Source organism: Providencia xihuensis, assembly GCF_041953405.1.
GTDB classification, from domain to species: domain Bacteria; phylum Pseudomonadota; class Gammaproteobacteria; order Enterobacterales; family Enterobacteriaceae; genus Providencia; species Providencia vermicola.
This window is the reverse complement of record NZ_CP169565.1, coordinates 115343-230685: the sequence shown is the minus strand read 5'-3', so window position 1 is coordinate 230685 and position 115343 is coordinate 115343. Positions and strand designations below refer to the sequence as shown.

The window sequence follows — 115343 nt, the reverse complement described above, 5'->3', positions numbered from 1 at the left end:
TTGCCGAATATTCACCTGACCGTAAGCGTGGCTTTATGGGCAGTTGGTTAGACTTTGGTTCTATCGCAGGTTTCGTGCTAGGTGCAGGTGTAGTAGTGCTAATTTCCAGTATCGTTGGAGAGGCAAACTTCCATGATTGGGGCTGGAGAATTCCGTTCTTCTTAGCCTTACCTTTAGGGATCATTGGGTTATATCTTCGCCATTCCCTTGAAGAAACGCCCGCTTTCCAACAGCACGTTGAGTCACTGGAAAAACAAGACAAAGCCAATATTCAAAATCCACCCAAAGTTTCAGTACGCGAAGTGGCATCGAAGCATTGGAAAAGCTTATTAATTTGTGTTGGCTTAGTGATTGCAACTAATGTCACGTATTACATGTTGCTGACTTACATGCCAAGTTATTTATCACATAACCTAAATTATTCAACTGACCATGGTGTGCTAATAATTATCGCCATTATGATTGGTATGCTATTTGTTCAACCCGTGATTGGCTTAACCAGTGATAAAATTGGCCGTCGCCCATTTGTTATTATCGGTAGCGTAGGTTTAGTGCTATTGGCTTACCCTGCTTTTATGCTAATTAACAGCGGCTCAGTTGGGTTAATTTTTGTAGGATTACTGATCCTTGCGATATTGCTAAACTGTTTTACTGGAGTCATGGCATCAATTTTACCCGCGATTTTCCCAACGCATATTCGTTACAGTGCCTTAGCCATTGCCTTTAATATCTCAGTATTAATTGCAGGTGCTACCCCAACTGTTGCAGCTTGGTTAGTCGAATCAACCACAGATTTATACATGCCAGCCTATTACTTGATGGTGATTGCATTGATTGGCTTATACACAGGTATTCGCATGCCAGAAACAGCCAATAAACCGTTGCGGGGTGCAACACCAGCGGCGTCGGATAAAGCCGAGGCGAAAGAAATCTTGAGTGAACATTTTGACAATATTGAGCAAAAAGTTGAAGATATTGACCAACAAATTGCTGAACTTGAGAAAAAACGCCAGTCGTTAATTAACCAGCATCCTAAATTAGATTAACGCCTAGGAGGAAAGCGGTGGCAGCCAAGCATCTTATCTGGTTTCGTCATGATTTACGCGTCACAGATAATAAAGCCCTTTCCTCGGCCTGCGCTGACCCGCAGGCCAATGTCATCGCCCTCTATACCGCCACGCCCGAACAGTGGAAACAGCATGATGTCTCTGTACGGCAAATCGCCTTTATTCATCAAAACCTTGTCGAATTACAACATTCCCTTGCTGAGTTAGGTATCCCACTCATTTGCCATACTGTGGATAATTTTGTAGATGCCGCTAAATGGGTACTAAATTACGCCAAAGAACAGCAGGCGGATGCCTTGTTTTTCAATCGGCAGTATGAATGGAATGAAAAGAAACGTGATGAGTGGTTGATAGAACACGCATCACCAATGCATGTCCATACTTTTGATGATGCGCTGTTGCTCCCACCTGGCGCAGTAACAAATCAAAAAGGTGAGATGTACCAAGTTTATACCCCATTTCGCCGTGCTTTTCTAACCCAACTCACTGTCACAGACTACCGTTCCTTACGTGCCCCTGCTCAGCGCTCAAAGCCGTTAGAGATTAAAACAATCCTGCCGCTATTTCCTCATGAGGATCAAAACATCGCGCAATCTTTCCCTGCAGGTGAACAAGCTGCCTTAAAGCAGCTCAGGCAGTTTTGCGCTAAAAAAGTTACAGATTACCAACATGATAGAGATTTCCCCTCCATTAATGGCACTAGCCAGCTATCGCCATACCTCGCGATTGGAGTGTTATCCCCTCGCCAGTGCATCAATCGTTTGCAAGCTGAAAACCCACAATTTCTTGACTACCCTGATAGCGGCGCATTCACTTGGTTAAATGAATTAATTTGGCGTGAATTTTATACCCACCTTTTAGTGGCATTTCCTCGCCTGTGCCGCCACCAGCCCTTTATTCATTGGACACAATATATTCATTGGAATGATTCACCTACCGATTTTGAGGCATGGAAAATCGGACAAACGGGCTACCCAATTGTTGATGCAGCCATGCGGCAGCTGAATACCACAGGCTGGATGCATAATCGGTTACGAATGATTGTGGCGAGTTTCTTAGTCAAAGATTTACTCATTGATTGGCGGGAAGGGGAAAAATACTTTATGACCCAGCTGATTGATGGGAGTTTAGCGGCGAATAACGGCGGCTGGCAATGGTCAGCCTCTACAGGTGTGGATGCCTCCCCTTGGTTTCGTATTTTCAACCCGACCACACAAGGGAAAAAGTTTGATGCTCAGGGCACGTTTATCCGCTATTGGCTCCCTGAATTAAATGGCGTCCCTGATAAATATATCCATACCCCCCATGAATGGGCAGAAGAAAACAATATAGCCATTGATTATCCGAAACCTATCGTTGATCACAAACAGGCGCGTTTAAACACACTGGATGCGTTTGAAGCAGGTAAACGCAATAGTCTTAAATACGATAAATAGCAAAGTTATTATTTGTGTTAAGGGTTATTATGCAAGCCTAATGATAAGGAGATGCAATCGATGAGCGTAATTTTACAGGTAGACTTCCCATACCAAGGCCCATGGGGCGAAGAAATGACGGCGGCAATGAATGATTTAGCTAAGTCAATCAACCAAGAACCTGGTTTTATCTGGAAGATTTGGACTGAAAACCAACAAACTCAAATGGCAGGTGGAGTTTACATGTTTGCTTCTGAGCAAGAGGCAAACGCATATTTAACCAAACACAGTGCGCGTTTAAAAGCCTTTGGTGTGCCTGATGTCCGAGGGGAAATTTTTGCCGTGAACACCGCACTCAGCCAACTTAACCAAGCGCAGTTTATCGCAAAATAAGCACTTATTGGCGATGAAATTCAAATAGCATCACATCAGAGGTAAATGAGCCATCTGCTTGTAATGCAAAATGGTGTTTCACTTCATCACTGAGCGTGTTTTGAAATTGGCGAATTGCCTCAACTAAAGGTTGTGGCGTTCGCATCCGTTCAACCCAACTGGTAAATTCAAGGGGCAAACGGAAACTTTGAACACCACTAACAAATAGCCCTGCATTGTTGAACATCCCTGCCCATTCCCCTGCGGAATAATCGCGAATATGCGATGTATCCCTTAAAACTTCAACGGTTTGCAGATAAATGTCCAACAATGGGTGACCTGGTGAAACCACATCAATAAAAATGCCTTTTCCACCCACTTTTAATACACGGCGGACTTCACGCAGTGCTTTTTCAACATCATGCCAATGGTGTGCAGAATAGCGGCTAATCACCCGATCAAAATGATTATCTGCAAACGGCAGTTGTTCAGCTGTGCCTTTGCAGGTCGCGATATTGGTTAATTGGCGCTCTTGCGCGTTTTTCGCCACAACACTCAGCATCGAGTCGGACAGATCATATGCTGTGACAGATTTAACCCATGGCGCGGTATAAAAACTCGCATGCCCTGCACCACAGCCAAGGTCAAGGACATCCTCAGCTTGGCAACCCTGTAGCAACCTCTGCAAGGCGAGTAAATCTTCACCTTGCGCATGAACTTGACTGGTTAAATAGGCGTTGGCTTGCTCATCAAATTGCTGATAAACCGCTTGATGGTGCGTTTTCATTTCTGTTTCCTGACATTTTGTTAGCGATTTCCCATCACAACAGAAAATGATTGAAAAAGCACCTATTTGTTTGTAACCGTTTCATCACAATCATGGTTAATGAAAATCCCCATGACGGCGTTCCACCAGCGTCAAAATGCTATAAAGTGCCACGGCTGTATCGTCTTGGTTAAAGACTTGCACATCCCATTCAACAACACCATTTGGTTTATCTTCGGCTAATTTCTGTGGTTTTTTTATCTTTTTCTTGCACGTTAGACGAACTTGTATCGTATCGCCAATTTTTACGGGTTCGATAAAACGCAAATTTTCCATGCCATAATTTGCGATAACTGGCCCAACGCCTGCATCAACAAACAGACCTGCTGCGGCTGAAACCACAAAATACCCATGGGCAATACGTTCACCAAACAGTGATTGTGCCGCCCCGATTTTATCCACGTGCACATAGAAATTATCACCACTGAGGCAAGCAAAATTAGCAATATCGGCCTCCGTCACCGTACGCCTTGCTGTGAGCAACGTATCGCCTATCACTAAGTCTTCAAAATGTTTTCGAAATGGATGAACAACATCAGTTACCATCTCCGCACCACGGATCCACTGCTGGCTAATCGCGGTTAACATCGATGGGCTCCCCTGAATGGCTGTGCGCTGCATATAATGCTTCACCGCTCTCAATCCACCCAGTTCTTCACCGCCACCTGCACGCCCAGGCCCACCATGCACTAGTAGAGGTAGTGGTGAGCCGTGTCCTGTTGATTCTGCCGACGATGCCTCATTTAATACCAACATGCGTCCATGTGCGCGTGCACTTGCTCGGATCACTGATTGAGCGACCTGTGCATCCGCTGTCACTAATGTGCCCGCCAAGCTACCGCCCCCGAGAATGGCAAGTTGCACCGCTTGTTCAAGGCTTTCATAACTCATTAACGTCGCAACAGGGCCAAATGCTTCAGTTTCATGGACGGCCGAAGATTTAAATGGCTCTGCGCAGTACAATAATGTCGGTGGATAAAAGGCACCGTTTTGGCTATCAGCACCGATGACCGCTAATTGTTCAAACTGCCCACCACAGAGTACTTCACAGCCATTGTTTCGTAGATAATCCACTTTCGTCTGCACATCTTGGCGCTGTTCTAAATTAATCAACGCCCCCATGCGTACCCCATCAACTGCGGGGTCACCAACTGTCGTCGCCGATAACCGTTTAAGCAGTGCTTGTTTAACATTGTCTAACTGATTTTTCGGTACAATAATACGACGGATGGCCGTGCATTTTTGCCCTGCCTTTGCGGTCATTTCACCGGTCACTTCTTTAATAAACAATGCAAATTCAGGCTGTTCTGGCTGCACATCATTCCCTAAGATCGCACAGTTCAGTGAGTCGGCTTCCATGGTGAAAGGCACTGATTTTTCTATGATACGCGGATGGGATTTAAGTTTTTGCCCTGTGGAGGCTGACCCTGTGAACGTGACGACATCCTCAAAATCAAGGTGATCAAACATATCCCCGACGCCACCACAAATCAGCTGAATAGCCCCCGCAGGTACCAAACCACTGTCGACCATCAGCTTGACCATCGCTTGGGTGACTTGAGCCGATGCTGTCGCAGGCTTGATAATGGCAGGCATACCCGCTAGCCATGTAGGTGCCAGTTTCTCTAGCATTCCCCAACAAGGAAAATTAAAAGCATTGATATGCAGCGCCACGCCACGGCGAGAGGTCAAAATATGATGGCCAATAAATTGCCCCTGCTTAGACAAAGGAACCGTGTCACCTTCAGGCCAAATGGTGTCATCGGGGAGCTCTCTACTTGCCAAACCTGAATAGGCAAATAACGTCCCAATACCCCCTTCAATATCCACCCAGCTATCTGCTTTTGTTGCCCCTGTTTGCGCTGAAATCGCATAGAGTTCCGCCTTATGCTCCAACAAATACTTGGCCACCGCTTTAAGCATCTGCCCCCGTTGCTGGAATGACATAGCAGATAGCGCCTCCCCTCCAACTTCTCGCCCATAGGCCAGACTGTCAGATAAAGGAAGCCCCTCGGTTGTCACCGCGTATAAAGCCTGATTAGTAAGTGCATGATAGATCGCCCGCTCTTTACCATTACCCTGTACCCACTTCCCCATAATGTAACTTGTTAAATGCTGCATATCTCACTCCAGAAATAAAGGAAATAAACAAAACCAATATTTAAATATGTATCATAAAAATAATCATAGATGCTAATTTAAATTTAACAAATTAAAAACAAATTTGCATAAATCTAAGTTCACACTCAAATCCACACAAAAAGAAATGAATATATATTATTGATTTTATTATGTTTACAATAAAACCTTGTGAAGTGCCTCGCAGAATTAAGTTAATGAACATTGATCTTTATGTTAAATATTCCTAGCATCAATGTTAAATATAAATGATTCATTATTTTAAATTAAAAAATATTTTTCGAATCACTTAATGGAAAAATCAATGAACGAGAAAAATCAGGCTAACTTCGAGGCCAAAATCGAAGCGGATATTTCCATCGAGCCCAAAGACTGGATGCCCGATGCCTATCGGCAGAACCTTATTCGCCAGATCGGCCAACATGCCCACTCCGAAGTCGTGGGAATGCTCCCGGAAGCCAATTGGCTCACCCGCGCACCGACGCTGCGCCGTAAAGCTATTTTACTCGCCAAAATTCAAGATGAGGCTGGCCATGGCCTTTATCTATACAGCGCAGCAGAAACCCTTGGCTGTTCTCGCCAAGATATCTACCAAAAGCTGCTTGATGAAAAAATGAAGTATTCCTCGATATTTAATTACCCCACGTTGAGTTGGGCTGATGTAGGCGTAGTTGGCTGGTTAGTCGATGGAGCCGCGATTGTGAACCAAGTCGCGCTATGCCGTGCATCCTACGGCCCTTATGCACGTGCAATGGTGAAAATTTGTAAAGAAGAAAGTTTCCACCAACGCCAAGGTTATGAAGCCGTGATGGCCCTAGCAGAAGGCACTGAAGCACAAAAGGCGATGTTACAAGATGCAATAAATCGCTTCTGGTGGCCTGTTCTCACCATGTTTGGCCCGAATGACTCCGATTCTCCGCACAGTGCACAAAGTATGGCGTGGAAAATTAAACGCTTTAGTAATGACGAACTCCGTCAAAAATTTATCGATAACACTGTGCCACAAGTCGAAGCACTCGGTATGACCATTCCTGATCCTGATCTCATGTGGGATGACGAGCTGGGTCACTACCGCTTCGGGGAAATTGATTGGGCAGAGTTTTACCAAGTGATTAAAGGTAACGGCATTTGTAACCATGAGCGCCTGGGTGCAAAGCGTAAAGGCTGGGAAGACGGAGCATGGGTACGCGAAGGTGCCATGGCACATAGTCGCAAGCAAAAGTCCATAAAATCCGCAGCGTAGTTTACTGACCAATGCTCAGAAAAGGAAAATACCATGAATAACCAAGATTGGCCTTTATATGAAGTTTTTATTCGCAGTAAACAAGGTTTGGCTCACCGCCATGTCGGAAGCTTACATGCCGCAGACGACCAAATGGCGCTAGAAAACGCCCGTGATGCCTACACTAGACGCAGCGAAGGTTGCTCGATTTGGGTCGTCAAAGCTGCCCATTTAATTGCATCGCAGCCTGAAGATAAAAGCACATTCTTTGACCCTGCGGATACCAAGGTTTACCGCCATCCAACTTTTTACACCATCCCTGATGGCATTAAAAACATGTAAGGAGCACCTCATGAATCATCAAGAACAGCTCCATCATTACGCATTACGGCTCGGTGACTCGCCATTAATTCTTGCACAACGTCTGTGTGAGTGGTGTGGGCATGCACCTGAAATCGAAATTGATCTCGCACTCTCTAATATTGGCCTGGATTTACTGGGGCAAGCACGCAATTTTTTAAGCTACGCCGCCCAGCTAAAAGGCACCGATTATGATGAAGATAAGCTGGCCTTTTTACGTGATGAACGAGAATTCAGCAATCTATTACTCGCTGAACAGCCAAATAACGGCTTTGATGACACACTGGTACGCCAATTTTTTATGGACGCTTATCACGTTCCACTCTACCAAGCCCTGATCCATAGCCGCGATGAACAACTTTCGGCTATTGCAGAAAAATCCCTCAAAGAGGCAATTTACCACCTGCGCTTTAGCCGTAATTGGATGATCCGTTTAGGGGATGGTACAGAGGAAAGTCATCGACGAATGCAAGATTCTGTTAATGCATTATGGCGCTTTACTGGTGAACTTTTTCACGCAGATAACATTGAAATTGCCCTCAGCGAAGCGGGTTTTGCCGTTGATCCTCGTTCTTTGAAAGACACATGGTTAAACACCATCAATGAAACCTTTGATGAAGCCACGCTTAGCGTACCTGAGAAAGACGCTTATCGTTTAGGGGGTAAGCAAGGCAGCCATACTGAACATCTCGGCCTGCTGTTAACGCAATTGCAATTTATGCAACGCACTTACCCAAATAGCCAGTGGTGATGCTATGGAACAGAGACTGCAATTCAACGAGCTTCAATCACCCCAAGTTCATCAGATCTGGCAACAGCTGCACCAAATTTCCGATCCTGAGCTGCCTGCACTCTCTATTACTGATCTTGGCATGATCCGCAAAGTGCTTCCAGATAACCAGGGTTGGAAAGTCATTTTTACACCGACCTATTCGGGTTGCCCTGCAACCGAATTTTTAATCAATGAAATTAAAACGGTTTTGGGCAATGCGGGTTTTGAACAGGTTGATATTGAAGTCATGTTAGCTCCTGCTTGGACCACCGATTGGATGAGCCAAGATGCCAAAAGGCGCTTACGTGAATTTGGTATTGCGCCGCCACAAGGCACTTCTTGCGAGCACCCTGAGCACAAGGGAGCCATTCGTTGTCCACGCTGTGATAGCGAACAGACTGAAAAAATTAGCGAATTCGGTTCAACCGCATGCAAAGCATTGTATAAGTGCGCCGAATGCTTAGAGCCATTTGATTACTTTAAATGTATTTAGGGGCACTCATATGACTGTATTTCATCGTTTAAGTATTGCTGCCATTGAGCGCGACACCCCTGACGCCGTTGCGGTGACGTTCGATATTCCTGATGCCTTACGCGAACAATATCGTTACCGTCCAGGGCAGCATCTCACCTTAAAAGCCTTAATTAATGGTGAAAATTTGCGCCGCTGCTACTCCATTTGTAGTTCACCTGACGAAGAGACACTAAAAATTGGCGTAAAAGCCATTTATGAAGGACGCTTTTCTAATTTTATCAACCAACAACTGAATGTCGGCGATAGCCTCGATGTAATGATCCCACAAGGGCAGTTTGGCTACCAGCCTGAAACGCATACCCATGCACACTACCTTGCCGTTGCTGCGGGCTCTGGGATCACCCCACTGCTTTCAATCATTAAAGCCACATTGCAAACAGAGCTTAAAAGCCATTTTGTGTTGATTTATGGTAATCGTAATAGCCGTTCTGTGATGTTTAAAGAGAGTATTTCAGACTTAAAAAACCGCTTTGCTGAGCGTTTCCAAGTGCTTTATCTGTTTAGCCAAGAGCTTCAAGACAGTGAACTCCTTAGCGGGCGTATTAGCCAGCAACAGCTTTTGGCATTAGGTAACACACTATTAAATTTTAAACAATTTGACCACGCGTTTATCTGCGGCCCTGAAAGTATGATGGATGAGGTGCATGACACCCTCGTGAGTTACGGCATACCAAAAGAATTCGTACACACTGAGCGTTTCAACACATCAAGAGCAAAATTTAAACCCACTGCCGCCAAGTCCAATGAAACTCGCCAAGTCAGTATTCACCTTGATGGTCGCACTTTGAATATCAGCATGGACAGTCAAGATGACAGCATTTTGGATGCGGCATTACGCCAAGGCGCTGACCTGCCATATGCCTGTAAAGGGGGCGTGTGTGCAACCTGTAAATGCAAATTGCGTTCAGGAGAAGTGGAAATGGGCGTCAATTACAGTCTTGAACCAGACCAGATTGCCGATGGTTACATCCTGAGTTGCCAAGCCTGGCCAAAGGGTGATGGCGTTGTTTTAGACTTTGACGTATAGGAAGCGCAATGAAAAACCCCTGGATTTTATCTCAGCAAAATCAGCGTGTTCTTACTCTAACGTTGAATCGCCCCGAAGTGCGTAACGCGCTTAGCACCCAATGCCTTGAGTTGCTGGTACAACATCTTGAATCCGCTGATAACAATGAGGAAATCGGTGCGATAGTCATCGCTGGCAACCCGCGTTTCTTCGCTGCTGGCGCGGATCTTAAAGAGCTACAACAGCAAACTGTCGCTAACGCGATAACGGATAAACGCCCTCAAGTATGGCGTCGTTTATCCATGATATCAAAGCCAATTATCGCTGCCACCAATGGGTATGCACTCGGGGCAGGCTTCGAGCTACTACTCGCCAGTGACATGGTGATTGCAGGGGAATCCGCCCGTTTTGGGTTACCCGAAATTACCCTCGGTTTAATGCCTGGAGCGGGCGGTACACAGCGTTTGATCCGCGCTGTAGGCAAATCTTTAGCGATGCAAATGGTGCTGACAGGGGAACCGATTAGTGCCAAACACGCACTCCAAGTGGGCTTAATCAGTGAAATTTGCGTTGACGATTTAGTGGTCGAACGTGCTCAACGACTTGCACAACGCATTACAGAGCATGCGCCTTTAGCCGTGCGTGCGGCAAAGGCAGCCTTAGTCCACGCCCAAGATAACCACCTTACTGAGGGACTAAAACTAGAGCGCCAATATTTTGTGGCCTTAGCAGGCACGCAAGATCGGCAAGAAGGGATCGCAGCCTTCTTTGAAAAACGCCCACCTCAGTTTACAGGACAATAACCATGACAAACGAAGCGATGATCCTCACCGCACTGGAAAATGGGGTTCTTACGGTAACCTTAAACCGCCCTGATAGGCTCAATAGTTTCAATGATGAAATGCATCGTCAGTTGAGTGATGCCATCAAAATTGCAGAACGTGACGACACGGTGCGTTGCTTAGTGATCACAGGGGCTGGCCGTGGTTTTTGTGCAGGTCAAGATCTCAACGATCGTAATGTCAACGTCGGTAGCGAAGCGCCTGATCTCGGTTTTTCTGTAGAAACCTATTATAACCCACTGATCCGCCGTCTTACGGCCTTACCAAAACCCATTATTTGCGCAGTCAATGGTGTCGCGGCAGGTGCTGGTGCAGCTATCGCATTAGCTGGAGATATTGTTATCGCCGCCAAAAGTGCCAGTTTTATTCAGTCATTTTGCCGCCTGGGTTTAGTTCCCGATTCAGGGGGAAGCTGGTTTTTGCCCCAGCTAGCTGGGCACGCCAGAGCGATGGGCATGGCATTATTGGGGGACAAAATCAGCGCAGAGCAAGCATTGCAATGGGGAATGATTTGGCAAGTTACTGAAAATGAAGCACTCACAGACACTGTTCAGCAACTAGCTCAACACCTTGCGACACAACCTACCTACGGTCTCGGCCTAATCAAAAAAGCCATTTACTGCGCAGCAACCAATACCCTAGATGAACAACTAGACCTTGAGCGCGATTTGCAGCGTTTAGGTGGACGTAGCGAAGATTACCGCGAAGGGGTAAGTGCTTTTTTAAACAAACGCGAACCGCAGTTTAAGGGGCGATAACCATGACACTCCCTACAACTTCTACCATCACGACAATTGCGGTTATCGGCGCTGGCACTATGGGTATTGGTATTGCGCAGGTAGCTGCCACCGCAGGGCTTACCGTTTTACTGTTTGATATTAACCAAGATGTATTAACCCGTTCATTAGACACGATGAGGCAACGCTTACGTAAACGTGTGGAACAAGGAAAGGCTGAGTCAAAAACGATAGAAACGCTGATCACTAACATTCATGTCGCTCAACACTTGTCTGAGTTGTCTAGTGCCCAACTTGTCATAGAAGCTGTTGCAGAAAAATTAGCAATAAAACAGTCTATCTTCGGTGAACTTGAAGCCATTTGTCATAAATCAACAATATTTGCGAGTAACACATCGTCATTGTCGATTACAGCGATTGGTTGCCAATTGAAACACCCAGAACGGCTTGCTGGCTTACACTTTTTTAACCCAGCTCCCGTGATGAAATTGGTTGAGGTGATTCGTGGCCTAGAAACATCACCTGAAGTTATTGAACAATTGAAAGCATTGACTCTCTCATGGGGTAAGGTACCCGTTATTTGCCGCTCAACACCTGGGTTTATTGTCAATCGCGTAGCAAGGCCTTTTTATGCAGAGACCTTACGCGCCCTCGAAGAGCAAGTGGGCTCCCCAGCCACGTTAGATAGTGTGCTGCGGGATGCAGGAGGCTTTGCAATGGGGCCATTGCAACTCACTGATCTCATTGGCCATGACGTCAACTATGCCGTGACTGAATCCGTATTTCAGGCCTTCGGTTATGACCCACGCTTTCAAACCTCATTAATGCAATTGGAATTAGTGCAAGCAGGGCATTTTGGTCGAAAATCAAAACAAGGTTTCTATCATTATGATGATAATAAACCACAACCCACTGCGTCATTTGCCGCAAAAGTTCATCTTAACCACCCCCAAACTGTAAAAGTTCGTGGCGATTGGCAGATATTTCCTGAGTTTGCGCAGCTTTTATCTGAAAATGGGATCTCACTCGAAGGATTAGCACAACAGCCAAATCAATCTCCCACCCTCCTTGTTAATGACGTTATTATTATGTTAACAAATGGTGAATTGGCATCATTTCATGCACAGCGATCAGGGCAGGCGGTGGTTTTATTTGATTTATCGGCAAATTATCTTTCCGCAAGCGCCATCACGCTCACCTGCGCAACGCAAAACAATACGCAACAAAACCAACACGCGATCGCCTTTTTTCAGTCTCTTGGGAAAAACGTGATTGTACTACCTGATTACCCTGCGCTGTTAACGATGAGAACGGTTGCGATGTTATGTAATGAAGCACTCGATGTCGTGAATAAAGGGGTTGCTACTGTACAAGATACCGATAATGCCATGCGCTTTGGGGTGAATTATCCCAAAGGCCCATTAACTTGGGGAGCTCAACTCGGTTGGCCGCGTATGTTATCGGTACTTGAGCAACTTGCGCAGTTTTATGGGGATAGCCGTTATCGTCCCAACCCATTACTTAGGCAGTTAGCTGCAGGTTATCAGTCTTTATCTTTCAAGGAGTTGCTATGATTTCTGTGCCGAATATCACGACTGCTCAACAATCCGCTCATATTATGTATCGTGATGATGCATGTGCAAAGGCAATGGGTATGTCGATTGAGAAAGTCGAAGATGGCTTTGCGCAATTAAAAATGCCAATCACTGCAAATATGCTTAATGGCCATAAGACCTGCCATGGTGGGCAACTCTTTAGCCTTGCCGATACCGCATTTGCCTACGCCTGTAATAGCCAAGGGTATGCTGCTGTTGCGTCTATGTGTTCCATTGATTTCATCCGTCCAGGCTTTGAAGGGGATTTACTCACTGCCACCGCAAAAGTGAAATATCAAGGCAAACGTAACGGGCTCTATGACGTCGAAATAACTAACCAAGATGGCAAAACACTTGCCTTATTCCAAGGGCGCTCTCATCGTTTAGGGCACCGCTTAGAGGAGGCTTGCCATGATTGATGCGTATATTTGTGATGGTGTGCGTACTCCGATAGGCCGTTATGGTGGTGCTCTTTCTTCCCTGCGTCCTGACGATCTCGCGACTTTACCCTTAAAAGCGTTAATGGCAAGGAACCCGCAGTTAGATTGGTCACTGACTGATGACATTATTTTAGGTTGCGCAAACCAAGCGGGTGAAGACAACCGTAACGTGGCTCGCATGGCGGGTTTGCTGTCTGGCTTGCCCATTTCGGTTTCAGGCACAACTATTAACCGCTTATGCGGTTCTGGGCTAGATGCAATCGCGCTTGCCGCGAGAAGTATTAAAGCAGGTGAATCAGGGTTAATGATTGCAGGGGGCGTTGAGTCAATGAGCCGCGCACCGTTTGTTATGGGGAAACAAGAATCGGCTTTCTCACGCCAAGCCCAAGTCTTTGATACTACAATCGGTTGGCGGTTCATCAACCCATTAATGGAACAACAATGCGGTACTGATTCCATGCCTGAAACGGCTGAAAATGTGGCAGAAACCTACCAGATCAACCGTGCAGACCAAGATGCATTTGCACTACGCAGCCAGCAGCGCACTGAACGGGCTAAAGTTAACGGTATATTTGCGCAAGAAATTGTCCCTGTCACCATTAAACAGCGCAAAAATGAAATCGTGGTCACTGAAGATGAACATCCTCGTGCAGAAACCACCTTTGAGCAACTGCAAAAGCTGAAAACACCGTTTCGTGAAAATGGCACTGTCACTGCAGGAAACGCCTCTGGCGTAAATGATGGCGCCGCTGCGCTAATTATTGCATCCAAAACAATTGCGAAACAGCAAGGTTTAACCCCACGCGCCCGTATTGTTGCCACTGCTACTTGTGGTGTTGAGCCTCGATTGATGGGGATTGGCCCGCTCCCTGCCTCACAAAAAGTATTGAAAATGGCGGGTTTAACTATCGACCAAATGGATGTTATTGAGCTAAATGAAGCCTTTGCAGCACAAGCTCTCGCCGTATTGAGGGGGTTAGGTTTACCCGATGACGCTTCGCACGTAAACCCCAATGGTGGCGCGATTTCCTTAGGTCACCCATTAGGGATGAGCGGTGCAAGACTCGCCATTGCCGCGATGAATGAACTTCATCGCAAACAAGGTCGCTACGCCCTATGTACCATGTGCATTGGCGTAGGACAAGGCATCGCCATGATTATCGAACGAGTCTGAAAAAACGCATTCATATCAATAATAACCGCCTGAAATCCGACACCTGCTCAGGCGAAAACCAGCAACGTCATCAACGAAAACTGGTTAACATAATAATTATGAGGAATGGCAATTATGAGCATGATACAAAATAGCATCGACCCAATTGAATTTGCCTCACGTGATGAAATCGAGTCATTACAGTATTCTCGAATGAAGTGGACACTCACTCACGCCTATGAAAATGTACCAATGTACCGTAAAAAGTTTGATGACGCGGGTGTACACCCTGATGATTTTAAACAATTAAGTGATATCGAAAAATTCCCCTATACCACTAAGCAGGATTTACGGGAAAACTACCCATTCAGTACCTTCGCCGTCCCTATGGATCAAATCATTCGTATTCATGCCTCTTCAGGTACCACTGGGCGTCCAACCGTTGTCGGCTACACACAACGTGATATTGATAATTGGGCGGATTTGATTGCACGCAGTTTACGCTCTGCGGGGACAGTACGTGGCGATAAAGTCCATGTAGCTTATGGTTATGGCTTGTTTACTGGTGGCTTAGGGGCGCATTACGGTGCTGAGCGCCTTGGTGCCGCCGTTATTCCAATGTCAGGTGGGCAAACAGAAAAACAAGCACAATTAATTGCCGATTTTAAGCCTGATGTCATTATGGTGACGCCATCCTATTGCCTAAGTATTATTGATGAACTTGAGAAAATCATGGGTGGTGATGCTAGTAAGTGCTCACTTAGATTAGGCGTATTCGGTGCTGAGCCTTGGACAGAATCTCTACGCACTGAAATCGAAACTCGCCTTGGTATCAAAGCATTAGATATCTACGGATTATCAGAGGTGATGGGGCCTGGTGTTGCTATGGAGTGTGCTGACTCAGGTTCTAGCGGCCCAACTATCTGGGAAGACCACTTTTACCCTGAAATTATTTCCCCCGAAACCCTCAAAACATTAGGGGATGGTGAACATGGTGAGTTAGTGTTTACTACTCTGACAAAAGAGGCAATGCCTGTAATTCGTTATCGTACGCGGGATTTAACCCACCTAATGAAGGGCGTCAATCGCAACATGCGTCGAATTGGCAAAATCACGGGTCGTTCTGATGACATGATGATCATTCGCGGCGTGAATGTGTTCCCTTCTCAAATTGAAGAACAAATTATGCAGTTCAAAGAACTCTCACCGCACTATCAGCTCGAAATCGGTCGCCAAGGCAATATGGATAACTTATCAGTCCGCGTTGAGCTCAAACACCCAGAGCAACTCACTTACGATGAGCGCTGTAATATCTGCCATCATTTAAAACACCGTATCAAATCCATGGTTGGGATCAGCACGCGGATCAGTATCGTGAATTGCGGTGATATTCCACGTTCACAAGGTAAAGCCGAGCGGGTCATTGATACCCGAATTGCAATTTAATCAACGAATTAAGGCATATTAAGAATGGGTTACCTAATATGCCATCCTAATGCAACACGCTTTAATAAAAAACGATACGAGACAATATTCACTTTTATGTCTACTATTCAGGAAGAATTCTGATACAAAAAATTTATGGATGAAACATAAATGAATACCAAGCTCGACCAATTTATTCAACATGCTATCGCCAGTCAGCCCATTAGTGGTACGTCGCTCATTAGTTCCTTATACGGTGATGCACTACATCACCGAGGAGGCGAGGTTTGGTTAGGTAGCCTAACTAAATTATTAGAACCCATGGGGTTTACTGACCGCTTTGTGCGTACCTCTGTTTTCCGCTTACAAAAAGAGGGGTGGTTAGATGTCGAAAAAATTGGCCGACGCAGCTACTACCGAATCTCAGCCCGTGGGCAAAGTCGGTTTCGGCGGGCAGAGCAAAAAATTTACCTCGCAGAGCAACCTGATTGGGATGGAAAGTGGGACTTATTGTTATTAGAAGCGGCAGATAAAGAAGAAAAAATTCGATTAAAAAAAGAGCTTAGCTGGCTAGGATTCGGGCAGTTTAATACATCCTTAATGGCAGCACCAAGTTGTGCACAAAGTGATGTACCAGCGTTATTAAATGAGCTCAATGCGACTGAGCAAGCCATTTATTTTCATGCAGACTACCCCTATAGCCGCTCAGAAAAAAACCTGAAAGACCTCGTGTCTCAGGCATGGTCTTTGCAAGATATTTCAGAGCATTATCACCAATTTATTTCCTTATTCAGGCCATTGGCCTTGTTACTCAAGGATAATACGGGAACACACATCAGCCCTGAGCATTGTTTTCAGTTACGGCTGCTTTTAATTCACTTTTATCGTCGCGTCACGCTCAAAGACCCGCTATTGCCTGACGAACTTTTACCGCCTCAATGGGAAGGGCATATTGCGCGTCATTTGTGCACCAATATTTATCAACGTATCGACCAAGCTGCAACGCAATATGTTTCAGAAAATAGCGAAACGACAGTGGGTGAGCTTCCTCAACCTTCCAGTGCCTATTATCGGCGTTTTGGTGGGGTACTGAGGGAAATCGCCGCCTAAATTAACCGTTAAGGAGCCCTTATGCCTTTTTATCAAATCGATGGTATCACGCCTGTTGTTAGTCCAGATAGTTTTGTCCACCCCACTGCGGTCGTTATTGGTGATGTCGTAATTGGTAAAAATGTTTATATTGGCCCTAATGCCAGCTTACGGGGCGATTTTGGGCGGTTAATTATTAAAGATGGGGCTAACGTGCAAGATAATTGCGTGATGCATGGGTTCCCACAGTTCGACACCATTATTGAAGAAGATGGGCATATCGGACACGGGGCTATCTTGCATGGCTGCCATATCAAACGTAATGCTTTAGTTGGGATGAATAGCGTGATTATGGATGGTGCGGTGATTGGGGAAAATTCGATTGTTGGCGCATGTGCATTTGTTAAAGCGGAGGCCATATTTGCACAAAATAGCCTAATCGTGGGTACCCCAGCAAAAGTGTTACGAACACTATCAGAAAAGGAAATTGAGTGGAAAAGTAACGGTACCAAAGACTACCAGAACCTCGTTACTCGCTGTTTAAATACATTAAAAGAAATTGAGCCATTAACCGAAATAGAGGCCAACCGCCCTGTACTTCAGTTTGATAATATTATCCCAAAATCTCAGCTATAAAATGATTGGGAAGCCCCACAACAGCGCTTCCCAATCATTCACTATTACTTCGCATTATTACCAAATGGCGGTTTAGCAAACCAGACGGTAATGATCAGCACAATAAATACCCAACCACATAGCCAGAAAATTTCATTCGCCGCGATGATTAACCCTTGGCTAGTAATTTGCTGTGCAATAAAACCTGAAGTTTGCTCTGTGCTTAAGCCATGAGCAGCCATGCCTTGGTACATTGCTAAAGATTCAGGATTGTAATCCGTAATAAACTCAGTGAGTTGGCTATGATGCACAGACTCACGGTCGCTCCACATCGTGGTCGTGATTGATGTACCAATTGAGCCAGCGAGCGTTCGGAAAAAGTTTGCCAAACTAGAAGCCGATGCTAGTTTTTCAGGGGGAAGTCCCGATAAGGTCAATGTTGTCAATGGCATAAAGAAACAAGCAACCGCCATGCCCTGCACCAGTTGCGGCCAAACTACCGCGGAGAACCCCATGCTCGGCTCAAAGGTATACGCTCGCCAGAAGAAACAAATGGCATAAAAAACAAAACTAAAGGTCACTATCCAGCGGATATCCAAAAAGTCGGATAATTTTGCCACTGGCGCTGAAAATAAAACAGGTAACAAGCCAATCGGCGCAAGTGCAAGCCCCGCCCACGTTGCGGTATAACCATACACCTCTTGCAGCAATTGAGGTAATAACACTATCGCACCAAAATACGCCATATAGGCCAAACTGACCGAAATAGTGCCAATAGTAAAATTGCGCGATTTAAACAAAGACAGCTCGACAATCGGGTTTTTATCCGTTAGTTCCCAAATCACGAGGAACACTAAAGCGATAGCAGAAACAACGGCTAAAACCACAATCTCATTTGAAGCTAACCACCCCAGCTCTTTCCCTTTATCCAGTAGTACTTGTAAACAACCAACCCCCACGGATAATAACGCCAGGCCAATGACATTGAACGGCACTTTGACCACCGTCGATTCCATTCCTTTAAGGATAATCGAACCCACAATAATGACGAAAATGCCGAGAGGTACGTTCATAAAGAATATCCAACCCCAATGGAAGTTATCACTAATATAACCACCAAAAATGGGGCCAAATACAGGTGCTAAAATGATGGTCATCGACCAAAAAGCCAATGCCATATTCTGCATTTTCGGTGGGTAACACCGCATAATCAAACTTTGGGATAAAGGAATAACAGGCCCTGCAACAGCACCTTGTAAAACGCGATATAAAATCAACATTCCAAGGCTATCCGAGAAGCCACAAAGTAATGAAAATAAAGTAAAAAGTGCCGTCGCCCATAAGAAAACGCGAATTTCACCAAAACGCTTAGCAAGATACCCCGAAATAGCAATCGAAATGGCGTTCGACACCCCAAACGAGGTAATCACCCATGTCCCTTGCGAGACGGAAACACCAAGGTTACCCGCAATTGTCGGGATAGCGACGTTTGCGATGGTGGAGTCGAGCACTTGCATAAAAGTCGCAAGAGATAATGCAATGGTAGCCCAAACTAGCTTCGCACCTTTTAGGGGTTGGATATCTGCCACAATCACTCCTTACGAGCTAGTCCGCATTATCACTGATAATGCTATCGATAATGTGGTCGACATCTGCCAATTTTAGCACTAACACATCACTTTCAAACGCGGGCGTTGTACGCTGAACTTCGGCTAACACAGGGCCATTTTGGTCTTTAATATCAATGGTGACATTCATTGATAAGCCAATACGCAATGGGTGTTTTGCCACCTGCTCAGGGTCAAGCTCTACCCTTACAGGCAAGCGTTGAACCACTTTGATCCAGTTCCCCGTCGCATTTTGCGCGGGCAATAATGAAAATGCGCTTCCTGTTCCCATATCTAAGCCAACTACTGTGCCGTTATACACGATGTCATCACCATAAAAATCACTGTTAATGGTAACAGGCTGCCCAATGCGTACTTTTTCCAGCTGGGTTTCTTTGAAGTTAGCATCCACCCAAACAGGTTGAACAGGCACAATCGCCATTAAAGAGCTTTGTGGGCTGACTTGGGAACCCACTTGCACATTTCGGCGCGAAACGTAGCCTGTCATTGGGCTTTTAATTTCAGTACGTTGTAAATTGATCCACGCACTGCGCACACTATCAGCGGCTTGCTGAATGGCAGGCTGTTTTCTTAATGAGGTATTGCGCAATAACGCACGGTTTGCGTTGTATTGCTGAATGGAAATATCCAATGCCGCTTGTGCGAGTTGCACTGCTTCTTGGGAATGTTGCAAATCTTCTTTTGAAATTGTTCCGCTGCGCCCAAGTGCAGCACGGCGTTGGTAATCTTTCTGAGCTTGCGCAAGTGAGATACGGTTTTTCTGTATTTGCGCCTGATACTCATCACCGTTGATATAGAGCTCTTTGGTTTTGCGTACCGTGGTCGCTAAATCGTGCTTAGCTTGTTCGAATGCCAGTTGAGCGTTGGTTTTATCCAACACCACCAGAACATCCCCCGCTTTCACCAAATCAGTATTTTCAAAATTGACTTGGGTAACATTGCCTGTTGTTTGCGCAATAATGGGGATTTGCAAACCCGAGACATAAGCATCGTCGGTATATTCTTGAAAACGCAAAACTAAAAACCAATACACACCATAGGCTACAAATAATAAAAGAATAATTATTGTCGCAATGGTCATCCATATTGTTCGGCGTTTTTCATTTTTCGTTTTTTGATTATTTGTTTCTGAATGGGTTGATTGACTCATAATAACTCTCAGGGTCTAAAATCAATATTAATCCTCCCCCTATATTCAGGAAGTAAATACAATAAAGCAAGGGCTAATATTTTACAAATAAAACAATCACCATAAAAAATAAATAATTCATTGATAAATATCAAATAAATAAAAAAATAACAACTGATTATAATAGATTCATTTTATGATTAATTTAAATGAAATTAGTCATAATTAGATAACTTTCATTCAATTTGAACAAAATCAATATCAATTAAATATATTGAATACATTAGTTCGATAATAACCCTTCTTTTTTTGATGCATTTTAAATATGACTAAAATATTTAGCGCTCTATCATTCGATTAAATAATAATCTCATCATATCTTGACGTTGATGAATGATGGCATGGGATATCATCGTATTTTCGGCTATTTCATACGTATAGAGGATTGTATAGTTTTCTGGTGATAAGTATCCTCTATACCTTGAGACACCAATATCTTGAAGATATTCAGGTATTGAACAACACTCTGGAAATGGGGGTAAATGTTTCTCGTATTTATCAAGGAGTAAATTAGCCTGTTTTCTCCCGATACCTAATTCCTTTAACGAGCTAATAAACGTTTCTGTATACTTAAAATTAACTATCATCCAATCGTTCCAATCATGGTCGTTTAGAGCCTATCCAATAATTGGCCACGTGAATATAATTTATCTTCTTTACTATCTTTTTCTGAAATAGAAAGTAATTTAAGTAATGCAATTGCCTCATCCCTTTTTTTCTATCTCCATAAGATTCAATGACATATGCAGGAATGCCATTTTGAGTTACTAAAATAGGCTCTGATAATTCAAGCCCTGCAGCATGCTTTTTAATATAGCTAATAGCCTCTATTTTCATGGTCTACTCCTAATCAATACGACACTCAAGAACTAAATATAGGCCAGCGGCAATTTTCCAGCAATCGCAATGTTTAAAGCAATAACCGGCACATTGGCCGGCTTTTATTTACCACTGTTTAATATTGCGGTCTTCTTGCGTCACGGAGGTGAGTTTTGCCAGTTGCGGTAATAATTTATGTTTTAAATCATCCATCAAACTGTAAATCACCGGCACAAATAACAGACTCAAAATTGTCGAACTCAATAAGCCACCAATCACCGCAATCGCCATTGGTGCCCTAAACCCTGCATCCGCACCGCTGGTTAATACCAAGGGGATCATCCCTGCAATCATAGCAAATGTCGTCATGATAATTGGTCGAATACGCTCCTGACCTGCCTCTATGATTGCTGCTTCTTTTGGCATTCCCGAGCGCTGCTTTTCAAGAATAAACTCCACCAGCAAAATCGAGTTTTTGGTCACAATCCCCATCAGCATCAAAATACCGATAATCACAGGTAAATCGATCATCGCACCATATAAAACAAGGGCGATGATGGCACCGCCAATAGAAAACGGTAGCGCGACAAGTATGGTGATTGGCTGCATAAAGTCCTTAAACAACACAATTAAGATGGCAAAGACCAACAAAATACTCAATACCATTGTGGTACCAAAGCGCTCGAACATATCAATCATATATTCCATATCGCCATATTCCACTTGTGAAACGCTGTGGGGTAATTGTTGGTATTCAGGGAGTTGCACCACAATTTCCAATGCCTCACCAAGTGTTAGCCCTTCTAAATTGGCTTCTATCGACATTTGTCTTTGTCGATTAATCCGCTCGATTTGTGAAGGCCCATCACTGGAGTCGATTTTAGCAACCGATTTTAACGGTACAGCTTGCTCCCCTGTGCTATTCACATATAAATTATTCAGTACATCAATATTATTTTGTTGATGCTCAGGTAAAATAACCTGCACCGCCAATTGCCTATCGGGTAAATTAAATTTGGCACTACGTGAGTTAGCCTCCCCCATGGTCGCAATACGTAATGTATTGGCGATTTCCTCAACATTGACACCCGTTCGGCCAATATCCACTAAATTGGGCTTAACAATTAGCTCTTTACGTAATAGCGGTTTCATGACCTGAACATTTTTCAACCCTTCCACTTTGGCCATGGCATCACGCAGTTTTTGCATTGATGCTTCAAGCTCTTGAGGATCCGTCCCTGTAAACATTAAGGAGAACTCTTTGCCACCATTACTGTTGCTAAAGGTATAACGTGCATCTGTTTTTTCACTTAGCCACTTCCCTATTTCAAGCTCAAATTGCTTTTGTGATAATTCACGTTCACTTGGTTCAACCAAAGTGAGGATCATTTCGCCTTTGTGTTGAGCAACCCCTTCTGAGTCGTCCGCTATCCCTGCCACCGTATAAGTTGAAATAATTTCAGGTCTATCTTTTAACTGTTTTGTTATTTCATTCATTTTTTGCTGCGTTTGCTCAACCGGCGTACCTGGTGGCAGCTCAATATTGATTTGGCTGATACTGATATCACCATCTGGCATAAAACCGACAGGTAACAAGCTAGTCACTGCGACTGAACCAATTAAAAAGCCCCCCGCCAATGCAGATGCTAATTTTCGGTGTTTTAACGTGAGTAATAAAAACCGCGTATAACGCGCTATCCAATTTGGAATTTTTACGCCGTCGTGTGCGCCTTTTTGCGGTAGCAGCACATAAGCCGCCATTAACGGCGTCACCAATCTAGCCACTAACAATGAAGAGAGCACAGCCGCTGAAACTGTCACACCAAATGGCACAAAATATTGCCCAACAAACCCCCCAATAAAACTGACAGGCAAGAACACCGCCACAATGGTTAATGTGATTGCCACAATTGCAAAACCGATGGCATCAGATGCTTTTAGTGCCGCTAAATAGGGGCGTTCGCCACGTTCGATATATTTTTGGATATTTTCAATTTCAACAATGGCATCATCTACCAATATCCCAATAACCAATGTCAAAGCCAGCAACGTAATACTGTTCAAGCTGTAATCAAACAGAGCTAATACAAAGAAGGTCGGCAATATCGATAACGGCAATGCCACTGCCGCCACTAACGTTGCACGCCAGCTTTTCAAAAAGAAAAAGACGATAATGACGGTAAGAAAAGCCCCTTCTAATAAGGTCTGAATGGTTAAAAAGAAGCTCGATTCTGTATATTTAACCGTTGAGGAAATCAGGCGAATATCAATATCTGGATTCGCTTTTTGTAATTTTTCGACCGCTTCAGCGACGCCTTGCTCCACCTTGGTATCACTGGAGCCTTTGGCACGATAAACCGCAAAACCCACCACGTCCTGACCATTGAACTGCGAAATAGATTTCACATTCTTATAGCCATCATAAATATTGGCAATTTCGCCTAACCGTACCGATTGCTGGTTATCAACGGGTAACATGATGTTTTTAATCTCATCCGCGGTCGATTTTTCACCTAATACGCGGATGGTATGCTGCAACGAGTTATATTTTGAGTTACCACCCGCTGAGTTCTGGTGATTATTTTTCAGTAATTCATTAATACTGGCTATGGAGATTTGCATCGCAGCCAATTTATTTGCATCAGGCTCGATGCGGATCACGCGTTCGGTATCCCCTAAGCGACTGACTTTTTGCACCCCCGGCACTGTGATCAATTGCTTACTGACCGTGTCATCCACAAACCAAGACAAATCCGCGAGAGATTCAGTTTCAGACGAAACGGCGTAACGTAGAATCGCGCCCCCTTCAACATCGATGCGGTTAATCAGCGGTTCATCTATCGTTTGCGGTAGCTCACCACGGATTTGCCCCATCTTTTCGCGCACATCATTGGTAGCCACGTGGGCATCGACACTAAGATCGAATTCGATAGTCGTGGTCGATGCACCTTCACTAATGGAAGAGGTAATATGGCGAATGCCAGGTATTCCAGATACTGCGCGCTCAACCCGCTTTGTTACTGCATTTTCCAGCTCTGTTGGCGAAGAACCATCTTGTGTTACGGTGACAGTGACAATCGGAAACGTCACCACAGGGTTGGCAGTTACAGGTAATTGATTAAAGGAGAATAACCCTGCGATAGTTAATGCCAAAAACATCACTATTGTCGGAATCGGCCGAGTAATGGCCCAAGAAGATAGCTGTAATTTCATTGGCTATCCTTTACAGGCACAATAATGTCATCATCTGATAAAAAAGCTTGTGCATAAGCCACAACATCTAAACTCGGCGCTAATGGGGTTAACACTTCCACTCGCCCTTGCTGAATTTTGCCAATTTGTATTTTTTGTTTCGCCACTTTGCCGTCTGTCACAGTAAAAATATAACGTTCGCCATTGGGTTCTGTACGAATGGCACTATAAGGTAGCGATAGCTGTTCACGGGGTGAATTTCTGTACACCATGGTGCCCGTTTCACCTAGACGCACTTGTTTAGTCGGCTCTGTAAGCGCCACACGGATTTTTCCAAGTTGGGTTAATGCATCTATTTTTGGCGACAAATAACGTAATTTCCCCAATGTTGATTGGTTTTCATCAAGGTTAATCACCACGGGATTACTGCCCACAATGCGAGAAAGCTCGGAAGGGTGAGCTTGCGCTTCAAACTCTAATTCATTATTTTCAATCAACTTAAATAACAAGCTGTTATCTGATAGCGTACCATTCATGGCGTGACGTTCACTGATCACCCCCGAAACAGGGGCAATAATTTTCGATTTGTCTTCTTGGCTTTGTTCACGCATTAACTGGGCTTTGAGTTGGCGCAGCTCTGCACGGCTTGCTGTTAACAATGCGCTCTGTGCGGCTGCTTCTGATTTGGCTTTGCCAAATTCATTCGCCGAAATCACCCCTGTTTTTGCCAGCGGTGATAAGCGTTGCAGCTCTTGTTGAGATTGAGCGCTGAGTGCTTCTTGTTGTTTAATGTATGCCGCAGCTTTATCAATTTCTGCTTTTAATTGATTAACCCCTGCACTTTGGATCGGTGATTCCAACGTCGCGAGCAATTGCCCTTTTTCAACCCATTCCCCTTCTTCCACAAACACTGCGGTAACCATTTGCTGTTGCAATGGAGAACCAATCGAAATTTCGTTTTTTGCCACAAATTTGCCAGGAATGCTGACGACATCAACCGCCATCACATTTTTTGGGTTTGTGACGCTTAGGCGAATTTCCTCTGCCTGCATATTCAAGCAGATGAAAAATAATGAAATGGCTAAAAAAATGTGTTTCATAAGTCATAAAATTCCCGAGTAGACGCTCGCGCTACTGTAATTTCGCTTAACCCTAAACTCCATAAACCAAAGTTAAACCTTAATTTTTCGTTAAGCTTGGCAAAAATCATCAAGTGCATTTTTGCCATACGGGAAAATTATTAACTGAGATCAAATATCGACCATAAATTAGCTAGCCAATTATTTATTTCCGATATGTTTTAGTGATACTATTCGCAAACAATATAATTATCATTCTCATTTACATTTGCTAGGGATTACTATGACTAAGCAACATCACTACACACTTGTCGCCGCAGGTATTTGCGCGGCTTTGGCTTCATTTAGTACGACAGCAGCAGAAGATTCAGACAAACTTATCGTCACCGCATCAGGTTATTCACAACAATTACGCGATGCCCCTGCCAGTATTACGGTGATCACCGCCGAACAGTTACAAAACAAACCTGTGCGCGACCTTGCTGATGCGGTTAAAGACGTAGAAGGTGTCAGCATTGTGGGTTCAGCCAATAAACAAGATATTAATATCCGTGGCTTACCCGGTGAATACACCTTAATACTGGTTGATGGCCGTCGCCAAAACAGCCGTGAGTCACGCCCAAATGGCAGCGGTGGTTTTGAAGCGGGCTTTATGCCGCCCGTCGAAGCCATTGAGCGCATTGAAGTGATCCGTGGACCAATGTCTTCCCTGTATGGTTCTGATGCAATGGGTGGTGTTATCAATATCATCACCAAGAAAGTAACTAATGAATGGCACGGTAGCGTAACAACAGGCACGATTATCCAAGAAAACAGTGATAGCGGTAATTCCACCGACGGTAACTTCTATCTGTCAGGCCCACTCGTTAAAGATAAATTAGGCTTGCAGTTATACGGCGGTGGTGATTATCGACAAGAAGATAAAATTACAGATGGACACTACAAAAAAGACAACAAAAGTCTCACCGCTAAGCTAAGTTTTACACCAACTGAAAACCAAACCTTCCTTTTAGAAGCAGGTAGAACACTGCAAGAAAGAGAAGAAACCCCGGGCAAATCCCTTGCTGAATATGAAATGCGCGGACAATCAAAACAATATAATAAAAAAACCGAACTCTACAATAACCGAAACCACGCCGCGCTGACTTATAAAGGTGAATGGGATTCGTTTAATACAGAGTTAAGTGTCTATCAAGAAAGTACGAAGAAAAAAACCAAAACAGAAATTAAAGATGCCATCACTAAGCTGACTGAATACCGCTATGAAGACCGTGTACCTGAAATTACTAATACAGTGGTAGATGGTAAAGTTGTTGCGTTCTTACCTGACAACATCTTAACAGTCGGTGGTCAATACCAATACTCAAAACTCAAAGACAGCTCATTGGTTTCAAAAGGAAAATTTGAAAATAGCAGCATGAGTGTCGACCAATCTGCTTTATTCGTTGAAAACGAATTTACTGCAACTGATGACCTCATTCTAACGGGTGGATTACGTTTAGATCACCATGAAACTTACGGTAACCACTGGAACCCTCGCGGTTACGCGGTTTATTATCTAACTGACGAAATCACCATTAAAGGTGGCGTGTCATCTGCATTCCGTGCGCCAACACTACGTGAGGTCAGCAAAGGTTATGGCACTTCTACAGAAGGTGGAAATGGGATTATTTATGGTAATCCAGACCTGAAACCTGAAAAAAGTGTTAGTGAAGAAATCAGCATTGCCTATAACCATGAGTCGGGCTTTGATGCCAGCCTGACCCTATTTAATACTGACTTTAAAAACAAGTTAACCAGCTATAACACTGGCAATCCAGACCCGCTTTCAAACCTAAATCTCTATACTTATGACAATGTCGGTAAGGCAAATGTTAAAGGAGTTGAAATCGCAACAGGTATTCCAATTGCTAAAGACTGGAAATTCAGCGCCAACTACACCTACACTGATTCAGAGCGTAAAAGTGATGATGAAAAACTCGGTAATGGTATTTCACTTAAAGGCTATCCATTGGATAAAACACCAAAACATATGGCTAATGCGAAATTAGATTGGCAGTTTAACGAAGATCTCAATTTGTATACGCGTGCACAATATACTGGTGAACAAGTATGGGCAGCACAGCGCAACGGTTCAAAAGTTCCTCGTTACCGTAGCGGCTATACCACCATGGATGTGGGCGCAACTTATCAAGTATTAAAAAATACCAAGTTGAACTTTGCGGTGCTCAATATTGGTAATGAAAAAGGCCCTAAAATTGATAAAGTAGATGGAAACTGGGATGTGGAAGATGGACGCCGTTATTGGGCGAACATTAACGTCAGTTTCTAATTTTAATTTTTGTAGGCTACCTATTCGATACTCTAAATCATTCAAGTTGCATGTAGGCGACAAGAGAAGATATCCCGATGAGCATACAAAAGTATGTGATTCGGGTAGCCGAGCGTAGTCAACAACCATGCAGCTTGAAGGATGACGAGTATATGAACAAATTATTCACCGCTAGCTTATTGCTCTGTATCGCCAGTAATGCCATTGCTCGCCCTAGCCAAAGTATTCCGCCTTTGGATGATAACGTCGCACAATTTTACGATATTAAACAGACGGATATGGCTTATGGCGACCGAGCACTACGCATCTACAGTGCCGTGCCGTATAACGTCACGGCCAAGCGCCCTGTACTGTATATGCTTGATGGAAATGGGTTATATCCAAAAGTCGTCAACCGTGCCGTGGAAACACTCAATAAAGACTCACTACCCATTATTATCGGCATCGGTTACCCCGTTGATGAGGCCTTTCCAAAGGCTTTACGCACCTATGACTATACTCCGCCCGTGTCTGGGGAAGACTTTAGCCATGGTGGGGGAGCACCTGCATTGTACCAGTTTATAAGCCAAACACTGCGCCCTTGGGCTGAACAACAATTTCCTATTGATAAGCAAAAACAAACCTTATTCGGCCATTCATTTGGTGGGTTATTCACCTTAATGGCTTATCAACAAAAACCCGATGATTTTCAGTACTATGTTTCAGCAAGTCCGTCATTGTGGTGGGGGAAAGGTGAAATGGTGCAACTAGCGAAACTCACTGAAAAACAAGCCACAGCACCTATTTTTGTCACTTTGGGTGGCTTAGAAGAGACCCCTGATTTGTCCAAGTTAACGGCAGAACAAGTCCAAAACTACCAAAACCGCAAAAGTTGGATCAGTCCCCGCCAAGTGTGCACTGAAATTCAAACCCATCAGCGAGTATGTGAATTCACTTTATTTGAGGGTAAAAGCCACGGAAGCGTGATCCCCGATGCCATCAATAAAGCGTTGGCGGTTGCCACGCACTAGGGGTTGTTTATCTTTGATGGTCAATTTTCATTTGAATTAAAGCCATTTTAGGCAAGGCGAGAGGGTCGCCGCCTAGTCAACTAGGCAAGGGCCTCTCAACGTAGCATCAAATAAGTGAAACGAGCTTTAATCGAACCCGTAGGGCAGCCTTTAAACACAGTATTGAGCACAAATCTCGACTTACACATTCATCCATTTTTGGGATTGTTTTTTGACCTTTTAGTGGTGAAAATCCGTGGCAAAGATAAACACCCCCTACCTACCCACTAATAGGTTTTAGTAAGTCACTGTAAAGGTCAGCTAAAACCCCATTTTCCGTGAACGATTTGCGTATCCACTGAGTCACTTGCCCTGTTGCTGAATGCTGTGTGGCTAATAGCATATTAGAATCTTGCCGCGGGTTTTGAATATTTTTGACCACTAATCGGCCACTCTTAGCGTGCTCTTTCACCATATAGTCTGGCAAAAATCCGATCCCCTCGCCCAATATTTGGCACTGGCATTTGGTATTAAAGTCTGGCACCTGTATCGCTTCTTGCCCATGCAGTAACCATCCAACTCGTTTATTTATCGTATCTGCGGTGTCTTCCACCATGATATTGGGATAAAGACGCAACTGGCTTTCAGCAATCGGCTCTGGCATTAATGCGAGTGGGTGTGTTGCCGCAATGGCAAACTGCCAATGAATCGCGCCTATTTCCGTATAATCTATTCCACCGCCATCCATTAATGTCCCCGGTGCGCCAATCGCAATATCTGCATGGTTATTAATAATTGCATCCCATACACCGTTATACACCTCGGTAGTCACGGTAATTTGGCAAGTAGCAAATTGTTTCTTTAATATTTGCAGTAACTTAGCCGTATGGTAAGGGGTATATAAAAGTTGGTTAATACAGATGCGCACCCGCGCTTCAATACCTTGTTCAATAGAATAAATACTTTTTTGAATGGAATGAAAGTTATTCAGTAAGTCCGTTGCCTTACGATAAAAATAATAACCCGCTTCCGTTAATTCAATATTGCGAGTATCACGTATAAACAACGCGACATCCAAATAAGTTTCAATACGCTTAATAGTATAACTCACGGCCGATGTGGTAATACCTAATGCTTCTGCGGCTTTACTGAAGCTCGCAAATTTAGCTGCGGTAGTGTAGGTCAATAAATTTTCTTCAGTAAAAATTGAGTTCATACTCGCCTTCCCAAAGTGTTTTAATTTTAATCAAATTGGCTTTTTATGTGAATATTATTCAATAGATTGAAAACCAGGCTATTTTTCAACCGATTTATTGATAGCTTAACAGAATAATTGCCAAGAAGAAGTGTTTTAATCTCATTTGTCTTAAGCTGTCATTTTAACCACAAAAGCTGAGAGACTATTAATAATCAAAATACTTAATATTATTGAATTAAATACCCAAACCAAGTATTAACATTTACCCTGACCGCGATCAAATTAATCACAAATTTAACAATCATAAAACCTTCAATTTGATGTACGTCACAGAACAGAATAATGACGTCTCACCGTTCTCTATTAATTAAAAATAATCGATAAAAACGAGTGAAAAACAGGCAAAAAACGTCAAAAAAGGATGAAAAATAATGCGTACACGCACAAAAAAGGCTGATTATTGAATTTCATTCAACAATAGAGCCTCCCATTGATGAATTAAATTTAAATGGATTCTTTTTATTAATCGCAATTGGTATGCTCTAACCATCATAAATAATCTTTAAATTGTCTTTATCTATGTTGGCAATATCAATAAGCCAACCTAAGGGGAAAATAATGACCGCCAGCACACTTTCTCAAGAATTTTTAACCGCTGCTGAAAAAGGGCAATTAGATTTATTAAAAGGTTGCCTTGAAAAAGGTGTGGATATCAACACAACCAACCGCCAAGGCCGTACCGCTATTGTGAATGCAAGTCTCAATAAACATTATGAATGTGTTTCTTTTCTAATTAATGCAGGCGCAGACATCGATAAACAAGACCAAACATGTTTTAACCCATTTTTATTAAGCTGCTTGAATAACGACTTAACATTATTACGCCTAGTGTTACCGGCAAAACCAAATTTAGATTTATTAACACGTTTTGGTGGTGTGGGGATCACGCCAGCAAGTGAAAAAGGCCACGTTGAGATAGTCCGTGAACTGCTCGAAAAAACAGAAATTAACGTCAACCACACCAACTTTGTGGGCTGGACTCCGCTCCTTGAAGCTATCGTATTAAATGACGGTGGCGAGAAGCAACAGCAAATCGTTAAGCTGCTATTAGAACATGGTGCAAACCCGCATATGACGGATAAATATGGCAAAAAACCGTTAGAACTTGCACGTGAGAAAGGCTATCACGAAATTGCTGAACTACTGGTTGCCGCGGGCGCGTAACTAAACCATATACTCTAAATAATTCAAATTGCATGTAGGCGACAAGCGAAGATAGTTCGATGAGCATACATAAGTATATGATTCGGCTAGCTCAGTGCAGTCAACACCCATGCAACTTGAAGTATGACGAGTAGAGATAAGGAGGCATGTGAACGCATCCATATCCCATCGGCAAATATTATACGGGCTCACGGCTGATAACCATTTTCTCAACCTTTTACATCAGCCGCAGTCTTTAGGAAAAGTAGAGCAGGTATTCAATAAAGCGATTAATTTTACGGTAGAGAATACCCTTTATTCATTACTTTGCTCTTCGTTAGATAATGCACCAAATAGTTGCCGATTAATAAATACTGACTTTTCTCTTTTAAAATTAAAAGCAGGAGCCCCTATTTATCTCTCAAATAAAGAATGGAATATTGGTGAAAATTACACAATTTCGTTTTCTTTATGTAAACACTGGCAACCATTAAAAATTAATTTTGATTCTAAAAAATTAATTAACGAAAACTATTTGTTATATATAACAAACCAAATTAAAAGTTTAGATTTTATTTTACAGGATAACTCAAGCTCTCTATTTAATTATCAGGGAGATAACTTATTTTATCTAACCGTATCAAAACAATTGGTTCAATTACGTCTAAATCTAATTGAATCATTAATTAACAAAGACCAACAAAGTATTACCAAGGTTATTAAGCAATTTGTTGGGTTAGGTATTGGGCTTACGCCTTCTGGTGATGATTATTTAGTTGGGTTAATGGCATTTTTGTTATTAAAAGGTCACCCTGCTTGCACTTTATTCCCTGCTTTTTATCAAGGGATAACACAAAGCAAAAGCCAAACGACCCCCATTAGCGCCATCACGTTAGAAAAGGCCTTAAACCAAGAATATCGCGAAAACATGCAGCAATTAATTCAATCATTAGTTGATGCGCAAGAGACAAATATTTATCCACAATTTTTAGATATTTTAAATATCGGGTCGAGTTCAGGCAGCGACATGCTATTTGGCCTTCGCGACGCTTTGTATCTCACTCACTATTTCGGAGAAAGACATGTCGACTAAAGTTGTCATAAAGAAAAATACCTATTTTGATTCCGTGTCACTGATGTCTATTTCGACTAAAGCCAATCAGCTCGATAATGTTGAGCAAGCTTTTGTCGCGATGGCAACGGAGATGAATAAAGGTGTTCTGCGTAATTTAGGGTTATTAACTGCTGAGTTAGAAGAAGCCAAAAATGGCGATTTAATGATTGTGATTAAAGGGCCAAGTGATGAAGCCAACGATGCAACATTAATTGCTATCGAAGAATTATTTAATAAGAAAAACCAAGGTGGCGGATCCCATGAAGCAAAATACGCCACTATCAATTCCGCGAAAACACACATTCCAGATGCCAACTTAGCGGTGATTTCTGTCAATGGGCAATTTGCTGCTCGTGAAGCGCGTATTGCGTTAGAAAATGACCTTAACGTCATGTTGTTCTCAGATAACGTCTCCATTGAAGATGAATTGGCTCTGAAACAACTTGCCAGTAAAAAAGGCTTATTAATGATGGGCCCTGACTGCGGAACCGCGATTATCAATGGCACCGCACTGTGCTTTGGTAACAATGTACGCCGTGGCAGTATTGGGATTATTGGTGCGTCGGGTACAGGTAGCCAAGAGCTGAGCGTGCGTATCCATGAGTTCGGCGCTGGCGTCTCTCAATTAATCGGTACAGGCGGTCGCGATTTAAGTGAAAAAATTGGCGGTATCATGATGATTGATGCCCTGAAGATGCTTGATGCGGATGAAGAAACGAAAGTTATCGCGTTAATTTCTAAGCCACCAGCACCAGCGGTTGCAAAAAAAGTGCTGGAGCAAGCTGAAAAATGCCATAAACCCGTTGTTGTCTGTTTCTTAGGTAGCCAGCCACTACCAGAAGATAAACCAGGACTAACCTTTGCACAAGGCACCAAAGAGGCGGCACTGAAAGCGGTTCTGCTAACAGGAATTCGTAAAGAAGACTTAGACCTGCACCCACTGAACCTGCCATTAATCGATGAAGTGCGAGCTAAACTCAAACCTGAGCAAAAATACATTCGTGGCCTGTTCTGTGGCGGTACACTGTGTGATGAAGCCATGTTTGCGGCACTGGAAAAATATGACGATGTTTACAGTAATATCCAGCCAAACCCTGAATATCGCTTAAAAGATTTAAACAAAAGTATTGCCCACACGTTCCTCGACTTTGGTGATGATGACTTTACCAATGGTAAACCACACCCAATGATCGACCCAACAAACCGTATTGAGCGTTTACTGCAAGAAGCCCGCGACCCAGAAGTTGGCGTCATCATGATGGACTTTGTCCTTGGCTTTGGTTCTCACGAAGACCCTGTTGGCGTAATGATTGACGCTATCAAAGAAGCCAAAAATATCGCCAAGAAAGATGGCCGTGAATTAGAAATTTTAGGATATGTGCTAGGTACAGACCAAGACACACCAAATATGGATGCACAGGTCAAAATGCTGACTGATGCAGGCGTGATTTGGGCAAGCAGCAGCACCAATACTGGGTTATTAGGACGTGAGTTTGTGTGGAAAGGGGAGAATGCATAATGACGACATTATTTAAGCAACCATTAAGTGTCATCAATGTGGGTATTGAGATGTTCAGTGATGACCTGAAAAAACAACATGTTCCAGTGACACATTTAACATGGACACCACCTGGACAAGGCAACGTTGCGGTTATTCGCGCTCTCGACCAAATCGAAGGAAATGCCGCGCTGCAAGAAAAAATTGAAGCCGCTAACGCACAAGCTCTTGAACGTATTATTCAGTCCCAACCTGTATTAATCGGCTACGACCAAGCGATTAACGTTGTGCCAGGGATGACAAAAAACACCATTTTACACGCAGGCCCGCCAGTGGAATGGAAAGACATGTGCGGCGCAATGAAAGGTGCGGTAACAGGTGCTCTGGTCTTTGAAGGCCTTGCGAAAGATTTAGCGGATGCTGAGCGAGTTGCGGCATCAGGTGAGATTATTTTCTCTCCGTGCCATGAGCACGATTGTGTGGGCTCCATGGCTGGAGTGACGTCTGCATCGATGTTTATGCATATCGTTGAAAACAAGACTTATGGTAACCGCGCATTCACGAACCTGAGTGAGCAAATGGCCAAAATTCTGCGCATGGGTGCAAACGACCAAAGCGTGATTGACCGCTTAAATTGGATGCGTGATGTCTTGGGCCCAATGCTACGCGACGCCATGAAAATTGTTGGTGAAATTGACCTGCGTTTGATGTTAGCACAAGCGCTGCATATGGGGGATGAGTGCCATAACCGTAATAACGCGGGCACTACATTGCTCATTCAAGCGCTAACCACTGGGATTATCCAAACCGATTTCTCTGTCGCACAGCAAAAAGACGTGTTTGATTTCGTCGCAAGCAGTGATTATTTCTCAGGCCCAACATGGATGGCCATGTGTAAAGCGTCAATGGATGCGGCACACGGCATTGAGTACAGCACTGTGGTCACGACGATGGCGCGTAACGGTTATGAGTTTGGCTTGCGTATCAGTGGCTTACCAGGTCATTGGTTTACAGGCCCTTCACAGCAAGTTATCGGCCCAATGTTCGCAGGTTATAAACCTGAAGATTCGGGCTTAGATATTGGTGACTCAGCAATCACTGAAACCTATGGTATCGGCGGCTTCGCAATGGCAACGGCCCCCGCAATCGTCGCATTAGTCGGCGGTACAGTAGAAGAAGCGGTGGATTTCTCTCGTCAAATGCGCGAAATCACATTAGGCGAAAACCCAAATGTCACCATTCCATTATTGGGCTTTATGGGGATCCCAACCGCCATTGATATTACGAAAGTTTCAGCTAGCGGTATTTTACCTGTCATCAATACAGCAATTGCCCATAAAGATGCAGGTATCGGCATGATTGGCGCAGGTATCGTTCACCCGCCGTTTGATTGCTTTGAAAAAGCCATGTTGGCCTACGCACAGAAATACGCTTAGTTTCCAGTAATAAAAAATAACGCCCGACTAAAGTCGGGCAATAATAAAACATCAATACCCAAGTTATTAGCATACCAAAGTGAAATAAAACCAACTCAGTTGCGACTTAAAATAAGTAAGTTATTACCCAAAATAATTTAAGTTGCAACAAGGCAGCAAGCAAGGATATCTCAGGGAGCATACATCAGTATGTGACCTGAGTAGCCGAGAGCAGCCAACGCAGTTGCAGCTTAAAGTATGAAGGGTAATGACGGGTATACAGGGGAATACTTAAAATGAGTATACTTAACATCAAATGGAAACGTGGGGATTTAGCCGCCTATTTTGGCCTAATGACCAATAACTTAACCAACCTCCTCACCATGATGGGCTTATTAATTTTCGTCGTTGGGATCCCATCCGAAATTGTTTACGGCCGCATCGCTCCCGCTTTTGGCTTCGCCGTTTTACTCGCCAGCATCAGTTATGCCTACTTTGGTCAGCAAATGATCAAACAAACGGGTCGTAATGATGTGACCGCACTGCCTTCTGGCCCAAGTGCGCCGTCCATCTTCACCGTGACGTTCTTAGTTATTATGCCCGTGTACCAAACCACGCAGAATGCCGAGTTTGCCATTCAAATCGCCTTGGTTTGGTGTTTTGTAGAATCGATGATTTTAGTCGGTGGTTCATTCTTAGGTGAAACCATCCGTAAGATGATCCCACGTACCGTGCTGTTATCTTGTTTGTCTGGCTTAGGTTTACTGCTTCTGGCGATGAACCCAATGCTGCAAGCATTTGAAGCACCGACCGTTTCTTTTGTGGTTTTACTGTTAATCTTCATTAACTGGTTCGGTAAAAAGCCTATCTTTGCTCGCGTTCCAACAGGTTTGCTGCTGTTGATCGCAGGTACCGTATTGGCATGGGTTTCTGGCTTACAAAGTGCCGAAGCAATTAAAGATTCTATGGCGTCATTTGGTTTTAACCCTCCTGGTATCCACATTGATAGCTTCTTCCAAGGCTTACCACACGCGCTGCCATACTTAGCATCTGCGGTACCATTGGGCTTAGCAAACTATATCTTTGACCTTGAAAACATTGAAAGTGCGCACGCCGCAGGTGATGAATACAACACACGTAAAGTCATGTTAGCGAACGGTTTATCTTCCACAGTTGGTTGCTTTATGGGTAACCCATTCCCTGTCACTGTTTACGTGGGCCACGCAGGTTGGAAAGCAATGGGCGCAAGCGTGGGCTATACCTTAGCATCCGGTATCACCATGTTTATCGTGCCATTATTCGGTATTGGTGCATTTATGTTAGCTATCATCCCAATGACCGCTATCGTGCCAATTCTGGTGTTTATTGGGGTTGTTACTGCTAACCAGGTGGTGCGAGAAACGCCAAAAGTGGAAGTCCCTGTCATCTTTATCTGTTTGTTCCCATGGATTGCCAACTGGGCGCTTACCATGGTGAACAGTGTGATGGGAGCTGCAGGCACCTCTGCAAGTGCGATTGGTACTGAAGTTCTATTACATAAAGGCGTTTATTATCAAGGACTTGTTCATTTAGGTAACGGCGCACCATTAGCGAGTATGTTGTGGGGTTGTATTGCTATCTTCGCCATCCTCAATCAACCATTACGTGGTGCGATTGCCGCAGCTGCAGGTGCAATATTAGTATTCTTTGGAATTATTCACTCCCCAGCGGTAGGAATTGCAACGGGTTCAACCTTGATGTTTGTTTACGCTTACCTCATGATGGCGGCTTTATTTGTACTCAAGCATTTTTTAGATAGCCGTAAATCGGTTGAAGAACAACAAGCTGAAAAGTCTGAGAAGCTCAGCAAGTCAGTGTAATGCAGCCAACCTTGCCTAGTAGGTGTGCGCTGTACACCTACTATCCGAACTCTCTGTATCAGGAAATATTAACAATGAAAGAACTCGTGGTTGTTGCCATCGGGGGCAACAGTATTATCAAAGATAACAACAGCCAGTCTATCGAAGCTCAAGAAAAAGCCGTCCAAGAAGTCGCACACCATATTAGTGACATGCTTGAAGGTGACTACAACATTGTTTTGACTCATGGAAATGGACCTCAAGTTGGGCTGGATTTACGTCGTGCTGAAATCGCCCACGAAACCGAAGGCTTACCATTAACACCGCTCGCTAACTGCGTTGCAGACACACAAGGTGGGATCGGCTATTTAGTTCAGCAAGCGCTCACTAACGTCCTTGCAAAGCGCCATAATCGTCAAGCGATAACGGTTGTCACGCAAGTGGAAGTGGATAAAAACGACCCGAACTTTAGTGCACCAACAAAGCCAATCGGTGCATTCTTCACGCAAGAGCAAGCCAACGAACTGCAACAAACCAACCCAACGTGGCATTTTGTGGAAGACTCTGGCCGCGGTTACCGCCGTGTTGTTGCCTCTCCAGAACCAAAGCGAGTGATTGAATCAAAAGCCATACGCACCTTAACAGAGCACGATTATGTGGTCGTTGCTGCTGGCGGAGGGGGTATTCCTGTTATTGATAATGGAAATGGTGGATACAAAAGCGTTGATGCGGTAATTGATAAAGACTTATCAACCACATTGCTCGCCAAAGAACTGAATGCCGATATTTTGATTATCACCACAGGTGTCGAAAAGGTATGCATACACTTCGGTAAACCAGAGCAAAAAACCCTCGGAGAAACGTCCACCAGCGATATGCAACGCTATATGGAAGAAGGCCATTTCCCTGCAGGTAGTATGTTGCCAAAAATTGAAGCAAGCCTGTCGTTTATTGCCAACGGCGGCAAGCGTGTAATTATCACTACCCCTGAAAAATTACCTGAGGCCTTACGCGGCGAAACAGGTACCCACATCGTTAAAGGGTAAATGTTAGATTCGCAGATCTTCTTATCAAGATCCGCGAATGTCTTATCCGTCTCGCAGTTTAAAAATCTCCCAGATCGTTTGAACATGATCTGGGCGGTTAAGTGCCATCCCAAAAAGGAGTTTCTATGACAGCAGAAAGACCATCCGGCAGAAGAGAGTTCCTATCCACAGGTGCAAAAGTGGCTGCCGCTTGCACCTTATTTGGCGCGATGTCGAGTATCGCCAATGCACAAAACGAACCCGCTGGGCAATCCGCTATTTCAAGTATCACCGACAAGCACTACTATCTCGATGATGTGTTACTGGAAACAGGGTTTAACTTCCGTGATTCAACAGTAATCGGCACGAAAACAGCCTTACAAACCATTGAAATCGATCAGGGCAAAATTGTTGCGGTTTTACCGAATAAACAACATACCAATAGCACCTTAAATACCTATAGCGCACAAGGCAAACTAATGTTGCCTGCGTTTCGCGATATGCATATTCACCTCGATAAAACCTTCTACGGTGGCCCATGGCAAGCCCCTGCATCTCGTGAAGGTAAAACAATTATGGATATGATCGCACTTGAGCAAAAAATGTTGCCCGAGTTGCAACCTTTCACCGAAGAAAGAGCGCACGCGCTGATCAACTTGATCCAATCCCAAGGATCCACCATTGCACGCAGCCACTGCAATATCGAACCTGTTTCTGGATTGAAAAATTTAGAAGCGCTACAAAAAGTACTGGGCGAACATCAACAAGATTTGACCTGCGAAATTGTCGCGTTCCCGCAACATGGGTTATTACTCTCTAAATCAGTGCCATTAATGCGTGAAGCCATGCAAGCAGGCGCTCATTACGTCGGTGGCTTAGACCCAACCAATGTCGATGGCGCGATGGAAAAATCCCTTGATGCCATGTTCCAAATCGCCTTGGATTACAATAAAGGCGTGGATATTCATCTACATGAAACCAGCCCAGCAGGTTTTGCTGCTATCGAGTATATGATTAAAACTGTGGATGAAAACCGCAGCTTACGTGGAAAAGTCACCATCAGCCATGCCTTTGCACTGGCAACATTAAGCCCTGAACAAGCTGAAAAAACGGCAAAGCAGCTAGCAGAACAACAAATCACCATTGCCTCAACCGTACCGATTGGTACACTGCATATGCCACTGAAAACACTCAATAAAAATGGTGTATTTGTGATGACTGGAACAGATAGCGTGGTTGACCATTGGTCGCCATTTGGCCTTGGGGATATGCTGGAAAAAGCCAATTTATACGCACAGCTTTATACCCGCCCTGACGAACTTTCGTTATCACGTTCACTGGCAATCGCGACTGGCAATATTCTGCCGCTAGATGAAAAAGGAACGCAGGTATGGCCTGCAAAAGGGGATGATGCAAGTTTTGTGTTGGTTGATGCGTCTTGCTCCGCAGAAGCCGTTGCACGTATTTCACCAAGACATGCAAGCTTCCATAAAGGTAACCTTGCCCATGGTGTTATGCAAAAATCGGTTGCATAACACTCATGCAAAGTAGCGCCGATCGGCGCTATGAGGTTGTTGACAAAGCAGGATAAAAGCGTGGTTTTTCCTGCTTTGTGTTATCAGCCGAAAATCAATGAATTGATTTTCCTCGTCTATTTTCAAAACCAATTCAACCTGCAGTCAAACCTAATATCGGTTTGTCCGCAGTCTGATAGCGCCGATCGGCGCTATTTTTTTGTTGAATAATTTTTAATGGTTTGAAAGATTAACGCTAATAACTTTTGGTTATCAACTGATTGCAACACCTTGATGGGTTTTGTTTTTAACGCTGGGATCCCCACGCGTAGTCGCAACGGCTCAAGACGGTAGCTTTTCCCTCTTAATGCCCCTTGTAACTCAATATCCACTTGCTGCAACTCATAAGTTACTACGCTTTTATCCAATAACCATGCGATGGTTAATACATCGTGGATCCAACACCCTGCAAGCTGCCGCGTTGTTCGTGAATAATCGATCCATGGGCGCATTGTGCTCACCAAAAACTGACTCAACGGTGAAGTGAGCTCAGCAAACCTATCAAGGTCACTATGCACCATCTGAGTTTGTACCGTTACATCCATAGGAACTAACGTGATATTCGCGCCGCTGTTTAATACGGCATGAGCCGCTTCTGGGTCTAGGCCAAAGTTGGTGTCTTTCACATAACCTGGCACATTAAATACGGCCCCCATAATAACAATTTCAGCAACATTAGCCGCGAGCTCAGGGAATAATTGCATCGCCATCGCAATATTAGTGAGAGGACCAATAGCGATAACTGTGATTTGGTTCGGATTTTCACAAACCAATTTGCCAATGCGCAAAGCTGCTTCAGGAATCGATTCAGGTAACACTGGCACAGAAGGAAGGTTGTCCCATAGATGAGTAAGCTTGGCTCTTTGTGCACCATTGTCTAACTGCTCCCGCCATGGCGCGCTAGCTTCGATTAAAGCAGATGATGCGCCTCGATAAACGAGGATATTTTCGTTTAATGAGCGCACCAAATGGCTGGCAACATTATACCCCACATTGCTAGGCGTATTGCCAGAAACCGTGGTGATCATCTCTAACTGGATTTCAGGTGCCGCAATCGCAAGTGCGAGTGCGAGCCCATCATCAACATTCGCGCCAGCAACCCCGTTTCCTGGATCACAATCAATAATTACACGCATAATTTTCCCTGAAATATTAAATCGTTAGCACCCACAAGAGTGCCCAATCTGTAATTCAAACTCGACCTCACATACGGCTTCTTTATATGGCCAGTTTTGTAAGATTTGTATCGCTTTTTCGGCAATTTTATCAACGGGTTGGCGGACTGTTGTCAGCGTAGGAACCGTATATTCAGATTGAACAGTACCGTTAAAACAAACCAGTGCAATATCCTCTGGAACACGCACTTTTAGCTCCGCTAACGCCTTTAAGCAACCGAAAGCCTGTAATTCATTTGTTGCAAAAATGGCTTCTGGCAACCCAACCTGCTGCATTTGATAAATTGCCTGATAGCCCCAATCGCGCGTATATTTCCCCGCTAAAATCCATTTTTGCTGTACTTGAAGGTTTGCTGTTGCCAATGCCTCTTGCCAACCACTAAAGCGGTCTTGCGTATTAAGCATCTCATTTGGACCGCAAATAATGCCAATATTTTGATATCCATGCTCTATCAAATGGCGGGTGATTTTATAAGCGGCAAGTTTCTCATTCACTTGGATCGTACTCACACCTTCTGAAGCTTCCACCCTATCAAGCATCACACATGGTGTGCCTGACGACTGAATCAGGTCAATATAAGGATGCCTATCAACACTGGTGTAAATCAGCCCTTCAACTTGCCGTAACAACAAATTATTAATTAGCTCTTTTTCGCGAGCTCGCGAATCACCTGCATCCCCAAGTAATAAAACGTGGCCATGTTTAAAAGCTTCCCTTTGTAGTGCATGGGCTATCGAAGCCAGAAAAGGGTTTGAGATATCGGGGATCACTAGTCCATAAGTCTGCGTACTGCCTGATGCAAGTGCTTTTGCAATCCCATTGGGGCGATACCCCGTTTTCTTGATTGCTGCTAACACTTTTTGTTTTGTTGCTTCCGCAACGGGACGGGGACCGTTATTTATCACATAACTGACCACCGCAACCGATGTTCCCGCTTCGCGGGCAACATCTACCCGCGTCACTTTACGGCTATTTGCATCAGACACTCTGCATTCCTTATTCTGTTACCCTTACTTTCTCCAAAGAATAGCAGTCGTCTGGTCTTTTATATACCACTTATATGGCATCTTCAGGCAAGTTAAGGTCACGACCTCGTGTTTCTGGTGCAAAGAATGTTGTCACGAGGCCAATACACGCCATTCCTATGAAATAAATCGCAATTGGCCACCAATGCCCTGTCCAAGACAATAATGCCGCAGCGACCAGAGGCGCAGTACCACCAGATAAAATAGAACCGAGTTCTTTAGCGAAAGCCATTTTAGTATAGCGATTACGTACGCCAAATAACTCCACACCCCAAGCTGCTTGTACCCCGAAAATCCCCAGTGATGCTAACCCCATCCCAACCACAATCGTTGGGATAACAATCATTGGTTCACGGGAATCGAGCAACATAAAAGCAGGCACGGCATACAGCATCAACAAGAAGCAGAACCAACGGTAAACAATACGACGACCAAAGCGGTCAGATAACCAACCCGCGAATGGAATAATGGCAAACCCCAAAATTGATGCGATTAATACCGCCGTGGTGGGAACGGATTTATCCACCAGCAATATTTTTGTGACGTAGCCAATAATAAAACCTTGAGCAAGATAAGACGGGCCATTCTCGCCAATTCGCAAGCCAACCATCGTCCAAAATGCACGAGTTTTCTGCCAAAATGAGCGGTTATCAACAGCATGGATGATGGTGTCTGATTCCAATGCTTTACGGCGCTCTTCTGCGAGCAATTCTTTTTGGCGTTCAAATACGGGGGTTTCACGCATATGTTGGCGGATAATTAATGCGGCTAACGCAATTAAAATGCTACCGAGGAACGGAATACGCCAGCCCCAAGACATCAGGCTTTCCTTGTCCATTTGTAACACTATCAGCCAAATCATGGAGGCAAGTAATGTTCCACTGTTTGAGCCGAGCGCAATAATCGAGGAAACCAAACCTCGGCGTTTTACTGGTGCATACTCACCCAACATCACCGTACCACCAGATAACTCAGCCCCTGCACCTAACCCTTGAGCAAATCGCAAAATAACCAAACAGACTGGCGCCCAAACACCAATTTGTGCGTGGCTAGGTATCGCACCTATTAATGTGGTCGATAACCCCATTAATGCAATCGTGATCACCATGACCATTTTTCGGCCATGCTTATCACCTAACCAACCAAAAAATAATGCACCTATTGGGCGGGCGATAAACCCAACTGAATAGGCTGCAAAACTTGAGAGCAATGCCATAATCGGCGTCGCATCAGGGAAGAAAACATCACCAAAAATGATACCTGCCGCTAAACCATAAAGAGCAAAATCTGCGTACTCCATGGTTGTTCCTAACCAGCATGAGAAAATCGCTCGGCGGAAATCTTTCTTCCCTTCTGGAGTATTTAACCGCTCTTGTGCAGCTTGTTGATTAGTCTCAACATTTGATTGTGTGACCATAGTCATAAACCCTTGGTATTGGCGCAAAGCCGATTAATCAAGACAATATAGTTTGTGATTTTATTTACTTAAAGCATAGTCTACGCGCGTAGAATTAAGCAAACAAGGTGATCCTATTTTGTGAGCGTTATCACTTGATGATAGAAATATGAAATTTATATGACTGAAAATACAGGGGGAAATGACTGAAGGTAAAAACAGAAACCTCTCGAGCCCGCTAAGGCACAAGAGGTTGAGTCTCTAAAAATCGTTATTCTACCGCTCTATCTAAACGAATTTTCCGTTCTTCATAAATGGCCACAACGCCTAACATCACAATACCTACCGCTGTTGCAGCAAATAATAAATAGAAAGTATCTGACCAACCATGCAATGTGAGACCGCCCAGTGAAATGCCATCTCCTTTTGGGTCTGCAATACGGGAAACAAGAACTTTTGCCATCCCGTCGCCAAACAGGTAACCAAAGAAGCCAGGAATGGAGTTAACCACCGCTGTCGCACATTTCGGGGCAAAACCGATAATGGAGATACCAATTAAAATCACGGGGCCAAAAATAAAGAATCCTTCAAAAAACAGCGCAATATAGATTCCCCAGACACTGGTCATGTTCTGATAGGCTATCAATGGGAAAATCACTGAAATCATACACAACATGCCGAGCAACGCACGTCTTCCCCCCATTTTATCAGAGATATAACCCCATGTTAGTGAGCCTAAAAAGCCACCAAGTTCGAGCGCCGTGATTGTACCAATCGCAGAAATATCATCCCAGTTGAGCGCCATTTTAACATACGCCACACTCCAGTTGTCCACGCCAATCCGAATGGTGTACACACACAAGTTCGCAAAGCACAAAAACCAAACAGCTGGGTTTTTCAGCACATACTTAACAAAAATATCACGCTTAGTCATGCTTTCTGCCGCGGTATCTGCTTTAGACACAGGCTCATCAAAAATCTCTTCTGGCGTATTCCACCCTAACTCCGACGGGTCATCTTTCCCGAAAAACAGGCCAAAAGTTGCGATAACAGCGGCAAATAAAATAGGGAAAATAAACATCCCTGCCACATTACCGTTAAAGGCGTATTCCATTCCAAACAAAGCAATAGGACCAGCTAGGATTGCACCAATATTATGAGAAGCATTCCACCATGAAATATAACGACCTCGATTCTTTCTTGGCGTCCAGCGGTTAATGGTTGAATTCGAGCAAGGCCCACCGGGTGCTTGGAATAACCCAGTCAGCGCCCAGAGGAAAATAAATATCCCCAGCGAATGCCCTGAAGATAGCAAGAACATCCCTATGGCAAATGAAGAGGCGCAGGACAGCAATAACAAGAAACTGAGTATCTTCTTGGTATTCTTCCCGTCAATATAATAGGAAAGTAATACCCGCCCTAAGCTATAGGTGATCGAGAAACCGAACCCTACGGTGCCTAAATCACTTAACGTAAAATCCGTTTGTTCAATAATAAATGGTGTTGCTGCTTTGAAGTTATAACGTAAAAAGTAGATCCCTGTGTAGGCGAGGCACATCACCAAGAAGGGTTCCATAAATTTGCGTAGCCATAAATCACGTTGTACAGAGAGAGGGACCTTGCCAATCGGGAGTCTTTTAATATCAAAAAAGGAAAGTTTAGAACTCATTTTATTGCCCTTTTATCGTTCTTAATTATTTTAATTATTTTATTTTTTAACTACTTAAGGAACGCATCAAGTTGCTGATAAACATCAGGACTCGACGCTAAAACATAACCGCCTTTCATCAGAAAATCGGGATTCGAAGAATAATCATTGGTCGTGCCGCCTGCTTCTTGGATTAATAACAACCCAGCGAGGCAGTCCCAAGAGTTGAGGTGTGGTTCGAAGTAGCCAATCAGCCGACCTGCCGCAACGTAAGCTAACATCAATGCCGCCGAGCCATTGCGTACAAACATGCCGTTCGCATGGAGTAACTTATCTAGAAATGGAATAATAGTTTCAGGTGGCATTCTGGTTGAAATGCCCACACCTAATAAACCTTCATTTAGAGAATGGGCAGGGGTCGCGTGCACACGTGTTTGATTGCAATAACAGCCATAGTTTCGCATTGCATGAAATAGGTCATCATGAACGGCATCATAAACTGCCGCAATCACTGTATTTTTGTGCTCATCAAGCAATGCGATGGAAACACACCAAGACGCAAGGCCAAAAATAAAAGCGCTGGTACCATCAATTGGGTCAACCACCCAGGTATAGCCTGACTTTCCTTGAGAAAAACCGCCTTCTTCACCAAAAATGGCGTCATCAGGGAAATGATGGTTAATTTTTTCGCGAATAAAATTTTCTGTGTTTTTATCCGCAACTGTAACAAGATCTTGCCCATCACCTTGTTTCTTTTCAATATTTAATTGCCCACGTTGATGGTAATAAACAACTGCCAACTTCCCCGCGTCTATAGCAACTTTTTGAATGAACTGATACCTGCTCGAAATAGCGTCCATTTCAACCCCTTAAATTGAAATTATTATTTCGAACATTACATTTATTGAACTATTTATTTTGTGATCGATTTCAAGGCATGAAAAATTAATGTTAATTTTATTTTATAAAAAATAGTTAATTTCGATGTTAGCTTATTGATATAACGATGACTAATCTCAAATTTTATATTTAAGGAATCAATTATTAAATTTCTATTGATAAAAATTAGAAATAAATAATTCAAAATATCATCTTTTTATGATTACTCTAGCTAAAAGACTTAAGCGAATTAAAAGAGAAATGAAAAGCCCAAAAGCCACTTTTTAAATACCCAGTGGCTTTTGGTGTTATTTCACATTTGAAAGGTAATCGACGATATCGCGTAAATAACGCCACTTCATCCAGACTTCATCATTAATTCCCTGCCCAGTATATTGCTCAATAGCAGTGATTAACTCTAACATTTCCAGCGAATCAATATGTACGTCTACGATCAGTGCAGAGTCCATAGTGTAGCTATTCGTGATCCCTGAATAAGTCCGTATTTGCTGGATTTGCTCCACCAGCCATAACCAATGAATGTTATTTGGTTTAATATCCATTTAACCCCTCACTGGCCTGTGGTGTAAGCATCTTTTTTGCTTTGATCGCGCGTCAATGCGCCTCGTTCCGTTAATGTCACCGGAGTCTCACTATTCGGCAGATAAGACGCTGTATCTACGACCACTTTTGTTGCTTCACGTGTACCACGATAAATTTCTTTATCCGATTGACTACGTGTTAATGCGCCCTCCGTTGATAATGTGACTTTGGTGGGCACTTCGCCGTTTCTTAAGTAGCTCCCTAAAAGATGACCATTTTTAGGTAAAAACTGCTGTATGGCCTCTTGTTTGGCTGATTGACGTTCTGGCTTTACCTTTGCCTGTGTATCTTGGTTGCCACGCAGCGTACTGGCAACAAAGCCCTTGCTCTGGTAAATAGAGTTATCCACCTTTGGAAATTCGTAATCAACTTCTGGTTCTTTCGCAGGTGGTTGATTTCCGTGTAGCGTACTCGCAACAAAGTCCTTGCTCTGGTAAATAGAGTTATCCACCTTTGGAAATTCGTAATCAACTTCTGGCTCTTTCGCGGGTTGGCTTAATATCGTGTGCGACAGTTTCGCTATAAATTGATTTTTGACAGGTGCTAATACGGGAGCTTCGCTCTGTTTGGTCTGTTTAGACTCTTCGAGTGACGAGTGATCCACTTCGGGAGCTTCATGACTGATCTTCGTGATATTTTCACTGAGTGGAGAACTAAAGTAATAGTTATTTGTTGTGTTGTAACTACCTGATATATGACTGCTTGTCAAATCCGAGGATTGAGGCAACCCCCTTGCGCCATCAACTTCGTCCCCTAGTGGTGACGGTAACGGCTGGCTTTCTACTTTCGGTATTACGGCTCGCTCTTCCCAATTAACTTGCACTTTTAGTGTCTTAACAATTTCTAAGCTTTCTTCTAATACACTGAACATATTGTGCATATAATGAGCTTTATCAACAGATGGGCCATTTCCTGCGTTCTGATAAGCGCTATTTAAAACCGAGATTTCTGCTTGCTTATGTTTATTCTGCTCAGAGAGTAAACAATTATCCATTGAAAGCTGTTCTACCATTTCCACTGATAAGTGCGGTTTTAAAACATTTTTAAATTCTGGCCTAACATAAACCTCTTTAAACCTTTCTCCCATAGCAAGAAAATGATTGCCTTTAATACCAGACAAAGATTTCTGGATTTTTTTATCGAACTGTTCCAATGATTTTTGAAGGGTTGCTTTAAAATTATCATTCGTTGTTTGATTCAAACTCTGAACCATGTTTGCGGCGGACTCTAATAACCCATCCGCCATTTCATGAGGTTCCAGTAACGTTAAAATAATCAAACTACTTTCAGGGCGGTAATGCATAGCTTGTTGAGTTATATTTCCCATCCCACCAAAGTTTAATGCATTCATCACTATTTCCGCCGTGATATTATAACCACTTTTATTTAATAGCTCAGAAATAATAGAGGCCTGCTTGTGAACATTGAGATTATGCAAATCCTCTTTATTCATATTGGGTGTTTCGGTTTTTATATTACCTTCTCCGTTCAATGGTAATGCATTTGTTGAACTAGCAGGTAGAACAGAGGAAATATTATGTGCTATTGAATTACTGTTATTGACTAAATTCCTATTCATGTCCATGCTAGGAGTTACTGCATTTTTTAATATAGGAGAAATTGACATTATACAATACCCTCACAATAAATTATGATTTAATAATAAAAATTGTCGTACTTATAAATTAAAAATTAAAAATTAAAAATTAACTAAAGCACTATTATTTTGATTCAAGTCTCTAACTAGTTGAATGAGTAACTGAGTTAATGTCTCAAAATGGCTATTATCTTGCCGAAATGTTTCTAATAACCGGGAAACACTATTATTAACAGCATTTTTTTGGCTGTCTATTGCTGTTTGCATACTTTGAAATTGCTGAGACTGAACTTGTGCTCCATCTGTCCACCCATTAAGACCACGCACAGTATTAAATATTTCTACAATAGGTTTAAGATCTGGATATATTTTTACATGTGTTCCTGTTTTTTTAACTATAAAACCTTGACCCGATAATTTTTTTTCCCAAAATTCGAAAACGCCATTTTCTAATGGTAACTCTAGAAGGGGTGTCGCTTGGCTCTCATTAAGACTAAAGTTATTAAAATGGCCATTCAAGTGATTAGTATCATTTGGATTTCCTGTAAAAGGTCTCCCAGAATACTTTGCAGCGGCACTATTTAAATCTAAGATAAAACTTTTCGCATAGAATTCAATTTTACCATCGCTCCCCGCTTTCATATGATTACTTAGCTTACCAATCGCCGTATTAATATCTTGCATAAACTGAGTCGATGCTTTAATTAATTCACCATACTGTTTTTGATAGTTATCATGAATATTCTCAATCATTGTTTCTAACCCCTTAATATGAGGTCGACCATCAATTACAGTGTCTGATACACTTCGTTTTTCACGTTTTAATGCTTTATATGAGTCTGAGGAAATATTTGAAACTAGATTTGTATGGCTTATTTCCTTTTCAATATCGTTAAATGAGACTGATTTTCTATAAGAAGCTTCATTCAATTCCAAACCACCCAATTGTCTCGCTAGCACCATTCCTTGTTCATAAGGATCTGCGTCTAAGTCTATGGCAAATTCATTTCCATTCTGGTGGGTTATCGTTTCCTGTTTTCCAACAACAGCTGCATTCTTTACTTCTGGATACCCAATATAATTTCGTTGAAATAATACTTCCATGGTTAGCCCCTTACAACACTCTGAAATGTTCGCAAATTAGCCTCTCTAATTTCACGTAAATACTCACTCATTTGCTTCACAAGGTCTTTATCTTTATCTACTTGTTTATCTTTATCTGCTGAAATAGTACGTGCGATATCAGCCGTCGCCTGTTGCTTCATTTTATTTGCTTCTTCTTCTTTAACGCTAATTTGAGTCCCTGATGTCACCATTTGTCCTGCATTATCGGATAGGCGCCCGCCTTGTTCTGCTATGCTGCTGTATGTTCTCGATTTATTCACAATACGATCATGCTCTTGGCTTTCCGCCAGCCCTAACTTATTAGTCTTTTGTGCAGATTCTGCATTTCGTTGATTTACTAAGTTTTTCTGAGTTGAACTTGGGCTGTCCACCATATCTATTGAGCTGCCATCTTTACCTTTAAGGCTAATCGTATTATTTTTCGTCGAAGCCCCACTTTGACTTAATGCCTTCAAGTTATCAGTTAAAGCGCTATTTTGGTTCGCCTTCACCAAATTAGTATTTGTCGATTTAAGTTGTGTGTGCAGTGATTTAGCTTGAACCAACCCACTTCCCAAACTCACAGCAAAAGAAGTACAGAACCCTGCCAATGAACTATAAAATGCTTTTTCACCTTCTTTAATGGTAGAGTCTGCAGCGGCCTCTACCATTTTGGCATTTAATGATAAGAAATCGGCGCTAATTCGACGATCGGAGATATTCAGTTCAGATAATACTTTACGAACAATTGAGCTTAACGCTAATAATATATCACTGCTAATAATCCCAATGAATTGGTTTGATTTTAATTCTCCTGTCGACTTAATTTCATTCTCTTTAAGTTCTACATTGCTTTGGCTATTATTGAAAGCATCTTTAAGTAATGAACTTCCTAATATTACCTGTACAGCAAGCCCTATTTGCTTTATTTCTATTTCATCAGGTAATTGGGCTGTTTGGAAAGCTTGCTCGGAAATGTTTATCTCTTCTGCTAATACTTTAGCCACTAATTGCTGCATTTTTTCTGGTGTAATCGTAATAAATTGATGAACATCCCCCAGTAATGCCATTCTTTCTGAAGCACCTAATAAGGTTAATGCCTCTAATATGTGCTCCACATTAATATCTTTTATTGCGATCGCTTCTTTAAGTTCAATTTTTTCTGTACTGATTTGTTTCGCTAACAAATCGATTTCTTGTACCGTCACTACTTTTTTAGGTGTAATGCCTTCTAAACTCGAGTCATTTAATGCTGTCGATATAATCGAAGCATGGTTATTGGCTAATATATTTATAATGCTTTCTTTATTAGTATTAATTTCCATTTTTTCCTCTCAGTTTTTACCCAAAACGTGCCATTTTCAACATTTCAACTTTTTGGTTATTCGACTCCTGAAGAGAGCCCAAAATACCGTTGAACATTTCACTTAACTTCTCTGTTTCTTTTGACATTGCTTTGATAAGAGCATTAAGCAGCTCTGTTAATGCTTGAATTGACGCATCATTCAGCATCATACCCGCCAACATTGCTTTCATATCACGTATATTCGCGGCAGCATCTAAACGTAGTCCACCCGTTGCTGCCGTATTTGTAATACTCATAACAGCACCAGTGCCTTTCATTGCAACTTCAAGACGAGCCATGCCCACACTTTGTTTATTTACGCTATCAACGACATGCTTAGCACTTGAAGACACATCAGTAATATCATCAAATTTGTCTGACAATTTAGCGAATTTGGATAGATTTACCACGCTATCACCACTGTCCGCGACCGAGTCACCGACCTTCACCATTTGGCCACCAATGGACACAACGTCTGACGATTTATCCGCTTTATCTGCAATTTGGCTAATCGCTTTCGCAGTATGTTTTACTTCATCAAATTTATCCGACAATTTAGCGAGTTTAGAAAGCTTTGCCATACTATCAGCGCTATCTGCCACTTTAGTCGATATGTTACCGAGTGCATTGGTTAAACTTTTAGGCACTGATTTGATAATACCTTTTATCATTTTCGGTATGTTTTTTATCATGCTCGGAATACTTTTTATCGCAGAGCCCATTGAAAGCAGGGAAAGTGCCAAAAAAGCAATTGCTGCGACAATCATGCCAACAATGCTGCCAATTTGTTTAGCCTTCTCCTCTGGTACACCAAACTCAATCAGCATGTTCGTCACAACATAAGAAATTTGGTCAGCTAACATTTGCATTAGGCTGCTATGACCTGTTTCTTCTAATACAATATCTGTAACCGCTATCGCAATCCCTATAGCAGCAACGGCTAATGTAAGTGGCGTCGCTGCCCCAAGCGTTGCAACCGTGGCAATAACTGAAACAGCCAACAAAATATAACTAAAGATTTTACTCGTGCATGAAGCCGCTTTATTCGCTTCAGCCGCTTTACGTTCGGACGCCTCCGCTTCTTGCGCTTTTTTTTCCGAGTCTCTACGAGAAGCCTCATTGATTTTCATCATGACTTCTTCTTGTTCTTTCATGTTACGAACAGAGTCTTCGCTAATCGCTTTTTTGAGTTGAGCTGTCAACAAGGTCAACAATGCCAACGTGTTTTCCCATTTATCACCATCCAGCTCAACATTTCGGGGGGTAGTTTCTATAAATTGAGTTAGTTTGTTACGGTTATCGTCACAAATCTTAGTTAACTCGATAGATTTATCAGCTAACCCTTCAAAATCACGTTGTAACGTATCAATTTTTAAATTAAATTCATTTTTTTGATTAGTTAATAAAACAGATGAGGCTTCCAATGTTGCCTGTTCATTGGTTAATTGATTAAATTGTGTATTCAACTCTGCAATCTTTGCTTCAGCGGCAACTTCAACTTGATAGGCTTCTTCTGTTATCGGCTTTTCTAAAGCGTTTATCTGCGCTAATATTTTTTTATTTTCGGCTAATTCAAGTTTAATATTAGCCAAACGATCTTTATTATTCGTAATGGTTTGTTGAAGATTTTTTTGCTTATCTGTGATGTTGTTTAACTGCTCTTTCGCGAGATTTAAGTTTTTTTCAACCTCTAGGGTCTGAATAGTGTATCTCTCAGCTTCCTTTGCTGAATTTGCAAATGAATTAAGTAATTCACTACCTTGATTACGTAAAGCCTCTGATTCGGCATTGATTAATTCAAGTCTATTTTTTAATTCACCTAAGTTACCTTCATGTAATAATTGACGCAGTGTTGAAAATGTTTCAATAAGTAATGCGGTTCCATTAAAGCCTTTTTGTGATTTTGAGCCTGCTATTTGTGGACTCATTTTCATCATCATCATTTTTGGTTTTAATAATTTAGGAATATTTTCATTGCGCTGCTTTTTCATCTGCTCTGTAGATGTCAACTCCTCACAGGCTATTTCTAATGCTAATACTGATTTAACACTTTCATCTCCAGTCCCTAATGGGTTACTGTTTTGTAAAAAGGTATAAATGTTTTTTATTCGTTCATTATTACCAAGGTTTGTAATATCGACCATATCATTTCCTCGTTATATTCTAGAATCTGTTGAATCCGTTTTTTCTGGCGAGTCTTTCTTTAATGAATTTAAATAGGCTTTTGATTTTTTTTGTAAATCAGCATTTTCACTACTCGCTACAACGCTTTCAAAACAGTGCAATGCCGCACTACTTTTTTTCATCATCAAATTGCATTGCCCTGCATGGAACAACGGCCGATAATCATTTTTAGCCAGTACAAATGCCAAAGCGTATAACTCTGTAGCTTTATCATAACGTTTAGTCAACTGATAAACCGCAGCAAGCCCCATCACATAGTCAGTATTATAAAAATCATAAATACTTAGAAATCGGAAAAAAGTTTCTGCTTCTTTTAATTTACCTTGTTGATAAAACTCATAAGCATAAGAATAAATTCCATCCATTGTACATTGAGGAATACCGTGTATATCTTTATAAGTTGCACCATCCATTAGTGCTGTCGTAATATTTCCGAGTAATTCTTCCATATCAATATCTTGTTTTTCATCATGTTGAATATTATTCATATATTTACCTTATTTTTGAATATTTAATATATGATGCTGTTATCTTTTTGCATCATAATTAATCAATTTCTTCGTGGCTTTAAAAAAACGATTTAATCTATATATTGTTATTTTTCATTTAGAAAAATTTATAATTTAATGCCGCCATTTTCGGCTAATTTTCCTAATGCATCATCAACATCAATACCCATTTTGACTAATTCAACTCTAATTAGCCAGGATATGACTTGCATGATTTCTTCTAGCCCTGAGTCGTCAATAAAACTATCTTTTTTATATAACCGCCAAACCTTTCGAGCTAATGGGATATCACGGACAATAGGAATACCTTGCTGCTGTGCATATTTGATAATGGCCTTCGCATATATTCCTTTACTTTTAGAAAACAAAAAGGGTAATGGTGCAATATCCGAATCGTAATAAATTAACATTGCAATATGTGTGGGATTAGCCATCACAAATGTAGAATTACGCACATTTGATTTAACTTCTTCAGAAAGTAATTCTTGATGTAAACCTCGTCGCGCACTCTTAATCTGAGGGTCACCTTCATTGTCTTTGTGTTCTTTCTTTACCTCTTGTTTTTCCATTTTTAAGTTTTTAATAAATAAGAAAAATTCAGTAATCATATCAACGATAATAATTAGTAATGCTACGGCTAAAAATACAATGATAAAGGTCGTTGATAAATCTGCCCATTGCTGGATCATGCCTTCAATGGTAGTCCGATAAAGCATAAAAATGTCATGTCGCCAAAGATAGAAAAAAACCAATGCGGAGACAACAAAGACAAGCAAGTATAAAATAGCTTTAATAAGTTCTTTTAACGAGTTCAAAGAAAATATTTTTTTTAGCCCTGCAATAGGATTTAATTTTGTTAAATCCAGTTTTATTGCCTCTGTCGCTAGCCTAAAACGACTCTGTAATAATGAGACCAACGTTCCAGCTAAAAAACACGCCAATAAAACTGGTAATAAAATACCAATAAAAACAATAAAGAATTCCCAAAGTAATGTATCAATATTTATATTATTTGGAGACAGTAATATCTTTTTTGTTAATAGACCCAAGTCAGATAAACTTGTCATACCATCAAAGATAAAAGCACTAACGACTAATACAATCGCGGCAACTGAATCTTTGCTTTTATAGCTTTGTCCTTTCTTTGCTGAATCCTTTATTTTTTTATCAGTAGGCTTCTCTGTTTTTTCTGCCATAATAATTAAACTGTATACCGTTAATTAGAAAAAAAAATCGTATTCAATGGCGTTAATGAAATCATATTCATTAATATATCTGGCACTTCATTTTGGAAATAAAGTAAAAATACAATAAACGCAATAGTCGACTTTATTGCTAATGACAATGAAAATGCATTCAACTGTGGGCAAAAACGGGAATATAACCCAAGAGCTACCTCGGTAATAAATAAGGTTACAATTATTGGAGCAGCTAAAATCACACCTTTAAGAACCATACTATTTAACCATTCCCCTAATGCTAAGCTATTAAAAGAGGAAAAGCCTTGTCCCAGTGGTAGTAAATGGTAGCTCTGAGCAAATATAGTTGAAAGTTGGTACATTCCCCCTTGAGATAAAAATACCATGCACACAATATAGCTCAAGAATACAGCCAGCTCTGAAGCTTCAGTCCCACTTGCTGGGTCAATAATACTACTGATCGTTTCACCTCGCTGCGTGTCAATCAATTCACCGATCACATTAGCAATCATGAAAGGTAGGCCTAAAATAAAAGCCAATGTTAAACCAACAACGATTTCAAATAAAAAAACTTCAGCTAACCCTGCTTGCTCCCCTTGAAGATCTACTCCCATAAAAAAAGGCCACAACCCCAAGGCAATATAAATCACGACACAATTTTTAATAATCCCGCCATTTAGCAGTTTATTGCTAAAAAAAGGCAAAAAAAACATAACAGGTGCAATTCTTAACCAAGCTAATGCTAACTTAATTAGTCCTTGCTGGAACAAAAAAAATAAATAGGATGCTAGCGAAACTAACTCTTGGCTCATTACAGTAGCCCTACCGCAGGGATCGCCATACGGATCGCCTCCGTGGCATAATTCATCACTTTATCGGCTAACCACCCTGAAATCATAAATAGTGAACCAAATACCGCCAATAATTTAATACCAAAAGGGAGAGTTTGTTCTTGAAGCTGAGTTACCGTTTGTATTAATCCCACTAATAACCCTACTACTGTCGCAACAATAACTGGGATCGCAGATAAGATAACAATTAATAACATCGCCTTATTACTAACATACACGATTTCGTCCATATCAATATTCCACGTCAATGCTGAGCTAATTCAATATATTGCATCACCAATCCTTTAGAAATTAATGTCCATCCATCGATAGCAACGAATAAAATTAATTTTACAGGGATAGAAATCGTCACTGGACTCATCATCATCATACCGAGTGCAAGCAAAATACTGGAGATGACTAAATCAATCACCACAAAAGGCAGGTAAATATAAAAACCAATTTCAAATGCGGATTTAATCTCACTGAGTGCATATGCGGGTAATAAAGAAAATAAAGTTGGAGGCGTACCATCCTCATGAATTTCTTCTTCGCTACGTCCCTGCTGTATTGACTCAAAAAAATTAACTAGCTGTGGTTCTGAATATTTCTGTAAATAGCTCTTATAGCGCCCCAGTCCATCATCAACAAAGTGATCTATGGACTCCACATTGCTAAAATCAACACTTTCTTGACGCATATAATTGTTCACATCTTGCAATACCGGCATCATAACAAAAATGGATAATAATAAAGCTATCGCATTTAATACCATGGTTGATGGTACCTGTTGTACGCCTATCGCATTACGCACCATAACTAATACAATCGATATTTTTAAATAACACGTACCTGCTGCAATAATAAAGGGGAGTAGTGTTGAAAATGCAATAAGTGCTAATAAAGGTATTTCTTGTGGAACCGTTGGCATATTATACCCTTTTATCACCGAGACTAATTATGCGGGTAATTTCTAAGCCTAATTCACTCTCATCATCTAAATAAATCAGTTCTCCTTCTGCCACTAATTGCTTATTGGCGTATATCTTTACCTCTCGTTCTTTATTTTCACCAATGGAAAATACTGAACCAAGTTGTATATTACCAAGCTCTGTAACAGGAATATCACTGTGGCCAAGTACAAACGTTAATTTAATACTCATATCTGCCATATTAAATGGACGTTCAATTTCATCTTGATAATCGTCCACCAATTGAATATTTTCACCATCTTCTGGAGACAATATTTCTTCAATCATAAATAAACCTTCTTCTTGTTTTTGAAACCGTGCAAATACACGTTCGCCAACCAACATATGTAGTTGTAATTGTTGAATACAAAGCGCATCACCTAACGCTAAAGTACGCAAGAGTGACAAGCTAATATGGCTGTATCCTAAAACCCAATCTGCCGATACTGAGACATTAGTGATGCCATTATCGGCTTGCTCTCGCACCGCTAGGCCATCAAATGGAGTACACAGCAGTACCTCACCGAGACAGGTTTCTTTTGCTGATAATCTGAATCCTTGAATATCATTACCATCAATGATTTCTACCGAAGAACATGTAAACTGCCCCTCAAAAAAATGTTGATGCTTGTTTTCAAACATAAAAACATTGCACAGCGTATCAACACTCAAGTTACCCCACGCGTAATGAACAAGTTCTGGCCAACGATGCTGACACCATTTTTCAATCTGAACTAATACGTTTACTCGCTGCAATTTATTCTGTAAACACACTCTAAAATAACGTTGTCCTGAGTGAGTGAGAGAATTAACCACATCAACGTGATATTGCTGCTGCCAAATTTTTAGTTGCTTTTCTTGCTGACCAACTCGTCGAATTTTCAACATACTTAATCGTCTTCTTGCTGATGCTGTTCCTGTTGTTGCCTATGCTGCTGGCCACGTTCTTGGTCTTGTCTGAAATAAATATTTTTCTCACCACTGAGTAAATACTTATTTTCTTGTAAGCTATGTTGCACTTCACGGCTCTGTGTTGTGGCAATAAAATCTGTTTTTGTCGCCAATTCAAAAGTCACAGACGGTGTATTTTTCCATTGATGGAAGGTATAAGTTAACGTTCGCGGCAAAGTCTCTTTAATGTGAGAATCCGCAATTGCAGCGCTATGACCTGCCCATTTATCTATCTGAGATGCCACAGAAGATGACTCACGTGCTACTGATGTTTGAGCCTGAGGTTGTACCGTGGTTCCAAGTTCCGTAGGCCCTAGACTATTTCGAGATATGTTAATGACATCAATATTTTCATTCTCTTGTAAAACGGACTGGTTTTTCTCACTTTTCGTCAAATCTTGTATGACGCGCTCTTGCATTATTGCAGAGCTTAATTTAGCGGTAGTATCGGACTGCGGATCTTTAACTGTAATTTCGGGTTGCATATTCACGTGAGCTTCCTGAGCAACTGTTTTTGAGTGTTCAATGCCCTGTTTACTTTCTTGCATACCCATTGCTAATCGCTCTGTTGCTGGATTTCCTCCCACTTGATGGCCTTCATTCTCTAATACCATCGATGGTTTCTTCGCGAAAAAATCACCTTTCGATTCTCTTTTCAATAACAGTGGGTTAACTATTATTTGCTCATCAACATAATGAATATCAGGCAGTTCAGATGAATTCCCTTTCTCTTTTGCCAATGACATCAATAACTGGTTCGGCTTCTGAACAATATTGTTATTTGGCGCTAATGGGATGCCACTCATATTGAGTAAAGGAATTTCATCATCTAACAATTCATAATCCCTTGATGTTTCTTGTTGGTTGCAGAGCTCTGTTTCATCACCTAGCTCCAAAAGAGTTTCTGTTTGAATTTCAGGTTCAACTACGCCGTTAAATAAATGCATGTCACAAGAAATAGCTAACGGTCCCTCCTGTAATATCGGCACTCCCTGCCCCGTGAAAGATGAGAGCTTTGAGTCATTATTCCCCCCCACTAAACGACCTTTATCTTCTGATTTAGCACCTGTATTTTGTTCAAAAACACTAGCGGCCTTCATCGCTAGTTTTTGATAAGAAGGTATATTTCTATTCGCTGCTGTTGGCTGGCGATAACGTTGTCCTGACTGGTCGCTTCTTACTGGTAATTCAGCGGCACTACCTATTGTTTTTTCATTGTGAAAAGGTTTAATGACGGACATGAACAAATAGCTCCTCTATTTCATGTTGTTGCTGACGCTCTAATTTTAAGCACTGTTCAGCTCGCTTCTGTTTGAGATATTTTTGGAATTTTTCACACTTTCGATGTAATGCTAGTGATTGCGCTTTTATTCGTTCAGCTAACTGCTGATATTTTTCGATTTGCGTCAATATGCTATCGCTTTGATACTCATATTGCGCAATCTCGGCCAATACCGCCGCTTTCAAACGCTGTCGTTCCCAAAACTCAACGGGTTTTAATTCTTGGGACTTTTCATACAAAACAACCTGCGCCGCTAAAATTTGAGTACGCTCTTTTATACTCAGCAAATTTTGTTGTAATTCACAGATAGCTGTATTCAGCCTTCCTTGCTCTTGCCGAGTTTTATCTAAACGGCGCTCAACTAGCAGCAATAAATTCTTTACACTCATATTGTTAACTGATGGAGCTGATTGAACACACTTTCAAAGTCACTCGATTCACCCATGCCTTGCTTTAAAAACTTTTCAATTTCAACTTGTTTGCTTAGCGCTCTATCGTTATCACTGTTTTCACCTTCTTTGTATTCCCCTAAATCCAAGTACAGTTGTAATTGTTGTAATGTGCCGAGCATTTCACGTACTTCAACAGCTGCTTTCGCCTGTTCTGGGGATACTACCTTCGAGAAAACACGGCTAATACTTTGTAAGATATCAATTGCTGGATAATGCCCACGTCCCGCCAATTTATGGCTAAGATAGATGTGACCATCGAGGATCGAACGAATTTCATCGCCAATCGGGTCTGCCTCCTCTTCACTTTCCAACAAAACAGTATAAAAAGCGGTGATAGCTCCATGCTTCACACGTCCAGGACGCTCTAATAACATCGGTAATTGTTCAAAAACAGAAGCAGGATAGCCTCGTCTTGCTGGCAATTCCCCCGTTGCTAACGCCACATCCCTTAACGCCCTTGCATAACGCGTCATTGAATCGACGTATAACAAAACATTGCGCCCCAGATCCCGATAATACTCAGCAATTGTGGTAGCTAATAATGCGGCATTACAGCGTTCAACTGGAGGGCTATCCGATGTGGCATACACCAAAATAGTCTGGGCGGCATGAGGAGAGCTTTTTAACTCTTCGATAAACTCAATAACCTCTCGACCACGTTCACCAATTAAAGCCACTACATGAATGTCAGCATGAGCATGGTTGATAATCATGTTCATCAATGACGTTTTTCCGCTACCCGCGGCGGCAAAAATACCAATGCGTTGTCCTAAACCACATGTTAGTAGCCCATCAATAGCACGAACCCCCGTGGTTAAAGGCTCATTGATAGGCCGCCGTTGTGTGACACTAATTGGCGGGTTATCAATACGTTGTAAGCGACTATTGAGACCTGTTTCTTCCCTAGAACTTTCAGCCAATTGACCAACTTGCTCACCTGATGCATCAAAAATTTTTCCTGCCAAAGACTCACTTACTGGAAATACAAAGGGGTAACCGCTAGGACGGATTACGACTTCGCGTGTTAAACCTTGTATTCGGCCAATCAAGCTCAATACCGTTAAACCTTCTTTAAAGCCCACCACTTGTGCTTTCGCAATGATCTCTGGATGAGAAATTGAGTGTTCAATGAAACAGATTTCACCAATGAATACCCCTTGCAAAGGCGCCTCAATCAAACAGCCGTGAATGCGCGCAGGATGCGCGCAGATATCAAAAATTTTCATCATCTATCAAGATAATTTAGGCTGAAAGTTGAATGCGCAATTCATTCGCACGTTCAAAGAATTCATCAAAACTATCTGAGAATACTGAGTTTTCATTTAATGCAGACTCTTTTAATACCGCAGATAAAATAAAATTATCATCCACCAAGTTTAATGCAGGTTGCCCTGGTTGAAAATTACGTGGTGCATATTCAACTATCGACTTTAATAATAAACTGCTTACTGATTCTAAGCGGCTATAATTACATGGAGTTAAAGCGCACCAAATAATAATATCATCTGAAGAAAGATCGATATTAATAGCAGGTGAATCATTCATCTCTAATTGGATATTAGTATGGCAGTCTAACTCTGGGTTAATTAAGTCACTACGTCCCTCTGTAGATAAATATTTATTTAATGATTCTATAAATCGATATTTCATATTTTACTCCTTATTAATTAAATTGTTTTAATCACATTCACTTTCACGGTTTCAGAGACTTCGTTGAAAGAAAGCACTTCTAATTCAGGAAATCGCCCTTCCAAAATTTTTTTCACAAAACGACGGATATCTACGGGTACTAGCATGTTGACGTCTCTAATCGACAAATAACTATTTTCTAGGGCCAATTCCGCCGCTTGAATTAATTGATTACTGGTTTCTGGTTCAAGGTGTAAATACACCCCCCCAGAAGATTGGCGGATCCCTTGACGAATGGTGTCTTCAAAATCTGAATTGACCATCAGGACATTGAGCCGCCCATCAACCGCAAATCGAGAAGAAATGTAGCGAGCCATTCCACTACGAATATGCTCCACCAACATCAGGCTATCTTTTTCTTTTGGTATCCATTGCACTAAATTTTCAATAATCAACTTCATATTCCGCACGGATATTTTTTCCATTAATAAACGTTGGAAAACTTCAGTGACTTTCTGCACCGTGGCATGTCGATAGCATTCTTTTAACAGTTCAGGGTATTTCTTATCGAGATCATCCAGTAAATTTTTTGTTTCTTGAATACCAAAAAACTCATTAATATGGCGTAGCATCAAGGTACTAATGCAATCAATCATTTCTGTTACATCATCACGGCTAAATAGGCCAAGTTGCTCAATCTTTTCTTTATCTCGCTCAGCAAACCAAAAACTTGTCGTACCATATTCATCGGTATATTCGGTCAACTCTATACCAAGATGAACTAATTCTTCTGTTTGTGTTAATAAACGATGGCCATGGAAGCAAATACTGTATTCACCAGCTTTGACTTCATTGATTAAAATGACGATTTTGTTCTCAGGTACAATAGGTGAATAATTAATCGCAATATCGGGTATCCGATATCCATAGCGAATAAACACATCCTTCTTCATTCTTGCTAGAAAATTATGCTTTTCTAAATGCGGCTTGTACTCTTGATTAACAGAAATAATAATTGGCAATGTTTCAGGAATATATTCTTCTGCAAGTTCCTGATTAGCGCGCTGAGTTTCCCCTTCTGTCACATCTGAGTTAACACTTTCCGTTTCTTGTAGATCTTGTTGTGGCTTTTTCTTGTAGCTTTTATAGTAACGTACAGAAAACAACCCAAATAACAGCGCCGAAAGGAATAAAAATATACTGGTTGGGAAGCCTGGTAAGAACCCCATGAATAACACAATTAATGCCGTAATTAATATCGTAAAATCATTAGCAAATAACTCAGAAACGATGTTTTCCCCTAGGTTTTTATCATTACCACCCACCCGAGTCACAATGAAACCTGCACTTATCGAGATTAATAGAGCAGGGATTTGAGCAACTAAACCATCACCTATCGTCAATAAGGAAAACGTATTCAACGCCGTTGATATATCCATCCCTTGTTGAGCTGCACCAACAGAAATGCCACCAATTAAATTGACAAAAATAATCACGATCCCTGCGATGGCATCCCCTTTAATGAATTTCATCGCACCATCAAACGAACCAAATAACTGACTTTCTTTCTCTAGATCACTACGTTTTTCTTTAACTGTAGCTTCATCTATCACACCAGCACGTAAGTCTGCGTCAATACTCATTTGTTTACCTGGCATCGCATCAAGAGAAAAGCGGGCAGCAACTTCGGCAATACGTTCAGAACCTTTAGTGATCACGATAAATTGCACAATCGTGACAATGGCAAAGACCACCATACCAACCACAAGATTATCTTGAATAACAAAATCACCAAACGTGGCAATAATATCACCTGCATCCGCCTCTAATAGAATTAAGCGGCTTGTACTAATTGATAAAGCTAATCTAAATAATGTACTAATTAATAAAATGGATGGAAACGACTGAAAATTAAGTACTCGAGTAATATAAAAAGAACTCATAAAAACAAGTACTGAAATCATAATATTCAGGCCTATTAATAAATCGACCAACACCGTTGGTAATGGGATAATTAACATAGCGATAACCATCACCATAATCACCAATACCATTAATTCAGGTCGCTGTCGGATCTGTAATAAAAACCCTGTTATATTTTTCATAGAATGATAAATTTCCTATTTATTTTTTTTCTGTTGTTCTTTAGCCACAATATTGCTCATATATTTTTTTAAAGATTCCAATAATTGTTCTCTCTCTTCCAATGATGGAAAAACCGCTACAGGGATCATTGAAAAAGCCAATAGTAATAACTGCAAAAATTGAGCACGTATTTCGGTATGAGCAATACGAAGTTCTTTATTAATAAAAGAAACTACTTTTTCTTCAAATATTGTTTGCCCGCGGATCCCGCTGGTAAAAACTTGGCTAAGCGATTTTTCCAATATAGGCTTATTTATATCAATATTATTTTGAAAACATGCTGATAAAAAAAATTGCTGACTAAATATATGGTCAAGTGATTGTAGTTCTCTTAGCCGTCCCACCCGAATAAAAAAATTACCAAATTCACTGACATTGACATCTCCCAGTGGCAAGGCCTGCAAATCACATGCCAATGCTCTAGCGAGATAGCGCATCATATTTTCACGTTCTTGAAACTCTAATTCTTCAACCCACTGTTCATATAAATAAACCACAGGGCCATCATAATTAATAAACTCACGATAAACAGCCCTCAGGTTCCCAGCACTTTGTTTTAGTTTTTCAGCAAATGCTTTCGCTAATAGAGCTACATTTGCACCAGCTTGAGCACTACGCGCATTTTCATCATTCAGAAGAGACTCATTTAATGTCTCGAGGTTGTTAATTTGCTCCTGCTTTAACTTTCTTCGATGAATTAATGTTGCTAGCGCCATTAATAAATCGCTTGGATCTGGGAAAAACTGCAATAATAATGCACGCAATTGCTGCGGTGTCATAAGCTGCTTATTTAGCAACCCCTCGATTCTCATCACTTTTTCATCTGCATCATTATCTAAAATGCGTTCAGAAAAACGAGTCCATTCTTCATCAGGTGCCTTTCGAGAGTTTCCTCGACGCACATGGCTCGCAGCTAGCATAGCCATTGATGCGTATTCACTACTACTATCAATGACACCTAAACCACGAGCAACCTCGTCGCTATCATCACTATTGCTCTTTGATGATGCACGGCTTTTATCCTGAGTGTTGGATAAAAACCGATTGCTGTAATTCATCGGCGTTATTGCCATGATTCACTCATATATTGCTGTAAAAACTGTACCGTGCCGTGCAATTGACTATCACGTTGAGTGATACGTGTTTTTTCTGAAAATTGCCGACCATCCCACGCTTCATTTTCATCCAATAAACGAGGCTGAATAAGGAATAGGCGAACCATTTTCTGCTGGTTAACTGAGGAACTACTAAATAACCCGCCAATCCAAGGAATATCCCCTAATCCAGGGATTTTGCTTTCATTTTCAATATATTGCTCACGAGTGTAACCACCTATCAGTAAACTACTGTCCTGCGCAATCCGTGCAACGGTATTAATACTTGTGCGATTAATAGACGGCAGCCCTTCAACGCTGGAAGCCTTGCCATCACTGCCATGGCTTTGTGCACCATCTTCAATATTCACTTCCATTTCAACTTGCTGACCCGCTGAAATACGAGGCATGACACTGATCATGGTGCCGTATGTCACTTGCTCTAACGTCGCAATACGCTCACCTTGTAATTTGGCGTAAAAACTGGTGTTGTTATCAAATAATGCGGGGATATTTTCTTGGGTTAGTAAAACGGGGCGAGACACAATACGTCCATCTCCCTTTTTACTTAACGCATCTATCTGTAATAGAAAGTCTTGGCTATTGGATAATGTGCTGCGGTTAAAGGCTATCGCCCCTCGACCCGCTTTATATGATCCTACTTCCCAACTCACGCCTAAATTATCTAACTCAGAACGAGTGATATCGATAATCCATAATGAGAGTTCAACTTGGCGGCGACGTACATCTAGTGTACGAACAAGCTGTTTTACATAGTTAATTTGCTCTTGGCTGCCCTTAACAATTAAGCTATTACTATCTGGATGAGCCACCAATGAAAGCGCATTTTTACCCGAAGAGCGGTTAACAATAACCTGCTTTTTTTCCTGCCTTTCTTCCCCTATTGGCGCATCCATCAGTTCATCAATTGAATCCCCAGATACATTAAGTTTTACAGGCTGGATGTTAACGGTTTCATCTACCGTATTGCCACTATCTTTAAGCAACGTACTAATAACTGTCAGCATGCCAGGCACCGTCATACTCTGACCGCGGGATGAATATGTCCGGTCGGTGACAGAGGCATGTTTCAATGAAATAACAGCAACTTCACTGCTTGTTGACTCTTCTTGAGTTAGTTGTTTCTCAAGATACAATGTAGCCGCTTTAATAAGCTCAACATACAGAGGGGGCCCTGAAATAAAGAGCAAGTTATCAGCACCTTGGGAACGTACAGGAAAACGTTCATCATAAATTCCATTACGCTGAATATAATTAAGTACCTGCCCGCTGCTGACTTTATGGGTTGGCACAAGCACACTACGCATTTCACTATTATCGTAAACATAGATACTGGCGCCATCGTCATACCATACCAATGCAATACGACGAGTTAAGGCTTTGAACATTTCGTCAGCATTGGCAAGATTAAAATTACCCGTGACTTTTTTCTGTGCGGCTAATTTGCTTAAAATAATCGGCTTATTTAATTGCTCCGCGACAGCCTCAAAAACTTTACCGACGGCAATATTATTCGCCACGAACGTATCATTGCTCTTTTCTTGTGCCATCGGCTCTGCAATGAAGGTTTCAGATTGAGCCGAATGAACATTGACACTCAACAAAAGGAGTGCAATAAATATTGCTCCTTTTCTTTTACTGCTCATATAAATTTGCTCCAAGGCGCCTAATCTCTGAAGGAGTTAGTCCCAACTCTTTCTTAAGATCATTAGTGAAATGAGAGGCTGAGCAGTAGCCTGCTTCTAGTCCCACATCCAAAATTGAGCCTTCACTTTCAATTAATTGCAAAATCGCGTTTGCCATACGAACACTCATTATTTTTCGTTTCGCTGTTTTATTAAAGTTTTCTCTATAAAGTTGCCTAAAATAAGAAGCAGATACACCATAGCGAGCACAAAGCTGATTGATATTGGCATTTTTATCATTTTGCGCAGCAGAAAGAATAAAACGCATCATGCCGTAAGCTTCGTATTTACGTAATGTATTACACCAAATTTCAAACTCTGGTTGCTCTCGAATAACTAAATCGATAACAACATTTTTAATAGATATCTCTGTAAAAAACGCTTCATCTAATGGAATAAATTCTTGAGTTATTTCATCATTTAAATAAAGCTTATCTTTTTTTGAAAGAAAAGATTGCTTCATTGCAGTATCAATAACAGCAAGGATTTCAATTAGCTCAGACAATTCTATTGAATAAATTTCCCAGTCAGGATTCGCTGATTTATCCAACGCGTCATCATTAGCGATAAATATAGCGTTTTTTTCGAATTGAATATTTAATTTTGAATATGGAGATTTATAACTAAAAGCCGCTCCCTCTGCAAAATTAACTGCCAGAAATAATTTATCCTGTAAAGAAAAATAGAGATTTCCATTTTCTAATAATGCAGCAATATCTTTCTTTGACATTATATAAGCCCTATCTATTGGTTGATTTTAGAGCAGATTGCAGGACACCTTCCCAAAATACAAAGGAATAAAATGGAATACTTCATACCCTATTCACCCTACTATAGGTGCAAATGAGTAAGATTTATTCAGCTGACTGCTCGATATTTATTCTGTTTAATGCGCTTGACTTATTTTTATCGAGATAACATGCATGACAGATATGAACAATCGAACCTATATTATGAGAATCGCCAATGGGGAAATGCGCGATCAGGAAATAATAATAACGTTAGATGCTAACCTTATTATTATCGGTGAAGAAAATAATTATAGAACGAATATTTCTGATGAAGGATTTACCATTTATTCAATACCGAGTCATCAAGAACCTTTTACGTTTTCAATTATTTCCTATGAAGGCCAAATCGCCATTGACCTTCATACTCAAGATCAAAGCAAAATTATCCCTATTAATTTGCATGAAACGGTACTGGAAGATTTATTCCCTTTTGCAATTAAACATATTGATACTCCTTGGGCTATCTCACCTGTTGAAGGGTCATCCTCAGATATTGCTATTAAACCAGAAAAGCGAGCGAATAAATTTAAAAAATCGCCATACCATCCAAAAATGCTCGCGGGTATATCATTAATCATTATTATATTCATCAGTTGTCTATTTATTCCATACAATTCCGAGATGGCAAAGGATAAAAAAATACAATCAATTGAGGATGTTATTAGTGGCAACCACCACCCTGCAGTAATCACTGATGACGGTAAAAATGGGGTATTAATCTTAGTAAAAACACAGCGGGACTTTGACTGGAGCATGCAACGCTTATTAAAATCAAAGTATCGTAGACATTTTAAGATTGAAAAAATTCACAACCTTGAAATTGAAATAGAGAATAAGATCTCAGATATTATCCCTAAATTATTAAAAATAGATATAGATGACCCTTGTCACCCTATTATTAAAATAATAGAAAAAAACATTTCAAAAAAAGAAGAAGATATTATTGATAAAATATTTTTAAAATATTTCCAATGCTATCAAAAAAGTGAATTTAGAATAAAAAAACTAGACGAATTAATAAAAAATGCCGAACTAGGATTAACAGAAAGTAATGTTAAATGGAATAAAATCACCGAAAACAACAAAACTATTTTTGGTATAAATGGCAGTCTAAATGATAAGCAAATCATATCATTAATTAGTTTCGTAAATTCATTCTATCAGCAATGGGGGGAACAGCAAATTCAGTTCTCTATCTCATTAGAAAATGATGAGTTAGCAGGAAAATCTTTTATCAAAAACACCAATGGTTATATTTTATTAGGCAATAACCATTGGTTATTTAATTCAAAAACTCTTTAACATAAATCAATAAGGAAAATTATATGCCAGCTCCGGGTATAGGTGAACAAAAAGATACTAATGGTAATATGGTAAGTACAGGGGAATGGGTTAACTCTGACTTAGAGGTAGGAGATGCAGCAGATAGTAAATGGGGAATGATGTATCGCGCTTCTGCAGGTCTTAGTGCACGCACTAAGGAGATCGGAGATCAGCTAAAGAAGATGATTGATAACCCAAATGTTGAGGTCGATAACCCTTTAGTACTCGGTAAAATTACCGCATTAAGTGGTAACTATAATATGGCGAGACAATTACAAAGTAACGTCATGAAATCAATTAAAGACGCTGCTCAAGCGATTATTCGTAACGTTTAATTTTTGAATAAAAGCACCTATTACAATGGTGCTCTTATTTTTATAGGATATAATTTATGGTCACTCCAGTATCTCTTTCTAGCCCATCTAATATTACTGATGATGTTACTACACCAATATCTATTGGCTCATTTGAGGATAAAGTAAAAAATTTATTTGCCGAATATACTGCTGCGGTTGGTAATGAAAAAGCCAATCTAATAAACAAAGCCAATAATGTGGATGTCAGTAATCCCGCTCAGCTCATTGAAATACAGAATCAAGTTGGTAATTATAATTTAGCCATGAGTATGATTAGCACACTCACCCATAAAAGTGTCTCTGCTATTGATACAGTGTTAAAAGCGCAATAATCATGAATATTTTAAAAAAACTGTTATTAATTAGTTTTATCAGTTTATTACTGGGTTGTGACAATCAATTACTACTCAGTAACTTAAGTCAACGACAAAGTAATGAAGTTCTTGCTGTACTGCAAGAACATGGTATTGAAGCCAACCGTAAACATGATAATAAAAGTGGGGATTCTATCCGTGTTTCCCCAGAAAATTTTGTTCTAGCAGTCGACTTACTGCGCCAGTACAACTTACCGTCAAAAGACCCCGTTGAAATCATTCAAGCTTTTCCAGGGGATTCACTGGTTGCTTCACCACAGGCTGAACGGACTCGATTACTTTCCTTGATTGAGCAACGCCTTGAACAGTCATTGCTTTCTATTCCTAATGTCGTCAATGCAAGGGTTCATGTGAGCTATCCATTAAATGGTAATGGCGCTGTTAAACAAGTACAAAAAATATCTAGCTTGGTGACCTATTCAGGGAGTGAAGACCCGAAAATGATGATGAATAAAATCAAACTATTTTTAAATAATAGTTTTGCAGAAACGACGTACGATAACGTTTCTGTCGTCATTGTCAGCCGACCACCATTACAGTACCAAATAAAATCACCTTCAGAAGACGCTACTCATCCAATAATACTTAGCGCAATTATTAGTCTAGCTATTCTCTTATTTTGTGTATTGGCCTGTGTTTTGAAATACCGCAATAATAAAAAAACACCAGTAATGGAAATGGAGAATGCACTCAATGCAGATGCTAAGTAAATTACTCATTGAGCAAGGAGATATCTTTCTTGCTCCTGGTAACTATTTTCATCCCGAGTTTAATGGATTGATTTACATCCAATTAGCACCATTATTGCAAAAGCAGCATAACCAAAAGCTTATTGAACAATATGACTTACAGATGCCAAGCACTCAAACCCGCTTATTACCCAAAGCGTTATCAGTACATTGGAAGAAACTGCCGATTGTTGCTGTTCATTTAGGTGCTTTATTACAAGTTCAATCAGAGTTTTTTTTTGGAAAACCACCTAATAGCAAAATGTTACAGCACTATTTTCTTCAACCATTAAACCCAATTGAAGTGTTAAACAATAATACAGAAAGTAAATTAATTGCATCAGGTGCAGCACAAATTTTGCTGTGCCTAGCCCCTTTCGGCCACGCCTATGTTCAGCGTGCAAAATATATGTTTAGTCAGCAAGTTCAGCAAATGATCCCTAATTGTCACCAGGCAATATTACCTTGGAATATTATTGAAAAAACTTGCCATTATCTCAGTGAAAGTACAAAAAATGAAACAACTATCGCCAGTTAAAGACACAGCTCAAGAAAAAGTGCTGATCAAAAAGCGCCCATTGAATGCATCTAAATACCAAAAAACAGTCATTGAATACGCCCAAAAAAAGGCCAATGACCTCTATCAGCAGGCGGTAACAGAAAAAACAGAAATTTATCAAATTGCTTATCAGCAAGGGTATAACGACGGTATAAAACAATTATTAGCCGATTTTCTTATCTGTATAGATAAAAGTGAAGATGCCTTTCAGAACCAAGTTAAACAAAGTTCAGAGCGACTTGAAGCATTACTTGTAAATTTTTTTAGTGACATGCGAATCAAAGAAATTGTTGCACACTACTTTCTTTTGCAACAAGAAAAAACACGTCATCACCAGATACACTTGCCTGCAAATATGCAGCACATTTTTAGTGACCAATATCCAGAGCTTACAATTGAGAGTAATAGCTCTAGCGACACCATCGCACTAGAGTTCAATAATGAAATTTGTTATTTCTCGCCAAACATTGCAGCAAAGAACACATTGCCACAAATTTTTTCGGTCTCCAGCCGCTGCCAATTATTAAAAGAGCACAAGGCTAACTATCAAAAATTCATTGAATTACTCAGTACTCACCGAGGCAAACATGAACCTACCGATCAATAACCGACCATTATTTACATCAAGTGTGACTTTATCATCAACACAAACCATTCAACAAAAAATGGCATCCTCATCTCACACAATCAACGCTTCCACTTCGACAAAAAAACCGAGTGAGAATATTCAAATGTCTCCAGAGGAAAAAATAAAAATTGATACTTTCATTCGGCAATTAGAACAAAAAAACAGCGATAAAGATTTCTTCAGTTACGTTTTTAACACCATGATACATTTAAAAAAACAAGAAAAAGAAAGTTTCATAGCAGGTACGTTACAAGCGCTAAAACTACGAGCTGATGAAACGCCTTCTTCACTCTATGAACGATTCAATAAAACACTAAAACGTTATATGTCCATCAGCCTGATGAGTAGCCCGCTATCAACACAACTTAATCGTAATATTGGGCAGATAAAACTAGAATCTGATGATGACGATACTGATATTGACTATATTTAAATGTGGGAATACCCACTTTAGCTAAGTGGGTATTCCCATAATTATTAATAATTTTCAATCATGCGTTTTAATATATAGCCAAGCAATCATTATTACCTCTTAAAAAATAAAAAATACAAATTTATTTATGATATAAATTCACACCATAAATGATTTAAATTCACACCTTCATTACACTTTACCTCAATATAAAAAAACGACTTAATTTTTTTAATTTATTATCAATCATCGTTTCTTTATATTGATGCATATATTATCGCCAGTTAGGATAGATATCACTTATTACTAATTTATCATTTATGGGAAAACCTATGATTAACCTTAATGACAAGCAAATAGAGCAAACAGTCTTATTATCTGAACAAGTCGTTTATGACTCGCTAAAAAGAACCCTATCACGAGGGAAAACATTAACGAATCTTACGGAAAATGAATCCTGTTTATTGAAAATTTTACTTACTAAGACAAGTAACAAGAGAGAAGTTATGTATGAAATCTGGGAAAAAAGAGGAACTATTGTGACTGAAAGCAGCTATTACAAATTGGTTAGGCAACTACGTCAATCATTTAAAAAAGTTGAATTAGATGAAAATCTTATTATGACATTACCAAGAATTGGTATTTTATATACTGGCGAAAAATCAGAGATACCTGTTTTATCTAAGCATAAGCCACGAAATACATTATATGCATATATTAAATGCTTCTTTCAGAAAGTCTTTATCCGTTAATTTCAATAAGTTGAGTTATTATCATGTCAATCATTAGAACGCTAAAAAAAATATATAAACCTTTATTTTCTCTATTATTTATTAGCACATTACTCGGTTGTAGCTATTTTCCTAAAGTTCTTCAAATTTCTTCAAGCCATCAACTACAGGGTGTTATTTACTCACCATCAATCATTCCTGATAACTCTGAGATAACCATATCTATTAGCCCAATAGATACTTCACTATCACCAACAGAGAATTTATTAAACTATCAACTACGTTCTAAAGGTGCGAATAAAACCATCAATTTTGAAATTAACTTACCCGAAAAAGTTGCTAACAGCACGGCGAAGTTAGGTATTAGTATTCGAATTGAGAAAAACAGTGAACTCATCATGATGAATAATAAAATAACAAAGTTACCTGATGATTTATCAGAAAAAATCACACTGACAGTTACAAAAATAAAATAACCATATAAATTATAATGTAATTTTAATTTCTCGACGATTTCATAAAAAAACAAGGTTATTAATTAAATACTCTATCAAATGAAATAATAAATTAATCATCACTCTATTAATATTGCATTAGCGGAAAGGAATCCTTAGGCCTTTCCATTGAAATATACCTTAAGCATACTCTTTATTTATTCTATTCGGAGCTATTTAATGAAAACCGAGTCACGGGATTCTATTCCCAAAAACTATAAAATAATAACTTGGTTAAATATTATTACCCAAATTAGTTTTCCATTGATGTGCACCTTCACCCCCATTATGGAACTGGAAATCTAAAAACTCATTTAAAATTCGGTGATAAATCAGCAACAAACAAACTAGAGTTTCACTGGGAAGGGATGAACCGCGACCCATATAAACCCAGTATTTAAACAATAATTCGATTTAACCACTCAGCCAGTTGCTAAACCCAACTGGCTTTTTTTATATCATCTCACGTCATTTTCCCTTCACATATCAAAGGAAAATCCGTTACCGAACTTTCTACCGCCCTCTTTGCCAAGCTTTCTAAAGAGGCAAATAATTGCTGCGCTTCACCTTCAGATAAACCAGTAGCTAAGTAATCATTCCACTTATCTAATTTATCATTTAATTCACCCACAATAGTGTGACCACGCGGTGTCAGCGAGATGTGGTAAGCCCGTTTATCGGTTTGACTATGGGTTTTTACTATCCAATTTTTTGCCAAAAACTTACTCACCCCCCGAGTTGTCACTGACTTATCCACCACCATCGCCTTCGAAATTTGTTCGAGTGTCGAAGCATCATATTGATGAATATGCAAAATCATCAAACATTCAATAGCATTGAGCCCATAAGGCTCCCCCATCCATTTCATATAATGATGAGCCGCTCGGCTGATCACCCCAAACACCCTTGCCTGTTCTGTACGCATAAATCCCTCTTTAGTTGATTTTATCAACTAATTAGTCGATAATCACACTGCCTTTAGTTGATTTTATCAACTATTAAACCTTTTAACACGCCAAACTCACCGATAATCTATGCCACATAATACAAATCTACTGCTTCGCTTAGGGTTTAATCCAATACGCTTTCGTTTTGCCTTTATTACCGCTTGTGCTTCTATCGCTGCACTTTTTATTGCTCAATATTTGGGATTAGTTCATCCACAATGGGCAGCCATGACGGTCTGGGCTTCAGCACAACCTTGGCGGGAAAATTTACTCGAAAAAAGTTGGTGGCGTTTTGCGGGCACCGTCATTGGTGTACTAGCTGGGGTGATATTAATTCAACTGCATCTCATTAACCCGTTGTTATTTATTGTGGGATTAGCCATATGGTTAGGCGCGTGTAGTGGCATCGGTCAGCTACAAAAAGGCTTCGTCGCCTATGGCACCTTTTTGGCGGGTTACTCTGCGGTCATGGTCAGTATGTTGAGTGTCCATAGCACCGATGGGTTATTTATGGTTGCTTGGGACAGGTTATGGACAATTCTTGTCGGGGTACTTTCAGCGGTCGTATTCAATTTTTTGTTTACCCCAAAACGTGAACAAGAGCCCGTCATTGCCCTTAAAAATCAAGTCGATACGCAGTTTTATTCAATTTTGCATCAAGCTTTGGAACAAAAAAGCCCGATAAAGCAACAGGATATTGACCAACTTTGGCAAGCAATGACGAGCTATGAAGACATTTTAGAAGCGAACCGTATTGGCTGGCGCTACCACCGCAAACAAGTCGCCAAAGCTCGGCAGAAGCTTATTTTTCAAAGCCAGATATTGCTACATTTAGAACAATTCCAATCGATGCCACCTTTCTATTTTCCATCGCAAGAGCCTACGGATAGACAATGGAAACATCTTTTGTCTTTGTGCCCAACTGGCGTACTAAAAATGCTCTTAATCCCTCTTTATTATGCGGCTCTCGGAAAATCAACCAAACGCCCGAGTCAGCATGACAAGCTAAAACTCCATCAAAATAAAATTTCTGCTTGGCATGCTTTTACACGTTCTTTTATCGCCATTATAGCGGTTGGCTTTTTATGGTTATGGACACAATGGCAAGCCTTGGCCTACTTAACACTGGGGCTATCAGTCATGCTCGCCTTGTTTGCCTCCATTGATTACCCTGCAAGGTTTATGAAATACATCTTTACGGGGCAATTTTTTGGTGCGATTGCCGCATTAATTTGCACTTGGTATTTATGGCCTTTCGCCTCATCATCATGGCAAATGGCATTGTTGATCATTCCAGTCATCATTAGTGGCGTTGTGATTTATTCACACAATAAATTAGCCCTAATCGCATTTGACTACATTATGGTTTCACTGATATTGCTACAACCCAGCTATCCTTTTTCCCTTTCACTGGCGCAAAATGTGGGCAATGCCATTGCGGTAGTCTCTGGCCCATTAATTGCCATGGCGGCTTTTGCCTGGATTTTCCCCACCAATCCTAAAAAACGTTACCAGCAATTAATTTATCTTTCAGAACAGCAATTTAAGCAAGGAATCACCACACTAATTCAAGGGAACAAGCCGTCGAATACCCAGATGATGCACCGTTTATTGAGCGGCTTATTACTTGCAGGTAAAAATGGGCAACCTTATGAATCAACACTGGAGTTTTTTGCATCTCGACATGGTATTTGGATAAATCTGTTTATTTTACAGAAACAGTTTGCGCATCAAGAGTCGAAGATGAGAGTGCTTAAAGTGCTTGAAAAACGCATTCAACAAAGCAGATTAGAAGCAACAAAAATGGCTGCGATTTTTCGGTTTCTACAGCGTAATGAAATAAGACAACAAGCACTTTTTCAATTAAAAAAGCATTTGAAAAACAATTAGGCAAAAGAGGGATTAAACGGCATTTTTGCCTAACAAACACCCCGCTATTTTTCTAGCGATAATTTTTACCAAAGTCCTTCTGACTCTAAACCTAAAGGGACAATATCAAAAGCACCTGTCGCATATATATAAATCGCACTTTTATCTGTGATCCGCATTTTTAAGGCTGGGTAATAGAAAATCAACAGCTTTAGTAATAAAGCGATATTGTTTAGACATAAATGATTTTCACCTTTATTTAAGAGAGTAAAATTGTCATCCCTTAATTTTGAAACGCGCTATCTCATGTATAAATGAAAAAGGTGTTGAATGAAAAATTTATCAATTAATACAACCTTAAAAAATACAGTCAGCGATAGCTTCTTATTTTCTATCAAAAAAAGAGCCACCTAAATAGGTGGCTCTCAGACTGCTGACAAACCGATGAGGTTTGACTGCAGGTTGGATAGGTTTTGAATATTAATAAGGAAAATCAATTTATTGATTTTCGGCTGATAACACAAAGCAGGAAAAACCACGTTTTTATCCTGCTTTGTCAACAGCCTCAGAGCCACCTAAATAGGTGGCTCTGTCATTACCGTTAATCACTGTTACTTATAATTATGTTTAATTTCTTGTGAAATAACGAGGCCACGTTTCGCTTCTTTTTCTGCTATCTCAACAGACAAACCTATATAAGAACGTGGATCTAACATCGCTTTAATTTCATCATTGCTAAAAGCAGCGGATATCACACTGTTTTTGGTGAGGTTAGTATAGAAATCCTCGCCATCTGCTGCAGTCTTAATCGCTTCTTCGTATAGCAGCTCATGGGCTTTATCTTTCCCTAGTTTTTCTGCCATTTTCATCATTACGTATTCGGTGTTATCTAACCCTTTATTTCTCAATACGTTATGCAGCATTCTATCTTCATGAGGAACGAGAGTTCTTGAAAGCTCTTCGGTTCTTAATAAGATTTCTGTCGTTAACTCTAACGCTTCTTCAATTAAGCCATCGAATAACATATAAGAACTGCTGTCACCTTCATAAGGACGTACCGCTGAGTACATCCCTACACTTGGCAAAGAATACAGTTTCTGTGAATTTGCAATAATACCTTTTGCTAATTTCGGGTTAATCTTGTGTGGCATCGTACTACTGCCCACAGTACCCTTCGTAAATCCTTCAGAAACCTCAGCAATTTCCTCCAATGTGGTGCTGTAAACTTCTTCACCAATCTTATGGCAGATATTCGCCATCAGCGCTAAATTCGCCATATATTCTAGTTTATGGGTGCTTAGGTTTCTCGATGGCACTTCCATAGCATGCATACCTGTTAGCTCAGCGACGCGTTTTTGCACTTCTAAACCGATACCTGGCATCGAGTTAAAAGCACCAACCGCCCCCCCCATCATGATGGTGAATACACGCTTTTCGCACTCTTTCATGCGCTGATAACAATCAATAAAATCGCTTATCCACACCGACACTTTATAGCCATAAGTAATCGGGATCGCATGGCGTCCATGGGTTCTGCCTGGCATTACCATATGCTTAGTTCTTTCTGCCAAACCAGAAAGGTTTTCAATGATTTCACTCAGCAACAACATAAACTTATTGTGTACCGTTTTCATCATATACAGTTGGGAACTCTGCTGGATATTCTGTGTGGTAATACCGTAGTGGATATATTTTCCACTCTCTTCTGAACAAGCATTCACTAATACTTTCAGAAAAGGCACGAAGCCATGGCCGATTTTTTGATAAATACGGCTCATTTCTTCAAAATCAATATTTTCAATAATCGCCTTTTCTTTAATTTCATCAGCTGCGGATTGGGGAATAAACCCCTGCTCCGCTTGCGCTTGAGCCAACATAGATTCAAACATTAACCAAGTTGTATATTTTGCTTCATCAGATAAAAGCGCTTTAATACCTCGATCATCAATTGTTTTACTTTTAGAATCGTATAATGCTCTCATTTCGTATCCCTTCTTTATTTCTTCATTGCTTCATCAACAGCATTGCGAACGAATTCAACCTTCGGCCCATAAACGACATGGACATGGTTTGCCGATGGAAAGAAGAATGCGGTACATCCTGATTCCAACATTAAATCTTTATCAATTTGATTCACTTCGCCAACATCAATCCGCATACGAGTAATACAGTTATCTACATTACGAATATTTTGTTTTCCACCTAACGCTTGGATTAAAATTTCTGCAATTTCACCATAACGTTTTTCTTTAATTAAGGTATTTTTCAGGTTGCTGGATTCTTCACGGCCTGGCGTTTTAATATCAAATTTGATAATCGCCCAGTAGAAAATAAAGTAAGTGACCACGGCTAAACAGCTACCAATGATGACTAAGAATATCCAGTTTGTATGCTCGTATAACAATCCAAATATCGTGAAGTCGAATACCGTTCCACGAATATAACCAATAGCAACACCCGCGAAAGAAAGTAACACTGCACCGATACCCACGATAATCGCGTAAATGAGATACAACAGTGGTGCAATAAATACGAAGGTAAATTCGAGCGGTTCTGTCACGTTCCCCAGCATCGCGGTCAATACCATTGTCACCAACATCGACTTCACTTCTGCACGGTTTTCTTTCTTCGATGTTCTGTAAATTGCCAGCGCAATCGCAGGGAATAAGAACAGTGTTACTAACATTTGCTGTTGCGCCATAAAGCGAGTCAAACTTGGCATCATCGCCCAATATTCGCTGTTAGGACCTTGTTTGAATAACACTTCAGTTAACGCAGGGACAACACCCACAAAAGTTTGTCCATCAATAACATAGGTACCACCCGCTTCAGTGAAACGGAACAACACGTTCCAGACATGGTGTAAGCCAAACGGTATGAATAAACGTTCACCACCTGCCGTAAAGAATGGGCCGACAGGGCTCAAGAATACAGCAGATAACTTCATTAATCCTTGGACTAAGACTTCCCAGATAAACGGTAATAACGCACCAACCATGATCATTAAACCAATCATGATAATGGATACCGATTTTTTCCCCGAGAAGAAGGCAAACGCGGTAGGAAGCTCAAGGTTATAGAACTTGTCAGTCGCCCAAGAGGCAATTAAACCCGTAATGATCCCCCCTGCCGCACTGATATTCAGGGTTTGTATGCCAAGAACTTTAATCTGCCCCACTTGGCTCATAATCGCTGCATCAGCGAGCTTGCCGGTGAGCACCAACCAAATATTCATGGTAATGATCAAGGATAAGTAACCAACTACCGACGCAAAGACGGCAATCCCCTTATCTCTCTGGCTCATCCCATAAGCGACCCCCATCGCAAACAGCAATGGGATATTATCGAAAATCACCCCTGCAATAGAACGAATGCTAACTAATAGAGCGTTAACTGTTTCATTTCCGAGGAAAGGAAAGCGTGCAATCATATACGTTTGCACTAACGCACCACTGATACCCAATATCATACCGATAGGTGCAAGCACACCAATCGGAAGGAGTAATGTTCTCCCAAAGCGTTGGATAGATTCACCAAACTTTCTTCTGGCCATACTTTTTCCTTATGACTTCTATTATTAGAATTAAAGGCATACTAGCTTGGGGGTTTTATAAAAGAAATGATGTCCCGGTTTTAAAAATTATCTTAGGTCATAAATTATGACCTAAGTCATTTTGAAACGGCATTATTGTTAAAAATAACAATAAAAAGGCGGTAATATAGGAAGAGTAGGTTAAGAAATTCGCCTAAAGTAGGTTTTCTAACTCATTGATAAGTAAATCAACTAAAATAAAAAAACCAATACGGGACTTGGTATCATCCCTTTTAGTATCGTAACTGTCTGCAAAACAAAAAAGCGTGTTATCGGTATAACTGGTTAATTCATTCGTATTGAATGCTGTCATACTAATGATATTTGCGCCTTTCAATTGGACAATTTTGGCAGTCTCAATAATCTTTTTTGTTCCGCCAGAAAGTGAAATAAATATCACCGTATCATCTTTGCTGACGAGTCGAGTGAAAGAATCAGACAAATTGTAGTCATTAATAAAAAAACAGTGCAGACCTAATGCAAAGAGTAAGTGCTCAAGATAATACCCTACGGCCTTACTGGTACCCCTCGCAACAATAAAAATATTTCGCGATTTATGTAAAATATTCGCACAGTCATTAATTTGATCTTCATTAATCAGCGTAAAACTTTTATTAATGTTTTTCTCGAGTTGTTTTTTGTAGGACGCGGGCGTGACTTTTTCAGTTTTATTTTTGGACAGAATATAATTATTAATTTGAAATTTAAGCTCTTTAAAACCACTGAAGCCTAATTTCTGCGATAAGTTAATAATGACTGTTTTCGACACATAGGTTTTTGCGACTAACTCATTGATATTTAAGTAGGGTATATCGGCAATATTATCGTTCAGATATTTTAATACCTTTTTTTCACTGAGCGTTAAATTATCGTAATTTTTTAAAAATTCCAACATATCCCACCTGACCAATTTTGCCGAAAAATCCCATTGTACTGAAGGGGCCAACAACCTGATGACGATTAATAATGATGAAATAGCACAAAATAATCAATTTGCTGATTATACGCCAAATAGGGCCTTTATGTAGAACTCAGGGAGGTAAATTTGTGAGAAGGTGCAATGTAACCTGTTAGTCGTCATTATCTTTACGGCATTCAGTGGATTAGGTTTCTTTTTTTCCCTCATAAAACTGGTTTATGAATATTTTAGGGACGCCCACTGCATCCCTTTGTCGGTAGCCTCATGGCATTTTTATTTATCTTTATGTTTTTTAGATAGTTAAAATATAACTTTGTGGATAAGCAAGACCTTATTTGGGCTAAAAATATTCACAAGGTATTACGTAATGAGGAAGCTGGCGATATCGGCCATTATAACCTTGGCCAAAAAGGGATTTATTGGGTTCTCAGCCTGTGCCTTATCGTCTTAACGGTAAGTGGAATTATTATTTGGCGTCCTTATTTCGCTGATTATTTTTCAATTTCGATAATTCGAGCAGCATTACTGGCACACTCACTTTCTGCAATAGCCCTGATAATTACGGTTGTTGTTCATGCTTATGCTGCCTTTTGGGTAAAAGGCTCTATCCGTAGCATGGTTGAAGGCTGGGTGACGCGTGGATGGGCAAGGAAACACCATCCTCGTTGGTATCGCGAAGTATTAGAAGAAGAAAAAGAGAAGAAAGAATAATCGTAAATTAAAACCGCCAAGCAGCGTCATTTATGGTACTGCTTGGCAGATTCCTCCCCGTAGATGCCCTTTATATCCCCGCACCAACACAACAACATCCACCCATAAATCAATTTATTTCAGTGAGTGAGACCTGTTTTAGAAAAATAAATTTTATCCTTCAAGAATTCCATTCTTTCTGTTTTCTTACACTTTTTAACGCGGTGAGAGAGTATGAAAAGTCACCATGATTAATCACTCACATTTAGGTATCATCACGTGTACTTATGACATATTGTGTTTAATTTTAGAAAAATTAATTATTTTTAGTTAATTTATCATTGGTATATAGCGAAATGTAACGAGGTATAAATGAGATCATAATGACTAAACGCAAATTTATTACACGCACAGAAGTTAACGCTCTATTAAATGCAACCAAACAGGGGAGATATCCCAATCGCGACTATTGCTTGTTATTAATGAGCTTCCTACATGGTCTAAGGGTTAGCGAACTTACTCACATCACAATGGCAGATATTGATTTAGCACAAAAAATAATCTACATCAGACGGTTAAAAGGGGGTTTATCCACTGTTCAACCGATAATTCCTGAAGAGTTTACTGCAATAGAAAGGTGGTTGTTAGAGCGAAATTCTTGGAAAACGTCCAGCTCAGATTGCTTGTTTATCTCACAAAAAGGGAGCCAAATCTCTCGCTACCAGATCTACCGTTTATTTGAACAATACGGCAAAATCGCAGGGCTACCCGTCAAACTTCACCCGCACATGTTAAGACATGCATGTGGGTATGCATTAGCTGACCTCGGTAGAGATACCCGATTAATTCAAGACTATTTAGGGCATCGAAATATTGCCCATACAGTAATTTATACCGCAAGTAATGAAAAACGTTTTAGTGGCATTTGGTCTAATCAATAGACAATTTAATGACTTGTATCAACATGGAACTAAAGTTCAATATTATAAAATGAATTAAACACCAAGAATGCCTCAGTTATTTAACCAATTGGTTTTATAAAACTGAGGTATTCTTATGAATGTTTGATGTGATGATTAATTTGAATACCACTAAATAGAGCCATCAATACGTTATTTTTCAACCCGCCAAAATAAGGTTAGTTAATAATTTTATTTATTCTTCTTTTACCAACTATCATAATTTAAATACTCGAAATATGAGTAATTAGTCAACCGCATGAATTTAACAATATATTATCAATATATATACGTGTAAATTACATTTTAACTCGTATTTAGAGAATCATATAAAGATATTTAATAAATAAAAAAATTAAAATCAAATTGTTTTAGCTTTTAATTTCATAAATAACCTCTAAATCAGACAAATGTAAAAATAATATAAAATCATAACCAAACAACAAGAAATATAATAAAAAATATTTTGAATAATAAATAAAAATCAATGAATTAAATAAAAAATGATTTAAAATCAAATGGTAATGCAACATAATAAATCAAAATGTTTAAAATGCCTAATAAGTATAATTCTGAGACTAACCAAAATCAAACAGCATAAAACTCTGTTTGTATTATTTATTTTAGAGGTAACCAGTAAATTATGTAAAAAATTGTCATCTACAACAAAAAGTTACCACCTGTGATATTTTCGCCAACAAAACCCACTAGATAAATACTCCAGATTTACTAACAAACAATATAAATTAAAGATTTTAATTCTGACACTTCCAATATATTAAACAAATTAGCTAAAACTAATTTAACGCAACATTTTGATTTATTTTGTTGCGTTTCCTGAGCAAAAAGAAAGCAAATCGTTTACTTTGCAAGCGGGTCTGACTGTGTAACCAAATTACATAAAGCTTTATTGGTGAGATATGAAAAATAACAAGTTAAAAACCAGTATAGATAATTTTCAGAAAATACTAACTGAGCAAATTGGTTTGGAGTTATTCCACCTTAGAAAAGAAAAAGGGCTAAGCGGTAAAGATCTAGCTAAAAAATTAAAAATATCACAACAACAAATTTCTCGATATGAAAGAGGAATATGTAGCATTAACTGTGGGATGTTATTTTCAATCTTATTCTATCTAGATACTAACCCTAGTGCGTTTTTCGAAAGTATAACATTGAAAATAAATGAAGAACATCCTAATGCTAATTCATTTATTCATAACAATGAAAACCTCTTCGATGAGCAAGATAATTGCCATTATATTTTTAATCGGCAATCAGAAATTATTCTAAATTCTTTATACAGCAAATAGTTATTTAAAAAATATAAAATTTTAACTATGCCCACTTAATTGTTGGGTAATCATCACGTTGTTATATATAAATGAGGTTCAAATGAAAAAAGTATTTTTAGCAGCTCTTGTTTCTGCCGCTATCGCTTCTCCAGCACTCGCTGATCAAGGGCATGGTAAAGTTACATTTAAAGGTGAAATCATCGATGCACCTTGCTCAATTAGTTCCGACTCTATTGACCAAACTGTATGGTTAGGCCAAATCGCTAACTCTGTTTTAGCAAATGGCGGTACTTCTAGTGCTAAACAATTCAACATTGAATTAGAAGACTGTGTATTCCCTAAAGATGCAGATGACAAAGTCTATAATGACAAAGTCAGCATCACATTCTCTGGTTCTAGTGCTGCATTCAACTCTAAATTATTAGGTGTAACTGGCTTAGATGCAACCGATCCAACTATTGCGGGTAACGTCGGTATTCAATTAACTGATACAAACGGAGCAGCATTAGATATGGGTGTTGCAACAGCACAAGAACACCAATTACAAGCGGGTGATAACACTCTACGTTATAGCGCTTATGTACAAGGTGCAAACGTTGCAGTAGATAAAATTCCATTAGGTAAATTCGAAGGCGTAACTAACTTTACCTTAACTTATAACTAATTGATTAGTTAAAGAGGAATACTCCTGTATTCCTCTATTAGTCACCTAATTAAGTCAGAGGTTAAAGTGAAAGGATTTATCTATTCGCCAAGAAATGTATCGTCTCTATTGCTTCTTACATTATTTCTTTCGCCACAAATGGCGGCATCACCTCATGGATGGGGAAAAGTCACAATGAACGGCGAAATAGTCGATACTGCCTGTGCAATAGATATCGGGTCAAGGGATCAGACCATTAATATGGGGGTTCTTCCAACAAGCTATATTCGCGAAGTTGGGAAAGGCCCCATAAAAGAATTCAATATTAAGCTCGTTGATTGCCGTTGGGAAAAATATTCAAAAGATAATAACGAATGGAATTCACTCGAAGTCACTTTTGATGGTCCATCAGAAGGTGATTTTTTCACACTCTCGGGTGAAGCAAAAGGAGTGCAATTGGCACTGCATGATATCTCGGGATACTCCATTACACCAGGGAAGCCATTGCCTGCACAAGGAATTACCCCTGGCACAATGATACTGAAATATCAAATGCAATTAGTCACCAATTATCATCCTGTTAAAGCGGGTAATTACCAAACCTTATTAAGGTTCAAGGTCGATTATTATTAATTCTAAAAGTTATATTGGTGTTTTAGGGATGTTTTTTATGTTTTTTAAACAACACAAAATAAATATAATAACGACAACGATAATGTTCGCTTTTGGGTCATTATCTGCCCAGTTATATGCTGCTGATACTATACAATTTAATACAGCATTATTTGATTTAGAAGACAAAAAAAACATCGATATTAAGCAATTCTCACGTGCTGGCTATATTATGCCTGGCACTTACCCTCTAAAAATACAATTAAATAAAGAAACTCTGCCTGAACAACGATTTTCTTTTTATGCGCCTGAAAATGACCCTGAAGCAAGCCTTGTATGTATTACACAAGAACAAGTCCAACAATTAGGGCTAACAGCGGACTCATTGAAGAAAATTACGTGGTGGCATAATAATGAGTGTCTTGATTTACTCAGTTTACCTGGCTTTCAAGCTCAGGGAGATTTATCTGACGCAACATTATACCTAAGTATTCCTCAAGCCTATCTTGAATATAGAACCGCTAACTGGGATCCACCCTCTCTTTGGGATGAGGGGATTTCAGGAGCTATTTTAGACTACAACATTAATGCAAGAGCCAATAAACCTCATGATAACAATAGTAATTATAATGTGACGGCAAATGGTGTTGCGGGTGTTAACCTCGGTGCATGGCGCTTCAGGGGCGATTGGCAGGGACGTGCTCAACGAGAAACTGGCTCAAACAGTAAAAATGAGCATGATTTCCAATGGAGCCGACTTTATGCTTATAAAGCTTTAACTAGCATTAAAGCAAAACTGACTTTGGGTGAAGACTATTTTAATACGGATTTATTCGACAGTTTTCGATTCACTGGGATTAGCTTACGCTCAGATATCTTAATGCTTCCACCGAACTTACGTGGATATGCGCCAGAAATCACAGGTGTTGCAACCACCAATGCAACGGTCATTATTAGTCAACAAGGGCGAGTTATTTACCAAGAACAAGTTGCTGCTGGGCCTTTTCGTGTCCAAAACTTAAGCGATGCAACGACGGGTAAACTGGATGTTCGAATCGAAGAACAGGATGGTTCTGTTCAAGAATATCAAGTTGAAACGGCTAATATCCCTTATTTAACGCGCCCAGGTAGTATTCGATATAAATTAGCAATGGGTCGACCAACCGATATGGATCACCATGTTAACGGAGACACATTCGCAAGTGGTGAAATGTCATGGGGAGTCACCAATGGTTGGTCATTGCTCGCAGGCTCATTAAATAGCCAAGACTATAATGCATTCAACGTAGGTGTAGGTCGCGATCTATTAGCATTTGGTGCTTTGTCTTTCGATATTACGCATTCTATTGCAAATATTCCGAATGATAAAAAACTGACAGGTAACTCTTATCGGATAAACTATTCGAAGCGCTTTGATGACTATGATAGCCAAGTCCAATTCGCAGGTTACCGCTTCTCTGAGCGCAGTTTTATGACTGTGACTGATTTTTTAACGGCTAAAGATTCAGGCGAACGCCAAGGCAGTAATAAGGAAATGTATGTGATTTCTCTAAATAAAAATTTTAGAGAACCAAGGATCACTGCTTATTTAAATTATTCGCACCAAACCTATTGGGATAAGCCAGAAAGCAATCGCTACAATTTAATGGTAACAAAAACCTTAGATTGGGGAAGCCTGAAAAATATTAATATTTCATTATCGGCGTACCGCAATAAATATAACGAAACAAATGATGACGGTCTTTATATTTCAGCATCAATGCCTTGGGGAAATGGTGCCAATATCGGCTATTCATTACAAGCAACACGGGACGACACCGTTAACCGGGCAACTTATTATGACAAGCTGTCTGATAGAACCAATTACCAAGTCAGCGCAGGGTCAACCAATAAAGGTGGAACCGCAAGCACCTATATTACTCATTACGGCGATAATACGAAGTTAACCGCAAATGCCAGCTATATTCACAATAATTACACGTCATTTGGATTAGGGGCTCAAGGCGGATTCACTATGACGTTAAAAGGTGCGGATGCTCACCGAGTTTCAAATATTGGCGGCACTCGTTTACTCATAGACACTGACGGCGTAGCTAAAATCCCCGTATCAGACCGTGGTATCCCTATTGCATCGAATGCATTCGGTAAAGTGGTCGTGCCTGACTTAAATAGTTACTACCGCAGTAAAGTTAAAGTCGATTTAAATGCATTACCGAATAATGCCGAGGTGACTGATTCTATTGTCCAGGCCACATTAACAGAAGGCGCAATTGGCTACCGTAAATTTAATGTATTGTCTGGTGAAAAAATGATGCTTTCAATGCGTATGTCTGACGGCTCTGCGCCGCCATTTGGTGCTCAGATTACTAATTTGAAAGGAAAAGAAACAGGGATCGTCACTGATAATGGATATGCCTACGTCAGTGGTATCAATCCAAATGAAGTCATGATTATTCATTGGGGTGGCGCAGCTCAATGTGAAATTCATTTTCCTGAGAACTTAGAAACAATTAGCCAAGGATTATTCATTCCTTGTAAGCCACTATCAAATAAACGTAATGAAACAGATAATAATCTGTAACTGAGTGATTGCTATGAAAAAATTAACTAATTTATATATCAGTACTATTTTATTAAGCAGTTTAGTTAGCGGAAGCGCTTTCTCAGCAATTGCTTTAGATAGAACTCGCATTATTTTTAATGGCGATCAAAAAAGCGTTTCAATTACTATTACCAATAAAAATAACCAACTGCCTTATTTAGCCCAAGGCTGGGTAGAAAATATTCAAGGAGTGAAAGTTACCTCTCCTTTTGCAGTATTACCCCCAGTGCAAAGAGTTGAACCCGAAAAATCAAGCCAAGTTCGTGTTGAAGCGCTTCCTGAAATAAACCAGTTACCTCAAGATAGAGAAAGCGTTTATTACTTTAATTTAAGAGAGATACCACCTAAAAGTGATAAGCCGAATGTTTTACAATTAGCATTACAAAGCAAAATTAAATTATTTTACCGCCCGAAAAGTATCATGCTAAGTGAAACGGAAATGTTGAATAACCCTTGGCAGGAAAAAACACAGCTTATTAAACAAGGCGACCAATATATTATTAAAAATCCAACGCCTTTTTATATCACCATTATTGGCGCTGCGGAGCGTATCAACTCACCAGTAAATCAAAACTTTAAAGCCGTTATGGTCGCACCATTTAGCGAAGAAAATTTAGGTGTCCCAAGTTCCACCGTTGGTGCGAACCCAGTACTAACCTACATCAATGACTACGGTGGCCGTCCTAAATTGCAATTCAAATGCCAAGCCAGCACATGTCAGGTTGTTCCTGAAAATAAATAGAGAGGAAAAGATGATTAATCAAAAAAGTCTTACCTTACTTCTCGGGCTTTCTCTGATATTTCCACCGTCTGTCATATATGGGGCGTCCTCGAATGCCTTTCATGACGCCACAGGAAATTGGGATGTCGAAGGCGCCAATGGAAAAATTTTTGTTTACGGCTCCTTAACTGAGAGTGCTTGCCATTTATCGATGGACTCTGCATTTCAATCTGTTGATTTGGGGAATGTTGAAACTGCGTCATTAAAAGCAATTGGCGCACAAGGCCATAAAACCCCGATTAATATTGAATTGCTGGATTGTATCGACACACCAACCGCCCTAAGAAATGATAAATCGGGCAATGTCACATGGAGCACTTCCCAGCCAGGGATGAAAATTCGGTTTATTGCCCCTGTCATTCCGTTTCGCCCTAACATTGCCAGCGTAGAAGGTGTTACTGGATTGGGATTACAAATCACCAACCCAAAAGGAAAAGAAATCGCCTTTGGTGAGTACAGCGAACCACAACTTATTTCGTCTGGGCAAAATATTTTAACTTATTACGTAGCCCCCGTCAGAGTTGCAGAAAAATTACAGGCAGGCGCATACCGAAGCATTATTTCTTTCCAAATAACCTATGAATAAGCTAATTCAATTAGCGGATAGAGCATTGAAGGTCTTTATATGAATAACTTAAATTTCAATTTTTACAAATTTAAAAAAATAATACTCTTCATGCTATTCAGTTTGTTATTTTTTTCATTACCGAGCCATGCAAAAAATGGCCAAATCGGTGAAATTAAGATAAGAGGACAGCTTGTCGCTGAAGCTTGCACGGTAAGGCCTGGTGATGAAAATATCATTGTAGATTTTGGTACTATCGTCAATAAGTATCTCTATATTAACCAAAAAACACCACTGGAAAATTTTAATATTCACCTAGATGACTGTGATAATAGTATCTTTAAAACAGTGACAGTTAAGTTTACTGGAACCGAAAATAGCTATTTACCAGGCCTCCTTGCATTAGATTCTGGCAGCATGGCTTCGGGTATAGGAATTGAAATTTTAGAATACAATGGTAAAAAAATTCCCATTAATAGTACGACGCCCGCATACAATCTAGAGAATGGCACAAATATATTAAGTTTTAATGCGAATGTGCAAGGGGAACCCGATGCAATAAAAAATAAAAGTATTGCATTTGGCCATTTTACTGCAACCGCTATTTTTAGTTTAATTTATGATTAAGGTATCAGTAACAATGAAGATATTAATATTACTTCTCGCAACCTTATTATTCTCCCCGACCATATTTGCATTCCAATGTAAAACAAATGGGGGCCAAGAGGTTGGCGGCGGAACACAAAGCATACAAGATGTTCCTCTTGATAATGATATTTTTGCTGTACCTAATCGAATTAATGAATTCGCGGATGTGAGCGACTTTATGACCTGCCGCAATGAAGCGCCATCCGCCTATGTCGACTACCTGAATGTCACAGGCGCTGACTTAGGCCCTGCGTTTAAAAATAATCCTGAATTAAAAGCTGGTGTTGTTGTACGCGGTGCTTATTATTTAGCACCATTTAGTGGTCAAGAAATTCCAGTTTTCCGTTTAACCACCGCTTCTGAGCCCTTGCAAATTAAGTTATATTTGCAAGTAAATGTTAAGCCTACACCTTCAGTTTTAGTCAGAAAAGGAGATTTATTGATGACCCTTGATCTCCATAAATATGCAACATTTGTAGGCAGCAACCAACATATTGACCACGCTTATTTTAAATGGAATTTCTATGCTGGAAATGATGTGGTTGTAGGAACAGGGACATGTGATATCAATGATAACCAAATCATTATTGTTGATTTTGAAACGGTTAATGCATCAGGTATTTCAACAGTGGGTAGTGCGAGCCGTTTTCAGCGTAATGTTGAGATCACATATAGCTGTGAAGATAATAACCTAACAGCACCAATAAAAATGATTTTAAGTGGTGAAACATCAACCTTTTCAGGAGATGCGCTACTCGTCAGAACAGGTGATATCGGCAGTCAAGGCCCGATCATGCCAGGATTAGGCGTAGAGATTTATCATCAAGGACAACGTGTTTCCCCAATGAATGGGCATTTCAATTCAAAAATCGAAAATGGCCATGGCAGAGATACATTAATGTTTACGTTAGTAAAGAAGCCAAATTTATCGCCAAATGAGCTCATCGAAGGCCAGTTTAACTCTGCAGCAACAATTATTATGTCTACACCATAGTGTTATAAAGAGGCTTTTACTTATTAAAAGCCTCTTTTGCATTAATTATTCACAATTCCCGACCGAGTAATATTTATCGAAAATAACTATATATTTTCGGCTTTTCTTTTTTAAGCGTACATCGTTAAACTCTTGATTAGGCAACAAATAAAAGACGTAAGGCTCCGAGTCATCATCAGCATCACAGCTGTCATGTAATAACACCCTAAAATAAGTATTACCCGTATTTTTTAGTACCCCATCATTTGAATTAAGGTTGTATTTAAAGTCAGGTTTTTTAGGTCTCACGACAAAATAGGTTTCTAAGCTAACCGTTGGGTAAAATAATGGCTGCTTTTTTTTCCCGTCATCATTACGCATATCCAAAGGCGTTTCGCTAATAATAATCTTATAATAGCGCTCAGTTTCATCCGCTTGCCCTCGATAAAAAATCTTAAAAAACTCCTGCTCTCCTGGTAATAAAATTTTCTTCAGCGGAGTAAAGATAATTTCACCATTGAGTATCGGCTCACCCTGTTCTTGGCCACCTGGTCTATCAATTTTATAAGCGCTAAAATTATATAAATTCGTTTTTTTCGTATCATTAACGTATGGCTTAGAAAAAAACTCTTGGCCCGAATCCATCGAAGAAATATCTGAGTTGATATATAACGCAAATGCGTTGTTGTAAAACGAAAACAACACCATCAAAAATAGGATTTTAAGCAAAGAGAAGCGTTTCATAATAAAAATCCGCTATTAAATTGAAGGAAGAATTGGTACCAATAAAAAAGCTACTTGCGTCTTTACAAGTAGCCACAAAATAGCCATTAAAGTTATTGAATATCAGGTCCCGTCCAAATCGCCTTAACGGTAATCGTCCCACTTGCTGAAACTGTCCCTAACCAATCAATACCGTCTAATGTGAAAAACGAATTAGCGTCATTCATTGGGAATGATAAGTCTAAATCAGTACGATAAAAAGAACCGAGATCTTCATTTGGCCGGTCCCAGGGGGTCTCCGCCCATAATGCGTTTTTCAATGAAATTTCATTATTATCACAACTAGCACGGTATGACTCCTTCACCCCACTGCCATTTTTAAATGAAAGGTAGGCAGAAAAAGGGACATTAAATTTGTTATCACTTGAAGTGAATAAACAGTACGACTGACCTTTTAATGTTGTTTGGGGCCCCTCAACTTTTGCCGTAATAGAGTCTGCCTGTCTTGGGCCACTGGTCGTCACAATGTAATTAAATTCTATCGGCGGCTCTTCGCTACCGACCTTACCCGTTTTCGATTGATTTGGATTAAAGTCTGCAGGAATAATGCTAATTCCATAATCTCTCGGTTTAATTATTAAGTAGTTTGATGGCGTAAATTCATAAAAACCAGACTGTGGCAGTGGAGATTGAAAACCAAATGTATAAACACTGTCTGCCAATGTCACGGTTGAATTTGGCGAGGCATCAACAATCGATTTTAAATACGCATTGGAAAGAAAGACTTCAATATTCTGTGAGCCATTATTAAAAATTTCAGACATATTTGTTGTTGAAGACCAATTTGTCCAACGTGTACTGTTAGTTCCTTTATATTTAATAGATGCCGCAGCTGGCGCCCTCGCTAAACCTAGCTTTGCACTATCAATATACATACGGACAGTAAATGAGCCACTAATTGATGAACCTTTGGTTTCTAACTCCACTAATTTACAAATCACACCAGAAGCATTTGCCACAATCCCTGTGGAACAAAAATTAGAACCCAGCCCAATGGTTGGATTCCCATTGCTGTCCACAAACACCTCTTGCAAGGCGCCAGTGCCTTTCAAAATAATGTTCCCTTTTTTATTGGTTGGAATGTAGTGTTGCTGTGTACTTGTTCGCCCCCCGCTGGTCATACACGTTGTATTACTTAAATTATAATCATCACGACTTGTACATGTTCTTAAATCAAACGTGTATTCGGTTCCTGGCGGGATTTCCGCTAACCAACGATAAAATGCTTCCGAGAAAATAGGCCTTGAATAACCCGATTCACCTGGCGTACCTGTTTGCTGTATTTTATATGCGCCATTATCCCGTAATTGCTGAGCAGGCCAATAAGAGGTTGCAGGGCAATTTCGGTTGTTCGTCATACAACGGTTTCCAATAAAGGGTTGGTTAACAGGGGAATTTTCTAACCAAATATCGCCTATATTATACGTTGAGCTAAATGGTGTACCTGTATATCCCATATAGCCTAAACTTAATTGACTATTACGCTGATATTTTGTGAAAACATTGGAACCCGAAAAACGCGGATCAACCCTATTTGCCACAATAAAAAATTCATTATCAACTTGGTTTTCAACAATGACATATTCTTGCAGGGGTGCGGTTGCTGCAAAAGAATTCGGCGTTAAAACAGCGAATGAAAAAAAGAGTGCTGTTATCGATAATAATCGCATATTAAATTAGCCTTTAAAGAGATAATTAACGTTTAGCAAATGCTTCTTGAGGCTCACAAGTCACCTCGCCAACCCACAATGCACCGCGTGCACCTTGCAGGTTTAAGTCTGCTTCACAAATAGTCTGTTGGTCGTCCTGTAATAACGATATCACTGGGTATCGAACATCAACGTCCATGGAAAACTCACCATTTTGGTCGGTTTTTGTTCGACCGATATGGTTTCGAATGGAAGCATATTTTATATATTCGCCATTAGGCGATTTCAGACGACCAAATACGGTCACTAGTTGCCTAACTTCAGGTTGATAAAGGGCAATATTTCCTGGATATAATGTAACGGACTTGTTTCGACCAGAGACAATATCAAAACTGTCTTTTGATTTGCCGTCATTCATTAATTGGATGTCATAATCAGAATAAGGAGACAATGGAATAAACGTATTTTTTCCACTAATTGGGTAGTTTTGGCCATTCACTTTCGCGACCATACTGCCACTACCTTTAATATCTGAATTAATAATCACGCCAGATTTACCTTGCTGCCCGCTAGGCGTGATCATTCCGTCACTATAGGCTACTGAGCCACGCGAAGTTAAGTTACCATTGAGCCGGTTATTATCAGGCCTATTAATCGTCACAGTCCCTGAATTATATTTTGTGTCGTAAGACGCATAGCCCAACGTTGAAAAATCAGACTCGCCATTATCTTTATCACGAACTAATTTTGAAACTGAAACACCTGCATTGGTAATCACGGAATTTTCAAAATTCTTATTCGCATAAATATTGGCTTTTACGTTACCGTTTGTCGAAGAAACGCCAGTACTAAGCCATGTAGAGAGCGGCAAAGAGAAATCAAGATTCACGTATTTTTCGTTGGTACTGTTTTGATTATCATAATGATAACGCTGAACACCCGCTCTTAATCCTACCGTGCCATAACGACCCGAGAATAATGTGTTCGCGTACTCATAGTTGATTGAATCACTGCCGACACGGCGGTCTTTGGTGTTACTAATAGTAAACGAGCCTGTTCTATCAATGATTTTGTCAAAGTTAATCGTGCCGCCGTAAGAATAGCTATCCGCATCATAAAGCGGTAAATCGCCCGTCACGACGGTCTTTTCTTTAGATGCCCATAAAGAACCGTACCCTTCGGGGATATTGACCGAAACCGTCGCAATATTACGGTGACTACCATGATTTTCTAACATGCCCTGCCAAGCAACTGAAATATAGTTATTTAAAGTGGCATTAACGCTGGTTTCTTGTACAACAAACTTATCAAACCCATAGTTGGACATTTGGAAACGAATACCCGATAACACTGGGAAGTTATAAGCAAAAGAAACACCCGCTAAATAACTTTTTTCAGGGGTCTGACTAGGTGAGCCTTCACCTCTCACATAATGGCGCTTATCAAAATCAATATATCCACCGTAAATTTCCCAATTTAGCTTGTCGTAATTTCCCGTTATCGCACCAAAGGATTTATTAATTGTTTGGTGCTGTGTGGTGACAACTTTCCCATCAACAACCGTTTCGATAGTGACTTCGTAAATACCATAAGGCAATACGCTCGTATCAACCTCAAAATTACCCATCGGGAAATTTTGAATGTTCAATAATTTACCTTGACGGTAAATACGCACTTCCCCAGGACTATTTAAAAAAGCATAAATGGGTGTTAATGACTGTTGTTTATTCACCACCATACTGGATGAATTATTCCCGATGGAAGCGGCATAAATTTTACTGCTACTAAGGGCGGTTAAACTGGCAATCGATTGTAAATTCCATGTGCTCATTAAACCTAGCGCAAAGCGAAATCCATTAAAATCACGTTCATACATTGCACGGTAAAGTTCAACGTTCGAATTCGATTTTCCAATACTGTACGCTGAGGCGTTCACATTAAAATGGTGCTCTGCAGCAGCAAATAAGGTATCTAAATTAAAATAGCTACTTGATGAATCTTTCGCGTCTTTGACTCGGCTCTGAAATACACCTAAATCATAATTGGCGACGGCTGAAAATGAATTAACTGAAGAATTTCCTAAGACAGATTGTCTCGCATGCTCTTTTGCTGCAAATGCGGCTTTATCAACATCTAATGATAGGTTGAATGAAGAGATGTTTAATTGAAGAACGGCATTGTTATCAATAACAATCCCATTATTTTCATTAAAAATAGCATTTTGCTTACTTTCAAGCTTATCAACTAATAAATTATTGAGTTTCGCACCCTGATCATTCTCAATGAGATGAAGACTTGATAATTTAATTTTACCCTGATCAATGACAATAACTGCATCCGCAATTTTGCTTTCACTCTGACTTTTTTTAGCCTCATCATTCAGACGTAAAAAAACAGGCACAGACATTCCTTCCTCCAATGCACTCACAAATGCAGGAGGAATAATATATCCGCCAATCTTAATACTTTTCATTTCATCAGCATTAATCGAATTCGAAAATATAATACTCAATATTGATAAAGCAATAGCACTCTTACGCATGATTTAAGTCCATTCTTCATTATTTGACAACAATGAACTCTCCTTTGTGCCAAATACCTACGCTTGATTTTTTATTTGAGAGATCGACAAATTGCAATTTAACGGCTAAATGTGGCATAAGGTAATATCGCTCACGACAAACACCATCCACTGCATATTTTTGCTTTTCTGCTAAACACGGTCCTGAAGCCACAACACGAAAAGAACTATTACCCGTATTCGCAACTTGGGAATTAATATATTGGTAATTAAAATTTTCAATTCTTGGTGCGACAACTAAAATCGTGCTAATTGTTGCCGATGTCGTTGCTGATGCTGATTTTGAACTTTGTGTAACACCACTTTCACCAATAGGGTCATCTTTCCAATTCAATCTGTAATAGCGTTCTTTATCGTCCTTTGGCCCCTGATAAATAATTTTAAACACATCTTTTGCTTTACCTGGCAGAATTAAATTAGCTGGTGTTGACAATATTTCATTAGGATCATTGACAGGAATAACCTTTCCATTTTCAAGTGGAGAGTCAATTTTTTCGATTGTTAGATTTACCAGCCTTGCTGTATCAACTGTATTTTCAATTTCTTTCGCTATCGTGTCTTCATCGGATGGTATTATCTCAGTAATATTCCCCACATTAACAGCGAAGCTATTTTTTAATGGGAGCCATGATAATAAAATTAATGCTAATGTTATTTTTTTCATAATCATAAATTTCTAAGAAAGGAATAACGATAAAGATATTATTTCCCTATAGTATCTTTATCGTAGTATTCAATTATCCAATAAAGGGATAATTAAGGAGCTGGAGTAAAAGTACCGTCCCAAGTCGCGGTAAATTGAACTTTTACATCACCATCCCATGTACCATCGGTCAGTGCTTTAAAGTCTGTTGCTGCACCAGCAGCTTCTGCGCTTGCAATAACAAAGGTGAATTCACCGCGGTCTGTTGCACGCTCAGAACCGTTATAGATACCATCAGCAGCTAAGTTATCTAAACCAGAAGTTAAGCCTTTTGATGTATCAATTAAAACTAAATCTGTATTTTTATTAAGATCTTCACCATTCCATTTAACACCAACCGTTAATTTAGAATCGTCAGTTGTTCTTGCTAATGTGTTCGCAATAATTTTTGATGCTAATTTAAAGTCTGTAGCGCCTGCTTGCCCTTGAATTGCAATATCGAACGCACCATTTTGCTGGTTAAAGCTTTTTTGGCCTTCAGCATAATTAAACGTTAAACTTTTTAATGGAGTAACAACTAACATACTTGTTGTATCTTTAATTGCGGTTGCTTGCCAAGTTGCAGTCGCTTGAGCTGTACGTGTATCGGCATTAGCAACGGTTGCAAAAGACGCAGCAATAACTGTTGATAGCAAAACAGATGCCATTTTTTTATTTAACATATTATTCTCTCTAATTTAATTTATATCAAAAAATAATTACATAGTATAAAAAACACTTTTAACCGTGCTTTTTATAAAATATAATCAATAAAATAATCAGAAAACCTGATTATTTTATTCTGCCTGTTCTAATAATTAGAAATTATTAATGAAGCTTTTAGTAGAATAGCCTTTCCATGAAAGGTATTTATTTTTACTTTCGTTTTTATCTGTTTTTATTCCAATCACTGATTCATCTTCAAGAAATCGAAGTACGTCAATCCATCTTTTATCTAATATTCTCAAAAATTGTTCTAATTGATCTAACGTGATAGCTGTGGTCCCTATTTCATAACGTGAGATTTGCTGTTGACTAATATTCATTAATTTAGCCATCTGTTTTCCTGTCATGTTTCTTTCTTTACGGGCACGTCTTAAAAAAATACCGACATGACAACTAATTATATTAGATTTCATTAACCACACTCCAATATAAAATAATTAATTAAACATTTAACTTTTATTAATAATAAATACATTAAAATAAGAGTAAAAACGTTTATATCGATCGAATCGCTTTATTTGATAGGTGTAGACTATTAAATGATGAATATCGATCACTTTAACTGATTGATATACACATTTAACGTGTATTTAAGTTAAGGAATGGATAATTAACTATATGATAAATATATTAATTAAATATTATTAGTATATTATAATTTATGGAGTGTATTATTGAGAGTAATTCCGAACGATTAATTACTCTCATAAGGATTAAAACACATAAAGTTACATTGAATTACAAATTGACACAAAACACATTAATTTTAATTATAAAAACTCATAATATGAGTGAAACAATAAACTATAAATATGGATGATTTTAGTTTTACCCATAAAAAGTAATGGCCAAGCCAATATTTATCTCTAAAAAAATAAAAATTCAACTTAATAAACCAATGAAAAAGTAAGCCAAAATGCGACTATCAGCCTATTCTCGTGATGTATTTACCTTTACCAATATTACGAGTATGCGTAAATTAAATTTATCATCGATATTTAGGCGATTACGCGTTTAAACCCAAAAAAGAAGCCAGCCTCTTTAACACACTACATCGATATTAAGTGGATTTACCTAGAATAACAAACGATATTATAACAATGGGAATTTATTAACGTTATCTAGCTAAGAGCGCCATATAAAATAGCGCTCTGGTACTCATCAATTTTCTGCTCTATCCAAGGACTAATTCTTACATGAATTCAACCGTTTTACCGTTTCTTCAATATCGATTTCATCTTCTGAAAACGTCAATGTGGTGCCATGTAGCGTAGTGATAGCTAATTTTTTCAGTGAGCGCATATCACCAGGTTTAATTTCCGTTTTTGGACGAATGCTGCTCATCAGCGCACCTACCGATAACACGGTATTCGCTTTATCAATACCCGCATCTGCGGGAACTTCTTCACTGTATACAAGGAAAGATTTAATTGAAGTGATTTTCAAACGCTCGCCCGCAATAAAAATATACTTGCTTTCAGGGATCACTTTAACAGCAAAAGCAGACAAGCCTTTATTATTGGTTGTTGGTTCAAAGGTGATTTCTGCACCCTTTTTGATCAGTTCAGGGTTAGCAACCTTAATCACATGGAAATAACGGTTATCTCCGTTCTCATCTTTGATAAATCCAAAGCCTTTATCTTCAAACCACGTTGTGATTGTTCCTTTCATTGCATTACCACCTAATTAATCGTTTTAAACTCAGTTTCTCTGACGGCAGTATAAAGCACAATGTAGGCTCAGACCATGCCTTTGGTTTTTAGCTGGATGATAAATTTACAACACCCCAAGGCGACGGCAGATGATAAATTAGTTATTATTCTTTCCCCTTTTTTATTTAGAGAAGTCGATGTCTACGATTATTGATACCTTTATTGCCCCGCCTTGCTATGAGCAGGTTGATGTCCTCTATCAAGACGAACATTTACTGATTATCAATAAACCTTCGGGATTACTCAGCCTTTCAGGGAAAAACCCTCAGAATTTAGATTCTGTACATTATCGACTGGTGAAGTTATTTCCAGATTGTACCCTTGTCCATCGATTAGATTTTGGCACTTCAGGGCTGATGATCATTGCCCTTAATAAAGTCATCAATGCCGCACTTTGCCAACAGTTTAGCCAACGTACTGTTGCTAAAGTTTATCAAGCGCTACTGTGCGGGCACTTGAATGATAACGAAGGGATAATTGATGCGCCGATAGCAAAAGACCCAGCTTTATTTCCACGGATGTCTATTTGCAAAGTGAATGGAAAACCCGCACGTTCCCGTTATTTGGTACTGGAACGCTTTCAACAAGAAATAGTGGGTGGTACAACTGTCCCATTAACACGAGTGCAGCTCACCCCTGAAACGGGGCGCACCCACCAGCTACGTATTCATTGCCAATATTTGGGGTATCCCATTTTGGGGTGCGATTTATATGGCGGCGAGTGTTTACCAGGTACAGAACATGCACCAAGGCTGATGTTACACGCCAGCGAGCTACGTTTTACACATCCGATCAGCCACAAACCACTTCATTTTATTCATGATAGCCCGTTCTAATACTCTATATAGCCCAAACTTTAATACTTTAAATAATTCAAGTTGCAGCTAGGCGACAAGAGAATGAGACGCTAGGAGCATACATAAGTATGTGACTAGTGCGAATGAACGCGGTCAACAACGCTGCGGTTTGAAACGGTCATTTAATACTCTAAACTGCCTTTAATACTCTAAATAATTCAAGTTGCAGCTAGGCGACAAGAGAATGAGACGCTAGGAGCATACATAAGTATGTGACTAGTGCGAATGAACGCAGTCAACAACGCTGCGGTTTGAAACGGTCTTTTAATACTCTAAACTGCCTTTAATACTCTAAATAATTCAAGTTGCAGCTAGGCGACAAGAGAATGAGACGCTAGGAGCATACATAAGTATGTGACTAGTGCGAATGAACGCGGTCAACAACGCTGCGGTTTGAAACGGTCATTTAATACTCTAAACTGCCTTTAATACTCTAAATAATTCAAGTTGCAGCTAGGCGACAAGAGAATGAGACGCTAGGAGCATACATAAGTATGTGACTAGTGCGAATGAACGCAGTCAACAACGCTGCGGTTTGAAACGGTCTTTTAATACTCTAAACTGCCTTTAATACTCTAAATAATTCAAGTTGCAGCTAGGCGACAAGAGAATGAGACGCTAGGAGCATACATAAGTATGTGACTAGTGCGAATGAACGCGGTCAACAACGCTGCGGTTTGAAACGGTCATTTAATACTCTAAATAATTCAAGTTGCAGCTAGGCGACAAGAGAATAAGACGCTAGGAGCATACATAAGTATGTGACTAGTGCGAATGAACGCAGTCAACAACGCTGCAGCTTGAAGTATGACGAGTATTACCACATCAAATCATCAGGGATCTGGAACTCAGCGTACGGATCATCTTCATCCTGAGCTTCTTCACTCAACGCATTATTTAATACAATACTATCCACATCCCTTTGAGTAATTTTATCGGCCACAACCGCAGGAATAATCGCGTAGCCATTTACATCACTGTTATCAATGATTAAACGAGCAATCGCCAAGCGACCACTAATCAATTGTTTTTGTGTGGTTTTATCTACCATCACTTGTTTAATAACATTGTTGTCGGTGAAGTTAAAAGCGATATCGCCTTTCGCTATTTCAATTTTATTCATTTCGATCAGCTGCTTCACTTGCGCTTTGTATTCTTTTGACAGTGCAGCTTGTTTTTGTTGCTCACTCAGCTGTTTGTCACGCTCAAGCTGTGCTTTTTTGTTTTCTTCGACCGCTTCTCTGGCTTCCCGAGCTTGTACCCGTGATTTTTTCGCAGTTCGTTGAACTTTAGCCATTTTTTTACTGGTGACAAGCCCTGCCTGTAGCATCTGTTCTTGTAAAGTGAGTTTTGCCATTTCTATTTCCGCATCAATAAAATTGTCAGTGAGATAATGGGGGATTATACCTGTAATTTTTGAGTCTGTACGGAGTCAGCATATGAATGCAAATTAAAGGACAAAAGTTCATTAACTTGATGCCAACCACACTCTAACCAATAGTTTTCACCATCTCAAACAATACAAATGAATAACTAAATATACATAAGATAAGATAAATCAAAAGACACCTCACCATACCAATAGATAAAATGCACAGAATCAACTCAAAATAAGGCTTATCGAAAATTAAACACCGATCACATTAATATACATTTGATAATGTATACTTTACACATGTAAAGCAATGATGATAATAACAAGAGTAAGGGGATTTGTTATGTTGGACTCAATTCCAGCAGGCTACAAGCCGCTGACATGTGAAACACTGCCACTTTATCTAGCTTCTCAATTGACCGAGTCATCTGAATTGGGCGGAACGCCTGAACAATGGAAAGTCAGTGAAGTGGGTGATGGTAATCTGAACATGGTGTTCCTTGTAAAAGGAACGCTCAAAACAATCGTCGTTAAACAAGCTCTGCCTTGGGTTCGTGCAGGTGGGGAAAGTTGGCCATTATCGCTGACTCGAGCTGGTTTTGAATATAATATCTTATCGCAAGAAGCCCACTGTGCAGGTCACGAGCTCGTCCCTGAAGTCTATTTTTATGACCAAGAGATGGCTCTATTTGCGATGGAGTACCTTTCACCCCACATCATCCTTCGTAAAGAGGTGATGGCAGGGAAAAAGTTTCCAAATCTCGCTGAAGATATTGGAACCTTTATCGCCAAAACCCTTTTTTATACCTCTGATATCGGTATGCCAGCTGATCAGAAAAAAGCGCTGACAGCCAAATTTGCACTCAACCATGAGCTTTGCAAAATTACAGAAGACCTTATCTTTACTGAGCCATATTTCAACGCTGAACGTAACAACTGGCTATCTCCTGAGCTTGATCAAGCTGTCGAAAAGATGTGGCAAGATAAAGAAATGATCCAAGTTGCCATGCGTTATAAATACAAATTTATGACTGAAGCACAGGCATTATTACATGGCGATTTACACTTAGGGTCTGTCATGGTGACAGAGACTGATACAAAAGTCATTGACCCTGAGTTTGGGTTTATGGGGCCGATGGCTTTCGATATCGGAAACTACATGGGTAATCTACTCATGGCCTTCTTCTCGAGACCAGCCTGGGATGAAAACACATCAAACCGCGTCGAATATCAAAATTGGCTTCTCAACCAAGTTGAGACAACCTGGTCTGTGTTTGTGCAACGTTTCCGCCAACTGTGGAATAGCAAAATAGAAGGCGATGCATGGCCTTTAGCGCTCTATCAAAATGAGCTTGGCCATCAAGCCTTACAAGAAGCCCAAGATCAATTCTTCACCACTCTTCTCGAAGATACTTTAGTCAATGCAGGTATGGAAATGAACCGCCGAATCGTTGGATTTGCTGGCGTTGCGGAGTTCAAACAGATTAAAGACACAGCACTTCGCGCGGAATGCGAACAACGCGCACTCACCCTGGCTCGCGAGCTTATTGTCCATGCCTATCGCTATAAAGACATGGCTTCCGTTATTCAATTAGCCAAAAAACAGTAAGAGGAACGCATGAATATTGAAGGGAAACACTACCGTACCGTTTGGGTCTCCAAAGATGGAAAGGCCGTAGAAATTATCGACCAAACCAAACTACCGTTTAAGTTTGAATTGCTAACACTCAACTCCGCACAAAAAGTGGCTACCGCCATCCAAGAGATGTGGGTACGCGGTGCACCACTGATCGGCGTTGTTGCCGCCTACGGAATGGCACTTGGTATGCAACATGATCCGAGTGATAAAAACCTGCAATCGAGCTATGACCTTCTTATTAAAACTCGCCCAACGGCTATCAACCTAAAATGGGCTCTCGATAGAATGATGGCAAGTTTGAAAGATGCACCAGAACAAAAACGCCGTGATATCGCTTGGGAGCTTGCTGGAAAATTAGCAGATGAAGATGTCGAACTGTGTGAGCAAATTGGCCGTCATGGCGTTGAAATTATTCGAGAAATCGCACAGAAAAAACCTGCGGGTAGCGTCGTGAATATTCTCACTCACTGTAACGCAGGTTGGCTTGCAACAGTGGACTGGGGAACCGCGCTTTCGCCTATCTATAAAGCCCATGAAGAAGGCATTAAAGTGCACGTTTGGGTAGATGAAACTCGCCCACGTAATCAAGGGGGACTAACTGCATTTGAATTAGGCTCACACGGCGTACCACACACGCTGATTGCGGATAATGCTGGCGGTCACCTCATGCAACACGGAGAAGTTGACCTCTGCATCGTCGGAACTGACCGAACCACAACGCAAGGAGATGTCTGCAATAAAATTGGTACCTATCTTAAAGCCCTCGCTGCTTATGATAATCAAATTCCATTCTATGTGGCGCTTCCCTCACCAACAATTGACTGGACACTTAAGGATGGGAAAACAATTCCTATTGAACAACGTAATGGCACAGAGCAATCACATGTCTATGGGATCAACCCTCAAGGGGAACTAAGTTGGGTGAATACGGCTCCCGAAGGAACATCATGTGGGAATTATGCTTTTGATGTCACTCCCGCTAGATATATCACAGGCTTAATCACCGAACGGGGAGTGTGTGGCGCGAATGAGCCTGCACTCAGTAGCATGTTTGCTGATCTAAAAAATGCGGCTATTTAATTGAGCCCGCATGCATAAGATGCAGGTTTTTAAGGAACGAAGATGAAAAGACTCACGTTAGCAGCGGATATCATTACTACCTGTCTAGAGATGAATGCTTCAGGGCTCAATCAGGGGACATCAGGTAATGTTAGCGTCCGGTATCTTGATGGCATGCTCATCACACCAAGCGGCATACCTTACGCGAAAATGACACCAGATATGATTGTCTTTGTGGATGGTCAGGGCATTTCAGAACCTGGGAAAATACCGTCAAGCGAATGGTTATTTCATCTGTCTTGTTATCAGGCTAGGCCTGAGTTAAACGCTGTCATTCATACTCACGCGGTCAACTGTACTGCCGTCTCTATCATGAACCATGATATTCCAGCAATTCATTACATGATAGCTGTGACAGGAACAGATCATATTCCCTGTATTCCGTACCATACATTTGGCAGTGCTGAGCTCGCCAACAGCGTATTTGAAGGTATTAAATCCAGTAAGTCGCTTCTTATGCAACATCACGGGATGATAGCCATGGAAACCTCATTGGAAAAAACACTTTGGCTTGCAGGAGAAACTGAAACGCTAGCTGAGCTTTACATCAAAACAGGCGGACTACACAGCAAAGTCCCTACATTATCTAAAGAAGAAATGACAAAAGTCATCGGAAAATTTAAAACGTACGGCTTAAAAACCGACGATTAAATTCACCTATTTTCACATCGATGACAGCCATGGTCGAAAATGGCTGTCAACCTCTATCTATAACGATTAATAATAACTACCTCAAGGAGTTATGTATGTTTATCGTGGAATCATATCCTATAGCAATAATTATGTGTTTTATCACGATGATTTGTTGGGGGTCATGGGCTAACACAACAAAACTGGTCAGTAATAACAAATGGGAGTTTCCGCTATTTTATTGGGACTATTCCATCGGCGTTTTAGTCTGCTCATTGCTGTTCGCTTTCACTCTCGGTTCGATCGGAGAAGAAGGCCGAGACTTTGTTTCGGATATTCTGCAGGCGGATATCAATATTATCTTCCTTCCAATACTTGCAGGGATGATTTTTAACGTCTCAAACATCCTTCTTGTCGCGTCCATTAGTTTAGCGGGAATGGCCGTCGCATTCCCTGTTGGCGTAGGTTTAGCGTTGGTTCTTGGCGTGATCACCACCTATATAGGTAGTCCGCAAGGTGATCCAACCATTCTATTCTTAGGCGTTGGTTGTGTTGTTGCAGCTATCATCTTAACCGCGATTACATACAGCAGAGTCACTCAGTCATCAGATAAAAGTCGACGTAATAAAGGTCTGATAACCGCTATTTTTGCGGGTATCATCATGGGGTCATTTTTCCGCTTCTTAGCACAGTCCATCTCTGGCAATTTAAGTGAACCTGAAGCAGGGCTGATGACACCTTATACTGCACTTGTGCTATTTGCACTGGGTCTATTTTTATCCAACTTTGTGCTTAATACGCTCGTGATGAAAAAACCCATTGTTGGGGAGCCCGTTCAAGGGAAAATGTATTTCTCGGGTAGTTTACGTGACCATTTGTGTGGCTGGTTAGGCGGCATAATCTGGTGTATCGGCTTAGGGTTCAGCCTCATTGCCTCTGGCCAAGCAGGGTATGCAATATCTTATGGGTTAGGCCAAGGGGCGACGATGATTGCGGTTATCTGGGGCGTATTTGTTTGGCGTGAATTTGCCAACGCACCCGCTGGCACGAATAAATTGATCATGGCAATGTTCTTCCTGTATATCGCAGGCATTGTCCTCATCATCGCCGCGAATCAGTAAAATATTTCGCCCCATGATGTCTATCGTGGGGCAAATATCATGGCTTATCGTTGGGCAACTCACACGCTAATAAAAACTCAGCAGTTCCCTCATCAACAATTAAATCTGTCACATAGCCACCCAACAATGCACCTAACGTTGCGGCATAGCCATTCTCGCCACCTGCTAAAAATATTTTACGCTCAATTTGCCTTAGCTGAGCAAGACTGATCCCGAGAATACGTTGGTCAACATCACCAATAACAGGTACTCCGTCTTTATCATAAAAGCGCCCACAAATGACCCCAACCGCGCCTGCATCCCGATAACTTTGCATCTCCCTTTTGCTCAATACACCCACACGAATTAATGGATTTTCATCCAGCGCACTACCAACAACAAAGAACGCTTTTGTACAATGGGTTAATACCTCGAAATTCGCACGAATGATCGGCTCAGCCTGTAATTCCATCGCGAGTCTTGCACTAGAAACAACGGCGGGAACATGAAGTGAAGCAACTTTTCCTGAAAGTTTAAACGCTATCTGTGAGGAAGACTCAAGGATTGTCAGGTCTGGCTGAGAAGGCATAGAACCGAGCATCTGAATAACGGTGACATTTTTACATGAATTAGGTGTCATCGTTTTACTCATCTCATGGATAGTTCTTCCCCAAGCGACACCTAAAACATCATCATTCTCAATGACTTGGTTCAAATACATCCCACCAGCGCGAGAAAGACGAGAACGCATCAATTTGGAATCTGTTCGTTTTCCTGCATGTTCACCATCTGGCACGATGATAACTCTATGCAAACCAAATTTATCACGAATACGTAAAGCCGCATCAATGGAGCCGAAGACATTGGTATCTAGATTAATTTGTACTAAGCCATTTTCCCTAGCAGTTTGCAGGTATTTGACGACCGTTACACGAGAAACTCCCATTAGGGCAGCAACTTCAGTCTGGCTCTTACCTTCTTGGTAATATAACCATGTTGCGTGTAGTACAGGATCATCATTGAATAAGCTGCTGTTGGCTTGCTCTTTACTCATCATTGTCTCCTGACATAATTTGGAAAAGCCTAGTTTAAACGATCAGAATATTACAGCCAGTCTTTATCACCATGGCTGGTCTTTTTAGGGACTCAATCCGATTTTATTCTCACCTATCCATACAGATAAAACCTTGCTACCCACCAGACTTACATACCACATCATATGGCATTAAGTTTGGCTTTTCATTTTTTATCCATTCAACAATGACCTTCAATCCATTAGGGGAGTATGCCTCACGTCCAGACCAAAGAAAATACCCCTTCCGCCATGCGGGCCAATCACTTTCAAGCTGGTAATTAAACTCAGGTGAACGAAGTAACCCATGGCTTGCATTTGGCAATACTATGACGCTCGCTCGAGGATTAGTAGACAAAATAGACTTGTAACGGCACGCGTTGAATTGAGCATCCACATTCAGGTCATTAGTTCCCCAAACAGCCAGTACACGCCCATTCATATTAGAGAGATCGGAAGAAGAATCACTTAGGTAATTTTTGACAACAAAATCAAAGATCTTAACGCTCGATTAAAAAACGTTAGCTACACCCTAATATGGCGTGAGTACTTTTAATTCCAAAGACTATCCAGAGACCATAGTGATAGGCAGCCATATGGTTATTAAATAAGCTAAAATATCAGAGTTTACAATGAATGGTAAATAATGAAGGCGATAGGTGTGTACTACCCAAATTGTTTTTCATAAGCATCGAGGTGATGCTTAAAAAATTTCGCATATTCTTCGGCGGATTCAACTAAAACAGTGACCTCGATACATTGCTCGCCCAGTTCTGCGGAATAATCGTCAAACGAGATAGAGTTACAGGCAATTTCTTCATTGGTTTCGTCGGTATATAGGCTCAAATGTACTTTATCGATATCTGCGGTATAAAATACAGTTGGCTCCAGCATACCAAACACAAACCCCATCGGAGGATCTCCCCCTTCTAATGCAGTAATCCCAATCACCTTGTTTTTATATCGAATTTTATATTTCATAATCTGGCTCGCAATGGTGAATATTGATGGGTGGAGAATTAAACCCCACCAGTGATTTAACCAATAATTCAACCAGCATACTAATCATAAGTAAAAGTGACACCAATAATAGACTGCACTTTCCCTGCTGAAACTTGGCCTGAAGTACGTCCATATCGTGCACTTAAGCCAAGGCTAACAGCACCTGTGGTGACCCTACCTAAAGCCACTTTTTGATTAACAGCTATCGCATTCCCATTACTGACCAGTTGAATACCGACGCCTTTTGCCGCATTTGTTCCCGAAAATGTATTCGCAAAAATATTTGAACGAGTATCTGTGGTCCCTGAAAGATAATAATACAGGTTTTGCCCTGAGGCACAGTGGACCGAAAGCGGAACAGGTGCTGTGCCAGGGTATTCGGGTAGATTTACAATAACATTTCGTGAAGATACATCACATCCACCAATAGGAATGAGCACATCATTATTGGTGTAGAGGTTCCATGTAAAAGTAGCCGTATGTATGTTGCCACCTCCAATAATATCAGAGCCCACCTGATGCATAACAAGGGTGGCAAAATGTGTACCTTTTTTAATGGCAATCCCGCCCGCAGCATTAATAGGTGTTAGGAATAATTGGGTATTCCAAGGGGTATAATTCCCAGACGGAAAACTTTGTTGGTGCGTGGGTTGCACAAGTGGAAACGTATTGCTGATACCATAGTATTTTAGTGAACCATTAAAATTGGCAAGTGCCCCACCAAATGCAGACCCTCTGATCATACTCACCAAGTCCCGACGTGTTGTTGGCATATCATTTTTACACGAAATGGACTGTGATAAATCAACAACTAGATTTTGCCCAGGTTGCACACTTGGTTGCAGGTTCACATAGGCATTCGCGGTCTGTGTGACATTACTACTTTGTAATATATTACCCGTAGAATCTGTACAAGTGAAAGCATAGCTCAAAGAAATACCCACGGTATAAATCGTTAAACCTGCTGCAAATAACTGAACACATTTTTTTATATTCATAATATTAACTCATTGATAAGTATAGGTAACATCAATAACAGCCTGTATATTCCCTTGAGTAGCTTGGCCTTTAACGGAAAGCGCTCTGACTTGCAAAGGAAAACGGGTGGATAATGAAGAGTCGTTAACTTGCAGTTTTTTTTGCGCACCATTGTTTAAGTTATTACCCGCGGTATCTTGGAGTTGTAGCTGAATATTGCCTGCTGTTCCCTGATTTTTATAATAACCCGTCGTATCAGCAATACCGCTGAAAGTGGCGGTCACCGTGGACGTTCCTACAGGGCAATTGACTAAATCTAATGAAACGGGGTGCCATATTGAGGAAGAACCTGGCGTGATTAAATTAAAAGTGTATAAATCACCTAAATCAACATTGGCACTCGTCGTTGCAACAGTGCATGGCTTCGCAACAACACTCCCATTCACTGTAATCGTCACATCAGCGGCATATGAGGATGTGGCTAGTGAAAATAAAATCAGCCAGATAAACGGGGCTGCTCCCTTCCATTTAATGTTCATGATGACATCCTCTGCTTACTGGAACTCAAGCGTAAAAGTGGCGGTAGCTCGAACATGCCCCGCTGTGACTGGTAATTTAGACGCCATTAATCGAGCATAAAAATGCAGTGTATTATTCTTACCTGCCACTAAAGGGGTCCAAACCATGTTGTTACTGGTAGCATTGAGTGCGAGTGGTTTTCTGGCACCATCTAAAATTTGTATACCTGCGCCTGATGCATTGAGGCTTCCGGGGTCTAACGCCAATAAGGTCTGATTGTTGGTATCCGCAATTCCCACAAAACCCACTTTCACCGCAGTAACCGAGTTGCCACAAGGGGTGAGCTCAATATTAAATGGAATGACAGGGGTCACTTCCCCCACGGCATAAAGTTGCTTCACCGCGTTATTAAGTAAATCAACAACTTGGCTTTGCGACCCCGGTGCAACCGCACACGTGTTATCTCGCACATACCCTTTAATGTTGATCGTACTGTCTGCCGCATATGCACTTTGAGATAATGATAAAAGTGCAAACAGAGAGGCAGAAAAAATCATGAACTTATTCGGCATTATTGGCTCCTTAGCGGCACAGTGCGCGGTACTTACTGAGCATCTCGTGTTGGCTTTGCTCAGGTAATGTGTAGTTAATCTGGCACTGTGAGTCGGGACCTTCTCCCCAGCGGGCAATAAGATGACCAGAAAGTGATAACCCCGTTAAGTAAACTTGACCGTCATCAGCAACAATGCTGCTACCATTGTTATCGCTTGAAGAAACAATCGCGCCAAATGGCACGGGCTTTCCGTCACTTTTTAGTAATGTCATCAGTACTTTTACCCCAATTCGAGGGTGGAAATCAGCGCGAACAACTGCACCTCGAGTAGGAACGACACTGACAACGGGGTCTTCTAAATCGACATTATTGGCTAATGTGTTGGTATCCAGCGCAATACGGTTTTCTCGGTAATCGGTGGCATAAGGTAAGATGGCATAGCCACGCCAATCAGTATTAACCCCTGTCTGATTTTCAACTTTTACGTTTCCCGCCCCCGGTGCTTTCACGAGGACAACAGTGTCATTCATTGGCTGACTAAGCGTGATGCCATTAGCATGAGCTAACACACCACCACTCAGACCATAATACATTTGGCGTACGTTATCGGTATAACTGTAACCCGCGTTAGCATTGCCATATGTACCGCGGTAATTCAGCGCCGTGTAACCAGATGCCGAAGAGTTACCTTGGCCGCCCCCTGCGTAACCCGTTTGCACGTTATAACTTAAGTTATTATCTTCAAGTAATGTGCCATAAAGGCCTGCCATGTTAGTGATACGACCTTTTAGGTCATGGGAGACGTTATAACTGGCACTCGCATTACGCCAAATTGATTGGCTGTCAGATCGCATCCAATAGCTAAATGGGATATTCACATTCATCGCTAACATCTGGTCATTTGCTTCTTGCCAAGAGTTCTTAGACAGACTGTAATTGATCCCCCAGCTAATACCTTCAATCAGTGTATTGAAACCAACCTGTAAATGTTTATCGGACTTACTCGTGTTCCAATACGTTTCATGGCTTCCTGTCACATACAATGTTGATTGCTCACCTAATTGTTGGGTGAGGCTTAGCTGGATTTTTTCACGTTTGTTATAGGCTAAATTATAGTAATCCGAGAATGTTGGAGTGACTTGAATGACACCATCTTGTGTCGCAAGGCTATAACCATTCATGCGCTTATAAGTGGTATCCGCAAATGAATAATAGCCTTTGGTTGAATAACGATAGCCAGCCAATTGTATGGTTGTGCCCGTTTCATTCATCGACTTGTTATAAAGAAAACGAATAGATTGCCCTTGATGATTGCTATCGTCAGGCAGCTTCGCATTTGCCTGTGTAATATCGATAGACAGCGCACCAAATACACCAATGTTTTTCCCCATACCGATGTTGAAGGATTGATAGCGACTAGCGAGTTGCGAACCTCCATAAAGTGTCCACCCGTATGATAAACCTCTCATTAATGTCGCTTGCATAAAACTCGGTTTTTCTTGCTGGCCATTTCCTGCTCGGTAATCACCCGCAGTGACTGCATATTGGGTATGCCCTTCCCTTTGAAGTAATGGTACAGATGAGTAAGGCACCGTAAAACTTTGCACCGAACCATCCGCTTCAGTAATACTAACGTTGAGGTCACCACTGTTTCCTGCGGCATATAAATCATTAATAATGAAAGGCCCTGGCGGGAAAGTATTGCGGTAGATTTCATAGCCATTTTGTTTGATGGAGACATCAGCCGTACCACGAGCAATACCGCGAATAACTGGCGCAAACCCTTTTTGGCTTTCCGGTAGCATATTGTCATCAGAAGCTAGCTGAATTCCTCTAAAGTTAAAGCTATCAAAGATTTCACCGGGGGTATAACTGTCACCTATTGTTAAGCGGGAGCGTATCTGATTTATCCCACGCTCCAAATAGGTATTAATATGTTCCCAACGAGTTTCAGTCGTCGACGTTCCTGAGCTGTGACTCCACGTCGAGTTATCTCGTAAGCGCCATGCCCCAAGGTTTAGCCCGCTTTGCATATTTAGGTAGGTATAGCTACTGTGCTTACCATTTTGGTTACGTGCACTATTTCCCGTTAAACTATAATTTAAAATACCCGCCGTAATACCCGAGTCCCAATATTCCGGGGGAATAAAATCTCGAGCTCGATTAGCCATAAATATTTGTGGAACCGTAATGTAGAGCCGTTGCAAACCAACATCAAAGCGTGCTGTCGCGTCTTCAATAAGCATATTCAAAGGCTGGCAGTTATTTTGCTCTGGGGTATTTGTTCCTGAAATTGCGGGTGTATTAACACCCATTTTTGCTAATTCGCCGAGTGTGAAACAAGGCATAAGCTGGCGTTCATTTTTATTTGCGACGAAACGAACATCTTTGGTTGATAAATAGCCATCATTCAAATAAATATCAACACGATAGGTTCCTTCCGGTACTTCTTGGCCTTGCTCAAAAGCAGATAGGTCTGCAACAGCGGAAGGGTCATCTGCTAAAAATCGTGGATTAAAGTAGAGTTCTGCCTCAGCCCAAGCAGGATACAGGCAAGCACTAATTAATAGCGTCAATGGAATTAAGGGAAAATGGCGTTCGGATATATATCCAAAAAATGATTCTTTTCCCGAAATGAATTGCCTTTTTTCAGATGCCAGATATGACATATTCCCTCTCCCTGAACAACCATGTCGCCCAGTAAGTTATTTAAATCAAAGTAGTAGTGAGTAAAAAACGTTTTTACTGGATGTTTCCGGTCATTTTGGGAGTTAACGCACCATAGTCATTAATCGTTTGGAAAGTAATGCCACCATTCGCATTGGTTGGCGCAGAGACAGATGCCTCACCAAACGGAGGAACCAATACATTATCGAGTTTGGTTGAACCGATATTTAATGACGTTACTGTTGCGTAATAAGGTGTAGGATTAATAACGGTAACGCTGCCAGCTTGGCGCCTGAAACGTAATGATTCCGCAACAGTTTCAGGCGAAACAGATAAATTGGTCGGGCGATAATACAGTTTGATCCGGCTGATGATGGCCAATTGAAGCGTATTTTCATTCAGCTTGGATTTATCCATGGCAGGAATGGCTTTTACATTGAGCCAGAAAAGGCTTTCTCTATCTTGAGGTAATTGGTTATTAGTGGCGTCAATAATACGCAATGTATTTTCTTTTTTACCTTGCATGGTAAATAAGGGTGGCGTAACCGCAAATTGGCTATCTTTTTTCCCTGATGTATTCTCTACCCAAGATTGAATAAGAAAAACGCTTTTTTCATCATTATTTGTCACTGCAAGCTGAACTTGTTTTTGCCCAGCAGGGTAAATAACACGTGTCGCGCCTAATGCAACACCGGCATATGCCTGAGTATATATATTTGAACAGAGTAATATTAATAAGGCGCCAATTAGTTTGCGGATTGTTACGTTTTTCATTGTTACGTCTGTCCTTTTCTAACAAAAAATTAAATAGGTATATAAATTATTTACGGATGTTTTATTCATAGGTCAGCGAAAAAAGAGCCTGTGCGTTTGCCTTTCCACCCGTAATTTGATAACTCGTCGCGCGATATTTAGCGATAAAGTGCAACGTCATATCACCATTAATAACGCGTGCTATTTTCCGAGGTGTACTATTAATAGGAATTAAGGTGTTAGCGGAATCAAAAACAGCTAGCCCTACGCCACTGGCGCTATTCGGGCCATCACCAATAGCAAAAATATCTGGGTTGGTATTATCTGCGATCCCCGAGAAAGTGATGGAGACATACTCAGTCGCGGTTTTGCTGCATTCGCGTAAATGGATATCAAATAGAACAGGCGCGGTTTCTTGACCTGGGGCAGTCAGCATATTCGTTCGTAGTTGTCCCATATTTACAGTCAAATTTTTGTCTGAAGTTTCGACACTACACGCTTCTGCGATGAGTTCCCCATGGAAGTGCATTCCTCCGCCTGGTAACTGAACATTCCACTTGTTTCCAGCCTCAAGGAGTGGAGCGAATAAAAGTAGTAGCGCAAACATCACCTCTCTCATGAGACTTTACCTTTCTAATTTTATTGATAAATAAAGCCGTCCTTGGCTAACTAATTCGACATCCTAAATCTGCTTAAAAATTACTCGTACTGAACAGCAAATGTTGCATCTGCGTTTGCCACACCCGCGGTAGTTGCATCAAGTGCATAGTAGCGAGCTTGGAATGGCAGAATGTTAGTACCATCTTTCAATGTCATCGCGGTGCTAAATGTTGCACCATCAAGGCCTAGAGGAATGCTTTTAGAATCTAAAATTTGGATACCTACATTCGTTGCAGAACCAGCAGCAGAAGAGGCTACAGATAGAACTGTCGGGTTTGCTGCATTTGCAGACACACCGGTAAATGCAACTTTTGCAGATGTCGCAATAGTGGTATCACAGTCATTTAATTGAATGTTAAAACCAACAGGCGTACTCACATCACCTGTTTGTGCTAATTTAACAGTACGAACTTGACCAAGCTGCACAGTTTGTTCAACGGAACCCGCGTCAACAGCACATGCCGCATTCACTAGCTCACCTTTAAAATGAACTGTGCCACCATTTACTGTCGTTGTAGCAGCAGAAGCCACCATTGAAGATAAAGACAGCGCAGCAGCGATTGATAAAGAAATAACTTTAAATTTCATGAAATTTACCTTTTTATTAATATTTCCTAATGGACATGTGTACTACAAAAACTTTTATTAACGCGTGACGAATAGAATCATTAGATTTGAAACCTAATGATTGTTTTTATATTGATAAACACTTTTAAATTTTATTAATAAATATAATTTTAAAAAAAGAGAAATAACTATCTCTTTCTTACTGTTATAAATGAATTTTCATACGTTGGTTTTTCAGGCTCACTTTTATAAAATGTTAGGATATTTTCCATAAAATATTCTATATCACAGTTTTTAAGTCCTAGAGCAAATAAGAAATTCATTAACCCATCAATAGTTAATGTATTTGTTCCACACTCATAACGTGAAATTTGTTGCTGGCTTATGTTTAAGCGTGCACCAAGTTCAGCTCCCGTTATTCCCAACGATTTTCGGTAGCATCTTAATAATGAGCCTATATAAATGGAAATATTGTGAGATCGTGGTTTATCCAACATCCTTCCTCCGGTTTGTTTATAATAAGTGACGCTTTAAAACCGATGCTATTACTAATGGACTATAAAATTTCACTTAGTGTAAACAATGAAAATGATTATTGGCTAATCGTTTTGGTCGATCAAATACCCATCGATTGATAGAAATTAACAATCAATGTAATAATATTGATCGCCAAAACTTATCATAAGTCAGGTTATTAGAGGGTATATTTATTTTATATTGACAGATTTATTCACATATACACGCCATTGAGTGTATCTGTATTTTATACTTATCGTAAATTTCAAACCTTTTTCGAGTGTATATGGGGCATTTTTTAAGATAGAATTTAATAAAACTAAAATTATAAGATAAATCCTATTCGTTTATTTATTAAATAAAACTTTATTCTCACAAATATTTAACTATTTTTCACATCCAAATAAAATTTTTACGTCGCGGTTCCCTCCTATCCCTTTTCACCCTCCTTCTCAGAATAGTGTATACTCGCCGACAAGAAATTTATTCACGGTTAATTAATAATGAAAGAAATCGAAAAAACACAAATTAAACTGCTTAGCGACCGTTTAGACCTTATTCGTCACCAGATGGCAAGCATGCAACTGACGAGCGAAGCAGAAAAATACGCAGAGCTTGAGAAAGAAAAAGCGACGCTAGAAATTGAAATTACTCATCTGAAAGCGTTGCGTAACAAGAAGCTAAGCAAAGAAGCACAAAAATTGGTGAATATGCCATTCAAACGCGCCATCACTAAGAAAGAACAAGCTGATCTTGGCAAACTGAAGAAATCCGTACGCGGTTTAGTGATTGTCCACCCAATGACGGCCTTAGGTCGCGAAATGGAACTGGATGAAATGACGGGTTTTTCTAAGAGTGATTTCTAGTTAGAAAATCAGCCCCACGAAACCTGTGATAAGCCACGACAACTGAAAAGTTCGTAGTCCGCTACCATAGTGAAAATAGTTAATGGACGCGTCACTTGCTGGTGCGAATATTACGGATGCGTTCGGGCTTCTCATCAAAGTAATCAGGCACGGCTGACTGACCGATAGACGGGTTTTTTAGCCGCTCATCATCCATCACAAACCCTTTAATCAGATACTGTTCTAAAGTTTGTGTCGCCCACTGGCGAAACTGTGCACCACGGACAGAGCGGACACGGTAGCCAATAGCAAGAATGGCGGGTAAACTATAGTGATCTATCTCTCTGTAAACCTGACGATTTCCCTCTAATCGAACTATCCGGAATTTCCAGATGGTTGCGTTTTAAGCAAGTTCCCCTTCAGAGAAAATATTAACAATATGCTCATTAATTGTACGAACGTCTTTTCCATACAGTTCAGCAATTGATGATTGAAATAACTACAACGTATCAGACTCAAACCGGCATTCGACGTGAGTTTGCCCATCTTCACTACGAAACAAAACAAATTCACCCTGTGGTGCTTCAGGAAGATTTTCGCTCATCAAATTGCCTCCACTTTCTATACGTTATGCATAAACGATGAACAACAATAATTTATTGAAAAAAGAGGAGTTATTAAGATGATAAGAATACAGAGAATGTTTTCAGGATAGCCATTGAGTGGCGGAAGATCACAGGAGTCGAACCTGCCCGGGACTGCTGGCAGCCCCAACTGGATTTGAAATCCAGCCGCCTCACCGGAGACGACGATCTTCCTCTATAGATTGGAAAGTGATTATAGACTGAATTCATTATTTTCCAAAGCATTGAAACTACAACTATCCTCTTTATTGATAAAAGCCAACAAAAACCCCATTTATTGATAAGCACTGATAAGAAAAAACGTTATCTTGATATTGAGGTTTCCATATCCGCCCCCATATACTTTCTTATATTCATAATGGTGTGCTGGTTTTATCACCCGATAACATGAATTGTTTGGAGATAAGCTCGCCATTTAACTTTTATTGTCAACACTGTAAGCCTTGGCCTACGAGCACAAGCCTGCAATCACAGGATGTTTTTATGACAAATTCATTATTAGCCGATTCTGCATTACCCCGTTTTTCTAGCATTGAACCTGCTCACGTTTTTCCTGCTGTCAAACATGTGCTCACCGAGTACCGCCAAACAGTTGAAAACCTCCTGAATGCAACCACCCACTATACATGGGATAACCTGTGTCAGCCGTTAGAAGAAGCGAGTGATAAGCTGTCTCGCGTTTGGTCACCAGTGAGCCATCTGCATTCCGTGAAAAATAGCCCTGAACTGCGCGAAGCTTACGAGCAATGTTTACCACTATTGTCTGAATTCAGTACGTGGATGGGCCAGCATGAGCCC

The 115343-nt window shown here is 40.5% G+C and carries 105 protein-coding genes, 1 tRNA gene and 3 pseudogenes (2 of these 109 running past the window's edge); 52 read left to right on the top strand and 57 right to left on the bottom strand.

Annotated elements, in window-relative coordinates:
- The 3 genes in view from proP to ACE2AL_RS01005 are tightly spaced (at most 60 nt apart) and all read left to right on the top strand, a layout consistent with a single transcriptional unit that may run on beyond the window.
- Positions 1–1046, top strand: partial view of a glycine betaine/L-proline transporter ProP gene (proP, locus tag ACE2AL_RS01015; protein ID WP_206085039.1) — the 3' portion only. Its footprint begins 457 nt before the window's first position; 1046 of the gene's 1503 nt are visible here — the last part of the coding sequence; the start codon falls outside the window, past its left edge; its stop codon occupies positions 1044–1046.
- Positions 1047–1063: 17 nt separating this feature from the next.
- Positions 1064–2503 carry a deoxyribodipyrimidine photo-lyase gene (phrB, locus tag ACE2AL_RS01010; protein WP_206085041.1) on the top strand — a complete coding sequence of 480 codons (1440 nt, stop codon included), beginning with the start codon at positions 1064–1066 and terminating at the stop codon, positions 2501–2503.
- A gap of 60 nt (positions 2504–2563) precedes the next feature.
- A complete protein-coding gene (locus tag ACE2AL_RS01005; protein WP_375083846.1) occupies positions 2564–2875 on the top strand; it encodes a monooxygenase in 312 nt (103 codons plus the stop codon).
- Between the two features lie 4 nt (positions 2876–2879).
- Here the strand turns inward: ACE2AL_RS01005 and ACE2AL_RS01000 are convergent, their stop codons facing one another.
- Together ACE2AL_RS01000 and paaZ are read right to left on the bottom strand one after the other, a co-directional pair.
- The gene (locus ACE2AL_RS01000; protein WP_206085045.1) at positions 2880–3641 is read right to left on the bottom strand and encodes a class I SAM-dependent methyltransferase; all 762 of its coding nucleotides are present in this window, start codon (positions 3639–3641) and stop codon (positions 2880–2882) included.
- Between the two features lie 96 nt (positions 3642–3737).
- The gene (paaZ, locus tag ACE2AL_RS00995) at positions 3738–5801 is read right to left on the bottom strand and encodes a phenylacetic acid degradation bifunctional protein PaaZ (protein ID WP_272538906.1); all 2064 of its coding nucleotides are present in this window, start codon (positions 5799–5801) and stop codon (positions 3738–3740) included.
- A 322-nt stretch (positions 5802–6123) separates the two neighbouring features.
- Between paaZ and paaA the strand changes: the two genes are divergently transcribed.
- The 13 genes from paaA (at position 6124) to paaY (ending at position 17631) form a co-directional block, all read left to right on the top strand.
- Positions 6124–7062 carry a 1,2-phenylacetyl-CoA epoxidase subunit PaaA gene (gene paaA, locus ACE2AL_RS00990; protein ID WP_206085054.1) on the top strand — a complete coding sequence of 313 codons (939 nt, stop codon included), beginning with the start codon at positions 6124–6126 and terminating at the stop codon, positions 7060–7062.
- Positions 7063–7095: 33 nt separating this feature from the next.
- A complete protein-coding gene (paaB, locus tag ACE2AL_RS00985) occupies positions 7096–7383 on the top strand; it encodes a 1,2-phenylacetyl-CoA epoxidase subunit PaaB (protein ID WP_225820082.1) in 288 nt (95 codons plus the stop codon).
- A 10-nt stretch (positions 7384–7393) separates the two neighbouring features.
- On the top strand, positions 7394–8152 hold the full coding sequence (gene paaC, locus ACE2AL_RS00980; protein ID WP_272538905.1) for a 1,2-phenylacetyl-CoA epoxidase subunit PaaC: 759 nt from the start codon (positions 7394–7396) through the stop codon (positions 8150–8152).
- A 4-nt stretch (positions 8153–8156) separates the two neighbouring features.
- Positions 8157–8666: a 1,2-phenylacetyl-CoA epoxidase subunit PaaD gene (paaD, locus tag ACE2AL_RS00975; protein WP_206085071.1), complete on the top strand. Its 510-nt coding sequence runs from the start codon at positions 8157–8159 to the stop codon at positions 8664–8666.
- Positions 8667–8676: 10 nt separating this feature from the next.
- Complete coding sequence (gene paaE, locus ACE2AL_RS00970; RefSeq protein ID WP_375083844.1) at positions 8677–9735, top strand: 1,2-phenylacetyl-CoA epoxidase subunit PaaE; 1059 nt, start codon at positions 8677–8679, stop codon at positions 9733–9735.
- Positions 9736–9743: 8 nt separating this feature from the next.
- A complete protein-coding gene (paaF, locus tag ACE2AL_RS00965; RefSeq protein WP_206085082.1) occupies positions 9744–10517 on the top strand; it encodes a 2,3-dehydroadipyl-CoA hydratase PaaF in 774 nt (257 codons plus the stop codon).
- Between the two features lie 2 nt (positions 10518–10519).
- Positions 10520–11314, top strand: a complete 795-nt coding sequence (gene paaG, locus ACE2AL_RS00960; RefSeq protein ID WP_206085086.1) for a 2-(1,2-epoxy-1,2-dihydrophenyl)acetyl-CoA isomerase PaaG — start codon at positions 10520–10522, stop codon at positions 11312–11314.
- Between the two features lie 2 nt (positions 11315–11316).
- Positions 11317–12867 (top strand): 3-hydroxyacyl-CoA dehydrogenase, encoded by a 1551-nt coding sequence (locus ACE2AL_RS00955; RefSeq protein ID WP_375083843.1) that lies wholly within the window; start codon positions 11317–11319, stop codon positions 12865–12867.
- Positions 12864–13307, top strand: a complete 444-nt coding sequence (paaI, locus tag ACE2AL_RS00950; protein ID WP_206085090.1) for a hydroxyphenylacetyl-CoA thioesterase PaaI — start codon at positions 12864–12866, stop codon at positions 13305–13307. The genes ACE2AL_RS00955 and paaI overlap by 4 nt, the downstream gene beginning before the upstream one ends.
- Positions 13300–14502, top strand: coding sequence for a 3-oxoadipyl-CoA thiolase (pcaF, locus tag ACE2AL_RS00945; protein WP_206085092.1), 1203 nt, complete (start codon positions 13300–13302; stop codon positions 14500–14502). Before paaI ends, pcaF begins: the two co-directional genes overlap by 8 nt.
- 114 nt (positions 14503–14616) lie before the next feature.
- Positions 14617–15927, top strand: coding sequence for a phenylacetate--CoA ligase PaaK (gene paaK / locus ACE2AL_RS00940; RefSeq protein ID WP_206085099.1), 1311 nt, complete (start codon positions 14617–14619; stop codon positions 15925–15927).
- A gap of 150 nt (positions 15928–16077) precedes the next feature.
- Positions 16078–17016, top strand: a complete 939-nt coding sequence (gene paaX, locus ACE2AL_RS00935) for a phenylacetic acid degradation operon negative regulatory protein PaaX (protein WP_375083842.1) — start codon at positions 16078–16080, stop codon at positions 17014–17016.
- A gap of 21 nt (positions 17017–17037) precedes the next feature.
- Positions 17038–17631 carry a phenylacetic acid degradation protein PaaY gene (gene paaY, locus ACE2AL_RS00930; protein WP_206085106.1) on the top strand — a complete coding sequence of 198 codons (594 nt, stop codon included), beginning with the start codon at positions 17038–17040 and terminating at the stop codon, positions 17629–17631.
- A gap of 44 nt (positions 17632–17675) precedes the next feature.
- On the opposite strand, the gene ACE2AL_RS00925 is transcribed toward paaY, so the two are convergent.
- The 5 genes and pseudogenes from ACE2AL_RS00925 to ACE2AL_RS00905 all read right to left on the bottom strand — a co-directional run bounded on the left by ACE2AL_RS00925 (position 17676) and on the right by ACE2AL_RS00905 (position 25538).
- A complete protein-coding gene (locus tag ACE2AL_RS00925; RefSeq protein ID WP_206085107.1) occupies positions 17676–19199 on the bottom strand; it encodes a DHA2 family efflux MFS transporter permease subunit in 1524 nt (507 codons plus the stop codon).
- 16 nt (positions 19200–19215) lie between these two features.
- Positions 19216–20388: a multidrug efflux MFS transporter periplasmic adaptor subunit EmrA gene (gene emrA / locus ACE2AL_RS00920; protein WP_375083841.1), complete on the bottom strand. Its 1173-nt coding sequence runs from the start codon at positions 20386–20388 to the stop codon at positions 19216–19218.
- A gap of 649 nt (positions 20389–21037) precedes the next feature.
- Positions 21038–21264, bottom strand: a pseudogene (locus ACE2AL_RS00915) (type II toxin-antitoxin system Phd/YefM family antitoxin).
- Between the two features lie 108 nt (positions 21265–21372).
- Complete coding sequence (locus tag ACE2AL_RS00910; protein WP_375083840.1) at positions 21373–24459, bottom strand: efflux RND transporter permease subunit; 3087 nt, start codon at positions 24457–24459, stop codon at positions 21373–21375.
- Positions 24456–25538 (bottom strand): efflux RND transporter periplasmic adaptor subunit, encoded by a 1083-nt coding sequence (locus ACE2AL_RS00905; RefSeq protein WP_241016862.1) that lies wholly within the window; start codon positions 25536–25538, stop codon positions 24456–24458. Before ACE2AL_RS00905 ends, ACE2AL_RS00910 begins: the two co-directional genes overlap by 4 nt.
- Positions 25539–25800: 262 nt before the next feature.
- On the opposite strand from ACE2AL_RS00905, the gene ACE2AL_RS00900 reads away from it, so the two are divergent.
- Positions 25801–27849 carry a TonB-dependent receptor domain-containing protein gene (locus ACE2AL_RS00900; protein ID WP_272538899.1) on the top strand — a complete coding sequence of 683 codons (2049 nt, stop codon included), beginning with the start codon at positions 25801–25803 and terminating at the stop codon, positions 27847–27849.
- 152 nt (positions 27850–28001) lie between these two features.
- The gene (locus ACE2AL_RS00895) at positions 28002–28859 is read left to right on the top strand and encodes an alpha/beta hydrolase (RefSeq protein WP_272538898.1); all 858 of its coding nucleotides are present in this window, start codon (positions 28002–28004) and stop codon (positions 28857–28859) included.
- Between the two features lie 259 nt (positions 28860–29118).
- Here ACE2AL_RS00895 and ACE2AL_RS00890 read toward each other — a convergent pair whose 3' ends face one another.
- Positions 29119–30054 (bottom strand): LysR substrate-binding domain-containing protein, encoded by a 936-nt coding sequence (locus ACE2AL_RS00890; RefSeq protein ID WP_206085112.1) that lies wholly within the window; start codon positions 30052–30054, stop codon positions 29119–29121.
- Between the two features lie 600 nt (positions 30055–30654).
- Between ACE2AL_RS00890 and ACE2AL_RS00885 the strand changes: the two genes are divergently transcribed.
- The 7 genes from ACE2AL_RS00885 (at position 30655) to ACE2AL_RS00855 (ending at position 39664) form a co-directional block, all read left to right on the top strand.
- Positions 30655–31260, top strand: coding sequence for an ankyrin repeat domain-containing protein (locus ACE2AL_RS00885; protein WP_206085113.1), 606 nt, complete (start codon positions 30655–30657; stop codon positions 31258–31260).
- Positions 31261–31408: 148 nt separating this feature from the next.
- Positions 31409–32332 carry a DUF2877 domain-containing protein gene (locus ACE2AL_RS00880; protein WP_375083839.1) on the top strand — a complete coding sequence of 308 codons (924 nt, stop codon included), beginning with the start codon at positions 31409–31411 and terminating at the stop codon, positions 32330–32332.
- Positions 32322–33872 (top strand): acyl-CoA synthetase FdrA, encoded by a 1551-nt coding sequence (gene fdrA / locus ACE2AL_RS00875; RefSeq protein ID WP_272573828.1) that lies wholly within the window; start codon positions 32322–32324, stop codon positions 33870–33872. Before ACE2AL_RS00880 ends, fdrA begins: the two co-directional genes overlap by 11 nt.
- Positions 33872–35287: a DUF1116 domain-containing protein gene (locus ACE2AL_RS00870; protein ID WP_206085116.1), complete on the top strand. Its 1416-nt coding sequence runs from the start codon at positions 33872–33874 to the stop codon at positions 35285–35287. The genes fdrA and ACE2AL_RS00870 overlap by 1 nt, the downstream gene beginning before the upstream one ends.
- Positions 35288–35562: 275 nt before the next feature.
- Complete coding sequence (locus tag ACE2AL_RS00865; RefSeq protein ID WP_206085117.1) at positions 35563–37125, top strand: xanthine permease; 1563 nt, start codon at positions 35563–35565, stop codon at positions 37123–37125.
- A gap of 74 nt (positions 37126–37199) precedes the next feature.
- Positions 37200–38150 (top strand): carbamate kinase family protein, encoded by a 951-nt coding sequence (locus tag ACE2AL_RS00860; protein WP_206085118.1) that lies wholly within the window; start codon positions 37200–37202, stop codon positions 38148–38150.
- 125 nt (positions 38151–38275) lie between these two features.
- Positions 38276–39664: an amidohydrolase family protein gene (locus ACE2AL_RS00855; protein ID WP_375083838.1), complete on the top strand. Its 1389-nt coding sequence runs from the start codon at positions 38276–38278 to the stop codon at positions 39662–39664.
- A gap of 191 nt (positions 39665–39855) precedes the next feature.
- Here ACE2AL_RS00855 and ACE2AL_RS00850 read toward each other — a convergent pair whose 3' ends face one another.
- The 24 genes from ACE2AL_RS00850 to ACE2AL_RS00735 form a co-directional block, all read right to left on the bottom strand.
- Positions 39856–40839, bottom strand: a complete 984-nt coding sequence (locus ACE2AL_RS00850; RefSeq protein WP_375083837.1) for a nucleoside hydrolase — start codon at positions 40837–40839, stop codon at positions 39856–39858.
- A 24-nt stretch (positions 40840–40863) separates the two neighbouring features.
- Positions 40864–41865: a LacI family DNA-binding transcriptional regulator gene (locus tag ACE2AL_RS00845; protein WP_272573824.1), complete on the bottom strand. Its 1002-nt coding sequence runs from the start codon at positions 41863–41865 to the stop codon at positions 40864–40866.
- Between the two features lie 70 nt (positions 41866–41935).
- The gene (locus ACE2AL_RS00840; protein WP_272538894.1) at positions 41936–43321 is read right to left on the bottom strand and encodes an MFS transporter; all 1386 of its coding nucleotides are present in this window, start codon (positions 43319–43321) and stop codon (positions 41936–41938) included.
- Between the two features lie 250 nt (positions 43322–43571).
- Complete coding sequence (gene uhpT / locus ACE2AL_RS00835) at positions 43572–44969, bottom strand: hexose-6-phosphate:phosphate antiporter (RefSeq protein ID WP_375083836.1); 1398 nt, start codon at positions 44967–44969, stop codon at positions 43572–43574.
- 50 nt (positions 44970–45019) lie between these two features.
- Positions 45020–45808: an inositol monophosphatase gene (locus ACE2AL_RS00830; RefSeq protein ID WP_272538893.1), complete on the bottom strand. Its 789-nt coding sequence runs from the start codon at positions 45806–45808 to the stop codon at positions 45020–45022.
- A gap of 327 nt (positions 45809–46135) precedes the next feature.
- Entirely contained in the window at positions 46136–46390 is a 255-nt protein-coding gene (locus tag ACE2AL_RS00825) for an acyl carrier protein (RefSeq protein ID WP_272538892.1), read from the bottom strand.
- Between the two features lie 8 nt (positions 46391–46398).
- On the bottom strand, positions 46399–48057 hold the full coding sequence (locus tag ACE2AL_RS00820; protein ID WP_375083835.1) for a hypothetical protein: 1659 nt from the start codon (positions 48055–48057) through the stop codon (positions 46399–46401).
- Positions 48058–48129: 72 nt separating this feature from the next.
- On the bottom strand, positions 48130–49131 hold the full coding sequence (locus tag ACE2AL_RS00815; RefSeq protein ID WP_272538890.1) for an IpaD/SipD/SspD family type III secretion system needle tip protein: 1002 nt from the start codon (positions 49129–49131) through the stop codon (positions 48130–48132).
- A gap of 2 nt (positions 49132–49133) precedes the next feature.
- Positions 49134–50456 (bottom strand): type III secretion target, IpaC/SipC family protein, encoded by a 1323-nt coding sequence (locus ACE2AL_RS00810; protein WP_272538889.1) that lies wholly within the window; start codon positions 50454–50456, stop codon positions 49134–49136.
- A 16-nt stretch (positions 50457–50472) separates the two neighbouring features.
- On the bottom strand, positions 50473–52620 hold the full coding sequence (sctE, locus tag ACE2AL_RS00805) for a type III secretion system translocon subunit SctE (RefSeq protein ID WP_375083834.1): 2148 nt from the start codon (positions 52618–52620) through the stop codon (positions 50473–50475).
- Between the two features lie 12 nt (positions 52621–52632).
- Entirely contained in the window at positions 52633–53148 is a 516-nt protein-coding gene (gene sicA / locus ACE2AL_RS00800; RefSeq protein WP_272538887.1) for a type III secretion system translocator chaperone SicA, read from the bottom strand.
- A gap of 128 nt (positions 53149–53276) precedes the next feature.
- A complete protein-coding gene (locus tag ACE2AL_RS00795; protein ID WP_272538886.1) occupies positions 53277–54365 on the bottom strand; it encodes an EscU/YscU/HrcU family type III secretion system export apparatus switch protein in 1089 nt (362 codons plus the stop codon).
- A gap of 20 nt (positions 54366–54385) precedes the next feature.
- Entirely contained in the window at positions 54386–55180 is a 795-nt protein-coding gene (gene sctT / locus ACE2AL_RS00790; RefSeq protein WP_375083833.1) for a type III secretion system export apparatus subunit SctT, read from the bottom strand.
- Positions 55180–55449, bottom strand: a complete 270-nt coding sequence (gene sctS, locus ACE2AL_RS00785; protein ID WP_206085133.1) for a type III secretion system export apparatus subunit SctS — start codon at positions 55447–55449, stop codon at positions 55180–55182. Before sctS ends, sctT begins: the two co-directional genes overlap by 1 nt.
- Before the next feature lie 14 nt (positions 55450–55463).
- Complete coding sequence (locus tag ACE2AL_RS00780; protein ID WP_206085134.1) at positions 55464–56129, bottom strand: EscR/YscR/HrcR family type III secretion system export apparatus protein; 666 nt, start codon at positions 56127–56129, stop codon at positions 55464–55466.
- A gap of 1 nt (position 56130) precedes the next feature.
- Positions 56131–57057 (bottom strand): FliM/FliN family flagellar motor switch protein, encoded by a 927-nt coding sequence (locus tag ACE2AL_RS00775; protein ID WP_375083832.1) that lies wholly within the window; start codon positions 57055–57057, stop codon positions 56131–56133.
- Between the two features lie 2 nt (positions 57058–57059).
- Entirely contained in the window at positions 57060–58361 is a 1302-nt protein-coding gene (locus ACE2AL_RS00770; RefSeq protein WP_375083831.1) for a hypothetical protein, read from the bottom strand.
- On the bottom strand, positions 58348–58791 hold the full coding sequence (locus ACE2AL_RS00765) for a hypothetical protein (RefSeq protein ID WP_349422542.1): 444 nt from the start codon (positions 58789–58791) through the stop codon (positions 58348–58350). The genes ACE2AL_RS00770 and ACE2AL_RS00765 overlap by 14 nt, the downstream gene beginning before the upstream one ends.
- A complete protein-coding gene (gene sctN / locus ACE2AL_RS00760; RefSeq protein ID WP_272538881.1) occupies positions 58788–60080 on the bottom strand; it encodes a type III secretion system ATPase SctN in 1293 nt (430 codons plus the stop codon). Before sctN ends, ACE2AL_RS00765 begins: the two co-directional genes overlap by 4 nt.
- Positions 60081–60096: 16 nt before the next feature.
- The gene (locus ACE2AL_RS00755; protein WP_272538880.1) at positions 60097–60504 is read right to left on the bottom strand and encodes a type III secretion system protein; all 408 of its coding nucleotides are present in this window, start codon (positions 60502–60504) and stop codon (positions 60097–60099) included.
- Positions 60505–60521: 17 nt separating this feature from the next.
- Positions 60522–62588 (bottom strand): EscV/YscV/HrcV family type III secretion system export apparatus protein, encoded by a 2067-nt coding sequence (locus ACE2AL_RS00750; RefSeq protein WP_272538879.1) that lies wholly within the window; start codon positions 62586–62588, stop codon positions 60522–60524.
- Positions 62589–62603: 15 nt separating this feature from the next.
- Complete coding sequence (gene sctW, locus ACE2AL_RS00745; protein WP_272538878.1) at positions 62604–63701, bottom strand: type III secretion system gatekeeper subunit SctW; 1098 nt, start codon at positions 63699–63701, stop codon at positions 62604–62606.
- Complete coding sequence (sctC, locus tag ACE2AL_RS00740; RefSeq protein ID WP_375083830.1) at positions 63692–65389, bottom strand: type III secretion system outer membrane ring subunit SctC; 1698 nt, start codon at positions 65387–65389, stop codon at positions 63692–63694. Before sctC ends, sctW begins: the two co-directional genes overlap by 10 nt.
- Complete coding sequence (locus ACE2AL_RS00735) at positions 65379–66158, bottom strand: helix-turn-helix domain-containing protein (RefSeq protein ID WP_272573811.1); 780 nt, start codon at positions 66156–66158, stop codon at positions 65379–65381. The genes sctC and ACE2AL_RS00735 overlap by 11 nt, the downstream gene beginning before the upstream one ends.
- 193 nt (positions 66159–66351) lie before the next feature.
- Between ACE2AL_RS00735 and ACE2AL_RS00730 the strand changes: the two genes are divergently transcribed.
- From ACE2AL_RS00730 to ACE2AL_RS00690, 9 genes are all read left to right on the top strand, one after another.
- Positions 66352–67521, top strand: a complete 1170-nt coding sequence (locus ACE2AL_RS00730; RefSeq protein ID WP_375083829.1) for a PrgH/EprH family type III secretion apparatus protein — start codon at positions 66352–66354, stop codon at positions 67519–67521.
- A 68-nt stretch (positions 67522–67589) separates the two neighbouring features.
- Positions 67590–67877, top strand: a complete 288-nt coding sequence (locus tag ACE2AL_RS00725) for an EscF/YscF/HrpA family type III secretion system needle major subunit (protein WP_375084291.1) — start codon at positions 67590–67592, stop codon at positions 67875–67877.
- 56 nt (positions 67878–67933) lie between these two features.
- Positions 67934–68230, top strand: a complete 297-nt coding sequence (gene sctI / locus ACE2AL_RS00720; protein WP_272538873.1) for a type III secretion system inner rod subunit SctI — start codon at positions 67934–67936, stop codon at positions 68228–68230.
- 2 nt (positions 68231–68232) lie between these two features.
- Positions 68233–68982, top strand: a complete 750-nt coding sequence (sctJ, locus tag ACE2AL_RS00715) for a type III secretion system inner membrane ring lipoprotein SctJ (protein WP_353167338.1) — start codon at positions 68233–68235, stop codon at positions 68980–68982.
- Positions 68957–69538 carry a hypothetical protein gene (locus ACE2AL_RS00710; protein WP_375083828.1) on the top strand — a complete coding sequence of 194 codons (582 nt, stop codon included), beginning with the start codon at positions 68957–68959 and terminating at the stop codon, positions 69536–69538. The genes sctJ and ACE2AL_RS00710 overlap by 26 nt, the downstream gene beginning before the upstream one ends.
- The gene (locus ACE2AL_RS00705; protein ID WP_272538870.1) at positions 69516–70166 is read left to right on the top strand and encodes a hypothetical protein; all 651 of its coding nucleotides are present in this window, start codon (positions 69516–69518) and stop codon (positions 70164–70166) included. The genes ACE2AL_RS00710 and ACE2AL_RS00705 overlap by 23 nt, the downstream gene beginning before the upstream one ends.
- Positions 70147–70620 carry a hypothetical protein gene (locus ACE2AL_RS00700; RefSeq protein WP_272538869.1) on the top strand — a complete coding sequence of 158 codons (474 nt, stop codon included), beginning with the start codon at positions 70147–70149 and terminating at the stop codon, positions 70618–70620. The genes ACE2AL_RS00705 and ACE2AL_RS00700 overlap by 20 nt, the downstream gene beginning before the upstream one ends.
- A gap of 311 nt (positions 70621–70931) precedes the next feature.
- Positions 70932–71351 carry a hypothetical protein gene (locus ACE2AL_RS00695; protein WP_206085150.1) on the top strand — a complete coding sequence of 140 codons (420 nt, stop codon included), beginning with the start codon at positions 70932–70934 and terminating at the stop codon, positions 71349–71351.
- Between the two features lie 23 nt (positions 71352–71374).
- Positions 71375–71806 (top strand): hypothetical protein, encoded by a 432-nt coding sequence (locus ACE2AL_RS00690; RefSeq protein ID WP_375083827.1) that lies wholly within the window; start codon positions 71375–71377, stop codon positions 71804–71806.
- 481 nt (positions 71807–72287) lie between these two features.
- On the opposite strand, the gene ACE2AL_RS00685 is transcribed toward ACE2AL_RS00690, so the two are convergent.
- Positions 72288–72749, bottom strand: a complete 462-nt coding sequence (locus tag ACE2AL_RS00685; RefSeq protein ID WP_272538867.1) for a MarR family winged helix-turn-helix transcriptional regulator — start codon at positions 72747–72749, stop codon at positions 72288–72290.
- A gap of 109 nt (positions 72750–72858) precedes the next feature.
- On the opposite strand from ACE2AL_RS00685, the gene ACE2AL_RS00680 reads away from it, so the two are divergent.
- Positions 72859–74661 carry an FUSC family protein gene (locus tag ACE2AL_RS00680; protein WP_206085153.1) on the top strand — a complete coding sequence of 601 codons (1803 nt, stop codon included), beginning with the start codon at positions 72859–72861 and terminating at the stop codon, positions 74659–74661.
- A 590-nt stretch (positions 74662–75251) separates the two neighbouring features.
- Here ACE2AL_RS00680 and ACE2AL_RS00675 read toward each other — a convergent pair.
- From ACE2AL_RS00675 to ACE2AL_RS00665, 3 genes are all read right to left on the bottom strand, one after another.
- Entirely contained in the window at positions 75252–76622 is a 1371-nt protein-coding gene (locus ACE2AL_RS00675; RefSeq protein ID WP_272538866.1) for an adenylosuccinate lyase family protein, read from the bottom strand.
- A 14-nt stretch (positions 76623–76636) separates the two neighbouring features.
- Positions 76637–78193 (bottom strand): PTS transporter subunit EIIC, encoded by a 1557-nt coding sequence (locus ACE2AL_RS00670; RefSeq protein WP_219245279.1) that lies wholly within the window; start codon positions 78191–78193, stop codon positions 76637–76639.
- A gap of 193 nt (positions 78194–78386) precedes the next feature.
- Positions 78387–79127, bottom strand: a complete 741-nt coding sequence (locus tag ACE2AL_RS00665; protein ID WP_206085156.1) for a MurR/RpiR family transcriptional regulator — start codon at positions 79125–79127, stop codon at positions 78387–78389.
- A gap of 148 nt (positions 79128–79275) precedes the next feature.
- Here ACE2AL_RS00665 and ACE2AL_RS00660 point away from each other — a divergent pair.
- The 10 genes and pseudogenes from ACE2AL_RS00660 to ACE2AL_RS00615 all read left to right on the top strand — a co-directional run bounded on the left by ACE2AL_RS00660 (position 79276) and on the right by ACE2AL_RS00615 (position 88937).
- Positions 79276–79862: pseudogene (locus ACE2AL_RS00660) on the top strand (formate dehydrogenase subunit gamma).
- Positions 79863–80224: 362 nt separating this feature from the next.
- Positions 80225–80782, top strand: coding sequence for a tyrosine-type DNA invertase (locus ACE2AL_RS00655; RefSeq protein WP_206085157.1), 558 nt, complete (start codon positions 80225–80227; stop codon positions 80780–80782).
- A 938-nt stretch (positions 80783–81720) separates the two neighbouring features.
- The gene (locus ACE2AL_RS00650) at positions 81721–82110 is read left to right on the top strand and encodes a helix-turn-helix domain-containing protein (RefSeq protein ID WP_206085158.1); all 390 of its coding nucleotides are present in this window, start codon (positions 81721–81723) and stop codon (positions 82108–82110) included.
- A gap of 82 nt (positions 82111–82192) precedes the next feature.
- Positions 82193–82756: a fimbrial protein gene (locus ACE2AL_RS00645; protein WP_094960889.1), complete on the top strand. Its 564-nt coding sequence runs from the start codon at positions 82193–82195 to the stop codon at positions 82754–82756.
- 66 nt (positions 82757–82822) lie between these two features.
- The gene (locus ACE2AL_RS00640) at positions 82823–83368 is read left to right on the top strand and encodes a fimbrial protein (RefSeq protein WP_375083826.1); all 546 of its coding nucleotides are present in this window, start codon (positions 82823–82825) and stop codon (positions 83366–83368) included.
- A 28-nt stretch (positions 83369–83396) separates the two neighbouring features.
- The gene (locus tag ACE2AL_RS00635) at positions 83397–85928 is read left to right on the top strand and encodes an outer membrane usher protein (RefSeq protein WP_206085159.1); all 2532 of its coding nucleotides are present in this window, start codon (positions 83397–83399) and stop codon (positions 85926–85928) included.
- Positions 85929–85941: 13 nt separating this feature from the next.
- Entirely contained in the window at positions 85942–86691 is a 750-nt protein-coding gene (locus ACE2AL_RS00630; protein ID WP_206085160.1) for a fimbria/pilus periplasmic chaperone, read from the top strand.
- 10 nt (positions 86692–86701) lie between these two features.
- Entirely contained in the window at positions 86702–87316 is a 615-nt protein-coding gene (locus tag ACE2AL_RS00625) for a fimbrial protein (RefSeq protein ID WP_206085161.1), read from the top strand.
- A gap of 39 nt (positions 87317–87355) precedes the next feature.
- The gene (locus tag ACE2AL_RS00620) at positions 87356–87922 is read left to right on the top strand and encodes a fimbrial protein (RefSeq protein WP_206085162.1); all 567 of its coding nucleotides are present in this window, start codon (positions 87356–87358) and stop codon (positions 87920–87922) included.
- 13 nt (positions 87923–87935) lie between these two features.
- Positions 87936–88937, top strand: a complete 1002-nt coding sequence (locus ACE2AL_RS00615) for a fimbrial protein (protein ID WP_241016866.1) — start codon at positions 87936–87938, stop codon at positions 88935–88937.
- A 45-nt stretch (positions 88938–88982) separates the two neighbouring features.
- Here the strand turns inward: ACE2AL_RS00615 and ACE2AL_RS00610 are convergent, their stop codons facing one another.
- The 7 genes from ACE2AL_RS00610 to ACE2AL_RS00580 all read right to left on the bottom strand — a co-directional run bounded on the left by ACE2AL_RS00610 (position 88983) and on the right by ACE2AL_RS00580 (position 97008).
- Positions 88983–89660 carry a fimbrial protein gene (locus tag ACE2AL_RS00610; protein ID WP_206085164.1) on the bottom strand — a complete coding sequence of 226 codons (678 nt, stop codon included), beginning with the start codon at positions 89658–89660 and terminating at the stop codon, positions 88983–88985.
- A 92-nt stretch (positions 89661–89752) separates the two neighbouring features.
- Positions 89753–91369, bottom strand: coding sequence for a fimbrial protein (locus ACE2AL_RS00605; protein WP_206085165.1), 1617 nt, complete (start codon positions 91367–91369; stop codon positions 89753–89755).
- A 25-nt stretch (positions 91370–91394) separates the two neighbouring features.
- Positions 91395–93890, bottom strand: a complete 2496-nt coding sequence (locus tag ACE2AL_RS00600; protein ID WP_206085166.1) for a TcfC E-set like domain-containing protein — start codon at positions 93888–93890, stop codon at positions 91395–91397.
- A gap of 19 nt (positions 93891–93909) precedes the next feature.
- Positions 93910–94593: a hypothetical protein gene (locus tag ACE2AL_RS00595; protein ID WP_206085167.1), complete on the bottom strand. Its 684-nt coding sequence runs from the start codon at positions 94591–94593 to the stop codon at positions 93910–93912.
- Between the two features lie 92 nt (positions 94594–94685).
- Positions 94686–95294, bottom strand: coding sequence for a common pilus major fimbrillin subunit EcpA (locus tag ACE2AL_RS00590; protein ID WP_206085168.1), 609 nt, complete (start codon positions 95292–95294; stop codon positions 94686–94688).
- 135 nt (positions 95295–95429) lie between these two features.
- Positions 95430–95750, bottom strand: a complete 321-nt coding sequence (locus ACE2AL_RS00585) for a helix-turn-helix domain-containing protein (RefSeq protein ID WP_206085169.1) — start codon at positions 95748–95750, stop codon at positions 95430–95432.
- Between the two features lie 772 nt (positions 95751–96522).
- The gene (locus tag ACE2AL_RS00580; RefSeq protein WP_206085170.1) at positions 96523–97008 is read right to left on the bottom strand and encodes a cold-shock protein; all 486 of its coding nucleotides are present in this window, start codon (positions 97006–97008) and stop codon (positions 96523–96525) included.
- 178 nt (positions 97009–97186) lie between these two features.
- Here ACE2AL_RS00580 and ACE2AL_RS00575 point away from each other — a divergent pair, with 178 nt between their 5' ends.
- Positions 97187–97885 (top strand): RluA family pseudouridine synthase, encoded by a 699-nt coding sequence (locus tag ACE2AL_RS00575; RefSeq protein WP_206085171.1) that lies wholly within the window; start codon positions 97187–97189, stop codon positions 97883–97885.
- An 838-nt stretch (positions 97886–98723) separates the two neighbouring features.
- Here the strand turns inward: ACE2AL_RS00575 and ACE2AL_RS00570 are convergent.
- A complete protein-coding gene (locus tag ACE2AL_RS00570; RefSeq protein WP_206085172.1) occupies positions 98724–99263 on the bottom strand; it encodes a DUF2058 domain-containing protein in 540 nt (179 codons plus the stop codon).
- Positions 99264–99624: 361 nt separating this feature from the next.
- Here ACE2AL_RS00570 and mtnK point away from each other — a divergent pair, with 361 nt between their 5' ends.
- The 4 genes from mtnK (at position 99625) to ACE2AL_RS00550 (ending at position 103790) form a co-directional block, all read left to right on the top strand.
- Entirely contained in the window at positions 99625–100890 is a 1266-nt protein-coding gene (gene mtnK / locus ACE2AL_RS00565) for an S-methyl-5-thioribose kinase (protein WP_375083825.1), read from the top strand.
- A 9-nt stretch (positions 100891–100899) separates the two neighbouring features.
- Entirely contained in the window at positions 100900–102000 is a 1101-nt protein-coding gene (mtnA, locus tag ACE2AL_RS00560) for an S-methyl-5-thioribose-1-phosphate isomerase (protein WP_206085174.1), read from the top strand.
- Positions 102001–102042: 42 nt separating this feature from the next.
- Positions 102043–102690: an L-fuculose-phosphate aldolase gene (locus ACE2AL_RS00555; protein ID WP_206085175.1), complete on the top strand. Its 648-nt coding sequence runs from the start codon at positions 102043–102045 to the stop codon at positions 102688–102690.
- 95 nt (positions 102691–102785) lie between these two features.
- A complete protein-coding gene (locus ACE2AL_RS00550) occupies positions 102786–103790 on the top strand; it encodes a multidrug DMT transporter permease (protein WP_206085176.1) in 1005 nt (334 codons plus the stop codon).
- A 37-nt stretch (positions 103791–103827) separates the two neighbouring features.
- Here the strand turns inward: ACE2AL_RS00550 and ACE2AL_RS00545 are convergent, their stop codons facing one another.
- The 11 genes from ACE2AL_RS00545 to ACE2AL_RS00495 form a co-directional block, all read right to left on the bottom strand.
- Positions 103828–104823 carry a sugar-binding transcriptional regulator gene (locus tag ACE2AL_RS00545; RefSeq protein WP_206085177.1) on the bottom strand — a complete coding sequence of 332 codons (996 nt, stop codon included), beginning with the start codon at positions 104821–104823 and terminating at the stop codon, positions 103828–103830.
- Between the two features lie 136 nt (positions 104824–104959).
- A complete protein-coding gene (locus ACE2AL_RS00540; RefSeq protein ID WP_371007342.1) occupies positions 104960–105283 on the bottom strand; it encodes a hypothetical protein in 324 nt (107 codons plus the stop codon).
- Positions 105284–105507: 224 nt separating this feature from the next.
- Complete coding sequence (locus ACE2AL_RS00535; protein ID WP_206085179.1) at positions 105508–105822, bottom strand: hypothetical protein; 315 nt, start codon at positions 105820–105822, stop codon at positions 105508–105510.
- A gap of 80 nt (positions 105823–105902) precedes the next feature.
- Entirely contained in the window at positions 105903–106835 is a 933-nt protein-coding gene (locus tag ACE2AL_RS00530) for a fimbrial protein (protein WP_375084290.1), read from the bottom strand.
- A 15-nt stretch (positions 106836–106850) separates the two neighbouring features.
- Entirely contained in the window at positions 106851–107354 is a 504-nt protein-coding gene (locus ACE2AL_RS00525; RefSeq protein WP_206085232.1) for a fimbrial protein, read from the bottom strand.
- A 21-nt stretch (positions 107355–107375) separates the two neighbouring features.
- Positions 107376–107912: a fimbrial protein gene (locus ACE2AL_RS00520; protein WP_206085180.1), complete on the bottom strand. Its 537-nt coding sequence runs from the start codon at positions 107910–107912 to the stop codon at positions 107376–107378.
- 10 nt (positions 107913–107922) lie between these two features.
- Positions 107923–110562, bottom strand: a complete 2640-nt coding sequence (locus ACE2AL_RS00515) for a fimbrial biogenesis usher protein (RefSeq protein ID WP_206085181.1) — start codon at positions 110560–110562, stop codon at positions 107923–107925.
- 73 nt (positions 110563–110635) lie between these two features.
- Positions 110636–111334 carry a fimbria/pilus periplasmic chaperone gene (locus tag ACE2AL_RS00510; protein ID WP_375083824.1) on the bottom strand — a complete coding sequence of 233 codons (699 nt, stop codon included), beginning with the start codon at positions 111332–111334 and terminating at the stop codon, positions 110636–110638.
- Between the two features lie 61 nt (positions 111335–111395).
- Positions 111396–111932, bottom strand: coding sequence for a fimbrial protein (locus ACE2AL_RS00505; protein ID WP_206085183.1), 537 nt, complete (start codon positions 111930–111932; stop codon positions 111396–111398).
- 80 nt (positions 111933–112012) lie between these two features.
- Positions 112013–112561, bottom strand: a complete 549-nt coding sequence (gene fimA, locus ACE2AL_RS00500) for a type 1 fimbrial major subunit FimA (protein ID WP_206085184.1) — start codon at positions 112559–112561, stop codon at positions 112013–112015.
- Between the two features lie 167 nt (positions 112562–112728).
- Complete coding sequence (locus ACE2AL_RS00495) at positions 112729–113037, bottom strand: helix-turn-helix domain-containing protein (RefSeq protein WP_206085185.1); 309 nt, start codon at positions 113035–113037, stop codon at positions 112729–112731.
- A 522-nt stretch (positions 113038–113559) separates the two neighbouring features.
- Here ACE2AL_RS00495 and ACE2AL_RS00490 point away from each other — a divergent pair.
- Positions 113560–113922: a YibL family ribosome-associated protein gene (locus ACE2AL_RS00490; protein WP_206085186.1), complete on the top strand. Its 363-nt coding sequence runs from the start codon at positions 113560–113562 to the stop codon at positions 113920–113922.
- A gap of 50 nt (positions 113923–113972) precedes the next feature.
- Here the strand turns inward: ACE2AL_RS00490 and ACE2AL_RS00485 are convergent.
- Positions 113973–114505 (bottom strand): annotated as a pseudogene (locus ACE2AL_RS00485) (virulence RhuM family protein); the annotation flags it as partial.
- Between the two features lie 119 nt (positions 114506–114624).
- Positions 114625–114719 (bottom strand) — tRNA-Sec (locus ACE2AL_RS00480).
- 309 nt (positions 114720–115028) lie between these two features.
- On the opposite strand from ACE2AL_RS00480, the gene prlC reads away from it, so the two are divergent.
- Positions 115029–115343, top strand: partial view of an oligopeptidase A gene (gene prlC / locus ACE2AL_RS00475; RefSeq protein WP_272538857.1) — the start only. Its footprint extends 1728 nt past the window's final position; the window shows 315 of its 2043 coding nt (coding positions 1–315); it begins with the start codon at positions 115029–115031; the stop codon falls past the right edge of the window.

Excerpts from the sequence above, each read along its gene's own strand:
- ACE2AL_RS01005 (WP_375083846.1), top strand. The coding sequence starts at position 2,564 with ATGAGCGTAATTTTACAGGTAGACTTCCCATACCAAGGCCCATGGGGC.
- ACE2AL_RS01000 (WP_206085045.1), bottom strand. The coding sequence starts at position 3,641 with ATGAAAACGCACCATCAAGCGGTTTATCAGCAATTTGATGAGCAAGCC.
- paaZ (WP_272538906.1), bottom strand. The coding sequence starts at position 5,801 with ATGCAGCATTTAACAAGTTACATTATGGGGAAGTGGGTACAGGGTAAT.
- paaA (WP_206085054.1), top strand. The coding sequence starts at position 6,124 with ATGAACGAGAAAAATCAGGCTAACTTCGAGGCCAAAATCGAAGCGGAT.
- paaB (WP_225820082.1), top strand. The coding sequence starts at position 7,096 with ATGAATAACCAAGATTGGCCTTTATATGAAGTTTTTATTCGCAGTAAA.
- paaC (WP_272538905.1), top strand. The coding sequence starts at position 7,394 with ATGAATCATCAAGAACAGCTCCATCATTACGCATTACGGCTCGGTGAC.
- paaD (WP_206085071.1), top strand. The coding sequence starts at position 8,157 with ATGGAACAGAGACTGCAATTCAACGAGCTTCAATCACCCCAAGTTCAT.
- paaE (WP_375083844.1), top strand. The coding sequence starts at position 8,677 with ATGACTGTATTTCATCGTTTAAGTATTGCTGCCATTGAGCGCGACACC.
- paaF (WP_206085082.1), top strand. The coding sequence starts at position 9,744 with ATGAAAAACCCCTGGATTTTATCTCAGCAAAATCAGCGTGTTCTTACT.
- paaG (WP_206085086.1), top strand. The coding sequence starts at position 10,520 with ATGACAAACGAAGCGATGATCCTCACCGCACTGGAAAATGGGGTTCTT.
- ACE2AL_RS00955 (WP_375083843.1), top strand. The coding sequence starts at position 11,317 with ATGACACTCCCTACAACTTCTACCATCACGACAATTGCGGTTATCGGC.
- paaI (WP_206085090.1), top strand. The coding sequence starts at position 12,864 with ATGATTTCTGTGCCGAATATCACGACTGCTCAACAATCCGCTCATATT.
- pcaF (WP_206085092.1), top strand. The coding sequence starts at position 13,300 with ATGATTGATGCGTATATTTGTGATGGTGTGCGTACTCCGATAGGCCGT.
- paaK (WP_206085099.1), top strand. The coding sequence starts at position 14,617 with ATGAGCATGATACAAAATAGCATCGACCCAATTGAATTTGCCTCACGT.
- paaX (WP_375083842.1), top strand. The coding sequence starts at position 16,078 with ATGAATACCAAGCTCGACCAATTTATTCAACATGCTATCGCCAGTCAG.
- paaY (WP_206085106.1), top strand. The coding sequence starts at position 17,038 with ATGCCTTTTTATCAAATCGATGGTATCACGCCTGTTGTTAGTCCAGAT.
- emrA (WP_375083841.1), bottom strand. The coding sequence starts at position 20,388 with ATGAGTCAATCAACCCATTCAGAAACAAATAATCAAAAAACGAAAAAT.
- ACE2AL_RS00910 (WP_375083840.1), bottom strand. The coding sequence starts at position 24,459 with ATGAAATTACAGCTATCTTCTTGGGCCATTACTCGGCCGATTCCGACA.
- ACE2AL_RS00905 (WP_241016862.1), bottom strand. The coding sequence starts at position 25,538 with ATGAAACACATTTTTTTAGCCATTTCATTATTTTTCATCTGCTTGAAT.
- ACE2AL_RS00900 (WP_272538899.1), top strand. The coding sequence starts at position 25,801 with ATGACTAAGCAACATCACTACACACTTGTCGCCGCAGGTATTTGCGCG.
- ACE2AL_RS00895 (WP_272538898.1), top strand. The coding sequence starts at position 28,002 with ATGAACAAATTATTCACCGCTAGCTTATTGCTCTGTATCGCCAGTAAT.
- ACE2AL_RS00890 (WP_206085112.1), bottom strand. The coding sequence starts at position 30,054 with ATGAACTCAATTTTTACTGAAGAAAATTTATTGACCTACACTACCGCA.
- ACE2AL_RS00885 (WP_206085113.1), top strand. The coding sequence starts at position 30,655 with ATGACCGCCAGCACACTTTCTCAAGAATTTTTAACCGCTGCTGAAAAA.
- fdrA (WP_272573828.1), top strand. The coding sequence starts at position 32,322 with ATGTCGACTAAAGTTGTCATAAAGAAAAATACCTATTTTGATTCCGTG.
- ACE2AL_RS00870 (WP_206085116.1), top strand. The coding sequence starts at position 33,872 with ATGACGACATTATTTAAGCAACCATTAAGTGTCATCAATGTGGGTATT.
- ACE2AL_RS00865 (WP_206085117.1), top strand. The coding sequence starts at position 35,563 with ATGAGTATACTTAACATCAAATGGAAACGTGGGGATTTAGCCGCCTAT.
- ACE2AL_RS00860 (WP_206085118.1), top strand. The coding sequence starts at position 37,200 with ATGAAAGAACTCGTGGTTGTTGCCATCGGGGGCAACAGTATTATCAAA.
- ACE2AL_RS00855 (WP_375083838.1), top strand. The coding sequence starts at position 38,276 with ATGACAGCAGAAAGACCATCCGGCAGAAGAGAGTTCCTATCCACAGGT.
- ACE2AL_RS00850 (WP_375083837.1), bottom strand. The coding sequence starts at position 40,839 with ATGCGTGTAATTATTGATTGTGATCCAGGAAACGGGGTTGCTGGCGCG.
- ACE2AL_RS00840 (WP_272538894.1), bottom strand. The coding sequence starts at position 43,321 with ATGGTCACACAATCAAATGTTGAGACTAATCAACAAGCTGCACAAGAG.
- uhpT (WP_375083836.1), bottom strand. The coding sequence starts at position 44,969 with ATGAGTTCTAAACTTTCCTTTTTTGATATTAAAAGACTCCCGATTGGC.
- ACE2AL_RS00830 (WP_272538893.1), bottom strand. The coding sequence starts at position 45,808 with ATGGACGCTATTTCGAGCAGGTATCAGTTCATTCAAAAAGTTGCTATA.
- ACE2AL_RS00825 (WP_272538892.1), bottom strand. The coding sequence starts at position 46,390 with ATGGATATTAAACCAAATAACATTCATTGGTTATGGCTGGTGGAGCAA.
- ACE2AL_RS00820 (WP_375083835.1), bottom strand. The coding sequence starts at position 48,057 with ATGTCAATTTCTCCTATATTAAAAAATGCAGTAACTCCTAGCATGGAC.
- ACE2AL_RS00815 (WP_272538890.1), bottom strand. The coding sequence starts at position 49,131 with ATGGAAGTATTATTTCAACGAAATTATATTGGGTATCCAGAAGTAAAG.
- ACE2AL_RS00810 (WP_272538889.1), bottom strand. The coding sequence starts at position 50,456 with ATGGAAATTAATACTAATAAAGAAAGCATTATAAATATATTAGCCAAT.
- sctE (WP_375083834.1), bottom strand. The coding sequence starts at position 52,620 with ATGGTCGATATTACAAACCTTGGTAATAATGAACGAATAAAAAACATT.
- sicA (WP_272538887.1), bottom strand. The coding sequence starts at position 53,148 with ATGAATAATATTCAACATGATGAAAAACAAGATATTGATATGGAAGAA.
- ACE2AL_RS00795 (WP_272538886.1), bottom strand. The coding sequence starts at position 54,365 with ATGGCAGAAAAAACAGAGAAGCCTACTGATAAAAAAATAAAGGATTCA.
- sctT (WP_375083833.1), bottom strand. The coding sequence starts at position 55,180 with ATGAGCCAAGAGTTAGTTTCGCTAGCATCCTATTTATTTTTTTTGTTC.
- sctS (WP_206085133.1), bottom strand. The coding sequence starts at position 55,449 with ATGGACGAAATCGTGTATGTTAGTAATAAGGCGATGTTATTAATTGTT.
- ACE2AL_RS00780 (WP_206085134.1), bottom strand. The coding sequence starts at position 56,129 with ATGCCAACGGTTCCACAAGAAATACCTTTATTAGCACTTATTGCATTT.
- ACE2AL_RS00775 (WP_375083832.1), bottom strand. The coding sequence starts at position 57,057 with ATGTTGAAAATTCGACGAGTTGGTCAGCAAGAAAAGCAACTAAAAATT.
- ACE2AL_RS00770 (WP_375083831.1), bottom strand. The coding sequence starts at position 58,361 with ATGTCCGTCATTAAACCTTTTCACAATGAAAAAACAATAGGTAGTGCC.
- ACE2AL_RS00765 (WP_349422542.1), bottom strand. The coding sequence starts at position 58,791 with ATGAGTGTAAAGAATTTATTGCTGCTAGTTGAGCGCCGTTTAGATAAA.
- sctN (WP_272538881.1), bottom strand. The coding sequence starts at position 60,080 with ATGAAAATTTTTGATATCTGCGCGCATCCTGCGCGCATTCACGGCTGT.
- ACE2AL_RS00755 (WP_272538880.1), bottom strand. The coding sequence starts at position 60,504 with ATGAAATATCGATTTATAGAATCATTAAATAAATATTTATCTACAGAG.
- ACE2AL_RS00750 (WP_272538879.1), bottom strand. The coding sequence starts at position 62,588 with ATGAAAAATATAACAGGGTTTTTATTACAGATCCGACAGCGACCTGAA.
- sctW (WP_272538878.1), bottom strand. The coding sequence starts at position 63,701 with ATGGCAATAACGCCGATGAATTACAGCAATCGGTTTTTATCCAACACT.
- sctC (WP_375083830.1), bottom strand. The coding sequence starts at position 65,389 with ATGAGCAGTAAAAGAAAAGGAGCAATATTTATTGCACTCCTTTTGTTG.
- ACE2AL_RS00735 (WP_272573811.1), bottom strand. The coding sequence starts at position 66,158 with ATGTCAAAGAAAGATATTGCTGCATTATTAGAAAATGGAAATCTCTAT.
- ACE2AL_RS00730 (WP_375083829.1), top strand. The coding sequence starts at position 66,352 with ATGACAGATATGAACAATCGAACCTATATTATGAGAATCGCCAATGGG.
- ACE2AL_RS00725 (WP_375084291.1), top strand. The coding sequence starts at position 67,590 with ATGGTAAGTACAGGGGAATGGGTTAACTCTGACTTAGAGGTAGGAGAT.
- sctI (WP_272538873.1), top strand. The coding sequence starts at position 67,934 with ATGGTCACTCCAGTATCTCTTTCTAGCCCATCTAATATTACTGATGAT.
- sctJ (WP_353167338.1), top strand. The coding sequence starts at position 68,233 with ATGAATATTTTAAAAAAACTGTTATTAATTAGTTTTATCAGTTTATTA.
- ACE2AL_RS00710 (WP_375083828.1), top strand. The coding sequence starts at position 68,957 with ATGCACTCAATGCAGATGCTAAGTAAATTACTCATTGAGCAAGGAGAT.
- ACE2AL_RS00705 (WP_272538870.1), top strand. The coding sequence starts at position 69,516 with ATGAAACAACTATCGCCAGTTAAAGACACAGCTCAAGAAAAAGTGCTG.
- ACE2AL_RS00700 (WP_272538869.1), top strand. The coding sequence starts at position 70,147 with ATGAACCTACCGATCAATAACCGACCATTATTTACATCAAGTGTGACT.
- ACE2AL_RS00695 (WP_206085150.1), top strand. The coding sequence starts at position 70,932 with ATGATTAACCTTAATGACAAGCAAATAGAGCAAACAGTCTTATTATCT.
- ACE2AL_RS00690 (WP_375083827.1), top strand. The coding sequence starts at position 71,375 with ATGTCAATCATTAGAACGCTAAAAAAAATATATAAACCTTTATTTTCT.
- ACE2AL_RS00685 (WP_272538867.1), bottom strand. The coding sequence starts at position 72,749 with ATGCGTACAGAACAGGCAAGGGTGTTTGGGGTGATCAGCCGAGCGGCT.
- ACE2AL_RS00680 (WP_206085153.1), top strand. The coding sequence starts at position 72,859 with ATGCCACATAATACAAATCTACTGCTTCGCTTAGGGTTTAATCCAATA.
- ACE2AL_RS00675 (WP_272538866.1), bottom strand. The coding sequence starts at position 76,622 with ATGAGAGCATTATACGATTCTAAAAGTAAAACAATTGATGATCGAGGT.
- ACE2AL_RS00670 (WP_219245279.1), bottom strand. The coding sequence starts at position 78,193 with ATGGCCAGAAGAAAGTTTGGTGAATCTATCCAACGCTTTGGGAGAACA.
- ACE2AL_RS00665 (WP_206085156.1), bottom strand. The coding sequence starts at position 79,127 with ATGTTGGAATTTTTAAAAAATTACGATAATTTAACGCTCAGTGAAAAA.
- ACE2AL_RS00655 (WP_206085157.1), top strand. The coding sequence starts at position 80,225 with ATGACTAAACGCAAATTTATTACACGCACAGAAGTTAACGCTCTATTA.
- ACE2AL_RS00650 (WP_206085158.1), top strand. The coding sequence starts at position 81,721 with ATGAAAAATAACAAGTTAAAAACCAGTATAGATAATTTTCAGAAAATA.
- ACE2AL_RS00645 (WP_094960889.1), top strand. The coding sequence starts at position 82,193 with ATGAAAAAAGTATTTTTAGCAGCTCTTGTTTCTGCCGCTATCGCTTCT.
- ACE2AL_RS00635 (WP_206085159.1), top strand. The coding sequence starts at position 83,397 with ATGTTTTTTATGTTTTTTAAACAACACAAAATAAATATAATAACGACA.
- ACE2AL_RS00630 (WP_206085160.1), top strand. The coding sequence starts at position 85,942 with ATGAAAAAATTAACTAATTTATATATCAGTACTATTTTATTAAGCAGT.
- ACE2AL_RS00625 (WP_206085161.1), top strand. The coding sequence starts at position 86,702 with ATGATTAATCAAAAAAGTCTTACCTTACTTCTCGGGCTTTCTCTGATA.
- ACE2AL_RS00620 (WP_206085162.1), top strand. The coding sequence starts at position 87,356 with ATGAATAACTTAAATTTCAATTTTTACAAATTTAAAAAAATAATACTC.
- ACE2AL_RS00615 (WP_241016866.1), top strand. The coding sequence starts at position 87,936 with ATGAAGATATTAATATTACTTCTCGCAACCTTATTATTCTCCCCGACC.
- ACE2AL_RS00610 (WP_206085164.1), bottom strand. The coding sequence starts at position 89,660 with ATGAAACGCTTCTCTTTGCTTAAAATCCTATTTTTGATGGTGTTGTTT.
- ACE2AL_RS00605 (WP_206085165.1), bottom strand. The coding sequence starts at position 91,369 with ATGCGATTATTATCGATAACAGCACTCTTTTTTTCATTCGCTGTTTTA.
- ACE2AL_RS00600 (WP_206085166.1), bottom strand. The coding sequence starts at position 93,890 with ATGCGTAAGAGTGCTATTGCTTTATCAATATTGAGTATTATATTTTCG.
- ACE2AL_RS00595 (WP_206085167.1), bottom strand. The coding sequence starts at position 94,593 with ATGAAAAAAATAACATTAGCATTAATTTTATTATCATGGCTCCCATTA.
- ACE2AL_RS00590 (WP_206085168.1), bottom strand. The coding sequence starts at position 95,294 with ATGTTAAATAAAAAAATGGCATCTGTTTTGCTATCAACAGTTATTGCT.
- ACE2AL_RS00585 (WP_206085169.1), bottom strand. The coding sequence starts at position 95,750 with ATGAAATCTAATATAATTAGTTGTCATGTCGGTATTTTTTTAAGACGT.
- ACE2AL_RS00580 (WP_206085170.1), bottom strand. The coding sequence starts at position 97,008 with ATGAAAGGAACAATCACAACGTGGTTTGAAGATAAAGGCTTTGGATTT.
- ACE2AL_RS00575 (WP_206085171.1), top strand. The coding sequence starts at position 97,187 with ATGTCTACGATTATTGATACCTTTATTGCCCCGCCTTGCTATGAGCAG.
- ACE2AL_RS00570 (WP_206085172.1), bottom strand. The coding sequence starts at position 99,263 with ATGGCAAAACTCACTTTACAAGAACAGATGCTACAGGCAGGGCTTGTC.
- mtnK (WP_375083825.1), top strand. The coding sequence starts at position 99,625 with ATGTTGGACTCAATTCCAGCAGGCTACAAGCCGCTGACATGTGAAACA.
- mtnA (WP_206085174.1), top strand. The coding sequence starts at position 100,900 with ATGAATATTGAAGGGAAACACTACCGTACCGTTTGGGTCTCCAAAGAT.
- ACE2AL_RS00555 (WP_206085175.1), top strand. The coding sequence starts at position 102,043 with ATGAAAAGACTCACGTTAGCAGCGGATATCATTACTACCTGTCTAGAG.
- ACE2AL_RS00550 (WP_206085176.1), top strand. The coding sequence starts at position 102,786 with ATGTTTATCGTGGAATCATATCCTATAGCAATAATTATGTGTTTTATC.
- ACE2AL_RS00545 (WP_206085177.1), bottom strand. The coding sequence starts at position 104,823 with ATGAGTAAAGAGCAAGCCAACAGCAGCTTATTCAATGATGATCCTGTA.
- ACE2AL_RS00540 (WP_371007342.1), bottom strand. The coding sequence starts at position 105,283 with ATGAATGGGCGTGTACTGGCTGTTTGGGGAACTAATGACCTGAATGTG.
- ACE2AL_RS00535 (WP_206085179.1), bottom strand. The coding sequence starts at position 105,822 with ATGAAATATAAAATTCGATATAAAAACAAGGTGATTGGGATTACTGCA.
- ACE2AL_RS00520 (WP_206085180.1), bottom strand. The coding sequence starts at position 107,912 with ATGCCGAATAAGTTCATGATTTTTTCTGCCTCTCTGTTTGCACTTTTA.
- ACE2AL_RS00515 (WP_206085181.1), bottom strand. The coding sequence starts at position 110,562 with ATGTCATATCTGGCATCTGAAAAAAGGCAATTCATTTCGGGAAAAGAA.
- ACE2AL_RS00510 (WP_375083824.1), bottom strand. The coding sequence starts at position 111,334 with ATGAAAAACGTAACAATCCGCAAACTAATTGGCGCCTTATTAATATTA.
- ACE2AL_RS00505 (WP_206085183.1), bottom strand. The coding sequence starts at position 111,932 with ATGAGAGAGGTGATGTTTGCGCTACTACTTTTATTCGCTCCACTCCTT.
- fimA (WP_206085184.1), bottom strand. The coding sequence starts at position 112,561 with ATGAAATTTAAAGTTATTTCTTTATCAATCGCTGCTGCGCTGTCTTTA.
- ACE2AL_RS00495 (WP_206085185.1), bottom strand. The coding sequence starts at position 113,037 with ATGTTGGATAAACCACGATCTCACAATATTTCCATTTATATAGGCTCA.
- ACE2AL_RS00490 (WP_206085186.1), top strand. The coding sequence starts at position 113,560 with ATGAAAGAAATCGAAAAAACACAAATTAAACTGCTTAGCGACCGTTTA.